Below are 115,343 nucleotides of genomic sequence, written 5' to 3' on the forward strand. Positions count from 1 at the left end.
GACGGCGAACACCATCAACAGGGCCAGCAGGCCGACGTTTTTTTCGATGACTTCATGTTTCATCAGGCAGGTCTCCTCAGGCCAGCTGGGCGTTGGCAGGGGCGGCCTCGGTGGCCGGTGCACGTACGGTGCGCCAAGTGTTCCAGGCCATCAGGAACATGCCACTGAGGAAGATCGCGCCACCGACGAAACGCACGATGAAGCCCGGGTGGCTGGCCACCAGGGTTTCCACGAACGAGTAGGTGAGCGTGCCGTCGCTGTTCACCGCGCGCCACATCAGGCCTTGGGCGATGCCGTTGACCCACATCGAGGCGATGTACAGCACGGTGCCGATGGTCGCCAGCCAGAAGTGCGCGTTGATCAGGCCGATGCTGTACATGCGTGCCTTGCCGAACACTTGCGGAATGGTGTGGTACAGCGCGCCGATGGAGATCATCGCTACCCAGCCGAGGGCACCGGCATGCACGTGGCCGATGGTCCAGTCGGTGTAGTGGGACAGGGCGTTGACCGTCTTGATGGCCATCATCGGGCCTTCGAAGGTGGACATGCCGTAGAACGCCAGTGACACCACGAGAAAGCGCAGGATCGGGTCGCTGCGCAGTTTGTGCCAGGCACCTGACAGGGTCATCATGCCGTTGATCATGCCGCCCCAGCTGGGGGCCAGCAGGATCAGCGACATCACCATGCCCAGCGACTGCGCCCAGTCGGGCAACGCGGTGTAGTGCAGGTGGTGGGGACCGGCCCAGATGTACAGGGTGATCAGCGCCCAGAAGTGGACGATCGACAGGCGATAGGAATACACCGGGCGTTCGGCCTGCTTGGGCACGTAGTAGTACATCATCCCCAGGAAGCCTGCAGTGAGGAAGAAGCCCACGGCGTTGTGGCCGTACCACCACTGCACCATGGCGTCGGTGGCCCCGGCGTAGACCGAGTACGACTTGGTCAGGCTGACCGGCAGTTCCAGGTTGTTGATGATGTGCAACATGGCTACGGTCAGGATGAAGGCACCGAAGAACCAGTTGCCGACATAGATATGCTTGGTGGTGCGCTTGATCAAAGTGCCGAAGAACACGATGGCGTAGCAGACCCAGACGATGGTGATCAGGATGTCGATCGGCCATTCCAGCTCGGCGTATTCCTTGGAACTGGTGTAACCCAGCGGCAAGGTAATGGCCGCCAGCAGGATGACCAGTTGCCAACCCCAGAAGGTGAACGCGGCCAGCCCTGGTGCGAAGAGGGTGGTCTGGCAGGTGCGTTGCACCGAATAATAGGAGGTGGCGAACAGAGCGCAGCCGCCGAACGCGAAGATAACTGCATTGGTATGCAGTGGGCGCAGGCGGCCGAAGCTGGTCCAGGGGAGGTCGAAGTTCAGGGAAGGCCAGGCGAGCTGGGCGGCGATGAAGACGCCGAGCCCCATCCCGACGATTCCCCACACCACCGTCATGATGGCGAATTGGCGGACCACCTTGTAGTTATAGGCGGTACTGCTGGTTGTGTTCATGTATGGGTTCCCATCCACGGTTATTGGCAGGCTTTACAGCGAGGCAAGCATGATTAATGGGCAACGTGCCGGTATTGACGGGGATCAATGGGCGAAGATCGGAAATGTTCCAGGCTTGCACTGCAATCCGGCGCAGAATCAGCAAGATGGCAGTGCTGCGGCGTGCCTGATCCTGGCCCATGGCGCTGGCGCGCCGATGGACAGCGGGTTCATGGATGAAATGGCGCAAAGGCTGGCGGCGCTTGGCGTAGGGGTGGTTCGCTTCGAGTTTCCCTACATGGCCGAGCGCAGGGCAGGGGGTGGCAAGCGGCCACCCAACCCACAGAAGGTGTTGCTCGAATGCTGGCGCGAGGTGTACCGGCAGGTGCGACCTTTGGTCACGGGCAAGCTGGCGATTGGCGGCAAGTCAATGGGCGGGCGCATGGCCAGCCTGCTGGCCGACGAGTTGGGTGCTGACGCGCTGGTGTGCCTGGGCTATCCGTTCTATGCCGTGGGCAAACCGGAAAAACCACGGGTCGAGCATTTGGCGGGCTTGCAGACGCCTGCTTTGATCGTGCAGGGCGAGCGGGATGCGCTGGGTAATCGTGAAGCCGTGCAGGGGTATGCGTTGTCACCGTCGATCGAGGTGAGCTGGCTGGTGGCAGGCGATCATGATCTGAAACCGCTGAAGGCTTCGGGGTTCAGCCATGAGCAGCATTTGCAGGCGGCGGCTGAGAAGGTAGCGGGGTTCCTCAGAGGCTGACTACCTGTAGGAGCGGCCTTGCCGGGGCGCCGGACCGGTCGGAAAGGGCTGCGAAGCAGACCCAGCAATTGTTGTTGCGCTGCTGAATCCTGGGGCCGCTTCGCAGCCCTTTCGCGACACAAGGCCGCTCCTACAAGCGACCGTGTGTGCAGCAACAGATCAGTCGCGATACTCGCACAGGTAGGCGGTATCCACCGCCACTTTCAGCTGGAACTTGCTGTCGGCGGCCACATTGAACTTGTCGCCGGCGTTGAAGGTTTCCCAGTTGTCGCTGCCCGGCAGCTTCACGGTCAGCGCACCGGAAACCACGTGCATGATTTCGCGCTTGGCGGTGCCGAACTCGTATTCGCCCGGTGCCATGACGCCGACGGTGGCCGGGCCTTCAGTGCCTTCGAAGGCGATCGACTTGACGGTACCATCGAAGTACTCGTTGACCTTGAACATGGGGCGACTCCTGAAAAAGAGGGGATGAAAAAGGGCTGGCCAGTATGCCCAAGCCCATCCGCCCCGTCATCTGCTTTCAGGCGGCCCAGAGCTCAAATGCCCGGCAGGCTCAAGGGCAATAGCCGCGCGGTATTGCGGGCATCCTCCAGCGCCCGGTGCTGTTGCCCGCAAAAATGCATACCGGCCAGTTGCAGGGCACCGTTCAGGCCCGTCGGACGCTGCAGATGACGAGCCTTGGCGAAGCGCTGCTTGAGGTTGATATGCGGCAGGTCGCGCAACAGGCTGTCGAGCTCATGTTGCTGCCATTCCTGCAGTAACTGCTGGCGGTCGTAATCACCCCAGCTGACCCAGGCCTGCAATTGCCCGCGATGGTGCCCCAACCAGCGTTCGAAACGCGCCCATACCTCGGGAAATGGCGCTGCGCTATCCACATTGGCCTGGCTGATGTGCGTCAGTTCGCGGCAGAACGGCGTCAGTTGCGGCCGCCGCCTGGGCCGCACGAAGCGCTGGAAGTGGTCCACTTCGCGGCCTTCACGGGTCACCAGGCTGGCGCCGATTTCAATGATTTCCATCTCCGTCACCGGCCAGCCACCGTCGTCGGTGGTGGCTTCCAGGTCGATCACCAACCAGTGGCCCATACCAGGCTCCCTCGCCATACATGCCAAAGCAGCGTAGCCAATGTCCGGCGTCACGGCATCCCCTGGCAAAATGCCCTCACTTTGGCATAACCAGCAGTTGTGCCTTGCCAGGAAAACGCCTAGCTTAGGCGCATCCAGGTATGAACCGTGATGAGTGTCCGTCTTGACTCCAGCGCCCGGCCGGAAGGCTTTGACCACCCTGTTGATGCTGGCCGCAGTATGGCTGGCGGCTCCGGTCTGGGCTGCCGATGCCATCGAGGTAAAGATCGGTGCTGCGCATTTCCCGCCTTATACGGTTCGCCCCGAGCAGGGGGCTGACACCGGGCTGCTGCCGCAACTGGTCGAAGCGTTGAACCGTCTGCAGCAAGATTATCGTTTCGTGCTGGTGCCCACATCGATTCAGCGGCGCTTTGGCGATTTCCAGCAAGGCCGCACCGATATGGCCATCTTCGAAAACCCGCAGTGGGGCTGGCAACGGATACCGCATCAGGCGGTGGACATGGGCCTGGAAGATGCCGAGGTGTTCGTGGCCAAACAGGCCGATGGCCGGGACCAGCACTATTTCGATGATCTCGCCGGCAAGCGCCTGGCGCTGTTCAACGGCTACCACTATGCATTCGCCCGTTTCAACCCGGACCCCAACTACCTGCGCAAGACCTACAACGCCACGCTGACCTATTCGCACGACAGCAACCTGCTGATGGTCCAGGCTGGCCGAGCCGACATCGCGCTGGTAACGCGCTCTTACCTCAGTGATTTCCTGGCGCGCAACCCGGCCAGTCACAGCCGGTTGATCGCCTCCACGCGCATCGACCAGGTCTACCATCACTATGCTTTGCTGCGCCCCGGCGCGCCTATCAGCGATGCGCAATTGGCCGCGCTGCTGCGCCACCTGCGTGATACCGGCGAACTGGCCCGCATCTTCCAGCCTTACCGGATCACCGTCGAAGCCCCCCATGACTAAATTCCCCGATTGCAGTGACGTTTTCAGAAGTGAGCCTTTCTTTCATTTTCTGTGAGCCCTGACCATGCCGTTCGATGCCGCTTCTCAGCCCTTGTCACAGCCTCGCTGGCGCAGCCTGAGCGCTGAAGAGGGCGATTGCTGGTTGAGCCTGACCCTGGAGGGTCACCCGCTGATCCAGGTGCGCCTGGCGCCAGCTGCTACCCTGGCGGTGCATATTGAACGCCTATGCCCCGAACGCCCACAGCAGGCCCTGTGGGCCGCCTGTTACTGGTTGTTGTCGCGGGATCCAGCCTGTCAGCGCCTTGCCTGGCACCTGCCCCAGCCTGTACCTGAGACCCTCGCCAGCGGCCTGTTGCTCAGCACGGAACAGCCAGGCGTGTACCTGTGCGAGCGCGCTATGTTCTGGCAGTTGCCACAGCCTTGGCTTGGCCAGTTGGTCAGCGGCGCATACCCACAACAGATGCAGATCAGCAATGGCAAGCGCCACCCGCGCCGCGCACCCAAGCCCCATGGCGAGGTGTATCGGCGCTTCGATGCGCGCCTGGGGAGTTGGGTGTCGCTGCGCACCCTGGAGATCGACCAGGACCTGGAGCGCTTCAATCGCTGGCAAAACAACCCGCGTGTGGAGCAGTTCTGGCAGGAGGGCGGGTCGCTGGAGCAGCACCGGGAATACCTGGCCAAGCTGGACGCCGACCCGCACACCGTGACCTTGATCGGCTGTTTCGACGATCAGCCATTTGCCTACTTCGAGGCTTATTGGGCCAAGGAAGACCGCATCGCGCCGTTCTATCAAGCTGACGACTACGACCGCGGCATCCACATGCTGGTGGGTGAGCAGGCGCATCGCGGTCCGCACAAGGTCGCCAGCTGGCTGTCGGCGCTGGTGCATTACCTGTTTCTGGATGACCCTCGCACCCAGCGGGTGGTGGCCGAGCCCCGTGCCGACAATGGCAAGATGATCGGCTACATGCACGACCAGTGCTTCCATTGCGACAAGGAGTTCGATTTTCCGCACAAGCGCGCAGCGTTGATGATTCTGGGGCGGGAGCGGTTTTTCGATCGTTGCAGGCTGGCTTAGGGGGGGCTTCGAGCTTCGAGCTTCAAGCTTCAAGCTGCAAGAGAGGGGCGCGTCGCCGCTGATCCATCTTGTAGCTTGTAGCTTGTAGCTTGAAGCTTGCAGCTGCTTCAGACCTGCCGGCTGGCGGTCTTGCGGCAATGTACCAGCGCATCACGGATCATGAAGTTGACCAGCGTGGGCGACACACCCAGCTCCTTGGCGATGTCTTTCTGCGGCACGCCGTGCAGGCGGTACATCTCGAAAGCGTAACGGGTGCGCTGGGGTAGCTCGTTGAGCGCCTCGGCAATGTGCTCGAGGGCCGCCAGGTTGATGTGCGTGGCTTCGGGCGAGGCATTCTGGATGACCACGTTCAAGCCTTCCTCTTCGCTGCCTGAATACTTCAGCTCCATCGCCTGTTTGCGGTAATGGTCGATGGCCAGGTTGCGCACGATCTGGAACAGGTAGCTGAGCTGGGCCTTGAACGACGAGGTGATCTGGGGGGCGGCGCCGAGCCGGAAGAAAGCGTCCTGCACCACGTCTTCGGCCCGTGAGCGGCAGCCGGTAATGCGGGCTGCGATCTTGACCAGGATACTGCGGTTGTCGACGAATGCCTGGAGTAATGGTGAATCGCACTTACTTGTGGATAGTTGTTCCGCCATGGAAATCACCTTGTCACAGAGGGGAATAGGAGCACCCCACATGGGGAAGCTTCCTACGACGTGCGACAAATTATTCAGAATGATAATGATTGTCAAATACGAAAGTTAATGAGTATCTATTAGTTTAAGTTCTAAGCAGGCGATCGTGATGCGCGTCACTTTCCGTGCGCCTGGTCGCTGCGACATCCCGGTAATTTCTTGCGCTGCCCATCCGTTCCCCTGTGTACATCCGGCCGCCGGACGCTGCCCGCCCAACCACGCGGGGCAGCCGGCCCGACTTACCCAGACACTGGCAGGAACACCCCATGATGGACGCCTTCGAACTCCCGCTCTCGCTGGTCCAGGCCCTGGCGCAACGTGCTGCGCACACCCCTGACCGCATCGCCTTGCGCTTTTTGGCCGATGCCCCCGGCGAGCAGGCGGTGCTCAGCTATCGGGACCTGGACATGCGTGCGCGCACCATCGCAGCAGCCTTGCAGGCCCGCGCCGCGTTCGGTGACCGCGCCGTGCTGCTGTTCCCCAGCGGGCCGGACTATGTGGCGGCGTTCTTCGGCTGCCTGTATGCCGGTGTCATCGCTGTGCCGGCCTACCCGCCGGAGTCTTCGCGCCAGCATCACCAGGAGCGCCTGCTGTCGATCATCGATGACGCCGAGCCCCGCCTGCTGCTGACCGTCGCAGCGCTGCACGACAGCCTGCAGGGCCTGCAAGCACTCGCCGCAGACAGCGCCCCTGAGCTGCTGACGGTGGATGGCCTGGACCCGGCCCTGGCCAATGACTGGCGCGAACCGGCGCTGGCCGGCGACGACATCGCCTTCCTCCAGTACACCTCCGGCTCCACCGCGCTGCCCAAGGGTGTGCAGGTCAGCCACGGCAACCTGGTGGCCAACGAGCAGTTGATCCGCCATGGGTTTGGCATCGACCTCAACCCCGACGATGTGATCGTCAGCTGGTTGCCGCTGTACCACGACATGGGCCTGATCGGCGGGCTGCTGCAGCCCATCTTCAGTGGCGTACCGTGTGTGTTGATGTCGCCAGGTTACTTCCTCGCGCGGCCGCAGCGCTGGCTGCAGGCGATCAGCGAATACGGCGGGACCATCAGCGGCGGGCCGGACTTTGCCTACCGCCTGTGCAGCGAGCGGGTCAGTGAGGCGGCCCTGGCCAGCCTCGACCTGAGCCGCTGGCGTGTGGCCTATTCCGGCTCCGAGCCGATCCGCCAGGACAGCCTGGACACCTTCGCCGAGAAGTTCGCCCCCTGCGGTTTCACGCCCAGCAGTTTCTTTGCCAGCTATGGCCTGGCCGAGGCCACCTTGTTCGTCAGCGGCAGCCGCCGTGGCCAAGGCATCGGCGCGCTGGAACTCGACGGCGACGCCTTCGCCGCCAACCGTGCAGAAGCCGGCAAGGGCAGCGTGCTGATGAGCTGCGGCTACCCGCAGCCAGGGCATGCGGTACGTATCGTCGAGCCGCAGTGCCTGGACGTGCTGAGTGACAATCGGGTTGGCGAAATCTGGGCCGCTGGCCCCAGCATCGCTTCGGGCTACTGGCGCAACCCTGAGGCCAGCGCTCGGACCTTTGTCGAAATGGACGGCCAGAGGTGGCTGCGTACCGGTGACCTGGGCTTCATGCGTGAAGGTGAAGTGTTCGTCACCGGGCGCCTGAAAGACATGCTGATCGTCCGTGGCCAGAACCTCTATCCGCAGGACCTGGAAAAAACCCTGGAACGTGAAGTCGATGTGCTGCGCAAGGGCCGTGTAGCGGTATTTGCCGTGGACGACCAGGGTGAAGAGGGGATCGGTGTAGCGGTGGAAATCAGCCGTAACGTGCAGAAAGCGTCCACCCCCGAGGCGCTGATCAAGACGCTGCGCCAGGTCGTCGCCGACGCCTGCCGCCAGGCGCCTGCTGTGGTCCTGCTGCTCAACCCGGGGGCATTGCCCAAGACCTCCAGCGGCAAGCTGCAGCGATCGGCCTGCCGCCTGCGCATGGACGATGGCAGCCTGGACTGCTATGCCCGCTTCCCGACGCCCGTCGAAACCGGTGAAACTGCCGCTGCCGGCGACGGCCTGCAGGCACGCATCGCGGCCCTCTGGTGCGAGGTGCTCAAAGCCGAATCAGTCGCCGCCGATGACCACTTCCTGCTGCTGGGCGGCAACTCCATTGCCGCCACCCAGGTGACTGCGCGCCTGGCCGATGAGCTGGGAATTGCGCTGGGCCTGCGCACGCTGTTCGAAGCACCGACCCTGGCGCAGTACAGCGCTGCCGTGGCGGCAATCCTTGCCCAGGGTGGTGGCGAAAAGGCGACCATTGCCCGCCTTGACCGTGGGCAGGCCCTGCCGCAGTCGTTGGCGCAAAACCGCCTTTGGCTGCTGTGGCAGCTGGCGCCGCAGTCGGCGGCCTACAACATACCTGCCGGCCTGCACCTGCGCGGCGAGCTGGACGAAGCTGCGCTGGATGCCGCATTCCAGGCGCTGGTGGCGCGCCACGAGTCGTTGCGCACCGTGTTTAGCGAAGAACACGGCCAAGCATTGCAGCGCATCGTGCCTCAGCAGGCGTTCACCCTGCGGCACCAGGACCTGCAAGGGCTGCCGGCCACCGACGTGGCCGAGCGCCGTGAAGCCGAAGCACAGCTCCCGTTCGACCTGGGCCAGGGCCCGTTGCTGCGCGTGACCCTGGTGCGGCTGGGTGACGAAGACCATCAGCTGTGGGTGACCTTGCACCACATCGTCGCCGATGGCTGGTCGCTGAACATCCTGCTCGACGAATTCGCCAAACTGTATGCCGCCCGCTGCCAGGGCCTTGAGGCTTCGCTGGCGCCTTTACCACTGGGTTACGCCGACTATGGCAACTGGCAGCGCCAATGGTTGGCCCAAGGCGAAAGCGCGCGCCAGCTTGAATACTGGAAAGCCCGGCTGGGTGATGCGCTGCCGGTGCTCGACCTGCACCCGGACCAGCCGCGTTCCAGCCAGCAGGCAAACCGCGCCGCACGCTTGAGTGTCAAAGTACCGGCCAAGCTGAGCGAAGCACTCAAGGGCCTGGCCGGCGAACATCAGGCCAGCTTGTTCATGGTGCTGCTGGCAGCCTGGCAGGGCCTGCTGCACCGCTACACCGGCCAGCACGACATCCGTGTCGGCGTGCCCAATGCCAACCGCCCGCGCCAGGAAACCCAGGGCATGGTCGGTTTCTTCATCAACACCCAGGTGCTGCGAGCGCAGCTCGACGGCCGCCTGCCGTTCACGCAACTGCTGGCTCAGGTACGCCAAGCGAGCCTCGATGCCCAGGCCCACCAGGACCTGCCGTTCGAGCAATTGCTCGAAGCGTTGCCCGACGCCCGTGAGCAGGGCCTGTTCCAGGTCATGTTCAACCACCAGCAGCGCGACCTCTCGGCCTTGCGCCGCCTGCCGGGCCTGCTGGCAGAAGAGTTGCCGTGGCATAGCCGCGAAGCCAAGTTCGACCTGCAGCTGCACAGCGAGGAAGACCACTTGGGCCGCCTGAGCCTGGCCTTCGACTACGCCGCCGAGCTGTTCACCCAAGATACCGTCACCCGCCTGGCCCAGCACCTGCTGGCGCTGCTCGAGCAAGTGTGCGCAGACCCGCAACTGGCCCTGGGCGACGTCGCTTTGCTGGATGAGCAAGGGCGCCAACAATTGCTGGCCTGGGGGCAGGCGCCGGCGCCGGCACCGCAGCGCCTGGTGGTCGAGCAACTCAATGAACAGGCGCGTCAGACCCCTGAGCGCAGTGCGTTGGTATGGGAAGGCGGCAGCCTGAATTACGCTGAGCTGCACCAACAAGCCAACCGCCTGGCTCATTACCTGCGCGACAAAGGCGTCGGCCCCGACTGCTGCGTGGCCATCGCTGTGGAGCGCTCGCCGCAACTGCTGGTCGGTCTGCTGGCGATCCTAAAGGCAGGCGGTGCCTATGTGCCGCTTGATGTCGACTACCCGGCCGAACGCCTGGCCTACATGCTGCGCGATTGCCAGGCCAGCCTGCTGCTGAGCAACAGCGGTAGGCTGGCCAACTTGCCGCAAGTCGACGGCGTCAGCGCTATTGCCCTTGACCAGTTGCACCTGGACAGCTGGCCAAGCCACGCGCCAGGCCTGCACCTGCACGGCGACAACCTGGCTTATGTGATCTACACCTCCGGTTCCACCGGCCAGCCCAAAGGCGTGGGCAACACCCATGCAGCCTTGGCCGAGCGCCTGCAGTGGATGCAGGCCACTTATGCGCTGGATGCCTGCGATGTGCTGATGCAGAAGGCGCCGATCAGCTTCGACGTGTCGGTCTGGGAGTGCTTCTGGCCGCTGATCACCGGCTGCAAGCTGGTGCTGGCCGGCCCCGGCGAGCACCGTGACCCGCAGCGCATCGCCGCGCTGGTGCAGCAACACGGGGTCACCACGCTGCACTTCGTGCCGCCTTTGCTGCAGGTGTTCGTGCAAGAGCCGCTGGCCGCTGGCTGCACCAGCTTGCGCCGGCTGTTCTGCGGTGGCGAGGCGTTGTCGGCGAGCTTGCGCGACCGCGTGCTGCAACGGCTGCCGCAGGTCCAACTGCACAACCGCTATGGGCCGACCGAAACCGCCATCAACGTCACCCATTGGCACTGCCGTGCTGAAGACGGCGAACGCTCGCCCATTGGCCGGCCGTTGGGCAACGTGGTGTGCCGTGTGCTCGATGGCGAACTGCAACTGGCCGCACCGGGCGTGCCAGGCGAGCTGTACCTGGGAGGTGCGGGTCTTGCCCGCGGCTACCTCGGCCGCCCTGGCCTGACCGCCGAACGCTTCGTGCCGCAGGCCGATGGCAATGGCGAGCGCCTGTACCGCAGTGGCGACCGTGCCCGCTGGCAGGTACAGGCCCAGGCACTGGAATACCTCGGCCGCCTGGATCAACAGGTGAAAGTGCGAGGTTTTCGCGTCGAGCCCGAAGAAGTCCAAGCCTGCCTGCTTGCTCAGCCGGGTGTCGAGCAAGCGCTGGTGCTGATCCATCAGGACGCCGTGGGCGCGCAGCTGGTCGGCTACTACAGCGGCCCGGGGCAAGCTGAGGCATTGCTCGCCAGCCTGGCCGAACGCCTGCCTGCCTACATGGTGCCAGCGCAACTGATCGCGCTTGAACACATGCCGCTGGGGCCCAGTGGCAAGGTCGATCGCAAGGCGCTGCCGGCACCGGTCTGGCAGCAGCGCGAACATGTCGCGCCGCAGACAGCGTTGCAGCAGCAGGTTGCGGCCATCTGGTGCGAGGTGCTGAACCTGCCGCGCATCGGCCTGCACGACGATTTCTTCGCCCTTGGCGGGCACTCGCTGCTGGCCACCCAGATCGTCTCGCGCACCCGCCAGGCCTGCGATGTCGAGCTGCCCTTGAAGGTGCTGTTCGAAGCCAGCGAGCTGGGCGCCTTCTGCGCTGAGATCGCCCGCATCCGCGAAGCCGGCGAACGCAACCTGCAGGGCGAGATCACCCGCGTCGACCGCCGTCAGGCTGTGCCGCTGTCGTATTCGCAACAACGCATGTGGTTCCTCTGGCAGATGGAGCCGGACAGCCCGGCCTACAACGTCGGCGGCATGGCGCGCCTGCGTGGCACGCTGCATGTGGATGCGTTCGAGCGCGCGCTGCAGGCGTTGATCGTGCGCCATGAAACCTTGCGCACCACGTTCCCCGCCATTGACGGTGTGCCGTACCAGTGCGTGGCCGCCGACGGCGCCGTACAGCTGGACTGGCAGGACTTCAGCACCTTGCCGGCAGCCATCCGCGAGCAGCGCCTGCAGCAACTGGCCGACGCCCAGGCGCACCAGCCGTTCGACTTGGAACGTGGCCCGCTGTTGCGCGCCTGCTTGGTCAAGGCCGCGGAGCGCGAGCACTATTTCGTGCTCACGCTGCACCATATCGTCACCGAAGGCTGGGCCATGGACATCTTCGCCCGCGAACTGGGCGAGCTGTACGAAGCGTTCGTCGATGAGCGCGAGTCGCCACTGACGCCGTTGCCGGTGCAGTATCTGGACTACAGCGTCTGGCAGCGGCAGTGGCTGGAAAGCGGCGAAGGGGCGCGCCAACTGGCCTACTGGAAAGCCCGCCTGGGCGATGAGCACCCGGTCCTGGCCCTGCCGGCTGACCGGCCACGCCCGGCCGTGCAGACCCACCGTGGCGAGCTGTACCGCTTTGAGCTGGACCCTGCGCTGGTTGCCCGCGTGCATGCCTTCAACAGCCAGCGCGGGCTGACCTTGTTCATGACCATGACCGCCACCCTGGCCGCCTTGCTGCACCGCTACAGCGGCCAGCGCGACCTGCGCATCGGTGCGCCGGTGGCCAACCGTATCCGCCCCGAAAGCGAAGGGCTGATCGGCGCCTTCCTCAACACCCAGGTGCTGCGCTGCGAGGTGGACGGGCAGATGACCGCCGCCGCCTTGCTCAACCAGGTGCGCCAGGCCGCCATCGAAGGCCAGTCCCACCAGGACCTGCCGTTCGAGCAGCTGGTAGAAGCTTTGCAGCCACCGCGCAGCAGCGCCTACAACCCGCTGTTCCAGGTAATGTGCAACGTGCAGCGCTGGGCCTTCCAGCAAAGCCGTGAGCTGGCAGGCATGCAGGTGGATTACCTAGTCAACGATGCCAGCGCCACCAAGTTTGATCTGTACCTGGAGGTGACCGACCTAGATGGCCGTCTCGGTTGCTGCCTGACCTACAGTCGCGACCTGTTCGATGAACCGCGGATCGCGCGCATGGCCGAGCATTGGCAACAGTTGCTGGTCGGCCTGCTGGACAACCCGCAACAGCGCCTGTGCGAGCTGCCGATGCTGGCCGGGGCCGAACAGCAGGTATTGCTCGACCAGTTGCAGGGTGAGCATGATCCCGCCCCTGACCAGACCCTTCACGGCCTGTTCGCCGCCCAGGCTGCACGCACGCCACAAGCCGGCGCGCTGACCTTCGGCGGCCGGCACCTGAGCTATGCCGAGCTCGACCAGCAGGCCAACCGCCTGGCCCGTGCCCTGCGCGAGCGGGGTGTCGGCCCGCAGGTGCGCGTGGGCCTGGCGCTGGAGCGTTCGCTGGAGATGGTCGTCGGCCTGCTGGCGATCCTCAAGGCCGGTGGCGCTTACGTGCCGCTCGACCCGGAATACCCGCTCGACCGCCTGCGCTACATGATCGAGGACAGCCGTATCGGCCTGCTGCTGAGCCAGCGTGCGCTGCTCGAAACCCTTGGCGAACTGCCCGACGGCGTAGCGCGCTGGAGCCTGGAGGACGACGCCGCAGGTTTGTCCGCCTACAGCGATGCGCCCTTGGACAACCTCAACCTGCCGCAGCACCAGGCCTATCTGATCTACACCTCGGGCTCCACCGGCAAACCCAAGGGTGTGGTAGTCAGCCACGGTGAAATCGCCATGCATTGCCAGGCGGTGATCAAGGCCTTCGGCATGCGCAGCGACGACTGCGAACTGCACTTCTATTCGATCAACTTCGACGCGGCCAGCGAGCGCCTGCTGGTGCCGCTGCTGTGCGGCGCCCGCGTGGTGCTGCGTGCACAAGGGCAATGGGGCGCAGAGGACATCTGCCAACTGGTGCGCGAGCAAAAGGTCAGCATTCTCGGTTTCACCCCAAGCTATGGCAGTCAGCTGGCCCAGTACCTTGCCGGGCAGGGCGAGCAAATGCCGGTACGCCTGGTGATCACCGGTGGCGAGGCACTGACCGGCGAGCACCTGACGCGTATCCGCCAGGCATTCGCCCCCCAGCAGTTCTTCAACGCCTACGGCCCGACCGAGACGGTGGTCATGCCCCTGGCTTGTCTTGCCCCTGACACCTTGCCCACCGATGCCGGCAGCGTGCCGATCGGCCGGGTGATCGGTGCCCGCAGTGCCTATATCCTCGATGATGACCTGGCGTTGCTGCCACAAGGCGGCATCGGCGAGTTGTACATCGGCGGGGTAGGGCTTGCCCAGGGCTATCACGACCGCCCTGGCTTGAGCGCCGAGCGTTTTGTCGCCGACCCGTTCAGCCATGACGGTGGGCGCCTGTACCGCACCGGTGACCTGGTGCGCCTGCGCGCCGACGGCCTGGTTGAGTATGTCGGGCGTGCCGACCAGCAGGTGAAGATCCGCGGCTTCCGTATCGAGCTTGGCGAAATCGAGAGCTGTCTGCAGGCGCATGCCGATATCGAAGAGGCTGTGGTGCTGGCTCACGACTTGCCCGGCGGCAAACAGTTGGTCGGTTACCTGGTGTGCAAGCCGGCCAGCGCTGACAGTGAGGTCCAGGCCCGGTTGCGCGAAGCGGTCAAGGCGCACACCCGCCAGCACCTGCCGGATTACATGGTGCCGGCGCACCTGGTGCTGCTGGGCAGCCTGCCGCTGATGGGCAACGGTAAGCTGGACCGCCGCGCCTTGCCGCTGCCAGACCTGGAACAGGCCCGCGAACAGTACCTGGCACCTGCGAACGCGCTTGAGGAGCAACTGGCGCAGATCTGGCGCGAGGTGCTCAACGTCTCCCGCGTGGGCGTACAGGACAACTTCTTTGAACTGGGCGGTGATTCGATCCTGTCCATCCAGGTGGTCAGCCGGGCCCGTCAGCTGGGCCTGCAGTTCACCCCGCGCGACCTGTTCCAGCGCCAGACCATCCAGACACTGGCCGCCGTGGCCAGCCGCAGCGAGGTGGCGAACAGCATCGAGCAGGGCCAGCGCCAGGGCCGCAGCGGCCTGACGCCGATCCAGCACTGGTTCTTCGACAGTGAGGTGGCCCAACCGCAACACTGGAACCAGGCCGTCTTGCTTCAGGCGCGCGTGCCGCTGGACAGCTCCCTGCTGGAGCGGGCCCTGGCCACCCTGGTGGCACACCACGACAGCCTGCGCCTGCGGTTTACCCAGGCAGATGGCCGCTGGCAGGGCGAATACGCCGCATCGCCTGGCGAGCAACTGCTATGGACTGCCACGGTGGCCGATTTCAATGCCTGTCAGGCCCTGTACACCGACGTACAACGCAGCCTGGACCTGGCTCAGGGGCCGTTGCTGCGGGCCTTGCTGGTCAGTGACGGGCAGGGCGCCCAGCGGCTGTTGCTGGCGATCCATCACCTGGTGGTCGATGGGGTGTCCTGGCGCGTGCTGCTCGAAGACCTGCAGGCGCTGTACCGTGGTCAGCCGCTGGCGGCCAAGACCCACGCCATGGCCGACTGGGCTGCGCGCCTGGCAAGCTACGCCGGCAGCGATTCGCTGCGCGATGAGCTCGGCTGGTGGCAAGACCGGCTGGGGGATGTGCGCCATGAACTGCCATGTGATCACCCGCAGGGCGGCAACCTGCAGCGGCATGCCGATACCCTGGCCATCGCCCTGGATGTGGAGCAGACCCGTCAGTTGTTGCAACAGGCCCCCGCGGCGTACCACACCCAGGTCAACGACCTGCTTCTGACTGCCCTGGCGCGCACGCTTTGCCGCTGGACCGGTGACGACGAGGTGCTGGTGCAGCTAGAAGGCCATGGCCGTGACGGGCTGTTCGAAGACATGGACCTGACCCGCAGCGTGGGCTGGTTCACCAGTGCCTACCCGCTACGCCTGAACCCTCAGGCGGGTGAGGACGACAGCGCCCGCGCCACCTCGATCAAACGCATCAAGGAACAGCTGCGCGAGGTGCCGCACAAAGGCCAGGGTTACGGCGTGCTGCGTTACCTGGCTGATGAGGCCGGGCGCGAGAGCATGGCCGCGCTGCCGCAAGCACGCATCACCTTCAACTACCTCGGCCAGTTCGACCAGCAGTTCGACAGTGCGGCGCTGTTCCAGCCGCTGGATGCCCCTGCGGGCCTGGCCCACGACCTCGACGCGCCACTGCCGAACTGGCTGAGCGTCGACGGCCAGGTCTATGGCGGTGCCTTGCAGTTGCGCTGGACCTATAGCCGCGAGCGTTTCGACGAGCAGACTATTGCGCGCCTGGCCGAAGCTTATCGCCACGAACTGCTGGCCCTGGTCGGCCACTGCCTGGCCCAGGGTACGGGCAGCTTCACGCCCTCGGACTTCCCACTGGCGCACCTGACCCAGGAACAGATCGACGCGCTGCCGGTTCCGGCTGCCGAAATCGAAGACGTCTACCCGCTGACCCCAATGCAGGAGGGGCTGCTGCTGCATACGCTGCTGGAGCCGGGTACCGGCATCTACTACATGCAGGACCGTTACCGCATCAACAGCGCCCTCGACCCGCAGCGCTTCGCCCAGGCCTGGCAGGCGGTGGTGGCGCGCCACGAGGCACTGCGGGCATCGTTCAGCTGGAATGCCGGCGAAGCGATGCTGCAGATCATCCACAAAGCGGGTAACACCCCTGTCGACTACCAGGACTGGCGCGGCCTCGACGACACGGCCCAGGAACAACGCCTGCAAGCACTGCACAAGCAAGAGCGCGAGGCCGGCTTCGACCTGCTGCGCCAGGCGCCGTTCCACCTGCGGCTGGTGCGGGTGGACGATGAGCGTTACTGGTTCATGATGAGCAACCACCACATCCTCATCGATGCCTGGTGCCGCTCGTTGTTGATGAACGACTTCTTCGAGCTCTACCAGGCCCTCGGCGAAGGCCGCCAGGCCCAGCTGCCGGTGCCGCCACGCTACCGCGACTACATCGGCTGGCTGCAACGCCAGGACCTGGACGAAGCACGACGCTGGTGGCAGGCCAACCTGGCCGGCTTCGAGCGCGCCACGGCGATCCCAAGCGACCGCCCGCTGCGTCATGACCATGCCGGTGACGGCATGCTGGTCGGTGACTGTTACACCCGCCTGGAGGTAAGTGATGGCGTGCGCCTGCGCGAACTGGCCCAGGCTCACCAACTGACCATCAACACCTTTGCTCAGGCGGCTTGGGCCCTTGTGCTTGCACGCTACAGCGGCGAGCGCGACGTGGCCTTTGGCGTGACCGTTGCCGGGCGGCCGGTGAGCATGCCGCAGATGCAGCGCACCGTCGGCCTGTTCATCAACAGCATCGCCCTGCGTGTGCAATTGCCCGAACCGGGCCAGCGCTGCAGCGTGCGCCAGTGGCTGCAAGGCCTGCTGGAGCGCAACATGGAGCTGCGCGAATACGAATACCTGCCGTTGGTGACGATCCAGGAGTGCAGCGAACTGCCCAAAGGCCAGCCGCTGTTCAACAGCTTGTTCGTGTTCGAGAACGCCCCGGTGGAGACCGCGGTGCTCGACCATGCCCAGCACCTCAACGCCAGCTCGGACTCGGGCCGTACTCACACCAACTTCCCGTTGACGGCGGTGTGCTACCCGGGCGACGACCTTGGTCTGCACCTGTCGTTCGACCAGCGCTACTTCGACCATTCAACCGTCGAGCGCCTGCTGGCCGAGTTCAAGCGCCTGTTACTGGCGTTGGTGCAAGGTTTCGACGGGCAGGTCAGCGAGCTGCCGTTGCTGGGTGAGGCAGAGGAACGCTTCCTGCTTCAGGCGTGCAACCACACCGAACGGGCCTATGCCTTGGAGCAGAGCTACGTCGCGCAGTTCGAGGCACAGGTTGCTGCACACCCCGGGCGCACGGTGGCCCGTTGCATGGAGGCGAGCTATGACTATGCCGGCTTGAACCTGGCAGCCAACCGCCTGGGCCATGCGCTGGTCGCTGCGGGTGCAGGCATCGATCAGCCGGTCGCGCTGCTGGCCGAGCGGGGCCTGCCACTGCTGGGCATGATCGTCGGCAGCTTCAAGGCAGGTGCCGGTTACCTGCCGTTGGACCCTGGCCTGCCGTCGGCGCGCTTGCAGCGTATCGTCGAGCTCAGCCGCACGCCGGTGCTGGTGTGCAGCGCAGCCTGTGCCGAGCAGGCGCGCCTGTTGCTGGACGAACTGGCCGGCGGGGCGCGGCCACGACTGCTGGTGTGGGAAGAGGTCCAGGCGAGTACTGTCGCCAGCCATAACCCAGGGATTCATAGCGGGCCGGACAACCTCGCCTACGTGATCTACACCTCAGGCTCCACTGGCCTGCCCAAAGGCGTGATGGTCGAGCAGCGCGGCATGCTCAACAACCAGCTGAGCAAGGTGCCGTACCTGGCGCTGAGCGAGCATGATGTGATCGCCCAGACCGCCTCGCAGAGCTTCGATATCTCGGTCTGGCAGTTCCTTGCCGCGCCATTGTTCGGCGCCAGGGTCGAGATCGTGCCAAACGCCATCGCCCACGATCCGCAGGGCCTGCTGACGCATGTTCAGGCTACCGGCATCACGGTGCTGGAGAGCGTGCCCTCGCTGATCCAGGGCATGCTTGCCAACGATCATCAGGCACTGGGTGGCCTGCGCTGGATGCTGCCGACCGGCGAAGCCATGCCGCCGGAGCTGGCCGCGCAATGGCTGCAGCGCTACCCGGGCATCGGCCTGGTCAACGCCTACGGCCCGGCGGAGTGCTCCGATGACGTGGCGTTCTTCCGCGTCGATCTGGCCTCGACCCGTGGCAGCTACCTGCCGATCGGCACGCCAACCGACAACAACCGCCTGTACCTGTACGGCGAGGACCAGGCCCTGGTGCCGCTGGGCGCGGTGGGCGAGCTTTGCGTAGCCGGTACCGGCGTGGGCCGGGGCTATGTCGGCGACCCGGAGCGTACCGCTCTGGCCTTCATCCCGCACCCGCACGGTGCGCCGGGCGAGCGCCTGTACCGCACTGGTGACCTGGCACGGCAGCGCCCGGATGGCGTGTTCGAATATGTCGGTCGCATCGACCACCAGGTGAAGATCCGCGGTTACCGGATCGAACTGGGTGAAATCGAAGCCCGCCTGCACGAGCAGGCCGAAATCCGCGACGCCGCCGTGGGTGTGCAGGACGGTATCAACGGCAAGCACCTGGTCGGATACCTGGTGGCTCATCAGGGCGTCACCGCAGATGCCGCGCTGCTTGAGCAGGTCAAGCAACGCCTGCGTGCTGATTTGCCGGAATACATGGTGCCGCTGCACTGGGGCTGGTTCGACAGCCTGCCGCACAACGCCAACGGCAAGCTCGACCGCAAGGCTTTGCCGGCCATCGACATCGGCGGCCAGCATGGCCAGGCCTACTTGGCGCCACGCGACGAGCTGGAAGAGGTGCTCACCGGTATCTGGGCCGACGTGCTGAAGGCCGAGCGGGTAGGGGTGCACGACAACTTCTTCGAGCTGGGCGGGCATTCGCTTCTGGCAACGCAGATTGCCTCGCGGGTGCAGAAACAGTTGCAGCTGAACGTCCCGCTGCGGGCGATGTTCGAGTGCAGTACGGTTGAGGAGCTGGCGGAGTATGTGCGTGGGCTGCAGGGCACTGCGCTGGATGAGGACAAAGTCGACCGGCTCAGTGACCTTATGGCCGAGCTCGAAGGGATGTAGGAAAGCGGGGCGCTGGGCGCCCATTTCGCCGGCAAGCCGGCCCACAGGTACAACACGGCTCATGGGCGCAGTGGAATATCTGTGGGAACCGGCTTGCCGGCAATGAGGCCGATGCAGCCGGCTGATAATTCAGCGCTTGCCGAGAATTTTCCCCAACAACTCCGGCCGCGGTGCCCCTTGCTGGCTCTGCAGGTTGCCCTGCTCATCCTGATAGAAGATCGCCGGGGTGGCCTGCAGGCCCATTTCTTCCATCAAGGCCAGGTTCGCCGCCAGTTTCTGCTGCACCGCCTCTGGCACCTTGTCCAGCGCTTTCAGCGTACTGGCCTTGCCTGCTTTCTCATGCTGTTCCAGCGCTTTGGCCGGGTCCTTGGCGGCCAGCAGTGCCGCCGATTTGCCTGGGCTGTCCTCGCGGATGATGCCGACCATGATATGGCGCAGCTGTACCTTGCCCGACTCCACCCATGGCCGTGCCTGCTGCCAGAACATGTTGCAGTACGGGCAGTTCGGGTCGCTGAACAGATATACCTTGCGCGGTGCATCGGCTTTGCCGTCAGCGATCCAGCTGGTTTTTTCCAGCTTTGCCCAAATGGCCTTGGACATGGGCCCGTACACCAGCTTTTCCAGGGGGGCGGCACTGAGGTCCTGGCCCTGTTCGTCAAACAGGCTGCCGACCAGTACATGCTTGCCATCGGGTGTGAGGTACAGGGCGATGCCGTTGTTCTGGTACTCGGCGGCGTAACCGCGCAGGCCATCGGGTGCATCGAAGCTGCCTTTGATCACGGCGCCCTTGGCTTGCAGTTGCTCGATTGCCTTGGGCAGGGTTTCGGCATGCGCCAGCGGGGTGGCCAGCAGGGCCAGGGACAGGGGCAGCAGTGCAGTCAGTCGCATGTCATTTTCCTTGTGCGGCAGGGGCGGGCGCAGCGGCCCGTTCGAAAGGTTCCAGGGCACGGTGCAGGCTGGCCCGGGACAGCTCGCCCAGGTGGCTGCCGATCAGCCGCCCGTTGGCGTCGTAGAACAGGGTGGTGGGCAGGGCCATCGAACCTACCCGCTGGGCCAGAATGCCGGTGCCGTCGAACAGCACATGGGTCAGGCTCAGGCCAGTGGTGGCGAGGAAGGTGCTGACGTTTTCCGGCGTCTCGCCCTGGTTGACGAACAGGAAAGTCACGTGAGGGTACTCACCCTGGGCGTGTTGCAGCACCGGCATTTCCCGGCGGCACGGCGGGCACCAGGTCGCCCATATGTTGATCACCAGCGGCTTGCCGCGATAGCTGTGCAGTGCAACCGATTGCCCGCTGGCATTGCGCAGGCTCAGCTCTGGCAGCTCGGTGCCCTTGCTGTACAGATGGCTGCCAAGGCTGGCCAGCCCCCAGAACAGCGCGCCACTGAACAGCGCCCAGCCCAGCGGGCGGCGCAGCCCGGGGTGGCGCCAGGCTTGCCAGAGGCTGGCGAGCACGACACCGATCAGCCCCGACCAGAGCAGAAAGCCACCATCGCGGATGTCGATCACCTGCACCAGGTCATCGCGGTACATCGGCCAGTAGGCCAGCACGAAGCCCAGGCGAGCGCACAGCAGGCCGATCAGGAACAGGTTGAAAAGCGCCGACTCCGGGCTTTCGCCGCCTCGCCGGGCGACCCACCAGCCGACCAGGCTGGCGATGCCCAGAGCGGCGAGCATCAACAGATGATTGAGGGCCATGGTCAGGGGCCCCAGGGTTACCGTCAGCATCAACCTTGGCTCCTGGTCTGGGCCCAATGTTGCAGGAATGCGGCCGCATCCACCTCGCCGGTGATGCGCCGTGCGCGGCGTTCTTCGCCTTCCGGGCCGAGCCAGATGATGCTGGGTGGGCCGGGTACCTGGTAGCGTTGCAGCAGCGCGCGGCTGGCGGGGGCATCGGCGGTCACGTCCAGGCGCAGCAGGTGCACGCCGGCCAGGCTGGCTTGCACATCGTCACGGGCAAACACCTTTTTTTCCATGACTTTGCACGATACGCACCAGTCGGCGTAGTAATCGACCATCACCCATTGGCCACGGGCTTTGGCCGCATCGAGCTCACGTTGCAGGTCCTCCGGGCGGCTGACGGTGACAAACGCATCTTCGGCGTGCTGAGTGGCCGAAGGTGCGGGGCCGCCGGCAAACGGGCGCAACGGCTGCCAGAGGTCATCGCCACCGGCGGCAGCGCCTATCAGCAGCAGGCCGCCCCACAATGCACCCAGCAGCGGTACGGCGCGCAAGGCAGGCAAGCGCTGCAGGGCCGGCCACGCGGCCCAGCCCAGTGCAATCAGCCATGCACCGCTCAAGGCCAGCAGCAGCGGAGCGGCCAGCAGGCTGCGTACGGTGTACAGGGCCATGGCCAGGAACACGAAGCCGAACACACCCTTTACCCGCTCCATCCAGGCGCCCGGGCGCGGCAGGTAGCGGTTGCCCAAGGTCACCAGCAACAGCAGTGGCACACCCATGCCCAGGCCAAGGCTGAACAGCACCAGCGCGCCTTGCAGCACATCGCCACTCTGCGCGATGTAAAGCAGGGCGCCGGCCAGCGGGGCGGTCATGCACGGCCCGAGCAGCAGGCCGGACAGTGCCCCCAATAGCGCCGCACCGTAGAGGTTGCCGCCCCGGGTGCTCTGCCCGGCACGGTCCAGGCGATCACGCAGGGCGGCTGGCAATTGCAATTCGAAAGCGCCAAACATCGGCAGGGCAAGTATCACGAACAGCGCCGCCAGGCTGCCGAGCAGCCAAGGCTGCTGCAGCCAGGCTTGCAGGCTGGCGCCAAGCAGCGCAGCGACCACGCCGAGCCCTGCATACACCAGCGCCATGCTCAGCACGTAGACCCCGGCCAGCACCCAGCCACGTCGTGCACTGGCGCCGTTGCCCATGACCAGGCCGGCGAGGATCGGCAGCATGGGCAGCGAGCAAGGGGTGAACGCCAGCAGCAGGCCGAGGCCGAAGAATGCCAGCAGGCTCCAGCCAAGGCTGGCGCTTTGCAGGCCGCTGGCCAGGGCTTGGTCGCTTGCCTGGTCAGTGGCAGGCGCGGCGCTGCCGCCCAGGTCGATGACAGTGGTTTGCGGCGGGTAGCACAGGCCGGCGTCGGCGCAGCCCTGCCAGCCCAGGCGCAACTGGCCGTGGGCGTTGGCGGGCAGCAGCAGTTCGAGTTGGTCGCGGTACACCGCGCTGTCGCCGAAGAATTCATCGTGATGGTTGAGGGCCGGCGGCAGTTGCGGGTGCTGCTCGACGGGCAGGCCGTCGAATTTCAGGCGCTTCTGGTAGAGGTAGTAACCCTGTTTGATCTGGAAATAAAGGCGCATCTGGCCGTCGGCCTGGCGGTCGTGGGTCAGGACGAACGCCTGGTTCACCGGCAGGAAGTCGGGTTTGACGTCGAACGGGTTGGCCTGCAGCGGGCCGGCCATAAGGAATGTGAGGAAGAGCAGGAGGACGCGCATGTCTTCGCCTTGGCAGATTTGAACGGGGCCATGCTGGCTTGAGTCGATTAACCCAAGGTTAACCTGTGGCCACGTTCGTGCGAGCTGAGCGTGGACATACCGCGACATACTGTCTGCTTGACTTTGCCAAAACCTACTTGAGTGCTGTAAAGTTGACGTGAAAGTCAGTTTTTGTGGGCGCCCTGTGTCGGCGCTCACCTCCTTCCGCGTTTCCAGCACAAGAATCAAAAGATGGGCAGGCAGCGGCCTGCCCAGAGGATCAAGCATGTCCAACCGTGATATTTCCCGGCGCTCCTTCCTGCAAGGTGGCCTGATCGCCGGTGTCGGCGTGAGCATGGCGCCGCTCGGCAGCCAGGCCTTCGCTGCACTGATGGAAGATCGTGTCACCACGTCGCCGCAAAAGTGGATGAACCACGACGGCAAGGCGCGTTTCCGTAACGACGCGTTGTCCAAGGTGTGCGGCAACAAAGTCTTTGCCCGCGACATCCGCGCCAAGGACATGCCCGGCTGGCCCGAGCAGCAAGGGCACGCCATGTTGCTCAAGACCACCAAAGCCGACCGTATCTACGCCGGTTACGACCTTGAGTGGCTCGGCGCCGGGTTGCAGCCAGACCGCATCGTCACGGCCGCTGACCTGGAAAAGGACGGCATCGCCTGGCCCGAAGCTCATTCGCCCGACCCGCTGTTGCCACCTGGCAAGGTGCCGATGTTCATTGGCCACCCGGTGGCGATCCTGATCTGGAACGACTTCGAGCGCTTCCGCCAGGCCAAGCGCAAGCTGCAGTTCAACGACAAGGCGATCCGCTACGGGGCCCAGGCCCCGCTGTATCAGCGCGACCCTTATGGCAGCTTCCGCTTCGTCCGCGTTGGTGGGGCCACGCCGTTCGACGACGATGAGTTCTCCAGCCTGAAGAACGCCATGCTGTTCCCCACCATTCTCAACCGTAAGCCGGTGTGGTCCAAGCAGCCCAACCAGCACGGCGACCTCACCGAGCAGGGCCTGTTCTACGCCAAACGCATCGGCGAGCAACTGGACAACCCACCCGAAGACTGGCTGGTGTTCGATGAGCGCTACAAGACGCCTTCCATCGAACCGGCGGCGCTTGAGCCCGACAACGGCAATGGCTGGTACGACGCCGGCACCGGCACGCTGCACTTCGTGGTCGCCACCCAGTGCCCGTTCGAAGTGGCGCAGGACTGCGTGCACATGATCAAGCCGTCGCGCTTCGCCCTCAAACACCTCAACATGCACCCGGGTTACACCGTGGGTTATGGCTCCAAAGACAACAACATCTTCGTGTTTTACGCTGCGGTTGCCGCGCTGTATGGCGCCGGTGTGCCGGTCCGCCTGGCCAACGACCGCTATGAGCAGTTCCAGAGCGGCATCAAGCGTCATGCCTTCGACATCCGCTATCAACTGGCCGTGGACAAGAAGGACAACAGCTTCAGGATCTTCCGCGCCGACATGAGCTGTGACGGCGGCGGCCGGATCAACTACAGCCCGTCGGTGGCCGCAGTCGGGGCCACGGCGGCGCAGTCGATCTACTACATGCCGCAGAACGACCTGTCCGTCACCGCCTACCACTCGCGGGGCGTCGAGGCAGGGTCCATGCGTGGCTACGGTACCCTGCAGACCATGGCGGCCACCGAAATGATGGTCGACGAGGTCGCCCAACGCCTGGGTGTCGATGCCATCGACCTGCGTCGGGCCAATGCGCTGAAGTCAGGCATGAAGAACACCCAGGGCGCAGTGCCCGCCGGCGCTTTGCGCCTGCACGAGATCCTCGACAAGGCTGCTGCCCACGACTGGTGGCGCAACCGTGACGCGCGCAAGCGACAGGTGGACGCCAAGGACCCGGACCACTGGTACGGCGTGGGCTTTGCCATTTGCCAGAAGGATTTCGGCACCGGTTCCGAAGCGCCGATGGCCAGCGTCGAGTTCACTGCCGATGGCCGCATCAGCCTGCGCCACATCGGCACCGAACTGGGCACCGGCATGTCCACTTCCCAGGCCCTGGTGGTCAGCGACTTCCTCGGCCGCTCGGCCGACGAGGTGAAGACCGCAGTGACCGAGTGGCCTGAACTGCAACTGGCCACCAGCGGCAACCCTTACCTGATCAGCCAGGCCGAGCAGGATGCGGCGCTGCGCAACCCGCGCTGGGTCGGCAAACTGGCATCGCCATCGTCGGCGACCAACTCGGCGTTCTATTTCAGCCACGCCACCCGGGAAGCGGCGCGCGTGCTGTTCAATCATGGCCTCTGGCCGGCGGCCATGGCCCTGTGGCGCCAAGGCCCGTTCGGCGGTCAGGCCAACCCCTTGGTGGTGCGCCGCGAGAACGCGGTATGGGTCAATGGTGAGCTGACCGGCAACGGGCTGGCGCCCATTCCCTTCGCCGAGCTTGCGAAGAAAGCCCACGAAATGGGCCTGGTCACCGGCGTCAGTGTTCACGGTTTCAACCGTTGGAGCTGGGCAGAAGCCGACTTCGTCATCGACGGCGTGCGCGAGCGCTTCCCGCTCGATGCCGTGGCCGTTAAATACGGTGAGGGTGCACCGAACGCCAAGAAAGCGCAGATGAGCAGCAACGGCTACCACTTGCTCGACCGGCAGAACGCCGCCTACCCGGCCACCCAGTTGAACAACGCCATGGTCACTTACTACAGCCCGGTGGCCACCATCGTCGAAGTGAAAGTGAACAAGGGCACCCATGAAGTCCAGGTGCTCAACCACCACAGCTGGGTCGAGTGCGGCCGGGTGCTGGTACCGGAGCTGGTCAAGGGCCAGCTCGAAGGCGGCATCGCCATGGGCATTGGCCATGCGCTGACCGAAGAGATGCCACTGCATGAGGGTGGCCCGGGGGAGGGCGACTGGAACTTCAACCGCTATCGCCTGCCGCATGCCAAGGACGTGGCCGTCTGGAAGCAGACGTCCGAGATCCTCCCACCGTTGTCGCCCACCGACCCGTCCAAGGGTATTGCCGAGGTGGTGATGATCCCGGTGGTCGGTGCCATCGGCAACGCCGTGGCCCATGCCATTGGCAAGCGTGTTCGCGATCTTCCGATTACTCCAGCCCGCATCAAGGAGGCCCTCAATGGCTAACCGTCCGCTTCAACTGACCCTCAATGGTCAACCTGTCGGTCCGGTCGAGGTCCCCGACGACCTGGCGATGATCGATTACCTGCACGAACACCAGAACCTCACCGGCTCGCGCCTGGGCTGCGGTCAGGGTATCTGCCATGCCTGCGTGGTGATCGTCGACAACCCCGATGGCACCAGTGAAGAAGTGCGCACCTGCATCACCGGTGCCCACTACTTCGCCGGCAAGAAGGTCCGTACCATCGAGAGCCATGCCAAGCAGGACGAGGCCGGCAACTTCACGCTGAACCCGATCCAGCAGAAGTTCGTCGACCTGTTCGCCTTCCAGTGCAGCTACTGTGCACCCGGCTTCGTCAACGCGGCGACCGTGCTGGTGGAAAATGCCCAGCGCCAGCCGGTGAAGAAGAGCGAACTTGAAGACCGCATCGAAGAGAGCCTGGGGCATCACATTTGCCGCTGCACCGGCTATGTACGCTATTACGATGCTACCCGCACGGTCCTCAACGACCTCGGCCTGGTCAAGGAGGGTTGAGCATGGCGTTCGTTCGTTCCGGTCTCACGCTGGCGCTGGGCCTTGCCGTCGCAATGGTTGCCCAGGCAGATGACCAGGCGCTGGTCAAACGTGGGGAATACCTGGCTCGCGCAGCCGACTGCATGGCCTGCCACACCGCCGAAGGCGGCGCGCCGTATGCCGGCGGCCTGCCGATCCACTCGCCGTTCGGGACCATCTATGGCACCAACATCACCCCGGACAAACAGTACGGCATCGGCAACTACACGGCCGACGAATTCTTTGCGGCCGTCACCGAGGGCAAGCGCAAGGACGGCGCCAACCTGTACCCGGCCATGCCCTACACCTCGTACCACCTGATCTCCCGGGAAGACTCGGACGCGATACTTGCGTACCTGATGACCGTGCCGCCGATCAACCGCCCGGCACCGCAGACCAAGCTCAGCTTCCCGTTCAACGTGCGCATGGGCCTGTCGGGCTGGAACATGCTGTACGGCAAGAGCGTGCAGTTGCAGCCCACCGACGGCAAGAGCCCGGCATGGCAGCGCGGGCAGTACATGGTCGAAGTCATGGGCCACTGCGGCGAGTGCCATACCCCGCGTAACCCGATTGGTGCGCTGCAGCAGGATCAGCGCCTGACCGGCGGGCTGCTCAATGGCTACCTGGCACCGAGCCTGCTGGCCAAGGACCTGGCCGAGCGTGGCTGGACCCACCCCGACCTCACCACCTTCCTCAAGCACGGCATCAGCGCCCAGGGCAGCATGTTCAACGAGATGTACCCGGTGGTGCACCATAGCACCCAGCACCTCAAGGACGCCGACCTGGCCGCCATGGCCACCTACCTGTTGGGTGAACAGCCACCGCCTGCCAAGGTCATACAGGAAGTCCCCCTGGACCAGCTCAGCGACAGCGCCAAGCGCGGCCGACAGCAGTATCTCAACGTCTGCGCCGGTTGCCACGGTGTCGACGGCGAAGGCAAGCCGCATATCGCGGTGGCCATGCAGGGCAACACGGTGCTGCGTCAGGGGGACTCGCGCAACCTGGTCAAGGCCATCCTCGACGGTATCCGTGAGCAGCAATTCACAGGCTTCGAACGCATGCAGCCAATGCCAGGCTTTGCCGACAAACTCAGTGATGAGCAGGTCACGGATATGGTCAACTACCTGCGTCAGGCCTGGGGCGGATTGCCGGGTGATTTGAGCGTACAGCAGCTAGCTGAGCTGAAGGCGGAGTAATACGTGCAACATCTTGATCTGCAGGTCGTACACCAGGCGATGCAGTGGTCGGGCAACGGCCAGCGGGTCTGGTTGTGCACGGTGCTTGCCACTTACGGGTCGGCGCCTCGCGCGCCGGGCTCGCTGCTGGCGGTGAACGAGGCAGGGCACTGGGTGGGCTCGCTGTCGGGCGGCTGCGTCGAGGAAGACTTCCTTGAGCGCGTGGCCCTTGGCGAGTTTCCCGAGCCGGTGGCGATCGTGCGTTATGGCGATGACAGCGACCGGCGTTCGAGCATTCGCCTGCCGTGTGGCGGGGTGCTGGAGGTGCTGGTGGAAAATCTGCCGGCCGATTGCGAAGTGCAGGCGCATCTGCGCGCCTTGGCTGGTGCGTTGCAGGGCCAGCGGCGGCTCTTGCGCGAGGTTAGCCTGCCTGACGGCACGCGCCGGCTCAGCGACGACTCGTGCCAAGGCCCAAGGGTCGAACGTGATAGCACCCGTGTGCGCCTGCGTGTGGGCGCCGCCCAGCGGCTGCTGTTGGCGGGGTATTCCAGCGTTGCGCATTATTGCGCCGAGTTCGGCAAAGGGCTGGGTTTTGAAGTCATCCTCTGCGACCCGCGTGACGAGGTGCTCGAAGGCGTGGTGCTGGACGGCATCGAAGTGCGCCGCGAGCTGCCGTCGGAATTCATCGCCAACGGTGGTTGCCATGCCGACACGGCAGTGGTTGCATTGACCCATGACCCCAAAATCGATGACTTGGCCATGCTTGAAGCAGTGCGTACCGAGGCGTTTTACATTGGCGTGATGGGCTCGAAGGCCACCTCCGACAAGCGTCGCGAACGCCTGCAGCGCATCGGTGGCCTGGACAGCGGCGAGCTGGCGCGCATCCACGCACCGATCGGCCTCAACCTGGGCAGCAAGACCCCGGCAGAGATCGCCCTGGCAGTGCTGGCCGATATTCTGCGCATGCGTAACGGCATCGAGCGGGGGGCGCTGTGAGGATCGTTGCACTGGTGCTGGCGGCGGGCAGCAGCGTGCGTTTCGGTGGCGACAAGCGCCGGGCCACGTTGGGCGACGGGCGCAGCTTGCTGGTGCATAGCGTCGAGCGGGCTTGCTCGGTGTTCAGCGATGTTCGCGTGGTACTGCGCGATGGCGAGCGGGGCGAGGACCTGGGCTTGCCGGGCGCATGCCGGATCATTGCCAGCCCGGATGCCGGGTTGGGGATGGGGCATAGCCTGGCGGCCGGGGCTGCGTCGTTGATCGATAGTGAGGCACAGGCGGTGGCGGTTCTGTTGGGCGATATGCCCTGGATCGCTCAGGCAACGTTGGGCCAGCTTGCCGCGGTTGCCGATTTATCCAAGATCGTTTTGCCAGAACATGACGGACAACAGGGGCACCCGGTGTTGTTCGGGCGCGATTTCTGGCCGGCGCTTTCACGCCTGACGGGTGATGAAGGGGCGCGTTCTGTGGTGAAGGCACACCCGGCGAGTTGCATCAGGCTTCAGGTGCAGGACGCCGGGGTGTTGCAGGATGTGGACCGGCCCGAATCTGTTAACCGCTGAGCGCGGTCGTTCTGCCTATTCATTTTCTTCTTCCTCTTCGTCGAGTTCATACGGCTGAAGGTCAGCCAGTTGCGCGAGCAGAATCAAATGCACTTCGGCATCGAGTCGTTGAAGGTTTCCCGGTTCGGCAGAACCTCCCAGCATCAGGGCAGGCACGAACCCATACATCTCGCCAGCCTCCAAATCGCCCAACGCTTTTCTGGCCTCGTCGAAAAGCCCCAGGCCGATGTTTTCGGTCATGGCCCGCATGAGCAAGCTCTGGATTTTGTTGTCCCGTTCTTCGCTGTTGGCGCTTGGCGCACTCAAGAAGTACCGGGAATGGTAGGCCGCAATGGTCAGGAGCGAGCCGGTGTTTTCACCCCACAGGTACAACTCGCCGAAAGCGCTGCGGGCAATGAGGTGGTAGGTGTCGTGGGTGGTGCCACCCAGCCAGGCATCGACTACGGATTCGTATTCACGCGGGTTTACCAGCCAGAAAAGGCCACTGCCGTAGCCGCACCAGCCGTGTTCTTTCCAGTAGTCGAGGAGTTGGTTGGGGAGTTTGTCTTTGTAATGATCGAGGGCCGAGGGCGGTACGGGCTGGTAGCCGATAGTGTCGCCGAAGGCGTCCAGGAAGCGACTATAAACTGTGTCCATTGTATTAGTCCTTTAGGTCGAGTTAGAGGTTTGAAAAACTGAAGGGTTCGAGCTGGCAGATCTCAGAGAGTATTAGCAAATGCTCGACAGCTTTAACTTTTTCGAGGTGGGCAATATCGCAAGGTCCGCCCATTGCTAAGGCGGGAACGAATCCATACATCTCATTGTGGTTTAATTTTCCTAGTTTTTTCTTCGCAGGCTTGAACATGCCGTCGAAATCGACAGATGCCTTTTCTTTGCTGAGGAAAAAGTTCTGGACCTCTCTGTCCATGTCATCTGCCCTTAACTCATATTCGCTAGCCCTGTAGCGCGAGATGTGAGGCAAGATTTTTACGGAGAAACCTGTGGTTTCTCCAAATAAATAAAGGTCGCCAAACGCGCCGCGAGCGATAAGATGATATTTATCTCTATTTTCTAATGGGGAGCCTTCAATGAATGAGGCGGTCACACCTTCATACTCCTGTGGATTGACAGTCCAAAATATTCCGTCACCATATCCACACCAGCCATGCTCCTTCCAATGTTTCAGTAATGTGTCGGGTAGTATTCCTCTATATCGCTCTATGCTTGAAGGGGGCACTGCCTGTCGGAATGCAGGTCCACCGACTTGTTCAATGAATAGCGAGTAAACTTCATCCACGGCGTAGTCCTCGGGGCTCAGCACTTATGCAGTCGTATGTTGAGCAAGCTTGTGCCTGCTCCTGATTTTGACGCTGTCTCAGCGGCAGATTTCATGCTCTCAATTTTGCTTCTCCATTGTGGGCCTATCGTTGAATTAACTTGCTTGTCCCCGAAGTCAGAAATGGCATCTCGCCCACCGGCTATTAAGTCAGGGTTATGCAGGGCAGCTAAGGATGACATGGTTTCCTTCGCTTGCTTGACTGAGAGCTTTCTTGCTTCCAAGGGACTCATGGTTTTCAAAAGGTCTCTCTGAATTCTCTCCTGCAACTCAGCGTAGAGTTCTTTCCTTGCAATTTTTGCGAGGTGGGGATTTCGCTTGGCTGGATTAGCGAGGTTTTCGAGAAACTCCTCAACCGTCAGCCGATTCAACCCGTCCTGCTGTCCCTTCAACTGACGCTCAAACTCGCCATGCTTGGATGTCGGCAATTTGTCCGCCTGAAACATGCCACCGTATGCAGCGGCATGCTACCGGGCTTGCCTGTGGAAGGCTCCTTGTCTTTCCCAGAACGAATCGGAGGCTCAAGGTCGTGATTACCCATCGCCCCCTTACGCCGCTCCGGCAACTGCAAATCCGGCCGCTTCTTCAGCCCCTCTTCATGCTTGAGCATCCATTGCCCAAGCCGCCCCCCCTTGCTGCTGGCCGCCATCTCCTGCGCCAGCACCCGGGCATCGCCCCGGCCACGTGTGAGGTTAGAAACGATCGCCCCCAATAACAGAACCACCACTTCCACATGGCCCAACGCAATGTGATGGGCCGCCCTGGAAATTGCATGCGGATCGTCCCGCCCGAAGGGGTTGAGGTCTTCGTCCCGTGTGCCCTCCCAGGCGATGCGGATGCCATTGATGTAGTACTCGCCGATCCGGGGCAAACCGTCTATGAAGAACTCGGCAATGGAGGCAAGTCCCAGTGCGCCCAGGATCCAGCCACTGACCTTGAGGCCCATCGCCGCGCCAGCGCCGGCCAGGGGAATGGCCCCTGCACCGGCGCCGAATGCCCCGATCCCGGCGCCAATCGCGCCGCCGGTTAACGTGCTGCCGACGACGATCATCGCCATCTGCCTGACGACGATCAGCAGTTCGTCAATGATGCTGGCGATGTCCAGGTCGGCGAAGCGCTGGCGCAGCATGCGCGCGGCCTGCCATTCGGCCTGGTTGAAGGCAGACTGCACCGCCCTGAGTCGGCGTAGGTTGAGTGACAGTGAAGCCACTGGCTGGTTGTGGTGGGTGCGGAAATGGGCGCCTCCCTGATAGCCCACTTTATCGATGATCCGCGACTCGATCTCGTGCCATGACGGCACCAGGTGGCTCAGAAACATGTGTGTCTCCCTGACAACGCTGTGCAGGGGGAAATCACATCATGGGTTGGAGGTGATCATTTCCGTAAACCTTGTAGGAAATGTCTATATCGTCTGCGAAAGGATATGATCATGGTGCAAAATGATCGATGCCCAAGTCTGAGGCCGGGGACTTGGATGCCATGCCCACCATGGCCGAAAAAAGGCCCATAATCCCCAGTTAATCCCTTCATAGTGCAATGCCAGCCATACCACTCCGGGAGCCCCCACCATGCACGTTCTGCTCTGCGAGGACGACGACCTGATCGCCAGCGGCATCTGCGCCGGCCTCACCGCCCAAGGCCTGACCGTCGACCGCGTAGCCAACGCCGGTGCCGCCCGGGCCATGCTCCAGGCGGCGCAGTTCGATGTGATGATCCTCGACCTTGGCCTGCCCGATGAAGACGGCCTCAAGCTGTTGCGCCGCTTGCGTCAGCAGGGTATCGATCTGCCGGTGCTGGTGCTCACCGCGCGCGATGCGGTCACCGACCGGGTCGACGGCCTGCAGGCCGGTGCCGACGACTACCTGCTCAAGCCCTTCGACCTGCGCGAGCTGGCCGCGCGTCTGCACACCTTGCTGCGCCGGGTTGCCGGGCGGGCGGTGAACGTGATCGAGCATGGCCCGCTGCGCTACGACCCCAGTAGCTGCGAAGCGACCCTGGCCGGTCAGCCGGTCGACCTGTCGCGGCGCGAGCAGGCCTTGCTCCAGGCGCTGCTGCAGAACCCGGGCCGGGTGCTGTCCAGTGAACAGCTCAAGGACTGCGTGTACGGCTTCAGCGACGAAGTCGAAAGCAACGCCCTCAACGTACATATCCATCACTTGCGCCGCAAGCTTGGCAACAGCATCGTCGAGACCGTGCGCGGCCTGGGCTACCGCCTTGGCCCGGCGCAGGCGCCAGAGGAAGCCGCATCATGAGCCTGCGGGTACGCCTGAGCCTGATTCTGGGCAGCGCGTTCATCATCATTTGGGTGCTCGCTGCTGCCTGGATGCTGCGCGACCTGCGCCAGCAGATGATGTTCTCCCTCGACCAGCGCCTGGTGGCTTCGGCGCGCATGGTTGCCGGGCTTATCGATCAGTTGCCCAAGCCGCTGACCGCAAAGGGCGAAGAGGCGCATTTTTCCGCCGACCAGTTCACCGTGCCAGACGGCATGGCCTGTCAGGTGAGCTCGCTACGCGGCGAGATTCTTGCCAGCAACCACAAGCATGACGGGGGCATGGACGATGAACAAAGCGGCTTCCGCGACCAGACCATCGACGGTGCACTGTGGCGAACCTTCACCTACAACCATGGCGATGTGCGCATCACCACTGCCGACCGTCACATGGAGCGCGAGGCACTTAACCAGTCGATCCTGCTGGCAGCTTCGGCACCGGTGCTGATGGCCTTGCTCGGCAGTCTGGGGCTGGTGTGGATCGGCCTGGGCAAAGGCCTGGAGCCGCTCAATCGCATGCGTGACGCCTTGCGCAGGCGGCGTGCCGACAGCGTTGAGCCGTTGCAGGTGGCGGGCTTGCCCAGTGAGTTGCAACCCTTGCTCGACACACAGAACCAGCTGTTTCTGCGCATCGCCCAGACCCTCGAGCGCGAACGGCGGCTGACCGACGACGCCGCGCATGAACTGCGCAGCCCGCTGACAGCGATCAAGACCCACCTGCAGGTGGCCCGCATGACCGACGGCGCAGTGCGCGAACAGGCGCTGGAGCATGCGGAACAGGGTACCGACCGCATGCACCGGACCCTGGAACAGCTGCTTCTGCTGGCGCGGGTCGAAGGCAGCCTGTCGTTCGAAGATGGCGTGCAGTGCAGCGCCGAACAGGTCGCCCGGCAGGCCGTGCAGGATGCCGGTGGGGGTGACAACCGGCGCATCGTTCTGCGCCTGCCCGAGCAGGCCACGCAGATCTACCTCGGCATGCCGGCACCGCTGGCGGTGGCGGCGCTGCGCAATCTGCTGGACAACGCCCTGCGTCATGGCGGTGACACTGAAGTGGAACTGGAGGTGCAGATGGCCGATGGGCAGATTGGTTTCATGGTGCGTGACCATGGGCCTGGTATTGCCGCTGATGACCTGCAGCACTTGACCGAGCGCTTCTGGCGCAACGGCCAGAGCGGTGGCTGCGGGCTGGGGTTGGCGATTGTCCAGGCGATCGTGCAGCGCTGTGCCGGCAGCTTGCGCTTCGACAGCCAGAGCGATGGCTTGCGGGTGGTGCTGCAAGTGCCGGCGCGCTCGGGGGCTTGATCTTCGCAGCCTGCACCGGCCCCATCGCCTGCTTGCCGGCGATAGGGCCGGTACAGACCACAAAAAATCCCATAACAAGCGCTAAATCCTCCCCCCAGCCAAGCGTTTTCCAAGCGACAACTACCCGCACATTCGCTTGCTTGCGAGGATTTACCCATGTCGACTGCTTCCAGCCTTGCCCAGGTCCCGCCGGCCAGTGCGCCGCAACCGCTGTACGAGTTCACCGAGTCGCCCCTGCTGCAACGCCAGCAGCAACAGGAATCCAACGCCCGCAGCTATCCGCGGCGCATCCCGCTGGCGCTCAAGCGCGCCCGTGGCATCCATGTCGAAGATGTCGAGGGCAGGCAGTTCATCGACTGCCTGGCGGGCGCCGGCACCTTGGCCCTGGGCCACAATCACCCGGTGGTGATCGAGGCCATTCAGCGTGTACTGGCCGATGAAATACCCCTGCACACACTCGACCTGACCACGCCGGTCAAGGACCGCTTCGTTCAGGACCTGTTCGGCATCCTGCCCGAAGCATTGCGCCGTGAGGCCAAGGTGCAGTTCTGTGGCCCGACCGGGACCGACGCCGTGGAGGCGGCGCTCAAGCTGGTGCGCAGCGCCACCGGGCGCAGCACCGTGCTGGCCTTCCAGGGCGCCTACCATGGCATGAGTCAGGGCGCCCTGAGCCTGATGGGCAGCCATGGCCCCAAGCAGCCGCTGGGCGCGTTGCTGGGCAACGGGGTGCAGTTCATGCCGTACCCCTACGATTACCGATGCCCGTTCGGTCTGGGTGGCGAAGCCGGGGTCAAGGCCAACCTGCATTACCTGGAAAACCTGCTGCTCGACCCTGAAAGCGGCGTGCCGCTGCCCGCTGCCGTGATCCTGGAGGTGGTTCAGGGCGAGGGCGGGGTGATTCCTGCCGATGTCGAATGGCTCAAGGGGGTGCGCCGCATCACCGAGCAAGCCGGTGTTGCACTGATCGTCGATGAGATTCAGAGCGGTTTTGCCCGTACCGGGCGGATGTTCGCCTTCGAACATGCTGGCATCGTGCCGGATGTGGTCACCCTGTCCAAAGCCATTGGTGGCAGCCTGCCGTTGGCGGTGGTGGTGTACCGCGACTGGCTCGACACCTGGAAGCCGGGCGCCCATGCCGGCACCTTCCGTGGCAACCAGATGGCCATGGCGGCGGGTTCGGCGGTGATCAACTACCTGGTCGAGCATCGGCTGGCCGAGCATGCCGAGGCCATGGGCCAGCGCCTGCGTGATCACCTGCAGCGGCTGCAACGCGACTATCCGCAGTTGGGCGATATCCGTGGGCGTGGCCTGATGCTCGGGGTCGAACTGGTCGATGTGCAAGGCCAGCGCGACGTGCTGGGCCACCCGCCGGCCAATCGCGAACTGGCACCCAAGGTGCAGCGCGAATGCCTCAAGCGCGGGCTCATTCTGGAGTTGGGTGGGCGCCACGGTGCGGTGGTGCGCTTCCTGCCGCCGCTGATCATCAGTGCGCAGCAGATCGATGACGTGGCGCAGCGCTTTGCCGAGGCACTGGCTGCGGCGGTCTGACCTCACGAGGGGGCGCGTTGCGCCCCATTTCTCGGCAAGCCCGCTCTCACGGGAGTTGGCGCGACATGCCTGCCGCTTACTGTGCCGCTTACCAGCCGCGCCCGGAGTTGACCCAGAAATTCACCGACAGCGATGTCGACACCGACTCCACTTGGTGGAACCAGCCTTCCGGCAGGAACAACAGGTCGCCGGCTTGCAGCAGCACCCGCAGGAAAGTCACCCCGCGCGCGTCAGGGAAGCGCTGGTAATCCGGTGCATCCGGGTTGAAGTCGCACCCGTCCAGGCCGCCCTTGGGTGAGGTCGACCAGGTGCCGAGTGCCGGGCGATGGTGCGGCGCTGCCAGGATGAACGACTTGTCCCCCCACACCTGGGCGAACAGGTTGTCGGCATCGTCGCGGTGCAAAGGGGTGAGGGTGCCTTTGGGGCCGATCCAGATGCGCGGTGCGATGTACAGCGAGCGCTCGAAGTAGGGCGGGTACTGGATCAGCTCAAGCAACTGCGCAGGCACGATGTTGTTGCCCATGTAAGCCGGTGGCTCGCCGTTGCTGGTGCGTGGCTGCGGGTTGTCCAGCGAGTTGATGAAATCTGCCATGGAGGTGGAGCGAAAGTCGCGCTCGGTGGAGAAGGTCTTCTTCACATAGTCGCCATGGCGGGTGATGCCCTGCAGTTCGGCGAAGTGCTCCAGCGAAGCCTGGCGGTCGAGGTTGAACAGCTTCCACTCACGCAGGGCGTCACTGATCACCACCGGTGTGCCGTACGGCAGGAAGTCGCGCTGGAAACGCTCGGCATCCAGCTGCGCGGCCGGGATTCTTTCTACCTCGGTCAGCTGTGGCAGGCTTGCCGACACACGTTCGCTGTAGCGCGGTGGCGTGACATGGCGCTGGTTCATGTCGGTCTTCTGCGCCGTCACCCCCTTGCGCGCCAGGTCGATGATTTGCGGAAGCAAAGTGGCCAGGCCCAGGTTGCCGCCGATTTTCAGCCGGCCGCCAGCAAACAGCTCTTCGACGTTGGCGCTGCCGGCCATGATGCCCAGCAGGTCTTGCTGGGTGACCTCGATGGTGACATCCGGCGTGGCATGCCGACCGGCCTCGGTGCGCGGCTGGGTACCAGCTTCGCACCAGTAGGCATGCTGCGGGCCGAAGATGAATTGGAAGGTGCCTTCGACGCCTACGGCACCGGCATTGGCGAACAACTTGCTCAGCAAAGGTTGCAGTTCCACGGCGCAGCCTCTTCGTGGGGGAGGGGTGTGAGAACGGAACGAAGGGCAGGCTGCGAAATTTAGCGCGCCGCCCGGCGCTGGCGGAGGGGGGTGGAGGTGTTAATTTTTTGCAGGTTGTATCCGTTTCGTAGGGATAGCCGGGCACTGCCCGTGGTACCCCACTCGTACGGAAAGCAAGCTGATGAATCCCGAAAAGTCCCTGCAACTGGCCCGCCGTTTCATTGAATTGCCGCTGGAAAAGCGCCGCCTGTTCCTTGAAACCCTGGCCAGAGAGGGCATCGACTTTTCCCAGTTCCCTATTCCGGCAGGGGTGGCGGCGCAAGACCGTCTTGCACCGTCGTTCGCCCAGCAACGCATGTGGGTGCTCTGGCAGCTGGATCCGCACGGCGGTGCCTATAACCTGCCAGGTGCGGTCCGCCTCAAGGGGGTACTTGACGAGTCCGCCTTGCAGCAGGCGTTCAGCCACCTGATCGAACGCCACCAGAGCCTGAGCTGTGTGTTCCAGCAGCAGGCCGATGAGCGCCTGTGCCAGGTGCACCGCCCGGCCGCGCCGCAGATCCAGCGCCTGGACCTTCGCGAGCTGGCCGAAGACGCCCGCCAGGCACGGGTGCAAGCCGAGGTCGAGGCCGAGTCGCTGTGCCCCTTCGACCTGGAGCATGGCCCGTTGCTGCGCATCCGCCTGCTGCGGCTGGCTGAGCAGGACCACGTGCTGCTGCTCACTTTGCACCACATCGTCGCTGACGGTTGGTCGATGAATGTGTTGATCGACGAATTCAGTCGCTGCTATGACGCCTGCGCCGCTGGCACACAGCCGCAACTGCCGGCGCTGCCGATCCAGTATGTCGATTACGCCCTGTGGCAGCGGCGCTGGCTTGAAGCCGGCGAACTCGAACGCCAGCTGGCCTACTGGCAAGCCACGTTGGGTGAAGAGCAGCCGGTGCTGGAGTTGCCGCTCGACCGCCCACGCCCGGCCGCGCCAAGTTTCAAAGGCAGCCGCCAGGAGCTGGTGGTGGACACGGCGCTTGCTCAGCAACTGCGCAGTTTTGCGGCGCAGCACAACCTGACGCTGTTCATGGTCCTGCTCGGTGCTTTCGGCGTGCTGCTGCAGCGTTACACCGGCCAGTGCGACCTGCGCATCGGTAGCCCGGTGGCCAACCGCAACCGCGCAGAAGTCGAGGGGCTGATCGGCCTGTTCGTCAACACCCAGGTATTGCGCCTGCAGCCGGATGGCCAAGCTGACGCACTGGCCTATTTGCAGGCCGTGCGGCAAACCGTGCTGGGCGCCCAGGCCCATCAGGACCTGCCCTTCGAGCGCCTGGTCGATGCGTTGAAGGTGGAGCGCAACCTGAGCCACGCGCCGTTGTTCCAGGTGATGTACAACCACCAGCCGCAGGTGGCCGACCTGGCTGCGGTCACGCTGGGCTCTGGCCTGGAGCTGTCCGCACTGGAGTGGCGCAGCCGCACCACCCAGTTTGATCTGAGCCTGGACACGTACGAGCAGGGAGGCGTGCTGCGCGCTGCGTTCACTTACGCGACCGACCTGTTCGACGCGGCGACCATCGAACGCATGGCGGGCCACTGGCTCACCGTGCTGCGTGAGTTGGTGGCTGACCCTGCACGCCCGCTGTGGCAACTGCCCATGCTCGACCCGGCCACCCGCCAACGGGTGCTGCAGGACTGGAACGCCACGGCTGCCAGCTACCCGCTGCAGTATGGCGTGCATGAGCTGATCGAGGCCCAGGCGCAACGCACCCCGCACGCGCCGGCACTGCTGTTCGCCGACAGCCTGCTCAGCTACGCCGAGCTCGATGCCCAGGCCAATCGCCTGGCCCATTACCTGCGTGGTCAAGGTGTGGGCAGCGACAGCCTGGTCGGGGTCGCGGCTCAGCGCAGCATCGAGATGGTCGTCGCCTTGCTGGCGATCCTCAAGGCCGGTGGCGCCTATGTTCCCTTGGACCCGGAGTACCCTGAGGAGCGCCTGGCCTACATGATCGAGGACAGCGGCATTGGCCTCCTGCTGACCCAGCAGGCGCTGCTCGACAGCCTGCCGCTGCCGCACGGTGTGCAGTGCGTGGCGCTCGACACCCTGGTGCTGGACACGATGCCGGACAGCACCCCGGGTCTCAAGGTCGAGCCGACGCAGCTGGCCTATGTCATTTATACCTCCGGCTCTACGGGGCGCCCGAAGGGCGCGGGTAACAGCCACCAGGCGCTGACCAACCGCCTGTGCTGGATGCAGCAAGCCTATGGCCTGGACGCCAGCGATACGGTGCTGCAGAAAACCCCGTTCAGCTTCGACGTGTCGGTGTGGGAGTTCTTCTGGCCGTTGATGACCGGCGCCCGCCTGGCCATCGCGGCGCCGGGCGAGCACCGCGATCCGCAACGCCTGATCCGCGCCATTGAGCACTACCGGGTGACCACGCTGCACTTCGTGCCTTCGATGCTGCAGGCCTTCATCCATGAGCCCGGTGTGCACGCCTGCAGCACCCTGTCGCGCGTCGTCTGCAGTGGCGAAGCGCTGCCGGTGGATGCCCAGCGCCAGGTGTTCGCGCGTTTGTCTGCAGCGGCGCTTTACAACCTTTATGGCCCCACCGAGGCTGCCATCGATGTCACCCACTGGACCTGCGTCGAAGAAGGCAGGGACAGCGTGCCTATCGGCCAGCCGATCGCCAATATCCGCACCTATGTGCTCGACGCCGGCCTTGAGCCCGTCGCTGTCGGTGTGGCCGGTGAGTTGTACCTGGGCGGGGTGGGCCTGGCGCGCGGCTACCACCGGCGCCCAGGGCTGACGGCCGAGCGCTTCGTCGCCGACCCGTTCGGCACCGGCGAGCGCCTGTACCGTACCGGTGACCGTGTGCGCCAGCGTGCCGACGGTGTGATCGAGTACCTGGGGCGCTTCGATCACCAGGTGAAAATCCGTGGTTTGCGCATCGAGTTGGGTGAGATCGAGGCGCGTCTGGCCGAGCATGCGCTGGTACGCGAGTGCGTGGTGCTGGCCCTCGATGGTCGCCGGTTGGTGGCTTACCTGGTGCTCAATGCAACGCCTGAGGGCTGGCAAGGTCAGCTCAAGGACTGGCTGTTGCAAAGCCTGCCCGAATTCATGGTGCCCAGCCAGCTGGTGCCACTGGACGGCCTGCCGCTGACACCCAACGGCAAGCTCGATCGCAAGGCCCTGCCACAGCCCGAGGCCGGGGCACAGGGTACCCATGTTGCGCCTCAGAGCGCGGCCGAACGCCAGCTGGCAAAGGTCTGGTGCGAAGTGCTGGGCGCCGCGCAGGTGGGCCTGGACGACAACTTCTTCGAGCTTGGTGGCGACTCGATCATTGCTATCCAGGTCGTCAGCCGCGCCCGTCAGGCCGGGCTGGCGCTCAGTCCGCGTGACCTGTTCCAGCACCAGACGCTGCGCGCCCTGGCCCAGGCTGCGGGCAGCGTGGACAGCTGCCAGGCCGACCAGCGCCCGGCTGAGGGCGAGGCACGCCTGACCCCGGTGCAGCTGCAGTTTTTCGACACGCCCATGCCGGTGCGCCAGCACTGGAACCAGGCCGTGCTGCTGGTGCCCCGTGAGCCGCTGCAAGCGGCGCAGCTGCAGCAGGCCCTGGCTCAGGTGGTGGCGCAGCACGACGCCTTGCGCCTGCGCTTCATCCAGGCTGATGGCCAATGGCAGCAGCAACACGCGCCGGCCTCCGCTGGCGTGCCGCAGCTCTGGCACCGCCAGGCAGACAGCGAGCAAGCGCTGGCTGCATTGTGCGATGAGGCCCAGCGCAGCCTGCGGCTCGATCAGGGGCCATTGCTGGCGGCGATGCTGGTGGCCATGGCCGACGGCAGTCAGCGCCTGCTGCTGGTGATCCACCATCTAGTGGTCGACGGCGTTTCCTGGCGCATCCTGCTCGAAGACCTGCAACGTGCCTGCCTGGGCCAGCCGCTGCCTGCCCGGACCAGCAGCTACCAGGCTTGGGCCGAGCGCCTGGCCGGGCATGCCGACGCCTGTGCGGGGCAGCTCGATTACTGGCTGGCACTTGGTGAGGCCGGGGCGCAGGCCCTGCCACGTGACCGTGCGGTAACTCAGACGCGCGTGGCGGATGAGCGCAAGGTACGGGTCAGTTTCCCGCCGGCCTTTACCCAGGCCCTGCTGCAACAGGCGCCGAGTGCCTACCGTACGCAGGTCAACGACCTGCTGCTGGCGGCCCTTGCCCGTGCCCTGTGCAACTGGAGCGGCAATCAGCAGGTGCTGGTGCAGCTCGAAGGGCATGGCCGTGAGGAGCTGTTCGAGGATATCGACCTGACCCGTACTGTGGGCTGGTTCACCAGCCTGTATCCGGTCGCCTTGCGCCCGCAAGCACAGCCCGGTGCCTGCATCGCGGCCATCAAGGAACAACTGCGCGCCGTACCACAGCGAGGCCTGGGCTATGGGGTGCTGCGTTATCTGGGCACACCGGCGCAACGCGAGCAACTGGCGCGCCAGGCGCAACCGCGGGTGACGTTCAACTACCTCGGCCAGTTCGACAGCCAGTTCGAGAAGGGTGCGCTGTGGCAGCCCGACCCTCAAGGGGCCGGCCAGGGGCAGGATGGCGACGCGCCGCTGGCCAACTGGCTGAGCGTGGAGGGGCAGGTCTACCAGGGCGAGCTGGGCATCAGTTTCGGCTACAGCCAGGCGATGTACGACGAGGCCACCATCGATGCCCTGGCCAGCGATTTCGCCAGCCAGCTACGCGCGTTGGTCGATCACTGCCTGCAACCGGGGGTTGCCTGTGCCACGCCGTCGGACTTCCCGCTGAGCAACCTGGACAGCACCGGGCTTGCCGCCCTGGCAGTGGACCTGGCCCAGGTCGAGGACATCCTGCCGCTGTCTCCCTTGCAACAGGGCCTGCTGTTCCACTGCCTGCATGCGGCCGCAGCCGGCGACTACATCAACCAGTTGCGCCTGGATATCGACCAGCTCGACCCGCAACGCTTCCAGGCCGCCTGGCAGGCGGCGCTGGACACCCATGCGGGGCTGCGTGCCAGCTTTCACTGGCCGGTCGACGTGCAACAACCCGTGCAGGTGATCCGCCGCCAGTTGCAGCTGCCGTTCAGCCAGCTCGACTGGCGCGACCAGACCGCGTCGGCCGACCACCTGCAAATCCTGGCCGAGCAGCAGCGCCTGGCCATGGCCGCGACTGATCAGGCGCCCTTGCTGGGCATCACCCTGGTGCGCCTGGGCGAACAGCGCTGGCACATGATCTACACCCATCACCACCTGCTGCTCGATGGCTGGAGCCATGCCCGGTTGCTGGCTGAAGTGATGCAACGCTACCGTGGCCAGCCACCCCGCCAGGCACCTGTGCATCCTCGTACCTACCTGGCCTGGCTGGCCACGCGTGACCGCCAGCAGGACCAGTCGTTCTGGCAGGCGCAGCTGCAGGGCATGCAGGCGCCAACACTGCTCGCCAGCCAGCGCCGCAGCGTTGAAGCGGCCAGCTACGGCCTGTGGCAGCAACGCCTTGGCAGCGCTGCATCGGCGCAGATCAAGGCGGCGGCGCGGGCGCGCAAGGTTACCGTCAATACACTGGTGCAGGCGGCCTGGCTCTTGCTGCTACAACGGCACTGCCGTCAAGACACCGTCTGCGTCGGTGTTTCGGTATCGGGGCGGCCTTCTCAGTTGCCGGGCATCGAGGCGCAACTGGGGCTGTTCATCAACACCGTGCCGTTGGTTGCCGCCCCGCGCCTTGAGCAGCGCCTGGACGACTGGCTGCAACAGCTGCAGGCCAGCAACCTGGCACTACGCGAGCACGAATACACGCCACTGGCCGACATCCAGCGCTGGGCGGGCAGGGCTGGCGAGGCACTGTTCGACACCTTGCTGGCGTTCGAGAACTACCCCGTGGCCGAGGTGCTGCAAGGTGGCGGTGACGGGCCGCGCTTCGGTGTACCGGACAGCCACGAGCAGCCCCACTACGCCTTGACCCTGTCAGTGGGCATGGGTGAGCAGTTGCAGGTCGACTATCGCTTGCGCCACGACGCTTTCAGCCTGGCCGACGTGCAGCGCCTGGCCGACCAGTTTGGCCACCTGTTGCAGGCGATCGCTGGCGCTGGTAACCCATGCCTGGCTGAGCTGAGCCTGCTGGATGCCGCCAGCCATCAGCGTTGCCAGGGTCAATGGCAGGCCGCTGAAGGTACTGTTCCGGCACTGGGCGTACACCAGCTGATTGAGGCCCAGGCGGCGCGCAACCCGCGGGCCGTGGCGGTGGTTGCCGACGACGGCACGTTGGAATACGGCCAGCTCAACGGCTTGGCCAACGCCTGGGCGCAACAGTTGATCGCGCGGGGTGTCGGCCCAGAGGACCTGGTAGGGCTGTGCAGTGAGCGAGGCCTGGCGATGGTTGTCGGCCTGTTGGCGATCCTCAAGGCCGGTGCCGGCTACGTGCCGCTGGACCCGCAATACCCGCGTCAGCGTCTGCAGGACATGCTCGACGACAGCGCCGTCAGGCTGGTGCTGGGCACCCGTACTGCCGCGCAGCCACTGGCGCTGGCAGGCACGGCCGACTGGTTGTGGCTGGACCAGCCCCTGGCGCCGCAGGACGATAACCCAGCGCCGCGAGCCTGCGCCGACAACCTGTTGGGGTTGATCTACACCTCCGGCTCCACCGGTCGCCCCAAGGGTGTGGCCCTGACCCATGGCGCCATCGCCGCGCACATCGCGACCATGGTCGGCCAGTACCAGGTGACGGCGCAGGACCGCTTCGTGCACTTCGCTTCGATCAACTTCGACTGGGGCACTGAGCAGTGGTTGTTGCCGTTGAGCCAGGGCGCCTGCTGCATCGTGCGTGGCGATGACATCTGGACCGCGGCCCAGGCATTCGAGGTGATCGAGCGCGAGCGCGCCAGCGTGGTCTACTTCCCCACCCAGTACGCCTGTCAGCTGGCCGAGTGGGCGCATCAGCAGGGCCGGGCACTGCCGGTGCGCTGCATTAACGTGGCCGGGGAGGCGCTGTCGCGTGAAGGCTTCGAGCGAATCCAGGCCCACTTGCAGCCGCAGCGTATCGTCAACGGCTACGGCCCTACCGAAACGGTGATTACCCCGCTGCTGTGGCAGGCCGACGGGTCTACCCGCATCGACACCGGCTATGCGCCGATCGGAACGCCGGTGCCGGGGCGTACCGCTTACCTGCTCGATACAGCCTTGCAACTGCTCGATACCGGCACTGACGGCGAGCTGTATATCGGTGGACCCTGCCTGGCGCGTGGTTACTTTGGCCAGGCGGCGCTGACCGCTGAACGTTTCGTGCCCGACCCCTACGACACGGTCGGCGGGGGCCGCCTGTACCGCAGTGGTGACCTGGTGCGGCAGCAGGCCAATGGCGAGCTGGTGTTTATCGGCCGCCTGGACCACCAGGTGAAAATCCGCGGTTTCCGCGTCGAGCCCGGTGAAGTCGAAGCCTGCCTGTTGGCCCAGCCTGAGGTGCGCGAGGCCGTGGTGATGCCGGGCGGTCAAGGTGCCGACCTGCACCTGGCCGCCTGGCTGGTGCCGGTCGACGGTTCGCAGGCCGATGCCGGGTTGCGTCAGCGCATCCTCGACGCGCTGCGCGCCGTGCTGCCGCCCTACATGGTGCCGTCACGCCTGCAACTGCTCGACAGTTTGCCGCTGAATCCCAACGGCAAGGTCGACCGCAAGGCATTGCCGTCGATCGAGGTCGACACCTCTGAAGAAGCGTTCAGTGCGCCCCTGGATGCGCTCGAACGCGAGGTCGCCCAGGCCTGGGCCAGTGTGCTGGGCAGGCACGAAGTGGGCCGTTTCGAGCACTTCTTCGAGGCTGGTGGCCACTCATTGCTGGCCACTCAGGTGGTGGCGCGGCTGCACCGCGACGGCCACACCGGGATTGGTGTACGCGACCTGTTCAGCGCCCCGCGCTTGTGTGATTTCGCTCAGCGCCTGCGCCAGGCGCAGCCGGTAAGCGATGCCGGCCCGCAACTGCGCGCACTGGGCGCCAAGGCCAGCGCACCGCTGTCGCTGGCCCAGCGCCGTTTGTGGATTGCCGAGCAGTTTGCCCAGGGTAGCGGGGCGTACGGCATGCCGCTGGGCCTGCGCCTGGACGGGCCGTTGCAGCCCGAATGCCTGAAGCAGGCATTACAGGTGCTGGTGCAGCGCCACGAAGTGCTACGCAGCGCGGTGGCCTGTGACGACGAAGGTGAGCCGCTGCTGGTGATCCAGGCGGCGGTCGACCTGGACCTGCCAGTGGACGACCTGAGCCTTTTGGCTGCCGCCGAGCAACAGCTGCGCGTGCTTGAAGCGCAACTGGCCAACGTGCGTCAGCCGGTGCCCATGGACCAGGCGCCGATGCTGCGTGCACGCCTGCTGCGCCTGTCCGGCGACGCCCATGTGCTGCTGCTCAACATGCACCACATCATTTCCGATGGTTGGTCGATGGCGCTGATGGTCAACGAACTGATCGCCAGCTACAGCGCCCTTGCCCGTGGCCAGGCGCCCGTGCTGGCGCCGCTGGTGCTGCAGTACTCAGACTATGCGCTATGGCAGGCCGAGCGCGAGCGTGCCGGGCTGCTGCAGGCCCCGGCGCAGTGGTGGCGCAAGGCGTTGCACGGTAGCAGCGGGCGCTTGCCGTTGCCCACTGACTTGCCGCGCCCGGCCAAGGCGTCCCAGGCGGGGGAGAACCTCTATCACGAGCTGCCGCCGACTACGGTCGTGGCGGTACGCGAACGGGCCGCGCAATTGGGCGTGACCCCCTACATGCTGCTGCTGGCGGCGTTCCAGCTGCTGATGCACCGCGCCAGCGGCCAGCACGATCTACTGCTCGGGGCTGATGTCGCCGGCCGCGAACATCCCGACCTTGAGGCGCTGATCGGCTTCTTCGTCAATGTCCTGCCACTGCGCTCGCAACTGGACGAACAACTGGACTTCGCCGCGTGGCTGGCGCGCACCCGCACCACCTTGCTCGATGCCAGCGAGCAGCAGGCACTGCCGTTCGACCTGATCGTCGAGGCTGCTGGCGCGCCGCGCCACCCAGGCATGAACCCGCTGGTGCAGGTGCTGTTCGTGATGAACGACATGCCGGTGGCGCATGGCGGCCTGGCCGACCTGAGTGTGCAGGTGCTGCCGCAGGCGGGCGGCTATTCGAAATTCGACATGGCGCTGTTCATCGACCCGGTCGCGGACGGCTGGCGCGTCACCTGGCAGTACGCCACGGAGCTGTTCAAGGCAGAACGGGTCCAGGCACTGCTGCGTGGCTGGCTGGACATCCTGGGCCAGGTGCTGGGCAACCCACACATCCAACTGAGAGAGATCACTATGGCGGTTCACAGTGAAATCGTGGCGGCGCCTGCCGCTGCCGGCGGGCAACCCAAAAAGGACAAGCTGGGCAGTTTCCTCAGGCGCGGCGCCGGCACGCCAACCCGGCCGGCCAGCGCAGTGCGCGAGGCTGCGATGGTACCGGGGCAGGCCTTTCCGTTGCTGATCGAACCGGTCGATCCCGGTGTGAGCCTGACCGACTGGGTGGTGAAGCACCGTGCCGAGATCGAACGCAAACTGGTGGCTCATGGCGGCATTCTGTTCCGCGGTTTCGGCTTGCAGACCCCGCAGGACTTCGAGGCCTTCGCCGAGGCTGTTCAGCCTGGGCTGTACGGCCAGTACGGTGACCTGCCTAAGAAGGAAGGCGGCAAGAACACCTACCGCTCCACGCCGTATCCGGAGCAGAAGATGATCCTCTTCCACAACGAAAGTGCCCACCAGGACCGCTGGCCGCGCAAACAGCTGTTCTTCTGTGAACTGCCTTCGCCGGTTGGCGGTGCCACCCCGGTGGTCGATTGCCGGCAGATGTATCAGCGCCTGCCCGCACCCCTGCGCCAGCGTTTCGAGGACAAGGGCCTGCTCTACGTACGTACTTTCACCGACAAGCTGGACGTGTCCTGGCAGCATTTTTTCAAGACCGACTCGCGTGCGGATGTCGAGCGCCGTTGCCAGGCGTCGGGTATCCAGTGGCGCTGGCTGGACAACGACGAACTGCAGATCCGCACGCCTTGCCCGGCGGTGATCGAGCACCCGGTCAGCGGTGAGAAGAGTTTCTTCAACCAGGTGCAGCTGCACCACGTGTTCTGCCTGGATGCCGACGTGCGCGAGGACTTGTTGGCGCTGTATGGCCTGGAGCGCATGCCGCGTCAGGTTTACTACGGCGATGGCAGCCCGATCGAAGACGCCGACATGGCGTTGATCGGTGAGCTGTACGAGGCGTGCGCGGTGCGTTTCGACTGGCAGGCCGGTGATGTGATCCTGCTCGACAACATGCTGGCCGCACACGCCCGCGACCCGTTCCAGGGGCCACGCAAGATCGTCGTCGCCATGGGCGACATGATGCAACGTGCCGACCTTGAAACCCTCACCTTGAACCGCACAGGAGTGCAAGCATGAACATCACCGTCGAATCGAGCGGCCTGCCGTTGTTGCCCATGCAGGTGCTCGAGCTGACTGCACTGCCTGGCCGCTGGCGGGACGCGGCGCGCTGCATCACATTGCAGCTCGACAGCGTGCCGGCGCCCGCCGCGCTGCGCGCCGCCCTGCAGCTGTGGCAGGGCCAGCACGACGCGCTGCGCCTGCGTATCGGCCAAGCCGCAGGTTATCGCGGCCTGCGTCAGTTTTTTCAGCGCGAGGCGGCAGGGGTGGACCTGACGTGGCTGGCGGCGGGCGATACCGCCGGCCGCCAGGCCTGGTTCGAGCGTGAGGTGGATGTGCAGGCCGAGGCGGGCGTCGCCGTGCTGGTGTGCGAGCAGGCCGAGGGGCGCTGCCAGTTGGTGCTTGGTGTGCTCGCTGCGCTGGTTGACGCTGCCAGCCTGCCGGCCCTGGCTGCAAGCCTTGCGGCGATCTGCCAGGGCGCACTGGAAACAGCCGAAGACGGCGATTTCGAACAGTACCTGCAGTGGCGCAGCGAGGTGGTGGTGGATGAAGACGCCAGCACTGCGCGCAGCTACTGGACCGCGCTGAACGGCAAGCCCGCAAGCGCCCAGCAACTGCCCTGGCGCCTCCCCCAAGGCAGCCCGCGCGGTGAGCGCGCGCAGGCCCGCGCGGCAATTGACCCGGCCGTTGTGCAGCACCTGGCCGGCCTTGGCCTGCCCTTGGACATGGTGTTGCAGGCAGCCTGGTGGCTGCTACTGGCGCGGCTCGATGGTCAGCCTGCGCAGGTGGTGAGCTGGTGCCACGACAGCCGTGGCGACTACGCCTATTTCGCCGACAGCGCAGGGGTGTATCACAAGCAGCTGCCGGTGCTTGTCGACTACCAGGCCGAGCAGCCACTGCGTACCTGGCTGCACGGCCTGGCCGCGCAGTTGGAGCAGCATGCCGTTTGGCAGGAATACTTCACCCCCGAGCAGACGCCCGCGCTGGAGCCTGCCGCCATCGGTTTTCGCCTGATCCCCGCCTGCCCGCCGCTGGCCGGAGGTTGGCAGGTAGTGGGCATGGACGCGCCGATGGTGGGCCCCGACCTGCTGCTGCAGGTCGACAGCGACTGCGTAGCGCCACAGGCGCTGTTGCAGTACTGGGCCTCGTGGCATAGCCCGGCACTGGCGCAACTACTGCTCGAGCAGTACGTAACGCTGCTGGCAAGCATTGCTCAGACACCAGACGCGGCCTTGGTCAGCCTGGGGCTTGTCGGTGAGCAACAGCGTCGCCTGGTGCTTGAGCGTAACGCCCAGGCTGCACTGCCAGCGGTCACCGAACTGCTGCCGGAACGGGTCGCCCGCTGGCTGCGCGAACAGCCCCAGGCGCTGGCGATCATTGATCAAGGGCAGGGGTGGAGCTGGCAGCAGCTCGACCAGCTGGCCACTGCGCTGGCCGCCCACCTGCAGGCCCAGGGCGTTGGCAGCGCCAGCGTTGTCGGCCTGGCCCTGCCGCGCTCGGTGCACTGGCTGGCGGCGGTGCTGGCCTGCTGGAAGTGCGGGGCTGCGTACCTGCCGCTGGACCCGCTCTGGCCCGCAGCGCGACGCGAGCAGGTCAGCCGCCTCGCCGGCGCGCAGTTGCAGATCGATGCCACGCTGTTCGAGCAGCTGACGGACACCTCTGCGCCGTTCGAGGCGCAAGCGCTCACGGCCAATACGGCGGCCTATGTGCTGTTTACCTCGGGTTCGACCGGTGAGCCCAAGGGGGTGGTCATCGAACACGGGCAACTGGCCGGGTACCTGCAGGCCGCTGAGCAGGCCTTGGAGCTCTCGGCCTGCAGGCACTTTGCGTTCAGCGCCACGGTGGCGGCGGACTTGGGTCATACCAGCCTGTTCGGCGCCTTGCAGGTTGGCGCCACCTTGCACGTTGCCAGCGACGCAGTGATGCAGGACCCGGCGGCCTTTGCCGCATTCGTGCGCGACGAAGGTATCGATTGCCTGAAGATCGTGCCGTCGCACCTGGCGGCGCTGCTCGACAGCGCGCAGCCCAGCCTGCCAGCAACCCTGGTACTGGGCGGCGAAGCGCCGAGTGCGCAGTTGCTGGCGCGCATCGCACGGCTGGCGCCTCAGGCTCGGGTGTTCAACCACTATGGCCCGACCGAGGCCACCGTCGGCGTGCTGGTCCAGCCACTGCGGGCCGAGGCGCCGATGGCGAGCCTGGGCCAGGTGCTGGCCGGCAACCGCGTTTACTTGCTGACGCCTGCAGGGCAACTGGCGGGCGTGGGTGAGCTGGGTGAACTGCATGTGGCCGGGCGCCAGCTGTGCCGGGGCTATCTGGAAGCCGAGCAGGGGGCGTCGCGCTTTATCGACAACCCATTGCAAGCCGGCGAGCGCCTGTACCGCAGCGGTGACTTGGCCCGTTACCAGGCCGATGGCAGCATCCTGCTGCAGGGGCGGCAGGATCACCAGGTGAAGATTCGCGGGTTCCGTGTCGAGTTGGCCGAAGTAGAAGCGCGCCTGCTGGAGATCGACGGGGTCGCGCAGGGGGCGGTGCTGGCGATCGAAACCCAGCCCGGGCAACTGGAACTGCTGGCTTGCTACGCCGTGCACGGCGAAGCCGAAGGGCTCGATGAAGCCTCGCTGCGTGCGCGGCTTGCCGAGTGCCTGCCAGCGGCCATGGTGCCGACGCAGCTGCGTTGCCTGCCGAGCCTGCCGCGCCTGGCCAACGGCAAACTCGACCGTCGCGCGCTGCTGCAGCTGCCGCAGCAGCAGGGTGGCCAGCAGGATGCACCACAGGATGCATTGCAGACGTTGCTGGCCCAGCGCATGGCGCAGTTGCTCGGGCGCGACAGCATCGGTATCCACACCGACTTCTTCGCTGCCGGCGGCCATTCGCTGCTGATCATCAAGCTGGTGGCAGGGATTCGTAAGTTGTTGAACTGTGAAGTGGCGCCGGCGCTGGTCTTCGAGCACCCCACAGTGGCGGGGCTGGCCGAGGCGTTGCAGGCCAACGAGGCAAACCGCGGGCATTTGCTCAAGATTGCCCAGGCGCGCCTGCAACTGGAGCGCATGAGCCCTGAGGAAAAGGAGCAGATGCTGGCCAAGGCGAAGAACCTTACGGCATAGCTCAGACAGCGTTTGATAGGGCTGCTACGCAGCCCATCGCCGGCAAGCCGGCTCCCACAGGTACAGGGTAGGCCTCAAGAACCGCGCTGTACCTGTAGGAGCCGGCTTGCCGGCGATGGGCCGCAAAGCGGCCCCAAATCTATTGACCGACTGGCATTAGCCTTCGGGTTTTTCATGAGTGCGAGCTTAGGCAGCCCCGAGCCATCGACAAATTGAACGCAAATGAAAAAAGTTATCAGTTTTTTTCACGTTCGTGCGTCTTACCTGTAAGCCGCTGAAAACGCGTCGCTCGAACGCGTAAGGGCCTTATAGAAACGGTACGTCGAGACCGTCACCTACACACTCATAGAACAGTCGGAGTCAGTTGCGCACATGAAGTCCAAACGTATGCGAAACAAGGGGGCAGCCTTGGCCGCCGGGCCATCGAAGTGGAGCCTGCGGGCTTCGGCGCTGGTGCTGAGCCTGGCCATGGCCCATGCCCATGCCCAGCCGGTTGCGGTGGACATCGCAGCCCAGCCATTGGACCAGGCACTGATCGCCCTTGGCCAGCAGACCGGCCTGCAGATGGTCTACTCGCCCGACCTGGTCAGCGGCAAGCGTGCACCCAAGGTCAGCGGCACCATGGAGCCGGACCAGGCCCTGTCGCAACTGCTGGAGGGCGCAGGCCTTACCTACCGCATCGAGAACAATTCGGTCCTGTTGATCAGCACCGACACCAGTGATATCGGCGCCGGTGCTCTGGTTATCGGCGAAACCACCATCATGGGCCAGGGTATGGGCCAGGCTACCGAGAACACCGGCTCCTACACGCCGGGCCTGACCAGTGTCGGCTCGAAAAGCCCGACCTCGTTGAAGGAAACCCCGCAATCGGTATCGGTGATCACCCGCCAGGTCATCGAAGACCGCCAGTTCACCGACATCAACGATGCGATGAAGGCCGTGCCGGGTGTGACCGTGCAGAGCAACACCTTCCGTATCCAGGACTTCTATTCGCGCGGCTTCCCGATCCAGAACATCCAGCTCGACGGTGCCGCCCCCATGGCGTTGGGCACCACCGCCGGCAGCTTTTACGCGTCGAACATTTACGACATCGCCGAGTTCGACCATGTCGAAGTGCTGCGTGGCGCCAGCGCACTGTTTGGCGGCACCGGTGACCCGGGCGGTATCATCAACCTGGTGCGCAAGCGCCCGCTGGACTTCTACCAGCTCAAGTTCACCGCCTCGGCGGGCAGCTGGGACAACTACCGCAGCGAGCTGGACGTGACCGGCCCGCTGGGCTTCGATGGCAAGCTGCGTGGCCGTATGGTGGTGGCCTACCAGGACCGCCAGTACTTCGTCGACAACCGTGCCACCGACAAGCCGTTCTTCTATGGCGTGCTTGAAGCCGATGTCACCGACGACACCATGCTCACCGCAGGCTTGCGTTTCAACAAAGTCCACGAGACCGGCACCGCCTCGGCCGTGCCACGCTACAGCAACGGTGCCGACCTTGGCCTGCCGCGCCATACCGGGCTGTCTACCACTTGGGCGTACGCGGACGGCTTTTCCCGCGAGTATTTCGCCAAGGTCGACCATCGCCTGAACGATGACTGGAAGCTCAACCTCAGCTACACCAACATCTACGACACCATCACCACCAACAACGCCACCACGCTGGGCTCTGTAAACCCGGTCACCGGCACCGGCGTGACCCGCTACGGCACCTACAACACCCAGTGGAGCGAGCAGAACCTCTGGGACGTCAACGTCTCCGGCGACTTCAGCATGTTCGGCCTCGACCACCGCCTGGTGGTGGGTGGCGACTATCAAGAGATCGACAGCCGCTGGCGCGGCACTGGCCGCTTCACCACTGCCGGCGGCCCGGTCAATGTATTCGACCCCGATTCCACCCCATGGGATGATCCAGGCGCCCGGCCGGTCATCAGCCGCGACTACAAACCCAACAGCCAGACCCAATACGGCTTGTACTCGAGCCTGCGCCTGCAACTGGCCGAGCCGTTGCACCTGATCGTCGGTGCCCGTGCACAGCGCTACAAGTTCGACCAGACCTACCAGACGGCAGACGCCACCGGGTCGACCTGGACCCAGCAGTCGCGGGTGGACATGCGCGAACCGACCAAGGTCACCCCGTTTGGCGGCATCGTCTATGACCTGACGGACGAATGGGCGGCCTATGCCAGCTACGCCGAGATCTTCAAGCCACAGCAGAACCTGCTGGCTGGGCCTGCGACCTCTGGCAGCACCCTCGACCCGATGACCGGCAAAACCTACGAGACCGGCATCAAGGGCGAGCTGTTTGGCGGCGCGGTCAACACCAGCATTGCGCTGTACTACACCAAGCGTGAAGACCAGGCTGTGCAGGACCCGAACTACCCGTTGAGCCAGGTGGCATTCGGCGGTAACTGCTGTTACGTCAATGGTGGGGAAACCATCAGCAAGGGCATCGACATGGAAATCTCCGGCGAAATCTTGCCGGAATGGATGATGATGGCCAGCTACACCCTCAACATCAACAAGAACCGCGACACGGGCTCTGCGCTGAGCACCGTCACGCCCAAGCACATGGCCAAGCTGTTCACCACCTACCGCTTGCCGGGTGTGCTGAACGACTTCCGCGTCGGGGGTGGCGTGGACATCCAGAGTGCGACCAAGGTCAGCGGCACTGCAGCGACTTACGACAGCCTGGGCAACGTAGTGCAGTCCAGTGTGCCTTTCGAATACCAGCAGAGCGGTTATGCGATCTGGAACGCGATGGTCGACTACCGTATCGACGAGCACTGGAACGTGACCCTCAACGGCAACAACCTGTTTGACAAGAAGTACTACCAGACCGTCGGTACCTCGACCTACGGCAACTACTATGGCGATCCCCGCAACTTCATGCTGACGGTACGGGCGACGTACTGATTTCAGTTAGCGTAATCAGGGCTGCTGCGCAGCCCATCGCCGGCAAGCCGGCTCCCACAGGGAACTCGCAGTTCTTCAGGTCTGCGCTGTACCTGTGGGAGCTGGCTTGCCGGCGATGGGCCGCAAAGCGGCCCCAGATTCGCTTCAGGCCAGCACCTGCTCCAACCAGCATCCTGCCGCGGCATACACCTCGCCAGTCGCTCCGGTGATTCCCGACATGCGCAGAAAATCGTGGGTCAGTCCCGCTTCTATGCGCAGGGTGGTCGGTGTGCCGCTCGCCTCAAGCTTGCGCGCATAGTCCAGGCCTTCATCGAACAACGGGTCGTACTGGGCCAGGTTCACATACGCCGGCGCCATGGCCGGCAGCGCCGGGTGCAGCAGAGGCGAGGCGCGCCAGTCATTGTGCGCCTGGGCGGCGCCCAGGTAGTGGTCATAGAACCAGTCCAGTGTGCCGCTCTCCAGCAGATAACCCTCGGCATACCGCTGGTGCGAGGCGCGCCGGGTATTGCTCTCGGTCACCGGGTAGAACAGCAACTGTGCCTTCACTGCCATGGCCTGCGGGTGTTGCGCGGCTTCGATCGCCAGAACCGTGGCCAGGGTTGCACCCGCGCTGTCGCCGGCCAGCACCAGCGCGCTCGGCAGGCCCAGTTCGGTGGCGCTGTGCTGCAGCCAGCTGGCGGCGTCCTGGCAATCGTGCAGGGCCGTCGGGAACGGCTGCTCCGGCGCCAGCCGGTAGTGCGCAGCGAACACCGCATAGTCACCCAGGCAGGCCAGGCGCCGGCACACGCAGTCATGCGAGTCCAGGCTGCCGACCACATAGCCACCGCCATGCAGGTAGAGCAGGGTAGCCTTGGGCGTGACGCCCGGGCGTACGTAGAGGCGGGCGGGCAACTGCGCACCATCGCGGCAACTGAACTGCAGGGCGCGCACCTCGACGTGGGCGGGAGGGTCGGGGTCGAGCAGGCGCGAGGCGTTTTCGAATTCCGCCCGCGCCTGGGCGATGCCCAATTGATGCATGGGCTGGCTCTTGCCCGTCAGACGGCCGAGTTCGGCCAGTTCCAGGAACGCTTCCAGATCGCAATCCAGGGACATTCGGGTTTCCTTCACATTGTTGGATAAGGGCCCGGCCGCGCAGGGCGGCCGGGCACAGGCTCACAGGGTTGGTGCGGCCACCGGCTGCAGGCGGTGAAGCACGGTTTCGAGCAGTGCACCATGGCTGACGATGGCGTAGTGATCTGCGGCCAGGCGCTGGCTGGAGTGGATCGCGTGGTGCGCTTCGAAGGCCTGGCAGACGCCCGGTTCGCTGCTCTGTGCCCACCAGCAGTCCAGGCTGGCGCGTACCGCAGGCAGGGCGTGCACTTGCAGCGACAGGGCCTTGAGGGTCATGGCGACGGTAAACGTACGCGCCAGCTCCTCGCTGCTTTGCAGGTCGTCCATGGCCTCTGTGCCCAGGCTCCGCTCGATCAGTGCCTGCAGCTGCGTGGCATCGGCATTGGCCGCTACCGGGAACAGCGGCAGGCTGTCGGCCGGGCGGCCACTGACCACGGCGAGGAAAGCGCGCAGGTCGCCGCCGCAGTCTTCGTCCAGGGCCGCACCTGGCTCACCCGGTACATACGGGTCAACCAGACCAAGCAGGTCGATCTGCTGGCCCTGGCTCTCCAGCTCGCGGGCCACCAGTAGCGCCAGGGTGCCACCCAGCGACCAGCCCAGCAGGCGGTAGGGGCCTTGGGGCTGCTTCTGGCGGATGTACTGGGCGTAGTCGATGGCCATGGCTTCGAGCGACTCGTCTTGCCACTGGCGGTCGAGCAGCATGCGGTTCTGCAGGCCATAGACACTGCAAACGCCGTCCAGCTGCTGAGCCAGTGCGCGGTAGTCGAACACCGTGCCGAAGCCCGCATGCATGCAGAACAGCGGTGCCTGGCGTTCGACCTTGCGGTTGAGCAGCAGCAGTGGGTCGAGTGCCGTTTGCTCGCGCGCCTCGGCCGGGCACAGTTCGGCGATGGTCGGGCGGGCGATCAGGTCGCGCAGCTTCAGGTTCAGGCCCAGTTGCGGTTGGTTGCGCAAGCGCGAGAGCACCTTGAGCACACTCAGTGAATCGCCCCCCAGTTCGAAGAAATGATCACTCACCCCAACCTGCTCCAGGCCCAACACATCGGCCCATATCGCCGCCAGCGCACGCTGGCGGTCATCCGCCGGTGCCTGGTACTGGCGTTCGCACATGAGAGGCTCGGGCAGTGCGCGGCGATCGACCTTGCCATTGGGGGTCAGCGGCAAGGCATCGAGCACCATCAGTTGCGCCGGTACCATGTAGTCCGGCAGTACCTGGCGCAGGTACTCGAGCAGCGGGGTGACAGCCCGCTCGCCGTCGCCACGTACCACGTAACCGACCAGCTGCTTACCGTTCGCACCCTCGCGCGCCACCACCACGGCATCGAGCACGTTGGCGATATCGCGCAGGCGCGCCTCGATCTCACCCAGTTCGATGCGAAAACCGCGGACCTTCACCTGATTGTCCAAACGCCCGAGGTAGTCGAACACCCCGTCCGGGCGCTGGCGTACCAGGTCGCCGGTGCGGTACAGGCGCCCGCCAGTGGCGCTGAACGGGTCGGCGACGAAGCGCTCGGCACTCAGCCCCGGGCGGCGGTGATAGCCACGGGCAAGGCCCTCGCCACCGATGTACAGCTCGCCGGCCAGGCCTGCCGGCAGCGGGTTGAGGCAATCATCCAGTACATACAGCGTGCGCTTGCCCACGGCCACGCCAATGGGGGCATACACCGCTTCGCAGCGCGCCGTCACCGGCACCTTCCACAGCAGCGGGGTGACCACGGTTTCGGTAGGGCCGTAGCCGTTGGTGAGGTACTGCGGTTTGAGTACCTGCTTGACCTGCTCGAAGTTGGCATCGGCCACTGCATCGCCGCCGAAGCAATAGATGCGCACGGGGGGCGGGGCTGGTTGGGCCTGGCCATATTCGGCCAGTTGCTGCAGGTAGGCCGGCGGGAAGCAGGCGATGCTGATGGCCTCGGCATGCAGCACGTCCCAGGTCTGCTGCGGGGTCCACAGGGTGTTGCCACGCACCACCAGCAAGCCCCCGCTGATCAGGGTCGACAGCCAGCGCTCCTGGGCACCGTCGAAGGCGAACGACATGAACAGCAGTTCGCGGGTCGACGGGCCCATTTCATAGCGTTCGATGATCGCCTGGCAGTGCATGCGCAGCGGGCCTCGGGCCACGGCCACGCCCTTGGGGTTACCGGTGGAGCCGGAGGTGTAGATCATGTAGCTGAGCTGATCGTCCAGCGTCTGCTGTTGCGGCGCGTGACGCTGCGCGGACAGCTCGCACCGGTCCAGGTCCAGGCGGCGCTCCGGGGCGATGCCCAGGCGCTCGCCGATAACGCTGTCGGTCAGCAACAGGGCCACGTCGGCGTCGCCGATGATCCACTGCAGGCGTTCGGCGGGGTAATCGATGTCCAGCGGCACATAGGCCGCGCCAGCCTTCATCACCGCGTAGAAGGCAACGATGGTGCGCACCGAGCGGTCCAGGGCGATGCCCACCCGGTCCTCGCGCCCGATACCGCGTTCGAGCAGGGTCCAGGCCAGGCGGTTGGCCTGCTCTTCCAATTGGCCGTAGGTCAGTTGCACCCCGTCGCAGCGCACTGCCACCTGGTCTGCACGCTCCTGGGCATGACGGCCGATCAGGCTGGCCAGGTCATGCTGTGCTGTATCGCAGGGCTGTGCGTGTGGCTGCACGACGGTGTCGAGCAGGCCGAGCGTGCCGACTGCCGCTTCGGGGTGGCTCAGCAGGCGTTCGAGCAAGGCTTCGAAGTGGCTGCGGATGGCCTCCACCTGCTGCGCCTGGAAATGATCCAGGCGGTAGAGGAACTCGATACGCAGACGGGTATTGAGGTGCACCGCCAAGTCCATCGGGTAGTTGGTGACGTCGCGCAGTTGCGCTTCGCCGAAACGCAGGCCGGCGGCACCGGCCGATTGCAGGCGTTCATCGATGGGGTAGTTCTCGAACACGATGATGCTGTCGAACAGCGCCTGGCCGTTGCTCTGGGCCCAGCGCTGGATGTCCACCAGCGGCGTGTGCTCATGGTCGCGTACTTCCAGGTTGCAGGTCTGCAACTGTTGCAACCAGTCCTGCACCGGTTGTGCCGGGTGCGGGGCCTGGATGATCGGCAAGGTGTTGATGAACAGCCCCAGCAGGCTGTCGGCACCCGGGAGGCTGGCCGGGCGACCGGACACGGTGGCGCCGAAGCACACGGTCTGTTGGCCGGTGTAACGTTGCAACAGCAGCACCCAGGCAGCCTGCACCAGGGTGTTGGGGGTAACGCGCAGGCGCTGGGCCTGCTCGCGCAGCCAGTTGGTGCGCTGCTCGTCCCAGTGCAGGTAGAGCGCGCCGTGGCCTTCCTGGGCGCTGCGGCTGCCGGCCGCACCGGCCAGCTGGGTGGGGGCCTGCAGCTCGGCCAGGCGTGGCCGCCAGAAGGCTTCGCTGGCCTGTTGCGCCGGCGCCTGCAGCCAGCGGATGTAGTCGCTGTAGCGGCCTTGCTGAGCCGGCAACGGCTGGCCGGCGTAGCACTGGAACAGTTCACCGAGCAGGCGTGACTGGCTCCAGCCATCCATGAGGATGTGGTGGCTGGTCAGGATCAGTTGGTGGCGCTCGTCATCCAGGCGCACCAGCAACAGGCGCAGCAGGGGCGGGGCGAGCAGGTCGAACGGGCGGCGGCGCTCGGCTTCGGCGGCGGCGGTCAGGCGCGCCGGCTCGACGGCCTGGCCACGCCAGTCCAGCTCCCGGGCGTCGAGCTGGCCCTGGCGCAGCACCACCTGCAGTGGCTCGCTCAGCTGCGGCGCCTGCCAGAAGGCACTGCGCAGCATCTCGTGGCGCTCCACCAACCGGCCCCAGGCGGCGATGAAACGCGGCGCCTCCAGGCCTTGGACCTCGACGCTGGTCTGGTTGATGTAGAAGTCCCCGGCACCGGCATCCTGGGTGTGGAACAGCATGCCCTGCTGCACGGTGGACAGCGGGTAGATGTCCTCGACCTGGTCGCAGGCGAAGGGCAACAGGGCCAGTTGGTCCTGGCTCAGGCGGGCCAGCGGCACGTCCGAAGGGGTCAGGCTCCGGCGTACGCCCTGGCCGCACAGGGCCACGACCTCGCGCAACTCGGCGGCGTAGTCATCGGCCAGGCGCTGCAGTTGAGCCGGCTCGAACATCCGCTGGCTGAAGCTCCAGTTCAACCGCAGCTCGCCGTCGAACACCTGGCCATTGAGTGCCAGCCAGTTCTGCAGCGGTGCATCGGCGCTGTGTTCGCGGCCTTTGTCTGCCGGGATCGGCCGCATCAGCGTGGCGGCATCGTCGTTGCCACTGTCGAACTGGCCCAGGTAGTTGAAGGTGATACGCGCAGCGGGCAGCGCGGCCAGGGCCTCACGTATTGCCGGGCTGGCGAAGCTGCGCAGGGCACCGAAGAAAGCACCTTTGCCCGGCAGGGCGCGCAATTGTTCCTTGGTCAGCATGATCGCTTCGGCCAGCGAGCTGCCGGCGCTGATGCGGGCCGGGTAGAGGCTGGTCAGCCAGCCGACGCTGCGGGTCAGGTCGGCCTCGAAGTCGGCGAAGGCTTCGCGGCCATGGCCTTCGAGTTCCACCAGATGGTCACCGGCGCCGGTCCAGCGTTGCAGCACGCGGGCGAGGGCGGCCAGCAGCAGGTCGTTGATCTGCGTGCGGTAGGCGGCCGGGCAATCCTTGAGCAGGCGCGTGGTGGTCGCGGCATCCAGATGGGTGGTGACGCTGCGGCTGTCGCACAGGCGCAGCGTAGCGTCGGCATCGATCACCGGCAGCGTGCTGTCGATATCGGCGCACTGGCGTTGCCAGAAGGCGGCTTCCTGCTCCCCGGCCGGGCTCTGTGCGTGGGCTTGCAGGCGCAGGGCCCAGTCCTGCACCGACAGGGTACGCGGTGGCAGCGCGCAGGCCTGGCCGGCAGCCGCCTGGGAATAGGCACTTTGGAGGTCTTCAAGCAGGATGCGCCAGGACACACCGTCAACGGCCAGGTGGTGGATCACCAGCAGCAGGCGCTGCTCACCGTCGACCACCCCCTGCACTGCGCGCAGCAACGGGCCTTGGGCCAGGTCGAGGCTGCCCTGAGCGCGGTCGCACAGGCCCTGCCAGCTGTCGCCCTGGCTTGGCTCGAACAGCCAGAGCACGTCGTCGTCTGGCACGTGCGGGGCGAAGCGTGCCTGCCACTCGCCTTGCACCTGGCTAAAGCGCAGGCGCAAGGCATCGTGGGTGGCCAGCAGCGCAGCGAGTGCCTGGCGCACATGGGCCGGGGCCAGCGCCTGGTTGGCCTTGAGCATCACCGACTGGTTCCAGCGCTGCGCCTGTGGCACGGCCCGGGCGAAGAACTGCTGTTGCATCGGCAGTAGCAGGCTGCGACCGCTGGCCGGCAGGTATGCGGCCTCGGCCGGTTCGGCCTGGGTCAGGGTGACTTGGGCCAGAGTGCGCACGGTCTGGTGGCTGAACAGGTCTTTGGGGGTGAAGTGCAGGCCGTCGCGTCGAGCCTGGCTCACCAGTTGGATGGACACGATCGAGTCGCCGCCCAGCTCGAAGAAGTTGTCATCAATGCCCACGTGCTCACGCTTGAGCACCCGCTGCCAGACCTGCACCAGGCGTGCCTGCAGTTCATCTTCGGCGGCGCTGTAGCTGGCCTGGGCCTGCGCCAGCCCCGGGGCGGGCAGGGCCTTGCGGTCGAGTTTGCCATTGGGGCTCAGCGGCATGCGCTGCAGGAACAACCACTGGTTGGGCACCATGTAGTCGGGCAGGTGGGCCAGCAGTGCCTGGCTCAGTTGCTCGCGCTCCGGCAGCGGTGTGCCGGCCTTGGCCACCAGGTAGGCGACCAGCTGGTTGTCCACGGCCAGCACGGCGGCCTCGTGGATGGTGGGTTGTTCCATCAGGCGCGCTTCGATCTCGCCGAGTTCGATGCGCAGGCCGCGAATTTTCACCTGGTGGTCGATGCGCCCGCAGTACTCGATCACGCCGTCAGCGCGGTAGCGCGCCAGGTCGCCGGTGCGGTACATGCGCGCGCCAGGCTGGAACGGGCAGGCAACGAAACGCTCGGCGGTCAGTGCCGGGCGCTGGTGATAACCGCGGGCAAGGCCCACGCCGCCCAGGTACAGCTCACCGATGACGCCCGCAGGTTGCGGCTGCAGGCCGGCATCGAGGATCCAGCAGGCCAGGTTGGCGATCGGTTTACCAATCGGCACGCCGGTCTTGCCCTCGTCACGGCAGGTCCAGTGGGTGACGTCGATGGCCGCTTCGGTGGGGCCGTACAGGTTGTACAGGCGGGCCTGCGGCAGTTGCGCGAACACTTGCTGCTGCGCCTCCACCGGCAGCGCTTCGCCACTGCAGACGATGCGCTGCAGGCTGCTGCAGCGGGCAACCTGGTCGTCGAGCAGGAAGGCCTGCAGCATCGAGGGCACAAAGTGCAGGGTGGTGACCTGATGCTGGACAATCAGTTGTACCAGGCGCGCGGGGTCGCGATGGTCACCCGGCGCGGCGATGGCCAGGCGGGCGCCGGTGATCAACGGCCAGAAGAACTCCCACACCGACACGTCGAAGCTGAAGGGGGTCTTCTGCAGCACTGTGTCGCTGGCATCCAGGCCGTAGGCCGCCTGCATCCACTGCAGGCGGTTGGCCAGGGCCTGGTGGCTGTTACCCGCGCCTTTCGGCCGGCCGGTGGAACCAGAGGTGTAGATGACGTAGGCCAGTTGCTCGGGCGCGCACGGCAGTTGCGGATCGTGCTCGGGCTGCGCGGCCAGCGCCTGGTCGAGCAGGAGCACGGGCAGCCGGGGCGGCAGCGGTAGGCGATCGCGCAGGTGCGACTGGGTCAGCAGCAGGCTGATGCCACTGTCTTCGACCATGTACCTCAGGCGCTCGGCGGGGTATTCAGGGTCCAGCGGCACGTAGGCGCCGCCGGCCTTGAGGATGGCCAGCAGGCCAACCACCAGTTCCAGGCTGCGCTCGGCGGCGATGCCGACCGGCGTGTCCTGGCGCACACCTTGGGCGATCAGGGCGTGGGCCAGCCGGTTGGCCTGACGGTTGAGCTGGGCGTAGCTCAGCGGGGTGTCGCCGAACAGCAGTGCGGTGGCATCGGGTGTGCGGCGTGCCTGGGCTTCGACCAAGGCATGGATCGACGGCGTGGCAGGGTAGGCGTGGGTGGTGGCGTTCCACTGGGTGAGCAAGCGCTGGCGTTCTTCATCGGCCAGCAGTGTCACCTCGCCAAGCGCCTGCTGCGGGGCATGCACCACTTGCGCCAGCAGGCGCAGCCAGTGGTCACCCAGGCGTTGGATGGACGTATGGTCGAACAGGGCTGTGGCGTAGGTCAGGCTCGCACTCAGGCCCTGGGCGTCCTCAAAGGTATTGAGGGTCAGGTCCAGCTGCGCGGTCTCGCCTGCCAGTGGCAGCGGCTCGATGGCCAGGCCGTGGCCGAGGGCCGTTTCGTTCGGCTGGGGCGCGCCGACCTGATGGTTGAACATGACCTGGAACAACGGGTTGTGGCTGAGGTTGCGCTCCGGCTGCAAGGCCTCGACCAGTTGCTCGAAAGGCAGGTCCTGGTGGGCCTGGGCCTGCAAGGTGGTGGTTTTGACCTGGTCGAGCAGTTGCTCGAAGGACAGGGTTGGCTGGCACTGGCCATCGATGACCAAGGTGTTGACGAAGAAGCCGATCAGGTCTTCGGCCTCGACTCGGTTACGGTTGGCGCTGGGCACGCCGACGCGGATGTCCTGCTGGCGGGTATAGCGGTGCAGCAGGGCCATGAACGAGGCCAGCAGCACCATGAACGGTGTGACCTGGCGTGCCTGGGCCAGTTGGCGCACGGCCAGGGCCAGGGCCGGCGGAATGGCCAGTGGCAGGCGTGCACCGTCGAACCGCTGCACGCTCGGGCGTGGCCGATCCAACGGCAGCTCCAGCACGGGCACTTCGCTGCCCAGGCGCTGGCGCCAGTAGTCGAGCTGGCGTTCTTGCTCGCCGGCTTCCATCCAGTGGCGTTGCCAGATGGCGTAGTCGGCGTACTGCAGCTGCGGTTCTGGCAACTGGCTGGTCAGGCCCTGGCTGAAGCGGGCGTAGCAGTGGGTCAGCTCCTTGACCATCACCTGCATCGAGCGGCCGTCGCTGATGATGTGGTGCTGCACCAGCAGCAGCACATGGTCATCGCTGCCCAGTTGCAGCAACTCGGCACGCAGTAATGGGCCGCAAGCCAGGTCGAAAGGTTCACGTACCCGCGCCTGGATATGGGCCTGTACGGCCTGTTCATCGAGCGTGGTGAGCTTCAGTGCCAGCGCGACGGTGCTGTCGACCTGCTGCGCGACGCCGTGCTCGTCTTCGACGAAACGCGTGCGCAGGCTGTCATGGCGGCGCACCAGCGCCTCAAGGCTGGCCTGCAGCGCAGCCACGTCCAGTGCGCCGCGCAGGCGCAGGGCGCAGGGGATGTGATAGGCGCTGGCCTGGCGATCGAACTGCCAGAGGAACCATTGGCGTTGCTGGGCGAACGACAACGGCAGGCGGTCGAACGCTTCACGTACCTGAGGGATCGGCAGGCTGGCCACCGACAGGCCTTCCTCGCGCATCTTCAACAGGTACTGCCGGCGCTTTTCCAGCGGCAGCAGGACAAAGCGCTTGGCAATTCTCGAAGCGGCAGTGCTGTCCATCAGTGTTCCTCCATTTCGTCGAGCCAGGCTTCGAGGGTGTCGAGCTTGTTTTCATCGACCGCAGTTGTAGTGGTGTCCAGGTGAAGCGCCAGGGCTTGAAGGGTCGGATGCTGGAACAGGGCCTGAGGGGTCAGCTCGCGGCCCAGCTCCAGCTGGATGCGCGAAACGACGTTGATCACCAGCAGCGAATGGCCGCCCAGCTCGAAGAAGTCGTCGTCCAGGCCCACGGCCTGCACGCCGAGCACCTGTTGCCAGATGCCGGCCAACTGCTCCTGCAACGGTGTGTGGGGGGGGCGGAAGGTGTGTTGGGCGTTGCTGTCGGCCGGTGCCGGCAGGGCACTGCGGTCGAGTTTGCCGTTGACGGTCAGGGGCAGCTGTTCGAGCCACATGCAATGGGCCGGCACCATGTAGTCGGGGAGCTGCGCCTTGAGCGCGGCGCGCAGGGCGCCGGTGTCGCCGCCCTGGCCTTCATGTGCCACCAGGTAGGCGAGCAGGCGGGTGCCGGCGGGCCCCTGGTCGGCAATCACCACTGCCTGCGCCACCGCCGGCTGCGCCAGCAGGCTGGCCTCGACTTCGCCCAGTTCAATACGGAAGCCGCGGACCTTCACCTGTTGGTCGATGCGCCCGATGTATTCGAGGGTGCCGTCGCCACGGCGGCGCGCCAGGTCGCCGGTGCGGTAAAGGCGGCTGCCGGGCTGGGTGGAGAACGGGTTGGCGATGAAACGCGTGGCGCTCAGCCCGGCGCGGTTGAGGTAGCCTCGGGCAAGGCCCGCCTGGCCGATGTACAGCTCGCCGACGCAGCCCGCCGGAACCGGCTCGAGTTCGCCGTCTAGCAGGTAGCCGCTGAGGTCGTCGATCAGTTCGCCGATCGGGCTCACCGTGCGGTTCAGGTCAGCCAGGCCAATCGGTCGATAGGTGACGTGCACGGTGGTTTCGGTGATGCCGTACATGTTCACCAGTTGTGGCCGCTGTGCGCCGAAGCGCTCGAACCAGGGGCGCAGTGCAGCCACGTCGAGCGCTTCGCCGCCGAAGATCACAAGGCGCAGGGCAAGGTCTGCCGAGGTGGCGCTGCACGCGGCCTGGGTCAGGGGTTTGAATGCCGAAGGTGTCTGGTTGAGTACGCTCACACGCTCGTCCACCAGCAGCTGCAGGAAGCCCTGCGGGTCGCGGCTCAAGGCCTGCGGCACGATCACCAGGCGGCCTCCATGCAGGAGCGCACCGAAGATCTCCCACACCGAAAAGTCGAAGGCAAAGGAGTGGAACAGGGTCCAGACGTCATTGTGGTCGAAGCGGAACCAGCGATCGCAGGCGCTGAACAGCCTCAGGACATTGCGCTGGCTGAGCAGCGTGCCTTTGGGCAGGCCGGTGGAGCCGGAGGTGTAGATGATGTAGGCGAGGTTGTCGACGCTGCTGCGCGGCGCGGGATTGTGCACCGGCTGGTCGTCGTAGCCGGCCTCCAGGTTCAGGCGCAGCAGCCCGTCGTACTCTGGCAGTTCGGCGAGCAGGCCTGGCTGGTCGAGCAGCACCTTGATGCCGCTGTCGCGGACCACGAAGGCCAGGCGCTCTGCCGGGTGCGCGGGGTCGAGCGGCACGTAGGCGCCGCCGGCCTTGAGGATGGCCAGCAAGCCGACGATCATCGCGAAGCCGCGCTCGGCCGCCAGGCCCACCGGTACCTCGGCGCCCACGCCCGCCGCGATCAGGCGGTGTGCCAGGCGGTTGGCGCGCTGGTTGAGCTCGGCGTAGCTCAAGGCCTGACCCTGATAGCGCAGGGCAACGGCCTGCGGCTGCCGTTGTGCCTGGGCTTCGATGCGTGCGGCCAGCGCTTGCGTTTGTGGGTGGGCGACCGGCGCGCCGTTCCAGGCGTCCTGGACCTGCAAGCGTTCAGCCGGGTCCATCAGGGCCAGTCGTGCGAGCGGCAGCCTTGGCTGGGCCAGGGCCTGTTCGAGCAGGTTCAGCCAGTGCCTGGCCAGACGTTGCAGGGTGCTGGCGTCGAACAGCGTGCGGTCGTAGGTAAAACTGGCGCTGAGGCCCTGTTCACCCTGGGCCGTGCTTAGCGCCAGGTCGAACTGGGCCTCCTGCGGCTGGCTGTCCAGTGCCTCCAGGCGCAGCGCACCCAGTGGCGCGGCATCGGCCGCCTGGTGGTGGTTGTACAGCACCTGGAACAAGCCCTGTTGCGGGCCGCGCTGGGGCAGCAGGGCTTCGAGCAGTTGCTCGTAGGGCAGGTCCTGGTGGTCTTGGGCTTCGACCATGGCCTGGCGGGTCTGCGCCAGCAGCCCGGCAAACGACAGGTCGGCGGTGCACTCGGCGCGCAGCACCAGCGTGTTGACGAAGAAGCCGATCAATTGCTCGGTTTCCAGGCGGTTACGGTTGGCCACCGGTACACCGATGCGGATGTCCGGCTGGCCGGTGTAGCGGTGCAGCAGGGCCTGCCAGGCAGCCAGCAGCACCATCGGAACTGTCGCCTGGTGCGCGCTGGCAAAGCGTTGCACGGTTTCGCCCAGTGCCGTGGGCAATACCAGATGCAAGCGTGCTGCCGGGCGCTTGGCGTTGTCGCGACGGGGGTGATCGCAGGGCAGCTCGAGCACCGGTTGCTCGCCGGCCAGGCGTGTGCGCCAGTAGGCCAACTGGCGCTCGCGCTCGCCGTCATCCAGCCAGCGACGCTGCCAGGCAGCGAAGTCGGCGTATTGCAGTGCCAGTGCGGGCAAGGCTTGGCCTTGATAGAGCGCGCACAGCTCGCGGACCATCACCTGCATCGACCAGGCGTCGGAGACGATGTGGTGCTGCACCAGCACCAGCACGTGGTCGTCGGCCGCCAGGCGCGCCAGGCCTACGCGCAGCAGCGGGCCGCTGGCCAGGTCGAAGGGCTGGCCGAGCTGGCCTGCGATGAAGGCTTGGCACTGGCTTTCTTCAAGTGGCTGGCCCTGCAGGTTCAGCGACCAGGGGGCGAGGATGTGCTGGCGCGGCCTTTCGCCTTCGAGGGTGAAGCAGGTGCGCAGCGCTTCATGGCGGGCGATCAGCTGGTCGAAGGCTCGGCTCAGGGCGGTGACATCCAGCGGGCCGCGCAGGCGCAACACGCTGGGAATGTGATAGGCACTGCTCTCTGGGGCCAGCTTCCACAGCAGCCACTGGCGCTCCTGGGCGTAAGACAGCGGCAGTTGGTCGCGCGCGGTCTGCACCGGCAGGGCCAGCGGCGTAGCCTTTTGCAGCTGCGCCAGGGCCTGGCAGAAGTCGCCCAGGCGCGGCTGGTCGAACAGCAGGCGCAGGGGGAAGTTAAGCGCCAGCTCATGGCGCAGGCGCGAGACTGCTCGCGCCACCAGCAGCGAATGCCCGCCCAAGGCGAAGAAATCATCACCCAGCCCGACACGTTCGGCCTTCAATAGCTCGGCCCAGGTGGCCGCAACCTGGCGTTGCAGGTCAGTGGTCGGCGCCAGGTATCGAGCCTGCACCGGGCTTTCGTCGACCACCGGCAGGGCCTTGCGGTCGAGCTTGCCGTTAGGTGTCAGCGGCATGGCCTGCAACAGGTGCAGGCGTGCTGGCAGCATGTAGCCCGGCAGTTGCTCACGTAGCGGCGCCAGGCAGTGTGCGGTGAATGCCTGGATGTCGGCGGGCCTGCTGGCGGGTACTACATAGGCGACCAGTTGCGCGCCATCGACGCCGTCGCGGGCGACCACTGCGGCTTCGCGCACCGCGTCCAGGGTGAGCAGGGCCGATTCGATCTCACCCAGCTCGATGCGAAAGCCACGGATCTTCACCTGATGATCGACCCGGCCAAGGAAGTCCAGGCTACCGCTGGCGTGGCGGCGCGCCAGGTCGCCGGTGCGGTACAGGCGCTCGCCGGGCTTGCCATAGGGGTGCGGCACGAAGCGTTCGGCGGTCAGGCCGGGGCGCTGGTGGTAACCCTGGGCCAGGCCGTCGCCGCCGATGTACAGGTCGGCCGGTACACCCGGCGGGCTGGGCAGCAGGTTGCCGTCGAGCAGTAACAGGCCGGTGCGCTCGATCGGCTGGCCCAGTTCGGGGCGGGCGCTGGCGCGGGCCAGTGCGTGGCGTGCCGACCAGATGGTGGTCTCGGTCGGGCCGTACAGGTTCCACAACGCGGCGCAACGGGCCAGCAGCCTTACCGCCAGGTCATCGCCGAGCGCCTCCCCGCCGCATAGCGCGGTCAGTGCAGGCAGGCGTTGGTCGGGGTCATTGTCGAGCAGCATGCGCCATGTCGACGGGGTGGCCTGCAGCACGTCGATGTGCTCGCTGATCAGCAGGTCGAGGATTGCCGCCGGGTCCTGCACGGTGTGCTTGTCGGCCAGCACCATGCACGCCCCGGTGCACAGCGGCAGGTACAGCTCCAGGCCGAAGATGTCGAAGGAGCAGGTGGTGATGCTCAGCAGGCGCTGGCCCGGGTGCAGGCCGGGGGCCTTGGCCATGGCCGCGACGAAGTTGGACAGTGCCCCATGGGGCACCATCACGCCCTTGGGGTTGCCAGTGGAGCCGGAGGTATAGAGCACGTAGGCCAGTTGCTGCGGTGGGCAGTCCAGGGCCAGGGCCGGTTCGGGCTGGTGCGAGGCCTGCAGGTCGAAATCATCGAGCAGCAGTACCTGCTGGCCTGGCGTTGGCAGGGCAGCCAGCACCGAAGCCTGGCTCAGCAGCAGGGGGGCGCCGCAATCTTCAAGCATGTAGGCCAGGCGTTCGGCGGGGAACTGGGGGTCCAGCGGCACATACGCCGCGCCGGCCTTGAGGGTGGCCAGCAAGGCGACGATCAGCGGCGCGCCGCGCTCCAGGGCCACCGCCACTCGCTCGCCCGGGCGGATGCCGGCGGCTTGCAGCCGGCGGGCGAGGTGCTCGGCGGCGTTGTCGAGGGCGCGGTAGCTCAGGCGCGTGTCACCGGCTACCAGCGCAACGGCCTCGCCGTGGCTGCGCGCCAGGCGTGCGAACTGCTGGTGCACGGCCAGGCCGTCGAGGGCATCGCCAGCGGGGCCCTGTGCGGCCGCCAGCCACTGTTCACGCTGCAAGGCAGGTTGCGCATGAAGCTCACCGATTGCGCACTCGGGGTGGTCGAGCATGGCCTGGAGGATAGCCAGCCAGTCCTCGCCCAGCCGCTCAGCGGTGGCTGCCTCGAACAGCGCGGTATCGTAGTCGAGGCTGATGCCGAGCTGCTCGCGACCCGCCTGAACGTTGAGGCTGAGGTCGAACTTGGCGGCAGTCGGCGCACTGGGCAAGGGCTCGATGTGCAAACCTGCGAAACCGGCCGGGGGCTGCTCGGCATTGTCGCTGGTCCAGTTGAACAGGCAGTGGAACAGTACGCCGTTGGTGCCTTGGCGTTGTTCAGCAAGCGCTTGCTCAAGCGGATAGTCGGCATGTTCCAGGCACGCCAGGGCGTGCTTGCGCACCTGCTCAAGCAGGCCGGCCACGGACTGGCGCGGGTCCAGGCGTGCCCGGTGGATCTGGCTGTTGACGAAAAAGCCGATCAGGTCCTGTACCTGTTCCTGGGTGCGCCCGGCATTGGGCACACCAACGATGAAATCCTCCTGCCGGGCATGGCGGCCAAGTACCAGTTGCCAAGCGGCCAGCAGCACCATGAACGGCGTCAGGCCATTGGCCCGGCAGGCTGCCTGCAGCTGGCTGAACAGCGCGGCGGGCAACGCCAGGGTGCAGGTCCCGGCAGCGGTGGCTGGGCGGCTGTCGCGCGGGTGATCGGTGGGCAGTTCCAGCCGTTGCAGGCCACCTTGCAGGTACTGGCGCCAGTAGCTGGCGGCGCGTTCGTGGGCCGGGCTGGCCTGGTAGACGCCGCGCTGCCAGTGGGCGAAGTCCAGGTACTGCACCGCTGGGCGAGGCAGCTGACAGTCACTGCCGGCGCAGGCGTTGGCGTAGGCCTGCGAGAGGTCGCGCAGCAGCACCGGATTGGACCAGGCATCACTGACGATGTGGTGGCTAGTCAGGGCCAGCACATGGCGTTGAGCGCCCAGCTGGTACAGGCAGGCGCGCAGCAGTGGGGCCTGGGTGAGGTCGAACGGGGTGGCGGCTTCGGTGTGCAGCGCCTCGCGCAGCACGTGCTGTGGTTGGCTGCGCAGGTCGACGCAGCGCAGGTTCAGCCGCGCTGCGCGATCGACCTGCTGGCGTGGCTGGCCCTGCACCTCGTTGATGCGGGTACGCAGGATGTCGTGACGGTCGATGACCCGGTCCAGTGCCTGTTGCAGGTCTTGCGCCTGCAGCGGGCCCTGGAGCAAAAAGGCGCGCGGCTGGTTGTAGGTGGCGGCATTGGGGTCGAGCTGATCGAGCAGCCACAGCTGTTCCTGGGCGAACGACAGCGGCGCGTGGTCGGCGCCGTGGGCAACGATGCCGGCAGGGGCAGCGGCGGTTTCGTCGAGCTCGCAGAGCAGGGCCAGCAGCGCGTCATCGGTGGATTGGTTCTGGGGTGTCATCTCGGTCTCGCCATCACTGGAGAATTAAGCGTACTGAGAGAGACGAAGGGGCAGGTGGGTGATTTAGGCAGGTGGCGAAACAGCTGCACCCGGCGCGCGTGGGGCGCGCCGGGTGGGGCTCAGGCGAGGGCGGGTGCGTGTTCGACGACGACTTTGCCGGCCTGCAGCCGCACCAGTTGGTCGGCAATGTCGAAGTAGCGGTCATCGTGGGAAATGACAATGATGGTCTTGCCCAGGCGCTTGAGGTCGGGCAGCAGCTCAGTGTAGAAAATCCGCCGGAAGGTCGGGTCCTGGTCGGCGGCCCATTCATCGAACACCAGCACCGGGCGCTCTTCCAGCCAAGCGTTGATCAGCGCCAGGCGCTTGCGCTGGCCGGTGGACAGGTCGGTGGTGCTGAACGCACCGTCCTTGACGCTGACCTTGTGGGCGATTTCCAGGCGCTCCAGGTAGCGGTTGGCGTCTTCGGGGATGTGCGTGTCCCCCTGCACCACATCATCGAACAGGTAGTAGTCGGCGAACACTGTGGTGAACAATTGCCGGTAGTCGTCGCGAACCTGTGCGTCGACGGCCTGGCCGTTGAGTAGGATCTGCCCCTGTTGCGGCGGGTACAGGCCCAGCAGCAGCTTGATCAGGGTGGTCTTGCCACAGCCGTTTTCACCGACCACGAAGACGATGTCGCCCTGGGCGATGCGCAGGTTCACCGGCCCTACCTGGAACGGTTGGGCGCCGGGGCTGGCCCGATAGGCGTAGCTCACCTCGCGCAATTCCAGGCTGTCGACCACGACAGGCTGGTTGCCGTGGTCCTCCAGCAGCAGGTGCGGTTCAGGCGAAGAAAACTGCTCGGAAAGCTCGGCGATACGGCGAAAGGCGATTTGCGCGCGGCTGACCACCGGCAAGGTGCCGATCAGGTGTTCCAGCGGGCCTTTCATGTACAGCAGCACCAGCACGAAGCCGCTGATGGCCTTGGGGTCGGCGCTTGGCCAGAGGAACTGCAGGGTCAGGCCCAGGCCGATGACCACGAAGAACAGCATGGAGCCGAAGCTCTTGGCAATGACGAACGTGTTGATCGAGCGGACCTGGGTGGCGCAGATCGCGTCGGCGGTGTCCTGGATGCCCTGGCGGAACATACGCTGGCGCCGCGGGCGGTGGATGCGCAGCTCCTTGGCCCCCTCGGCGATGGCGTGGTAGTGCTTCTGCAGCCGGTCTTCTGCGTCGCGCGCCGCCATGAAGCCTTTGATGCCACGGCCTCGGGCGATGTACTGGACGACACTGCCGATACCGATTGCCAGCAGCATCATCAGGAACATCGGCAATGACAGGGTGGCCAGGTAACCCAGGCAGCCAAGGGTTACGGTCAGCGAGATCGCCAGGGGCGCAAAGGCAAAGGCGAAGTCGCTGATGGTATCGACGTCATGGGTCAGCACCGGGATCAGGCGGTGGCTGCGGAAACGTTCGATCTGCTCGATCGGGGCCGACAATACCTTTTCGCCCAGGGCTTTGCGCAGTTTGGCGATGATGTGCTGGCCAACGTAGTTGGTGCCGATGTCGGAGCAGATCGAGCTGGCCAGGGCCAGCGCGCACAGCCCGGCGAAGCCGAGGATCACGCTGTTGCTAAGGCCACCGTCGGCGTGCAGGCCACTGTTGATGGTGGCCAGCAGTGCGGTAACGCTCAGGCCGCCGACCATGCCCATGACGACCGACAGGGTGACGATCGGCCAGAACGGTTTGAGCAGGGTGAACAGCTCGCTCAGTGCCCCGCGGGTTTTGGAGGTCATGTTGAATTCCTGGATCAGAGGCAAAAGTACATCGTTATGACGAGTGGCCCGCGGGGCAATTTAACCGCGTACCGTCACAGGTCGCGGACCACCCGCACACCCAGCCAGTCACCCAGGCGGCCCGGGAAATTGGTGTTGCGGTTGCCGGAGCGGGAGAAGATCGGCGCCTCGCCCCAGTCGTTGCCGCGGATACTTACCACCTTGCAACTGTCCTTGGCCCGGCTGGCCTGGCCCCAGGCACTGCCGTCGGCAGGGGCGCCTTCATAGCTGTTGTGGTAGCAGTCGGCGACCCATTCGTAGACATTGCCGTGCATGTCGTACACGCCAAAGGCGTTGGCCGGGTAACTGCCCACGGGCGAGCTATAGCTGTAGCCATCCTTGGGGCCATAGACGTTGGCGTGCTGGCTGATTTCCAGGGTGCTGTCCGGGTCGATCGGGAAGGGGAACATACCGGTGCTGCCGCCGCGTGCGGCATATTCGCGTTGGGCCTCGCTGACCATGCGGTAATGCTTGCCGGTCTTTTTCGACAGCCAGGCCACGTAGTCCTGCACATCGTGGTAGCTCATGCACACTGCCGGTTGCTGCGGGCCCTGTTTGTAACTGGGCTTGCTGGCGGTGCAGCGGCGGCCAGGGCGATCGTCGCCGTCGGCGATGCGCGTGCCCGTGGCCTCGAGGTAGCCGTCCCATTGCTCGGCGGTCACCTGGAAGCGGCTGATGGCGAAGGGCTTGGCGAAGGTCACCGCATGCTGCGGACCTTCGTCATCCTGGCGTCCCATTTCGTCGGCCGGGGTGCCCATGTTGAAGGTGCCGGCGGGCAGCACCACCATCTCCGGGCAGAGCTTGTCGCAGTCACGGAACACCGTGCCTGGGGTATTGGCGGCTTGTGCTGCCAGGGCCGGCAGGCTGCAGGCGGCCAGCAGGCCGGCCAGGGTCAGGCGATGCAGGGAAGCGGTCATGGGGATGCCTTGTCAGAGTTGTTGGGTAATCAGGGCCATGGCCCGGTCGATCTGCTGCTCGTCATTGAGCAGGCTGGGGGCCAGGCGGATCACCGGGCCGACATCGCGATACACCGCATCGCACATCACCTTGTTGGCGGTGAGGTGGGCGGCGACGGCGTCGGCGTCGCGGTCCTTGATGCGGAAAAACGTGAAGCCGGCCGAGTAGCGTTCGCTGCGCGGTGTCACCAGCTGGACCTGACGGTGCTCGGCGAGGCGCGCCTTGAGCAGGCTGTTGAGCTGGTGGATGCGCTGTTGCACGTCGGCCTTGCCCAGCGCCAGGTGCAGTTTGAAGGCCTCGTTGGTGGCCCAGCGGTGTTCGAAGGCGTGGTAGCCGCCAGGGGTCATGATGGTGGCGAAGTCTTCATCGCGGGAGAACGTGGCGATGGTCGGGGTGAGGTGCTCCATGCCGGTGGAGGCCGCGCAGATGATGCCTGTGCCGCGCGGGCCGAACATCCACTTGTGAGTGCCAGCGATGAAGTAGTCGCAGTTGAAGTCGGCAAAACGCACGTTCTCCACGCCGAAGCCGTGCACGCCGTCGACCACATAGAGGATGCGCTCGGTTTCACTGCGGTTGCGGTTGTGCTGGCGCACCAGCGCGCCGATCTCGCCTATCGGCAGCTTGACGCCACTGCCGGAATGCACCCAGGTCATGCCCAGCACGCGGGTGTGTGGCTGGATGGCTTTGTCCAGGGTGCTCAGTACCTGGTCGGTGGAGACTGTCCATGGGTCGTCGAACAGGCGGATCTTGCGGGTCAGGGTGCCCTGGCGCTGGGCGCGGAAGGCCAGCGCCTTGTGGGTGGAGTAATGTTCGTGCTCGGTGACCAGGATCTCCTGGTGGGCGCCGACCTTCAGGCCGCCATAGATCATCGCCAGGCCTTCGGTGGTGCTGCCGGTCAGGGCCACCTGGCGCGGTTTGACTTCAAGGTAGCGTCCGGCCCACTCGCGCACTTCATCCTCACGCTGCCATTCGTACTGGCTTTCCCAGTCCATCAGGGCAGCGGGGTTGCGGTCCAGCGCGGCACGGTGGCGGTCGATCGCTGCCTGTACCGGGCGCGGGTGGGCGGTCACCAGGAAGTTGGCGAAGTGCGCGACCTGTGGGTCGAGCGGGAACAGCGTGCGCAGGTTGCGCCATTTGTCGGGGCCGCTCAGTGGTGTGCTGGCTGCAGCCAGGGCCTGGGGCAACAGTGGCAGGCTCGCGGCCATCAGGCCGGCCTGTTTCAGGAAACTACGGCGGTTGCTCATGGTAGGCAGGGCTCGGCTCAACGGTTGGCGACAGGCTGGGCAGCGTTCTGGACTTGCTCCCAGGCGCGCAGGAAATTGCCTGCCCAGAGCTTTGCAATGTCCGTTTCGCTGTAACCGCGGGTCAGCAGTTCGGCGGTGACGTTGCTAATTTCGCTGACGTCCTTCCAGCCCTCCAGGCCGCCACCATCGTTGAAGTCCGAGGCGATGCCGACGTGGTCGATACCCACCTTTTTCACGGTGTAGTCGATGGCGTCGACATACTGTTTCAAGGTTGCTTTGGGTTCGTCTTCAAGGATGGCGTACAGCGAGCTTGCATACTCGCCGAAGCGTGCCTCGGGCCAGATGGCGATCACCGCGTCGCCCGGCATCAGGGCATTGGTCAGGCCTTGCAATGGTTGCAAGTCGAAGCGCGCACGCAGGGCATCGAGCTTGTCCACCACCGGCTGGGTCAACGGCTTTAGGTACTGACCGAAGCCGACCACCTGAATCACGCCGCCGCTCTGCTTGATCAGTTGCATCTCCTTGTCGGAGAGGTTGCGCGGGATATCCACCATCGCCCGCGGTGCCGAGTGCGAAGCGACGATTGGCGCACGTGACAGGCGAGCGACATCTTCGAGTGCCAAGGTGGACATCTGTGACACGTCGATGATCACCCCCAGGTCGTTCAGGCGTTTCACTGCCTGCTCGCCCAACGGTGACAGGCCGCCGAGGGCGTCGGCGGTGTCGTTGAAGAACGGCAGCGGCCGCGAAGAATCGGCCCAATCGTTGTTGCCGACGTAGCTGAAGCCGAACATGCGCATGCCACGTGCTGCCCACAGGTCTAGCTGCGACAGGTCGTGGCCCAGTGGGTAGGCATTGAGCATGCTGATGAAGATGGCGAACTTGCCTTCGCCGTTGAGGCGCCGGAAGTCGTCAGGGGTGTAAGCGATACCGACCTGGTTGGGGAAGTCTCGGACCATGCCGGTGATGATCTTGTAGCGCCCTTCCTGTTCTTGCCGGGCGGCATCGACGAAGCCGGGGGTTGGGCGGTGCGGGGCGTTCGGGCCGTTCCAGATTTCCGGCCAGCCGAACACAGTCAGGGCGGCACCAGAGAGGCGGCCGCGGTTGGCCTTGACCAGGTCGAACTGGCCCGGGCCATCCTTGTCCACTTCGTGCCCCTCGCTGCCCATGCTCAATGGCACGGTGATATGGCTGTCGAACGAGAGCATGTGCTCGTGCAGCTCCTCAGCCTGCTGCACGATCTTCAGCGGGTAGCCTGCGTGCAGGTGCCGCCAGTAGAAGTAGCCAGCGGCACTTGCCAGGGCAACGGTCAGGGCCAGGGGCAGGCCGATGTACAGGGCTTTGCGGGAACGGGTCTTGGTCATTGCCATCTCGTTGCGCGGTGATCGGGGCGGCTGCCGGCTCAGGGTTTGCTGCGCGGGCAGGGCTTGGGTATCAGGTGGACGAACAACGGCGGGGCAAATTTATCGTTGGCTGCGCCACAGGCCGTCCGCCCGCGGCGGTAAATTTTGCCTACTGCACAACGTTCTAGCCTTGGACGGGCCGTGCTCCATGGCCGCAATGAATGCTCAGGTAGTGCAATGACGATTTCTCGACGCGGGTTCATCGCCGGTGTGGCATTGACAGGCGTGGTGGTGCCCGGTGCGCTGTATGTGCGGCACGTGCAGCGCCAGCAGTTCGACGAGCAGTTTCCTGAAACTCCGGGCGAAGCCGTTGTCGAACTTGCCGATGCGCCCCTGCAGCAGTTGGGCGACACCTTGCGCGGGTGCTGGCGCTGGACAGCGCAGGGCAGGGACGCAGGGCTGCACGGTTTGCCTGATGGGGAGCTGGAGCTGTTGCTAGACGTTGCCCACAGTGGGCGTGGCTTGCGTGGTTACTTGGACACGCCCGAGCGCCTGCGTGGTCCGCAAGAGCCGCGCTATCGCGTGATGGGCGACCTGCTGGGGGGCAAACCAGGGACACTGCGCTGGCGGCTGTTTTCGACGCAGCCGGGCCAGGAGCAGGCGAACTATGAGTGCCAGGTGGTCCTAGACGAGGCTTGGGGCGGGTTCGGCAACGCCGGTCAGGCGACACTCAATGGCCGCATCCTGCCGCTGGACCGCGCACTGACGCTGCCCGAGCAGGACAACCGGTTTCTTGCGCTCAAGCGGCCTTTCCCCGAGGCCCGCGAACGGGCGCCCTTGGCACCGGCCTTGCTGGCGAGGCTGATCGCGCCGGAGCATCGGTTGTTCCACCAGCTCTGGCATGCCTCGCGCGACAAGTGGCACAAGCTGGACGAGGACAAACAGGCGGCGCTGCGCGGCCTGGGCTGGCAGCCAGGGCCGCGGGGCCATGAGCGCGATGCGCGGGGCCGGCACAAGGACCGCAACGGCTCGGGCGTGGATTTTTTCTTCATGCACCGGCACATGCTGGGTGCGGCTCGGGCCCATCAGGATTTACCCTCCTGGAAGCGTTTTCCTCTGCCGCAACCTGAGCTTGAGCGCGACCGCATCGGCTTCGCCCGCTATTTCGACAACCATGATGGCAATGCCTTGCCGCCTACCTGGCTGGCTTCGGGCGATGCCGCGTACACCCAATGGGTGCGCGATATAAAGACGCCCGATACGTTCCACGCCAACTTCCAGGTCTGGGAGTCGAAGTACACCGACCCGCACTACCTGAGCACGCTTACGCTGGGGCAGTTCGGTTCGGAAATGGAGCTGGGTTTGCACGACTGGCTGCACATGCGCTGGGCTTCAGTGCCTCGCGACCCTTCCAGTGGCCTGCCAGTGCCGTTCGCTCGCAAACCGGAGGATTTTGCCGCGCGTTGGTTCCAGGCCGAGAACGACTTCCTCGGCGACCCGTTTTCATCCCATGTAAACCCGGTGTTCTGGCACTTCCACGGCTGGATCGACGACCGTATCGAGGATTGGTTCCGTGCCCATGAGCGGGTCCACCCGGGCCAGGTCAGGCGCCTGGAAGTCAATGGTGTGCCGTGGTTTGCGCCTGGGCGCTGGGTCGAAGTGGCCGACCCGTGGCTGGGGCCAGACACCCACGGTTGCTCGACGGTACCGGGGCTGCGGCCTGGGCGCAGTGTGGAGATGGACCCGGAGACCATGAAGCTGGCGTTGCGCATCATCTTTGGCGACGATGACCTGTTCGCCAAGCTGCGGCCGAAAGTCCCGCAACGCCCTTGGTACGCGCGCAATCTGAAGCTGGCTCAGCGCTGAACACACTGGCCGCAAGCCGTGCGCGGCCTTTTCAGTGCGGTACCTGCCAGCCGCCCCCAAGCGCCTTGTACAGCGCCACGCTGCCCTGCAGGCGGGCCAGGCGCAACTGCACTTGCTGGTCCTGGGCCAGGTAAAGCGTGCGCTGGGTTTCCAGCACGGTCAGCAGGGTCTCGGCGCCAGCCCCATAGCGCTGTTGTGCCAGGTCGAAGGCCTGGCGTGCCTGCAACACTTCCTCGTCCTGCCACAGCCGTTGACGCTCCACACCCTCAATGGCGTTAAGGGCTTTTTCAACATCGGCAAAGCCGGCGAGGATGCTGCTGCGATAGTTTTCCAGCAGTTCGTCCTGCTCGGCTTCGGCCAGCTCGCGTGAGGCGCGCAGCCGGCCGTTGTTGAAGATGGGCGCGACCAGGCCGGCGGTGAGTGTGTAGTAGGAGCTGTCGAGCACCTCGGCAAAGGTGTTCGCGCCCGTGCCAAGGTTGGCGCCAAGCGTCAGCTTCGGCAGCATGGCCGCCCTGGCCACCTGCACATTGGCGTTGGCGGCGGCCAGACGCGCTTCGGCAGCGGCGATGTCGGGACGGCGAGTCAGCAGCTCGCTGGGAACGCCGCTGCCGATTGCCGGCCACTGCAGGGTGGTGATCGGCTGGTGGCTGGCCGGCAAGGTCTGCACCGGGTCACCAAGCAAGGTGGCGAGGGTGATGCGGCTGTCTTGCCGCTTTTGCTCGAGCAGCGGCACCTGGCGCTCCTGAGCCGCCACCAGGCTGCGCTGCTGTGCCAGTTCAAGGCGGGTGGCGGACCCTGCACGCTGGCGGGTTTCGACCAGGTTGAGCACCTCACGTGCATTGCGCAGGTTAAGGCGTGCGATGCGCAGCTGTTCTTCCAGGGCGATGCCTTGCAGGTAGCTGTCGGCAACCGCACTTACCAGGGTCAGCTCCACTGTCTGGCGGTCGAACCGGCTGGCGTCGAGGCCGTGCAGCGCGCTCGCCCGAGCCGCGCGCAGGCCGCCCCAGAAGTCGAGTTCGTAGCTGGCGGTGAGTTGCAGGCCGAAGGCTGTGTAGGTGGGCTCGCTGCTACTGACGTCCAGCTGGTCGGACCCTTCGCCGTGCAGCAGGCGTTGGCGGCTGCCATCGAGGCCCCCTTGCACCTCTGGCAGCAACGGCGCGCCAGCGATCACAGCGCGGGCCTGGGCCTGGCGTACGCGGGCCGCGGCAGCGGCGAGGTCATGGGCGTTGTGCTGCGCGCGCTTGATCAGTTGGTCCAGCTCGCTGCTGGCGAACGCCTGCCACCAGTGCACCGATGGCAGCTCGATGGCGGGCGCAGCAGCCTCGCCTTGCCAGCGCTGCGGTGCGCTGATACCGCTTGAGGGCGCAGGGGGTGTGCTGCAGGCGGTGAGGCCCAGGCACAGGGTCAAGAGGCTGATGCGGCTTGGCAATATCATGGATTATTCGCTGGTAAGGGCTTTGACCGGGTCGAGTCGGGCGGCCTTGCGTGCTGGCATGAAACCGAACACCACGCCGGTGACGACGGCGCAACTGAAGGCGCCAAGGATGGCGGGCAGCGTGAAGGCCACGGCGACTTCGGCGAGTATCAGCGCGCTTCCGATCAGCAGCGCAAGCACGATGCCGGTCAACCCGCCGACCATCGACAGCATGACCGCCTCGCTGAGGAACTGGCGCAGGATGTCACGCTGGCGTGCGCCGGTGGCCATGCGGATACCGATTTCACGGGTACGCTCGCGCACGGTCATTAGCATGATGTTCATCACGCCGATACCGCCGACCAGCAATGAGATCGCAGCGATCGCCCCGAGCATCAGCGACAAGCTGTTCTGTGTGCGTGCCTGGGCCTGGATCAGTGCCGCATCGTTGGTCAGCTCGAAATCGTCCTTGCCTTGATGGCGCTTGCGCATCAGGCGGTGGATCGCTGTTTCTGTCTCGGCGACCCGGGCCGAGTCGGCTGCGGCGATGATCACGTATTCCGGGTCGTGGCTGCCGAACAGGCGCATGGAAGCGGCGGAATAAGGCACCACGATGCGCTCATCGCTCTTCTGGTCACCCGAACTTGCGCCCTTGCCGGCGAGCAGACCGACGACCTGGAACGGCACGTTGCCGATCAGCAGGTACTGGCCCAGCGCGTCGGTGCCGGGTGCCAGCAGTTTGTCGCGGACTTTCTGGCCGATGACCGCCACGGCAGCGCCACTGCGTTCGTCGGCTTCGCTGAAAAAGCTGCCCTGCACGACCGGCCAGTTGAGGATGGCAGGGAATTCGACGTTGTTGCCGCCAACGTAGAACCTCTGGTTGTTGTTGCCGTGGCGCACCATCAGGTCGCCGCCGATGACCGGCATGACGCGCCGAACCTGGGGCAGTTCGGCGATGGCGGCGACGTCATCGAGGGTGACGATGCCGCCTGGCTCGCGCAGCGTCGGCGGGCGACCGTTGAGGTAGAGGATGTTGGAGCCGAACGCAGCCATTTGTGCCATGACCTGGCGTTTGCTGCCTTCGCCCACGGCCAGCATGACCACGACCGAAGCCACGCCAATGACGATGCCAAGCAATGTCAGGGCAGTGCGGAACCGGTTGATCCACATGACCCGCCACGCTGCCTGTAAGGCCTCGAGCAGCTCGCCTTTCCATGCGCCACGCAGGGTCGCGCCGCGGTCCAGGCGCTGGCGCAGGTCATCGGCCTGCAGGCCTTGTTGTGCAGCAGCGGGAGGCTGGTCGCAGGCCGAGTCGCTGATCATCAGGCCGTCGCGGATTTCCACCACCCGGCGTGCCCGCGCCGCCACCTCGCGGTCGTGGGTGATCAGGATGATCACATGGCCCTGGCTGGCCAGCTCGTCCAGCAAGGCCATGACCTCGGTACCGCTGTGGCTGTCCAGGGCGCCGGTCGGCTCGTCGGCAAGGATGATATGGCCGCCATTCATCAGCGCGCGGGCAATCGACACGCGTTGCTGCTGGCCGCCGGACAATTGATGCGGGCGGTTGCCGGTGCGGCTGGCCAGGCCCAGGCGTTCAAGCAGGGCGGCTGCGCGGGCGTGGCGCTCGGCGGGCGGGGTGCCGGCGTAAATGGCCGGCATCTCGACGTTTTCCTGGGCTGAGCCTGAAGGGATCAGGTGGTAGCCCTGGAACACGAAACCAAACGCTTCGCGGCGCAGCCAGGCCAGTTCGTCACGGCCCAACTGGGCCACGTCCTTGCCGGCGAACAGGTAGTGGCCCGAGGTGGGGCGGTCGAGGCAGCCGAGGATGTTCATCAGCGTCGATTTGCCCGAACCGGACGCACCGACGATGGCGATGAACTCGCCGGGGTGGATGCTCAGGCTGATGCCGCGCAGTACGTCGACCTTGGGGGAGTCGATACCACCGTAGGATTTGCGGATGTCGCGCAGTTCGATCAGGGGAACGGCCATTCAACCTCCGCTGGCCAGGGGCGCACCCATGACCAGGCGCTCGCCTTCGCTTAGGCCATCGAGCACTTGCGCCCGCAACCGGTCGCTGAGGCCGATGCGCACTGTGCGTTGTTCGACCTTGCCATCCTGGCCCAGTACCTGGGCCAGGCGCAGGTCATCGGCCTCGGTGTCGTCCAGTGCTGCCAGCGGCGCTGTGAGTACCTGGCTGGCCTGGCCGGCGACGAAGAACACCTGGGTGGTCATGTCGGCCATCAACGCTCCATCGGGGTTGTCGACGTCGAGCAGCACGGTGTACTGCACCACCTGGCTGCCTGTCGTACCGGCGATCGCGCTGGCAGGGCCGCCGCCGCCCTGGCTGGTGTGCGCCAGCGGCTTGGGCGGAATCGGCAGGATCTGCCGCACGGTGCTGTTCCAGCGGCGTTTGCCGCCGGCCAGGGTGGTGAAATAGGCGGTCATTCCAGGTTTGACTTTGCCGATGTCGGCTTCGGACACCTGGGCCCACACGGTCATCGGCGAGAGCTTGGCGATTCGCAGAATCAGAGGCGTCTGCTGCTGGGCGTTGAGGGTCTGGCCTTCACGGGCATCCACCGCTACCACGGTACCGTCCATCGGCGCGTAGATGCGTGTATAGCCAAGCTCCGCCTCGTCGCTGCGCAGGTTGGCCTGGGCCTGACGGATCTGCGCCTGGATCATGTCGATGCGGGCCTGGGTGACCTTGAGCTGGGCGTCGGCCGCCTGCAGGTCTTCCTCGCGTGTGGCGCCTGCACCAGCCAGTTCGCGCTGGCGCCGATACTGCTGCGTGGCCAGCAGGTACTGTGCGCGCTGCTCGGCCAGTTGCGCCTTGAGGTTGTCGATCGAGAACCGTCCGGCGTCCAGCCTGGCCTGTTGGGTAGAGGGGTCGATCTCTACCAGCAACTGCCCCGTGTGCACCTGATCGCCAGCCTCCACGTGCAGCTTGCGGATCTGCCCGGAGGCCTGGGCGCCTACATCCACATACCGTCGTGGCTGCAGGGTACCCAGGGCGGTGACGCTGCTTTCGATGTCCGCGCGGGCGACTGCGACGGTACTCACGGGCAAGGCGCCCAAAGGGAGCACCTTCCAGGCCAGAAGGCTGCCAAGGGCCAGCAAGCCGAGGCTGCCAGCCAGCAGCTGGCGGCGGGTGTTGGGTATGCGTGTCATGCGGACTTCCAGCCAAAGGGTGGCCACACGCAGCCAGGTCAAGGTGCGCACGGAGGTGCCAGTTAAACGAAGGCGCGCGGGGCGGATTTAGATGGGCTGGCGCTGGGGGAGGAGAGTTGCTGAGAATCATTATAATTTGTAAGATCCCACGCTGATATCACATGACCCTGTCCGAGCCTGTCAGGACGTACCCCAGGTGCCGTCGTGGAACATTACTATCGCGAATTGGTGAGCTTCCTTTCCGCGCGCCTGGGCAGCCGCCAGGCCGCTGAAGATGTGGCTCACGATGCCTATCTGCGGGTGCTCGAACGCACCGGTACGCAGCAGATCGAGCACCCGCGCGCGTTCCTTTACCGCACGGCGCTGAACCTTGTGATCGACCGTCATCGGCGGCACCTGCTGCGCCAGTCCGAGCCGCTGGAGGTGCTGGACCTGGACGAGCGCTGGCACAGCCCGGCCCCCACCCAGAACATGCAACTGGATCAGCGCCTGGCGCTGATGCAGAAGGCACTCGATGAATTGAGCCAGCCCTGTCGTGACAGCTTCCTGTTGCGCAAGCTCGAAGGCCTGTCGCATCAGCAGATCGCCGAGCACCTGGGCATCTCGCGCAGCTTGGTGGAAAAGCACATCGTCAACGCCATGAAGCACTGCCGCGTGCGCATGCGCCAGTGGGAATCCTGAAAAACCGGTGGTGTGTCGGTGAAAATTCTGTGTGCTGGCAACTTGATTTCTAACTGTTTCAAGACAACTATCTAGATTGACCCCGCCAGGCGCCGACCTGGTGGTTGCCTGTCACTGGCGCAGTTTGGTCAGGGAGCGTGTCCCTATTCACCTGACTGCCCAGGTCCGACAATGACCAACAAGACCCTGCGCATCCTGATCGCCGATGAGCACCCGTCCCAGCGCTTGCAGCTGGAGAGGCTGCTCAATGGCCTGGGCTATTACCGGATTGCCCCGGTGGACTCCTTCGACGAGCTGCAGCGCCTGGTGCACTGCGCGCTGCAGCCGTTCAACCTGCTGGTGGGCAATATCGAACTGGCCAGCCATGCAGGTGTCGACCTGGCGCGCTTTTGCCGGGTGAGCACGCAGATTCAGCATGCGTTGCTGTATCACTCGCGGCATCTGAGGGTCCCGAGTGTGCCGCAGACCGAGCGCCAGGCGGTCAATGTGAGCCTGCCGCAGGTGCCGGACAACGAGGCCCTTGAGTCCTTCATGGCGCTCATCGATGCGCCAGTTGTGGTCGGCAAGCTGGCCTTGCCGTCCGAGCTTTCCAGCAGTGGGCCGCCGGCCTACCCGCGCAGGAACTTCGCTCACACTGTCTTCAGCCGCTAGCTGCAGCGGGCAAGGCAGCGGGTATTTGTTATCCTCTTGCCCTTTGCCGATCTGCGGACCTGTGCCATGACTGCCATCGATACCGCTCGCCTGCCACGGTTCAGCCGTGGCGACCACCGGACCCTGGGCCTGGCGGCGCTGGGCGGCGCGCTGGAAATCTACGATTTCATCATCTTCGTGTTCTTCGCCCTGACGCTCAGTCAGCTGTTCTTCCCGCCCGAAATGCCGGAGTGGCTGCGCCTGCTGCAAAGCTTCGGGATTTTCGTCACCGGCTACCTGGCGCGGCCGTTGGGCGGCATCGTCATGGCGCACTTCGCCGATCACCTGGGCCGCAAACGGGTATTCAGCCTGAGCATCCTGATGATGGCTCTGCCGTGCCTGCTGATCGGGGTGATGCCGACCTACGCCGACATTGGTTACGCGGCCCCGCTGATCTTGCTGGCATTGCGCATTCTGCAGGGCGCTGCGGTCGGTGGCGAGGTGCCGAGCGCCTGGACATTCGTTGCCGAACACGCACCGCAAGGGCGGCGGGGTTACGCCCTGGGCTTCCTGCAGGCCGGTTTGACCTTTGGCTACTTGTTGGGGGCACTGACCGCGACACTGTTGGCTCAGGTGTTCACCGCCCAGGAAATTCTCGATTACGCCTGGCGTTACCCGTTCTTGCTCGGCGGGGTATTTGGTGTTGTCGGCGTGTGGTTACGCCGTTGGCTGAGTGAAACACCGGTGTTTTTGGCCTTGCGCGAGCGCAAGGAGCAGCCGGTGAAGTTCCCGCTGCGACGGGTGCTGGGCGAACATCGTGGGGCGTTGATCCCGGCTGCGCTGCTGACCTGCGTGCTGACCTCGGCGGTGGTGGTGCTGGTGGTGATCACGCCGACGGTGATGCAGCAGCGCTTCGGCATGACGGCCGCGTACACCTTCGCCCTGAGCAGCGTAGGCATCGTCTTTCTCAATATTGGTTGTGTGCTCGCCGGGCTGCTGGTCGATCGCCTGGGCGCCTGGCGGGCGCTGATGATCTACAGCGTGCTGCTGCCGCTGGGTATCGGTGCCTTGTATGCGAGCCTGGTGGGGCAGTGGGGCATGACGTGGCTGGCTTACGCGTTGGCCGGGCTGTGCTGTGGTGTGGTGGGGGTGGTGCCGTCGGTCATGGTCGGGCTGTTCCCGGCGCAGATCCGGGTGTCGGGTATTTCCTTTACCTACAACGTGGCTTATGCCTTGTGGGCTAGTACCACGCCGCTGGCGTTGATAGCGTTGATGCCGTGGAGCCCGTGGGTCTGTGTGGGCTTTTGTCTGATCATGGGCGCGGTGGGGCTGCTCACGGCCCTGTACTTTGGGCGTCGGGAGCCTTTGGCGGTCGCGGCGGAGCCAATGCCGATCATGTGCGGTGACAAATGAACGGGTAACGCCTGGCGGGCAGTGAGGCAGACTTCCGGGTGGGGGCTATTGGAATAACCTATTAGCCAAACTTAACCTGGAAGGTTAATTTCTCATGGAAAAGAGAACGCCTCATTGTTCGCTGGAGCGGATCAGGGCCTTGGTCAGCGCTGGGCGCATCAGCCCGACAACCGCCTCTTTGCGGGGCGCCCAGGCACTGGGGATGGATTACCCGGACATGCTCGAGATAATCAACGGTCTGGAGCGCAGAGACTTTCAAAAAAGCATGACATGTCACGGTGATTACCGCGTATGGCAGGACGTTTATCGCCCCCTTACGGGCAAGGGATACGTGTACCTGAAACTGTCTGTGGTGGATGACGTGCTCATCGTGTCTTTCAAGGAGTTGTAATCATGAAGTGTCCAGTTTGTGGGGGGGCGGAGCTTGCACCTGATACCCGGGACATGCCCTATCGATACAAAGGTGAAGCGACCGTTATCCCAAATGTCAGTGGCGGATACTGTACAGCCTGTGGGGAGGCGGTTCTCAGCCATGATGAAGCGATGCGCATCAGTACTTTGATGTCCGCATTCAATCGCCAAGTCAATGCCGCGGCAGTGGACCCCGACTTCATTGTCGCTGTGCGCAAGAAATTCGACCTCGACCAGCGTGAAGCCGGCGAAATCTTTGGCGGTGGGGTCAATGCGTTCTCTCGCTACGAAAATGGGAAAACCAGGCCGCCGGTTGCTCTGGTCAAACTGTTCAAGCTGCTCGACCGTCATCCGGAGCTGTTCGAGGAAGTCCGTACGGCCTGAGCGGCCCTGAACGAGAAAGCCCCCGGGCCGTGAGGCCAGGGGGCTTTTTCTTGCTGCAAGGGCCGGGCTACATGTTCGGGTAGTTCGGCCCGCCAGCGCCTTCAGGGGTAACCCAGGTGATGTTCTGGGCCGGGTCCTTGATGTCGCAGGTCTTGCAGTGCACGCAGTTCTGCGCGTTGATCTGGAAAAGCTTGCTGCCGTCTTCCTGGCTGACCACTTCGTACACGCCTGCCGGGCAGTAACGCTGAGCTGGCTCGTCGTACAGCGGCAGGTTGCTGGCGATCGGGATGCTCGGGTCGGTCAGCTTCAGGTGGCAGGGTTGTTCCTCTTCGTGGTTGGTGCTGGAGAGGAACACCGAGCTGAGCTTGTCGAAGCTGAGCTTGCCGTCTGGTTTTGGGTAGTCGATCTTTTTCGAGTCGGCCGCAAGCTTGAGGCAGGCGTAGTCCGGCTTGGTGTCGTGCAGGGTGAAAGGCAGCTTGCCACCGAACCAGTTCTGGTCGATGTAGTTGAACGCACCACCGAGGATCGGGCCGAACTTGTGCAGCGCCGGGCCGAAGTTGCGGCTGGCGAACAGCTCTTCATGCAGCCAGCTGGCTTTGAAGGCGTCGACATAGGTAGTGAGCGCATCGCCGCCTTCGCTACCAGCGATCAGCGCATCGGCCACCGCTTCGGCTGCGAGCATGCCGGACTTCATGGCGGTGTGGCTGCCTTTGATCTTGGCGAAGTTCAGTGTGCCCAGGTCGCAACCGATCAGGGCGCCACCGTTGAACACCATCTTGGGCAGCGAGTTCAGGCCGCCCTTGCAGATGGCGCGGGCGCCGTAACTGATGCGTTTGCCTCCTTCGAGGTACTGCTTCATCACTGGGTGATGCTTGAGGCGCTGGAATTCGTCGAAAGGCGACAGGTAAGCATTGCTGTAGGACAGGTCGACGATCAGGCCGACCACCACCTGGTTGTTTTCCAGGTGATAAAGGAACGAGCCGCCGGTGTTTTCAGCGCTCATCACGTCCAGCGGCCAGCCGGCGGTGTGTACCACCAGGCCTTGTTCGTGCTTGGCCGGGTCGATTTCCCAGATTTCTTTCAGGCCGATGCCGTAGTGCTGGACGTCGGACTCGCTGTCGAGGTTGAAGCGCTTGATCAGTTGCTTGCCGATATGGCCGCGGCAACCTTCGGCGAACAGGGTGTACTTGGCGCGCAGTTCCATGCCCGGGGTGTACAGGCCGTCCTTCGGGTTACCCTCGCGGTCGACACCGAGGTCACCGGTGACGATGCCTCGGACCACGCCGTTTTCATCGAACAGCGCTTCCTGGGCGGCGAAGCCCGGGTAGATTTCCACGCCCAGGTTCTCGGCCTGCTGGGCCAGCCAGCGGCACAGGTTGCCCAGCGAAATGATGTAGTTGCCTTGGTTGTGCATGGTCTTGGGCACGAACAGGTCAGGGACCTTGGTCGAGTTGCCGGCGTCCTTGAGCACGTAGATGTCGTCGCGCTTGACCTCGGTGTTGAGCGGCGCGCCGAGTGCTTTCCAGTCGGGGAACAGCTCGTTCAGGGCGCGGGGCTCAAACACTGCGCCGGAGAGGATGTGGGCGCCGACTTCAGAGCCTTTCTCGACCACGCAGACGCTGATCTCGCTACCGGCTTCGGCGGCCTTCTGCTTCAGGCGGCAGGCGGCTGACAGGCCTGCCGGGCCAGCGCCGACGATGACCACGTCGAATTCCATGTATTCGCGTTCCACTGGTTCTCTCCTACTCATCAAGGCTCGTGCTGTTGCTTTGTCTTATGGGTGTGGCGTGATCATGCGCGCCGCGCTTCACGGGAGCGGAGCTGTAGCGGCACAGAGGATGGACTACACCGTTTTGTCTTGGCCGCGCATTATATCTACACCACTTGGCGGGTCCAATACAAACGTTTGTTTGAATTTGCCGCAGGCCAGTAAAATCAAAGGAGCGCGGCTGGAGGGTGACCGATTTGCCGTATTGACCGGATTGGGTGTTGCGGTCAAGATACGAGCGGTTTTACGTTCGCCGTAGGCTTATCGCCGGGCGCAGGTACACCTCTAAAGACCAGGTGTGGGGTAAGGCTTTCGGGCCAGAACACGGTTTGTAGTGGAGTTTACACGCCACCACAGGAAATGACCCGCGAGTATTTGCCGCAAGAGTCTCAACAGGACTGATCGGTCACCGTGAAGATTGCACCTCGCGCATCGTTTTCAGAGGTGCCCTTGTACCCACGCGCATCGCAGGGCTTAGCCCCAGGCGACTATCTATTCACCGGAGAGTAACGAGGAATCCATGAAGGTTCTTGTAGCTGTCAAACGAGTGGTCGACTACAACGTCAAGGTTCGCGTCAAAGCGGACAACTCCGGCGTCGACCTTGCAAACGTCAAGATGTCCATGAACCCCTTCTGCGAAATCGCCGTGGAAGAAGCCGTGCGCCTGAAAGAGAAGGGCGTGGCAAGCGAGATCGTCGTGGTCTCCGTCGGCCCGACCACTGCCCAGGAGCAGCTGCGTACTGCCCTGGCCCTGGGTGCCGATCGTGCCATCCTGGTCGAAGCTGCTGACGAACTGAACTCCCTGGCCGTGGCCAAGGCGCTCAAAGCAGTAGTCGATAAAGAACAGCCGCAGCTGGTGATCCTTGGCAAGCAGGCCATCGACAGCGACAACAACCAGACTGGCCAGATGCTCGCGGCGCTGACTGGCTACGCCCAAGGCACCTTCGCCTCCAAGGTTGAAGTGGCTGGCGACAAGCTGAACGTCACCCGTGAAATCGACGGCGGCCTGCAGACCGTAGCGCTGAACCTGCCAGCGATCGTCACCACCGACCTGCGCCTGAACGAGCCGCGCTATGCGTCGCTGCCGAACATCATGAAGGCCAAGAAGAAGCCGCTGGAGACCTTGACTCCAGACGCGCTGGGCGTATCGCTCGCCTCCACCAACAAGACCTTGAAAGTCGAAGCGCCAGCTGCTCGCAGCGCGGGTATCAAGGTCAAGTCGGTGGCCGAACTGGTCGAGAAGCTGAAGAACGAAGCGAAGGTAATCTAAATGACTATCCTGGTTGTCGCTGAATACGAGAACGGTGCCGTAGCCCCGTCCACCCTGAACACTGTCGCCGCAGCCGCCAAGATCGGTGGTGATGTGCACGTGCTGGTCGCTGGCCAGAACGTCGGTGGCGTTGCCGAATCCGCTGCCAAGATCGCTGGCGTTGGCAAGGTACTGGTTGCCGACAACGCAGCCTACGCCCACGTCTTGCCAGAAAACGTCGCGCCGCTGATCGTCGAGCTGGCCAAGGGTTACAGCCACGTGCTGGCCCCGGCCACCACCAACGGCAAGAACATCCTGCCGCGCGTTGCCGCGCTGCTGGACGTCGACCAGATCTCCGAGATCATTTCGGTTGAATCCGCCGACACCTTCAAGCGCCCGATCTATGCCGGTAACGCCATTGCCACCGTGCAATCGAGCGCTGCTGTGAAGGTGATCACCGTGCGTACCACCGGCTTCGATGCTGTGGCTGCCGAAGGTGGCTCCGCTGCTGTTGAAGCTGTGGGCGCCGCGCACGATGCCGGTATCTCCGCCTTTGTTGGCGAAGAACTGGCCAAATCCGACCGTCCAGAGCTGACCGCTGCCAAGATCGTCGTTTCCGGCGGCCGCGGCATGGGCAACGGTGACAACTTCAAGCACCTGTACAGCCTGGCCGACAAGCTCGGCGCTGCCGTGGGTGCCTCGCGCGCTGCGGTCGACGCAGGCTTCGTGCCCAACGACATGCAGGTTGGTCAGACCGGCAAGATCGTTGCCCCGCAGCTGTACATTGCCGTCGGTATCTCTGGCGCGATTCAGCACCTGGCCGGCATGAAGGACTCCAAGGTGATCGTTGCGATCAACAAGGACGAAGAAGCGCCGATCTTCCAGGTGGCCGACTACGGCCTGGTCGCTGACCTGTTCGAAGCGGTTCCAGAGCTGGAAAAGCTGGTCTGATCCGCCTGCTTCACTTATAAAGAAGCCCGGCCCTTGTAACGAGGGCCGGGTTTTTTTATGCGGGCAAGGAGTGAAGGATGGCGTTTCGTGAAGCAGGCAAGGTGCTGGTGTGCACGATGGCGATGCTTTCACCTCTGGCGATGGCGGCTGGCAAGTGTGAGCTTCTGGTGGCGACTGGCAGCCCGGATGCTCCACCTTACTCCTGGCAGGACCCGAAAGACCCGAAGCACCTTATCGGCGCCAACGTCGATCTGTTGCGCCAGGTGGCCAGGGAGTTGGGTCTGAAAGTGGAAGTCCTCAATGCCGGCAGGCGCGATCAGGCGCTGGGAGAGGTGCGCAGTGGACGCATGGATCTGTTGCTCGACACCCCCCTGCAGGTGGAGCAGTTGACCGCCCTGGACTACATCCACCCGCCCTTGCAGCTCAATGAATACCTGGTCTGGACGCGGCATGATGCTGACGTGGAATTCAACGGCCCCGCGGATCTGGCCAGATACCAGGGTAGCCTGTCGGAGCGCGCCCGCCTGACCCCGGCTTTCAGTGCATTCGCCAAGGCGCAGTTGAAGCTGGTACCGGCGCAGAACCTGACCCAGGCATTCCAGAAGCTGGTGCTGGGCCAGGTCGACTACGTGCTGGCTGGGCGTTACTCGGGCATGGCCATAACCCAAAGCCTGGGTATGAACAATGACCTGATCGCCCGCGGCCTGCCGGTCGACCGGCCAGGGCTGTACTTGGCTGTGTCGCACAACTCGGCTTGCAATGACACCTGGTTGCGTGGGCAACTGGCAAAAAAGCTGACAGAATTGCCGATCTCTGGTGCGTCTGAAGCCGTGCTGCAACGTAATGTCGAGCGCTGGAAAGCGCAGATGGACGTGCAGGCGGACGCCCCCAAACAGTAGGAAGAGTGCGTGAGAACCCAATCACTGATCCTTGCCGTGGCCATGCTCGGCCTGGCCGGCTGCGCCAACGACCCGGCGCCCAATGAACAGATGCGTATTTCCGAGCAGGCGCTGGAACAGGCCAAGGCGGTCGGTGCCACCGACCAGGTCGAGGCGCTCAAGCTTGCCGAAGACAAGCTCGCCCGAGCCAAGAGCGACATGCTGACCGAGGACTACCGCAACGCCCGCATGCGTGCCGAGCAGGCCGAGCTCGATGCCCGCCTGGCCGAGGCGCGCGTACTGAACCAGAAGAGTGAGGAGCAGCTTGACGTATTGCAGTCGCGGGTCAAGCGCTTGCGCAAGCAACTGGAGATGCAGCCATGAAGTGCTTCAAACCAATGGCGGCGTTGACATTGCTGGCGCTGGCTGGCGGGCTGCAGGGATGCGCCAGTCAGCGCAGTGCAGCGGCGCTGGACGATGCTTCCGTGGCCTTCCAGAAGGTCAAGGATGATTCCGCTGTACTGCGTAGCGCACCGCGTGATGTGATCCGCGCCGGTGAGTCGCTGGCCCGCGCCGAGCGCTTGTCCAGCTACATCGGCACCGGCAGCGACGTGCGCCACTATGCGTATCTGAGCCAACGTTACAGCGAAATCGCCGGTGAGCACGCGAAGTTGGCGCTGAGCCAGGAGCGTCTGGCCAAGCTCGACCTTGAGCGCCAGCGCCTGCAACTGGCCCTGCGCGAGGCCAAGCTGGCCAGCGTGCAGCAGCAGGGTGAATGGGTTGAAGCGCAGATTGCGGCGCTGGCCTCGCAGCAGGCCGATCGCGGGCTGGTAATGACCCTGGGCGATGTTCTGTTCGACACAGGTCGTGCGGACCTCAAGAATTCTGCTAGTCGCACGGTGCTCAAGCTGGTCCAGTTCCTTCAGCTCAACCCGCGTCGGGTGGTGCGGATCGAGGGCTATGCCGACAACACTGGCGCGCCGGAAGATAACCTCAAGCTGTCCCGCGACCGGGCGCAGGCAGTGGCCGACATGCTGGTCGACCTGGGTGTCGACGAAAAGCGTCTGCAGGTTGAAGGGTATGGCGATCAGTACCCGATCGAGGCCAATGCCTCGGAGCGGGGCAGGGCGCAGAACCGCCGGGTGGAGATCGTCTTCTCTGATGACAAGGGCAGGCTTGCTCCGGCACGCTGACCGCTGGCGCCTCTTCGCGGCTTGCGAAGGGGCGCGCTGGTTAACCCTTTCGATAGCGGCCACGCCAATGTAATGTCGACTATTGTGCAATCTGTCCCAGTACACTTTGCAACTGTTACGGTATCCTCTACCGTAAGTGAGTCGTACAAGAACAATGAGCCGTCCGCGCGTCGAGATATCGCCATGACCAACCTGCTGCTGTATCAGCGTATCGCCCAGCAACTGGCCGATGACATCCGCCGTGGTGTCTATCAGCCAGGCGAGCGCGTGCCGTCCGTGCGCAAGATGAGCGCCCAGCTCAACGTCAGCCATGCCACGGTACTGCAGGCCTATGCCAATCTCGAAGACCAGGGGCTGATCCGCGCCCGGCCGCAGTCTGGCTACTACGTGCACCAGACCCCGGCTTTGACTGCGCAGACACCGGATATTGCCAGGGTCGAGCGCCCCGGCCTGGTCACCCGCGCGAGCATCATCCAGCAGGTACTGACCGAGGCCCGTCGTGATGGCGTGTTTGCGTTCGGTGCCGCCGTTCCCCATGTCGACTACTTGCCGGTGCGTGCCTTGCATCAGCAGATTGCCAAGGTCACCCGTTTTCACAGCCCACGTGCGTTCAGCTATATGTTCAGCCCGGGCTTCGAGCCGTTGCGTCGGCAGATCGCTATCCGCATGCGTGATGCGGGCGTGCTGGTCGATCCCAGTGAAGTGATCGTTACCCATGGCTGTGTCGATGCCCTGCAAATGTCACTGCGCGTGCTGACCCGCCCGGGGGATCTGATTGCTGCGGAGTCGCCCACCTATTACGGCCTGCTGCAGTTGGCTGATTTGCTCGGGCTGAAGGTGATCGAGATCCCCAGCGACCCGTCCACCGGCATCAGTCTGGAAGCGCTGCAACTTGCGGCCAATCAATGGTCGATCAAGGCGCTGGTGCTGACCACGCGTCTGAGCAACCCACTGGGCGGCACTATTCCCGAAGAGCGGCAGAAGCAGTTGTTGCGCCTGGCTTCGGACTTCGACATCCAGATCGTCGAAGACGACATCTATGGCGAGTTGATGTTCGAGCAGGGCAAGACCAAAGCGCTCAAGGCATTCGACCGGCTGGACCGTGTGATCTACTGCTCGAGCTTTTCCAAGACGTTGTCACCCGGCGTACGCGTTGGCTGGATGGTGGCGGGGCGATACCAGGACGAAATCCAGCGGCTGCAGACCTTCACCACCCACTCGGCCTGCAGTGTCACGCAGATGGGGGTGGCGGCTTACCTGGAGAACGGCGGCTATGATCGCCACCTGCGGTATATCCGTCAGGAGTACCGCAAGAACCTCAGTGCCTACCAGTTGGCTGTGCAACAGCACTTTCCCGAGGGTACGCAGATGACCCGGCCCACGGGCGGCTTCATTCTGTGGGTCAGCCTGCCGGGGCGGGTCAATACTCAAGAGCTTCACGTGCGTGCGCTTGAGCAGGGGATCAGTATCGCCCCTGGGCTTATCTTCAGTAATACCGAGCAGTTCAACCACTGCATCCGTCTCAACTGTGGGATTCCATGGAACAAGGAAGCCGAACGGGCGGTTATGACGCTGGGTATGCTGGCCCAGCAATTGTGCAGGGAGTCTGCAACTGCGCTTTTGTAACGCTTGCCAGGCGCAGGCGGAACAGAGAGCATACGCACTCTTGAAGCTTGCCTATCGATGTCCATGAAACTGTTGCGTCGTATTGCCCTGGTTTTTTGCCTCACGCCAGTGTGTTTGACCTCTGGTGTGGCCCACGCTGCGCAGCCTGCCAAAGCGGACAACGCCAAGGCGTCGCCTGCGCACAAGCCCGCAAGCAAGGCGGCAACCCAGCAATTGCCCGCGGCGCACCTGGATCTGAGCCTGCCTGCCGAGATGGTCAACCAGCTTGAGCCCAGCGTCGGCAGTTCAGTCACGCGCCGCAAGCCCTTGCTGCCGGCCATGTTTACGGACAAACCGCATGCCGGTGACAGCCCGTTCCAGCTCAATGGCCGCTTGATCAGTAACGAGATGCAGCTGCAGTTGCGCAATGACAGCCGGCGTGATGTGGAAGGGGCGGCGATCGAGTTTGAGTTCCGCCAATAGCCTGGGCGAACTGACTGCCGGGTCACTGCAGATTTCATCGGGCCAGCAATTTCAAACGTATGTTTGAGCGGTTAGTATCCGGGGACGTTCGTCCCGTTTTGTTTCAGGGGGTCCTGATTTCATGAAATGCCGTGAGGGTTGCGGTGCCTGCTGCATCGCCCCGTCCATCACTTCCGCAATGCCACGCATGCCGGACGGCAAGCCGGCTGGCATGCGCTGCCTGCACCTGACCGCCGACAACCTCTGCGACCTGTTCGGCAAGCCCGAGCGGCCGGCGGTCTGTGGTGGGTTCAAGGCGGATATCGAGGTGTGCGGCAATGATCGCGACGAGGCAATCAGGATTCTCGGTTGGTGGGAGCAGATGACGGCGGCGTGACAAGGCTGGATCTTCGACAACAAGGATAAAGATGATGAGATCGTTCAAGCGTATTGCACTGCTGTGTGGCGTGGGCTTGCTGATGGCGCCTGTGGCCTGGGCCGAGAACTGGCAGGTGGCCAAGGACGAGGAGGGGATCAAGGTCTCTCTCAGTGAAGTGCCGGGTTCCAAGTACAAGGCCTACCGTGGTGTGACCTTGATCAAGGCGCCTTTGGCCAAGGTGCAGGCATTGCAGGAAGACGTGGCAGGCGCGTGCACCTGGATACATGAGTGCAAGTCTCAGAAGCTGCTCAAGCATGAAGGTGATCAGAGCTGGACCTACACCCAGTTCAACACGCCTTGGCCGGTAACGCCGCGCGATTCGGTGTTGCACGTCACGACCGTCGAAAGCGCCGATGGCAGCCTGACGCGTAACCTCAAAGAGGAGCCGACCTATATACCCGAAGAGAAGGGCTTTGTACGGGTGGCGAAAGTCGAAGGCTTCTGGAAGTTGGTGCCCAAGGGGGGCAGTACAGAAGTGACCTATCAGGTACACACTGAGCCGGGTGGTAGTGTGCCAGCCATGGTGGCCAACAAGTTTGTAGTAGATGCGCCGTTCAATACCCTGAAAAGCTTGCGCGAGCGGGCAGAGAAGAACTGAAGCCAGCAAGGGACAAGGCAATAAAAAAGGCTGCCCGAGGGCAGCCTTTTGCGTTCGGCTTCAAAAGCTTACTTGCGGTCCTTCAGCTCAACGATGTCACGCTGCAGCTCGCCGGTATACAGCTGGCGCGGGCGGCCAATCTTGTACGGGCTGGAGAGCATTTCTTTCCAGTGCGAGATCCAGCCCACGGTACGTGCCAGGGCGAAGATCACGGTGAACATGCTGGTTGGGATGCCGATCGCCTTCAGGATAATGCCTGAGTAGAAGTCGACGTTCGGGTACAGCGAGCGCTCGATGAAGTACGGATCGGTGAGCGCGATCTCTTCCAGGCGCATCGCCAGTTCCAGCTGCGGGTCGTTCTTGATGCCGAGTTCGCCCAGGACTTCGTCGCAGGTTTTCTTCATCACGGTGGCGCGCGGATCGCGGTTCTTGTACACGCGGTGACCGAAGCCCATCAGCTTGAACGGGTCGTTCTTGTCCTTGGCCTTGGCGATGTACTTGTCGATGTTGGAAACATCGCCAATTTCATCGAGCATGGTCAGCACGGCTTCGTTCGCACCGCCGTGGGCAGGGCCCCACAGTGCGGCGATACCGGCGGCGATACAGGCGAACGGGTTGGCACCCGAAGAGCCGGCCAGGCGGACGGTGGAGGTGGAGGCGTTCTGCTCGTGATCGGCATGGAGGATGAAGATCTTGTCCATTGCCTTGGCCAGTACCGGGCTGATCGGTTTGATCTCGCACGGGGTGTTGAACATCATGTGCAGGAAGTTTTCCGCGTACGACAGGTCGTTGCGCGGGTACATCATCGGCTGGCCCATGGAGTACTTGTAAACCATCGCGGCCAGGGTCGGCATCTTGGCGACCAGGCGCACCGCGGAAATTTCGCGGTGTTGCGGGTTATTGATGTCCAGGGAGTCGTGGTAGAACGCCGACAGGGCGCCGACCACGCCGCACATTACGGCCATGGGGTGGGCGTCGCGGCGGAAACCGTTGAAGAAGGACTTCAGCTGCTCATGAACCATGGTGTGGTTCTTGACGGTGCTGACGAACTGGGCCTTCTGCTCGGCATTGGGCAGTTCGCCGTTGAGCAGCAGGTAGCAGGTTTCCAGGTAGTCCGATTGCTCGGCGAGTTGTTCGATGGGGTAGCCGCGGTGCAGCAGCACGCCCTTGTCGCCGTCGATATAGGTGATCTTCGACTCGCACGAAGCGGTCGCCATGAAACCAGGGTCGAAGGTGAAGTGACCAGTGGCCCCCAACCCGCGGACGTCGATTACATCAGGACCAACGGTGCCGGTTAAAATGGGCAGCTCGACGGGGGCAGCGCCCTCGATGACCAACTGCGCTTTTTTGTCAGCCATGTGGCCTCCTATTAATGCTTGAAATCATCAGACAGACCCCCCACGCAGGGCCCGCACCACTATAGAGAAGTAAATTCGAATGTCAATTTGCCTAAAGGCTGGTTGAAACCCGCTCTGGGGCCTGATTTTTCGCGAAATTCTCGCCCATTTACGCCTTTTGCTCGCTAAAGGCAATGCGCTATTTGGGCTACCCCGTCACGTTGTCATAAGCAGCCTAACTGTCTATACTCGGCACCCGACCGCCAGGGGCTTGCAAGCCCGAACTGCTGGGGGTCGCCGTTCCCTGGGTGGTGGGTACCTGACCAGTACACTTACCAACAACTTTGCCCTGATTCGCTAGGGGCTCTTCAGTGTGAAAAAAGCCGTGAAAAGCCAACGACCTGTAAACCTAGACCTAAGGACCATCAAGCTCCCTGTCACAGCGTACACGTCCATCCTGCACCGTATCTCCGGCGTCATCCTGTTCCTCGGCCTTGCCATCATGCTTTATGCACTGGGCAAGTCGCTGGGTTCCGAGGAAGGCTTCGGTGAGGTGAAGGCGTGTCTGACCAGCCCGCTGGCCAAGTTCGTGACCTGGGGCCTGCTATCCGCCCTGCTTTATCACCTCGTGGCAGGTGTGCGTCACCTGATCATGGACATGGGTATCGGTGAGACGCTGGAAGGCGGCAAGCTGGGCTCGAAAATCGTGATCGTCATCTCCGTGGTGCTGATCGTTCTGGTGGGAGTTTGGGTATGGTAACCAATGTCACGAACCTGTCGCGTTCGGGCCTCTATGACTGGATGGCGCAGCGCGTCTCGGCGGTCGTTCTCGCGGCTTACTTTCTCTTCCTGATCGGCTACGTGGTCGCCCACCCAGGCATCGACTACACCCAGTGGCATGGTCTGTTCTCCAATAACGCGATGCGGATCTTCAGTCTGCTGGCCCTCGTTGCCCTGGGCGCTCACGCCTGGGTCGGCATGTGGACCATTGCAACCGACTACCTGACGCCAATGTCGTTCGGCAAGTCGGCAACTGCGATTCGTTTCCTGTTCCAGGCGGTATGCGGCGTTGCGATGTTCGCTTACTTCGTCTGGGGTGTGCAGATTCTCTGGGGTATCTGATCCATGGCTAGCATTCCAACCATTTCCTTCGACGCCATCATCATCGGTGGCGGCGGCGCCGGCATGCGCGCAGCGCTGCAGCTGGCCCAGGGCGGTCACAAGACTGCCGTGGTCACCAAGGTCTTCCCGACCCGTTCGCACACTGTTTCCGCCCAGGGCGGCATCACCTGCGCCATCGCTTCGGCCGACCCGAACGACGACTGGCGCTGGCACATGTACGATACCGTCAAAGGTTCCGACTACATCGGTGACCAGGACGCTATCGAATACATGTGCCAGGAAGGCCCTGCTGCGGTCTTCGAGCTGGACCACATGGGCCTGCCGTTCTCGCGTACCGAAACCGGTCGTATCTATCAGCGTCCGTTCGGCGGCCAGTCCAAGGACTTCGGCAAGGGCGGCCAGGCTGCGCGTACCTGTGCTGCTTCCGACCGTACCGGCCACGCACTGCTGCACACCCTCTATCAGGGCAACCTGAAAGCGGGCACCACCTTCCTGAACGAGTACTACGCTGTTGATCTGGTGAAAAACCAGGACGGCGCGTTCGTGGGTGTGATCGCGATCTGCATCGAAACCGGCGAAACCCTGTACATCAAGTCCAAGGCCACCGTATTGGCCACTGGCGGTGCGGGCCGTATCTACGCCTCGACCACCAACGCCCTGATCAACACCGGTGACGGCGTCGGCATGGCCCTGCGTGCCGGTGTGCCGGTGCAGGACATCGAGATGTGGCAGTTCCACCCGACCGGCATCGCCGGCGCTGGTGTACTGGTTACCGAGGGTTGCCGCGGTGAGGGTGGCTACCTGATCAACGCCCACGGCGAGCGTTTCATGGAGCGTTATGCTCCGAACGCCAAAGACCTGGCCGGCCGCGACGTGGTCGCCCGTTCCATGGTCAAAGAGATCATCGCTGGCAACGGCGTGGGCCCGAACAAGGACCACGTACTGCTGAAGCTGGACCACCTGGGCGAGGAAGTGCTGCACAGCCGCCTGCCAGGCATCTGCGAACTGTCCAAGACCTTCGCTCACGTCGACCCGGTTGTAGCGCCGGTGCCGGTCGTGCCGACCTGCCACTACATGATGGGTGGTGTTGCCACCAACATCCATGGCCAGGCCATCACCATGGACGCCGAAGGCAAGGACCACATCATTCCGGGCTTGTTCGCCGTGGGTGAAGTGGCGTGCGTATCGGTTCACGGTGCCAACCGCCTGGGCGGTAACTCGCTGCTCGACCTGGTCGTATTCGGCCGCGCCGCCGGCCTGCACCTGGAGAAGGCGCTGAGCGAAGGCGTCGAGTACCGCGATGCCAGCGATACCGATGTCGACGTCGCCCTGAACCGCCTGAACAAGCTCAACGAGCGTACCACTGGCGAAGACGTTGCAAGCCTCAAGCGTGAGCTGCAAAGCTGCATGCAGAACTACTTCGGTGTATTCCGTACTGGCGAATACATGCAGAAGGGTATCGAGCAGCTGGCTGGTCTGCGTGACCGCATCGCCAACGTGAAGATCAACGACAAGTCCCAGGCCTTCAACACCGCGCGTATCGAAGCGCTGGAGCTGCAGAACCTGTTGGAAGTCGCCGAAGCTACCGCCATCGCGGCCGAAGCCCGTAAAGAGTCCCGCGGCGCTCACGCCCGTGAAGACTTCGAAGACCGTGACGACGAAAACTGGCTGTGCCACACCCTGTACTACCCGGGTGAGAAGCGCGTGGCCAAGCGTGGCGTCAACTTTGCGCCGAAGACTGTTCCAGCCTTCGAACCAAAAGTCCGGACTTATTGAGGGTGACTGCTATGTTGAAAGTCGAAGTTTATCGCTACAACCCGGATACCGACTCGGCGCCCAAGATGGAGTCGTTCGACGTCGATACCGGCGGCAAAGACCTGATGGTGCTGGACGTGCTGGCGCTGATCAAGGAGAAGGACGAGGGCTTCTCGTACCGTCGCTCCTGCCGTGAAGGCGTTTGCGGTTCCGATGGCATGAACATGAACGGCAAGAACGGCCTGGCCTGCATCACGCCGCTTTCCGGTGTGGTCAAGGGTAACAAGCTGGTTCTGCGCCCGCTGCCTGGCCTGCCGGTCATTCGTGACCTGGTCGTCGATATGAGCATCTTCTACAAGCAGTACGAGAAGGTGAAGCCATTCCTGCAGAACGACACGCCGGCCCCGGCCATCGAGCGTCTGCAGTCGCCGGAAGATCGCGACAAGCTGGACGGTCTGTACGAGTGCATCCTGTGCGCTTGCTGCTCGACTTCCTGCCCATCGTTCTGGTGGAACCCGGACAAGTTCCTGGGCCCCGCCGCCTTGCTGCAGGCCTATCGCTTCCTGGCCGACAGCCGTGACACCAAGACCCAGGAGCGCCTGGCGTCCCTGGATGACCCGTTCAGCGTCTTCCGCTGCCGCGGGATCATGAACTGCGTCAACGTTTGCCCTAAGGGTCTGAACCCGACCAAGGCAATCGGCCACGTACGTAACATGCTGCTGCAAAGCGGCACCTGATTCAAAGCGTTGTAACTGCAGTAAGCCGAGGTGCGGGTGGTGAACCCGCACTGAGGTAAAACCTGAGCAAGGGCCCAAAAAGCCCGCGCTCGATACCTATGAAGATATGAGACCAGCAGGGGCTTTCCGGGCTGGTACCCGGAAAATCAGCAGGATCCAAGTGGCGTGGTTCAGTCGCTGTGTTCGGACTTTTCCAGGTTTGCTGTGGCTCTCGCCGATCAGTCCCCTAACCGAGGGTGACCAAGCATGCAAGAAAGCGTGATGCAGCGCATGTGGGAAAGCGCCCACCTTTCAGGTGGTAACGCTGCATATGTGGAAGAGCTCTACGAACTCTACCTGCACGACCCTAACGCTGTGCCAGAAGAGTGGCGCACTTACTTCCAGAAGTTGCCCGCCGACGGCAGCACCGCTACCGATGTATCGCACTCGACAATCCGCGACCATTTCGTACTGCTGGCAAAGAACCAGCGCCGCGCCCAACCGGTATCTGCCGGGAGCGTGAGCAGTGAACACGAGAAGAAGCAGGTTGAAGTTCTGCGACTGATCCAGGCCTATCGTATGCGCGGCCATCAGGCTGCCAAGCTCGACCCCTTGGGGTTGTGGCAGCGCCCTGCGCCCGTAGACCTGTCGATCAATCACTACGGCTTGACCAATGCCGATCTTGATACGACCTTCCGTGCCGGCGACCTGTACATCGGCAAAGAGGAAGCGAGCCTACGCGAGATCGTCGAGGCGCTCCAGAAGACATATTGTCGCACCATTGGCGCCGAGTTCACCCACATCGTCGATTCCGAGCAGCGCAGCTGGTTCCAGCAGCGCCTGGAAAGCGTGCGCGGCCGTCCGGACTTCTCCGCCGACGTGCAGGCCCACCTGCTTGAGCGCGTGACGGCCGGTGAAGGTCTCGAGAAGTACCTGGGCACCAAGTACCCGGGGACCAAACGTTTCGGCCTTGAGGGTGGCGAAAGCCTGATCCCGATGCTGGACGAAATGATCCAGCGGTCCGGCTCCTACGGCACCAAGGAAGTCGTGATCGGCATGGCCCACCGCGGCCGTCTGAACGTGCTGGTCAACACCTTCGGCAAGAACCCGCGCGAGCTGTTCGACGAGTTCGAAGGCAAGAAGATGAACGAGCTGGGCTCCGGTGACGTGAAGTATCACCAGGGCTTCTCCTCGAACGTGATGACCACCGGTGGCGAAGTTCACCTGGCCATGGCGTTCAACCCGTCACACCTGGAAATCGTCTCCCCGGTGGTCGAAGGTTCGGTGCGCGCCCGTCAGGACCGCCGCAACGATACCGCCGGCGACAAGGTGCTGCCGATCTCGATCCACGGTGACGCTGCCTTCGCAGGCCAGGGCGTGGTCATGGAAACCTTCCAGATGTCGCAGACCCGCGGTTTCAAGACCGGCGGTACCGTGCACATCGTGATCAACAACCAGGTTGGTTTCACCATCAGCAACCCGCTGGACTCGCGTTCCACCGAGTACGCCACCGACGTTGCCAAGATGATCCAGGCTCCGATCCTGCACGTGAACGGCGATGACCCGGAAGCGGTGCTGTTCGTGACCCAGCTGGCCATCGATTACCGCATGCAGTTCAAGCGTGACGTGGTCATCGACCTGGTCTGCTACCGTCGTCGCGGCCACAACGAGGCCGACGAGCCCAACGGTACCCAGCCGCTGATGTATCAGCAGATCAGCAAGCAGCGCACCACCCGTGAGCTGTACGCCGAGGCGCTGATCCAGGCCGGTCGCATCGATGCCGAGCGCGCCCAGGCCAAGATCGACGAGTACCGCAATGCTCTGGACAACGGCCTGCACGTGGTCAAGAGCCTGGTCAAGGAGCCGAACCGCGAGCTGTTCGTCGACTGGCGTCCGTACCTGGGCCACGCCTGGACTGCGCGTCACGACACCCGTTTCGACCTCAAGACCCTGCAGGACCTGTCGGCCAAGCTCCTCGAGCTGCCGGAAGGCTTCGTCGTCCAGCGTCAGGTGTCGAAGATCTACGAAGACCGTCAGAAGATGCAGGCCGGTGGCTTGCCGATCAACTGGGGTTACGCAGAGACCATGGCGTACGCCACCCTGCAGTTCGAAGGTCACCCGATCCGCATGACTGGCCAGGACATCGGCCGTGGCACCTTCTCGCACCGCCACGCGGTGTTGCACAACCAGAAGGATGCCAGCACTTACGTGCCGCTGCAGAACCTGTTCCCGGGCCAGCCGCGCTTCGACCTGTACGACTCCTTCCTGTCGGAAGAAGCGGTACTGGCCTTCGAATACGGCTACTCGACCACCACGCCGAATGCGCTGGTGATCTGGGAAGCACAGTTCGGCGACTTCGCCAACGGTGCGCAGGTGGTGATCGACCAGTTCATCACCAGCGGTGAGCACAAGTGGGGCCGCCTGTGCGGTCTGACCATGCTGCTGCCGCACGGTTACGAAGGGCAGGGCCCGGAGCATTCCTCCGCGCGTCTGGAGCGTTACCTGCAGCTGTGCGCCGAGCACAACATCCAGGTCTGCGTACCGACCACCCCAGCTCAGATCTACCACCTGCTGCGTCGTCAGGTCATCCGTCCGCTGCGCAAGCCGCTGATCGTGCTGACGCCCAAGTCGCTGCTGCGCCACAAGCTGGCCGTCTCGACCCTGGAGGACCTTGCAGAAGGTTCGTTCCAGACCGTGATCCCGGAAATCGACACCCTGGATCCTGCGAAGGTCGAACGCCTGGTGCTGTGTGGTGGCAAGGTCTATTACGACCTGCTGGAAAAACGCCGTGCCGAAGGCCGCGAAGACATCGCTATCGTGCGTATCGAGCAGTTGTACCCGTTCCCGGAAGACGACCTGGTCGACATCCTGGCGCCGTACACCAACCTCAAGCATGCCGTCTGGTGTCAGGAAGAGCCGATGAACCAGGGCGCCTGGTACAGCAGCCAGCACCACATGCGCCGTATCCTGGGCCGCCACAACAAGGCGCTGGTCCTGGAATACGCCGGCCGCGACGCTTCCGCCGCGCCAGCCTGTGGTTACGCTTCGAAGCACGCCGAACAGCAGGAAAAACTGCTGCAAGACGCCTTCACTGTTTAACGCCTTCGCGCACCTGAAACCGAATTTAAGGAAACACTGATAATGGCTATCGAGATCAAAGCCCCAACCTTCCCGGAATCGGTTGCCGATGGCACCGTTGCCACCTGGCACAAGAAGCCGGGCGAAGCCGTCAAGCGTGACGAGCTGATCGTCGACATCGAGACCGACAAGGTCGTCCTGGAAGTACTGGCTACCGCCGATGGCGTTATGGGCGACATCGTCAAGGGCGAGGGCGATACCGTCCTGTCCGACGAAGTGTTGGGTTCGATCGTGGAAGGTGGTGCTGCTGCCGCCGCGCCTGCTGCCGCTCCGGCCGCGGCTGCTCCGGCCGCCGTTGCCGCCGACGCCGGCGAAGACGACCCGGTTGCCGCTCCAGCCGCGCGCAAGCTGGCTGAAGAGAACGGCATCGACCTGGCTACCGTTGCCGGTACCGGCAAAGGTGGCCGCGTCACCAAGGAAGACGTGGTTGCTGCAGTTGCCAACAAGAAGTCCGCACCTGCCGCTGCTCCGGCTGCCAAGCCTGCCGCTGCCGCACCGGTTGTGACCGCCGCTGGCGATCGCACCGAGAAGCGTGTGCCGATGACCCGCCTGCGTGCCAAGATCGCCGAGCGTCTGGTTGAAGCCCAGTCCAACATGGCGATGCTGACCACCTTCAACGAAGTCGACATGACCGAAGTCATGGCCCTGCGTTCGAAGTACAAGGACCTGTTCGAGAAGACCCATAACGGCGTGCGCCTGGGCTTCATGTCGTTCTTCGTCAAGGCCGCTACCGAAGCGCTGAAGCGTTTCCCTGCTGTCAACGCTTCGATCGACGGCAACGACATCGTCTACCACGGTTTTGCCGACGTCGGCGTTGCCGTCTCCAGCGACCGTGGCCTGGTGGTGCCTGTACTGCGCAACGCCGAATCGATGAGCCTGGCTGAAATCGAGAACGGCATCGCCACCTTCGGCAAGAAGGCCCGTGACGGCAAGCTGTCGATCGAAGAAATGACCGGCGGCACTTTCACCATCACCAACGGTGGTACCTTCGGCTCGATGATGTCGACCCCGATCGTCAACCCGCCGCAGGCCGCCATCCTCGGCATGCACAACATCATCCAGCGTCCGATGGCCATCAACGGCCAAGTGGTAATCCGCCCGATGATGTACCTGGCGCTGTCGTACGATCACCGCCTGATCGACGGCAAGGAAGCGGTAACCTTCCTGGTCACCATCAAGAACCTGCTGGAAGATCCGTCCCGCCTGCTGCTGGACATCTAATCGCGCAGCTGTAAGCTGCAAGCCGCAAGCTTCAAGCCGAAGCCTGCTGGACTTGCGGCTTGCAGCTTGCCGCTTGAAGCTAAAAAGGAATCTTTTATGACCCAGAAATTCGACGTAGTGGTGATTGGTGCAGGTCCTGGCGGTTATGTGGCTGCCATCAAGGCTGCCCAACTTGGTCTGAAGACTGCCTGTATCGAGAAGTACACCGACGCCGAGGGCAAGCTGGCCCTGGGTGGCACCTGCCTGAACGTAGGTTGCATTCCGTCCAAGGCGCTGCTGGACAGCTCCTGGAAGTACAAGGAAGCCAAAGAGAGCTTCAACGTCCACGGCATCTCCACTGGCGAAGTGAAGATGGACGTGGCCGCGATGGTTGGTCGCAAGGCTGGCATCGTCAAGAACCTGACCGGTGGCGTTGCCACCCTGTTCAAGGCCAATGGCGTCACTTCGATCCAGGGCCACGGCAAACTGCTGGCTGGCAAGAAAGTCGAAGTCACCAAGGCTGATGGCACCACTGAAATCATCGAAGCCGAGAACGTGATCCTGGCCTCCGGCTCGCGTCCGATCGACATTCCGCCGGCTCCGGTCGACCAGAACGTCATCGTCGACTCCACCGGCGCCCTGGAATTCCAGTCGGTTCCCAAGCGCCTGGGCGTGATCGGTGCCGGCGTGATCGGCCTGGAGCTGGGCTCGGTGTGGGCTCGCCTGGGTGCTGAAGTCACCGTCCTGGAAGCCCTGGACACCTTCCTGATGGCTGCTGACACCGCAGTCTCGAAAGAAGCCCAGAAGACCCTGACCAAGCAAGGCCTGGACATCAAGCTGGGCGCTCGCGTCACCGGCTCGAAAGTCAACGGCAACGAAGTCGAAGTGACCTACACCAACGCCGAAGGCGAGCAGAAGATCACCTTCGACAAGCTGATCGTCGCGGTCGGCCGTCGCCCGGTGACCACCGACCTGTTGGCCTCCGACAGCGGCGTGAACATCGACGAGCGTGGCTACATCTTCGTTGACGACCACTGCGCTACCAGCGTACCGGGCGTCTATGCCATCGGCGACGTTGTCCGCGGCATGATGCTGGCGCACAAGGCCTCGGAAGAGGGCATCATGGTCGTCGAGCGCATCAAGGGCCACAAGGCCCAGATGAACTACGACCTGATCCCTTCGGTTATCTACACCCACCCGGAAATCGCGTGGGTCGGCAAGACCGAACAAGCCTTGAAGGCCGAGGGTGTTGAGGTTAACGTAGGCACCTTCCCGTTCGCGGCCAGCGGCCGTGCGATGGCGGCCAACGACACCGGTGGTTTCGTCAAGGTCATCGCCGATGCCAAGACCGACCGCGTACTGGGTGTACACGTGATTGGCCCGTCGGCTGCCGAACTGGTTCAGCAGGGCGCGATCGCAATGGAATTCGGCACCAGTGCCGAGGATCTGGGCATGATGGTCTTCAGCCATCCAACCCTGTCCGAAGCGTTGCATGAAGCAGCGCTGGCAGTGAATGGCGGCGCCATTCACGTGGCCAACCGTAAGAAGCGTTAATTATAAGAAACCACGGCGGGCTGCCCGTCGTGAGTCTTGCGTGCATGACTCACCGCGGAACGTCCGCCGGACCGGATCACACGGGAAAACCCGGGATCAACGGTCACAGGTGGTGCGGCGCCAGTAATGGCGCAGCGCCGAAGCGCAGTACCTAACGAAGACGGTAAAAAGCATGAATCTTCACGAGTATCAGGGTAAGCAGCTGTTCGCTGAGTACGGCCTGCCAGTTTCCAAGGGTTTCGCTGTCGATACCCCTGAGCAAGCTGCAGAAGCCTGCGACAAGATCGGCGGTTCCGAGTGGGTTGTCAAAGCCCAGGTCCACGCTGGTGGTCGCGGTAAAGCGGGCGGCGTCAAGCTGGTTCGCAGCAAGGAAGACGCCAAGGCGTTCGCTGCACAGTGGTTGGGCAAGAATCTGGTTACCTACCAGACTGATGCCAACGGTCAACCCGTCTCCAAGATTCTGGTCGAATCCTGCACTGACATCGCCAAAGAGCTGTACCTGGGCGCTGTAGTGGATCGTTCGAGCCGCCGTATCGTGTTCATGGCGTCCACCGAAGGTGGCGTGGACATCGAGAAAGTCGCTCACGAAACGCCTGAGAAGATCCTCAAGGCTACCATCGACCCGCTGGTCGGCGCTCAGCCGTTCCAGGGTCGTGAACTGGCATTCCAGCTGGGCCTGGAAGGCAAGCAGGTTCAACAGTTCGCCAAGATCTTCGTTGGCCTGGCCAAGCTGTTCAAGGATCACGATCTGGCCCTGCTGGAAGTGAACCCGCTGGTGATCAAGGCCGACGGCGACCTGCACTGCCTCGATGCCAAGATCAACATCGACGCCAACGCCATGTACCGTCAGCCCAAGCTGAAGACCTTCCACGACCCGTCGCAGGACGACGCTCGTGAAGCCCACGCTGCCAAGTTCGAACTGAACTACGTTGCCCTGGAAGGCAACATCGGCTGCATGGTCAACGGTGCCGGCCTGGCCATGGGTACCATGGACATCGTCAACCTGCACGGCGGCAAGCCAGCCAACTTCCTCGACGTAGGCGGCGGTGCTACCAAAGAGCGCGTTACCGAAGCGTTCAAGATCATTCTGTCCGACAGCAATGTCGCGGCCGTACTGGTCAACATCTTCGGCGGCATCGTTCGCTGCGACATGATTGCCGAAGGCATCATCGGTGCAGTGAAAGAAGTCGGCGTCAAGGTTCCGGTCGTCGTTCGCCTTGAAGGCAACAACGCCGAACTGGGCGCAAAAGTACTGGCAGAAAGCGGTTTGAACATCATTGCGGCAACCAGCCTGACCGACGCTGCTCAACAAGTTGTCAAAGCTGCGGAGGGCAAGTAATGAGCGTCCTGATCAATAAAGACACCAAAGTCATCTGCCAGGGCTTCACCGGCTCGCAGGGTACTTTCCACTCCGAACAGGCCATTGCCTACGGCACCAAGATGGTCGGCGGCGTTACCCCGGGCAAGGGTGGCACCACCCACCTGGGCCTGCCGGTGTTCAACACCGTCAAGGAAGCCGTGGAAGCTACCGGCGCTGACGCTTCGGTGATCTACGTTCCGGCTCCGTTCTGCAAAGACTCGATCCTGGAAGCAGCCTTCGGTGGCATCAAGCTGATCGTCTGCATCACCGAAGGCATTCCTACCCTGGACATGCTGGATGCCAAGGTCAAGTGCGACGAGCTGGGCGTTACCCTGATCGGCCCTAACTGCCCAGGTGTCATCACTCCGGGCGAGTGCAAGATCGGCATCATGCCAGGCCACATCCACCTGCCAGGCAAGGTCGGTATCGTTTCGCGTTCCGGCACCCTGACCTACGAAGCGGTCAAGCAGACCACCGACGCCGGCTTCGGCCAGTCGACCTGCGTGGGCATCGGCGGCGACCCGATCCCAGGCTCGAACTTCATCGACATCCTGAAGCTGTTCCAGGAAGACCCGAAGACCGAAGCGATCGTCATGATCGGTGAGATCGGCGGTTCGGCTGAAGAAGAGGCTGCGGCCTACATCAAGGCCCATGTCACCAAGCCTGTCGTTTCCTACATCGCTGGTGTTACTGCACCTGCGGGCAAGCGCATGGGCCACGCTGGCGCCATCATTTCCGGCGGCAAGGGCACTGCGGACGAGAAGTTCGCCGCCCTGCAGGACGCTGGTGTGAAGACCGTGCGTTCCCTGGCTGACATCGGCAAGGCCCTGGCCGAGCTGACTGGCTGGGAAGCCAAGAAGTAAGTAACACGAAGTAATATGTAGTACCCCCACGCGCACAAAGGCCACCTTCGGGTGGCCTTTGTCGTTGTGCGGCTGTGAATACTGCGCCCACACCTTCGGAAAGTTCGATCACCCTGATCAGGATTTTCAACCAGACATTTGCTCGAATCAGCAATAAATTGTCGTCGAACACGGTCAACCAGACGACAAACATGTACGCACATCGGACAAGCAGCACTGTGCCAGTGCGTTTGCCGGGTAAAACGGTTAATCTACGCGTTCACTCTGTGCCCGTACCCCAAAAGGGAACGACACGCTAAACGGGTCTGGCCTATCAAGCCGGGCAGCATTTCCCTCACTCAAGGGGAAATCCCTTCTCGAATCCCGATTTCAGCAGTGTGGTACTACCCTAAATGAAAGTTTTAAAAGGCCAGGATATCCTGGCGCTTGGCTTTATGACGTTTGCGCTTTTTGTGGGCGCTGGCAATATCATCTTCCCGCCCATCGTCGGTCTGCAGTCCGGGCCGCATGTCTGGATGGCCGCTCTGGGCTTCCTGGTTACGGCTGTGGGCCTGCCGGTTATCACCGTGGTCGCACTGGCCAAGGTTGGTGGTGGCATGGATGCGCTCAGCAGCCCGATCGGCAAGTTCTTCGGTGGCCTGTTGGCGGCTGTGTGCTACCTGTCGGTCGGCCCGCTGTTCGCTACCCCGCGCACCGCAACCGTGTCGTTCGAAGTGGGTGTGGCACCGCTCACCGGCGAAAGCCCGTTGGCGTTGTTCCTCTACAGCCTGGTGTACTTCATCGTGGTACTGGCCGTGTCCATGTACCCGGGCAAGTTGCTCGATACCGTGGGCCGTTTCCTCGCGCCGCTGAAGATTATCGCCCTGGCGGTACTTGGCATCGCTGCGTTCGCGCTGCCTGCCGGCACCATTGGTGAAGCACAGCCTGCCTATGCAGCTGCGGCCTTCTCCAAGGGCTTCTCCGATGGCTACCTGACCATGGATACCCTGGGTGCGCTGGTCTTCGGTATCGTCATCGTCAATGCCATCCGTTCGCGGGGTGTCGAGTCGCCGAAGCTGATCACCCGCTATGCCATCATTGCCGGCCTGATTGCCGGTGTGGGCCTGGCGCTGGTGTACATCAGCCTGTTCCGGCTGGGGGCCAGCAGCCATGAGATCGCGGCTGGCGCCACCAACGGTGCAGCGGTATTGCACGCCTACGTACAGCACACCTTCGGTTCGCTTGGCAGCGGTTTCCTAGCGGTACTGATCGCGCTGGCCTGCCTGGTGACTGCCGTAGGCCTGACTTGCGCATGCGCCGAGTACTTCAGCCAGATCCTGCCGCTGTCGTACCGTGCACTGGTGGTGATCCTGGCAGGCTTCTCGCTGCTGATTTCCAACCTGGGCCTGACCAAGCTGATCATGTTCTCGATCCCGGTGCTGACTGCCATCTACCCACCGTGCATCGTGGTGGTAGGCCTGAGCTTCGTCAATGACCTGTGGAATTCGCCAACACGTATCATGGCGCCGGTCATGCTAGTGTCGCTGTTGTTCGGCATGGTTGATGCGATCAAGGGCAGCAGCATTGCCCACGTTTTGCCGGACTTCATGGCACACCTGCCGCTGAGCGATCAGGGCCTGGCCTGGCTGGTGCCGTCGGTGGTGACACTGATGGCGGCTGTGGCGTGCGACCGTATGCTTGGCAAGCCGCGTGAAGCGCTGGCCTGATAGGTTGACGCCTGCCGTTGGCACCGGCCACAAGCCGTAGGGTGTCCGCGAAGGCCGATACACCAAACCCCGCATCCACAAGGATGCGGGGTTTTTTATTGCGCCGATGTGCCTTTGCGTGCTCGCAGGCGTCGAAATGCGGTCCCTATCCTTGTCTGCCCTGGCCTTCGGGAAAACTGCATGAATTTCATCCAAAGCAACCTTCACAACGTGTTGGCCCTCTGCTGGTTCGCCCTTTGCTGGGGCGGCTATACCCGCTATGCCATCTGGAAGGGCCGCGACACTGCCTGCCTGGCCAGTGTGCTGCATCTGTATCGGGAAGACTGGATGCGCCGCATGCTGCTGCGCGACAACCGCATCGCCGATGCCAGTGTAATTGGCAATCTGGAGCGCAACGCGTCGTTCTTTGCCTCCAGTACCCTTATCATTCTGGCCGGCATCCTGACTGTTCTGGGGGCTTCGGACCGCGCCCTGTCGCTGCTGGCCGACCTGCCTCTGGTGCAGCAGGCCTCGCAAGGCATGTCGGAAATCAAGCTGCTTTGCCTGGCGATGGTGTTCGTCTATGCGTTCTTTACGTTCAGCTGGTGCATGCGCCAGTACAACTTCGCAGCAGTGCTGGTGGGGTCTGCGCCCATGATAGGCGAGCGCCTGGTCAGTGAGCTTGAGCGCAAGGCTTTCGCTTCGCGGGCGGCGAGGGTGTTGTCGCTGGCGGCCAATCAGTTCAACTTTGGCTTGCGTTCTTATTATTTCGGGATGGCCATGCTCACCTGGTTCATCAGCCCCTGGCTGTTCATGGTGGTGAGTGTTGGAGTGGTATTGATCCTGTATCGCCGGGAGTTCCACTCCGATGTGCTGGAAGTGATGGTGTTCACGCCAACCGAAAGTGCGCCTACCGAGACCAGCAAGGAAGGCATCAGTACAAACACGTGAAACGTTTAACCCATGGATGACAGGCATAAAAAAACCCGACAATGTCGGGTTTTTTGTGCGTCGCTATTACTGCTTGGCAGGCTCGGCCGGTGCAGTAGCCGGAGTTGCCGGAGCGGCTTCTTCAGCAGCCTTCTGCTCGGCTTCAGCCTGATCTTTGGCAGCTTCGGCGTTTTCCTCAGCGGCGTCGTTCATTTTATCCTGAGCTTCGCCCATTTTTTCCTGGGCTTGCTCGGCATGTTCCTGTGCGTCTTGGGCTTTGTCTTCGCTCGCTTTATCGCAAGCAGCCAGGCCCATGGCAGCAGCCAGCATCAGAGCAAAAGCAAATGGTTTACGCATTGGGTGTTTCTCCTTGGTGGAATAAGTGATTTGTTCCTTCGAGTTCGGTCATGCAGCAATAGTTCCGTATCAGTTACAGATATATAACACCGCATTCCGGATAGACTTTTATCACACTTATGCAGGTGTCGCAGGCGCCAGTGGCCGTGAAGAGGAGTGTACCGATGACCGACTCAAGCTTGATGGCCATGGCCGAGCGTTTCTTATCGGCATTGAAACATTGTCAAGTGTTGCAGATGCGCGTCGAGCATGCGGACGCCGATGGCATGACGCTGCTCTTGCCCTGGTCGCCAGCCATCGTCGGCAACCCGCAGACTGGCGCAGTGCATGGCGGTGCCCTGACCACGCTGATGGACACCACCTGCGGGATGGCCACGCTTTGCGTGCTGCCAAGCTTTGAGGTATGTCCAACGCTGGACCTTCGTATCGACTACATGCATCCGGCAGAGGCGGGAAAGCCCATCTATGGTCATGCCCAGTGCTATCGGGTCACCCGCGACGTGATCTTCACCCGTGGCATGGCCTATCAGGACGACCCCGCCCAGCCGATCTGCCAGGTTGTCGGTACCTTCATGCGCCTGGGGCAGGAGGTAAAGGGCGGCATCCGGTTCGGCAAGGGACTGAAGGAGGGAAGGGCATGATTCCACAAGACGTACGTCTACAGCTCAATGCGGCGCATGCCGTGGGCGATTACCAGCCATTGCTGGCGCTGATACCCTACGCAGGCCTGATCGGCATCACCTGCGAGCGCCAGGGCGATGACCTGCTGTTCCGCTTGCCGGCCAACCCGGACAACATCGGCAACCCGTTGCTGCCGGCCATCCATGGCGGCGTTATCGCCGGCTTCATGGAGCTTTCTGCCGCCTTGTATCTGCTGATCTACAGCGAGAGCGCCAGCATCCCCAAGATCATCGATTTCTCCATCGACTACCTGCGCGCCGGGCTTTTTCGCGACACCTATGCGCAATGCCAGCTTTGGCGCCAAGGCCGGCGGGTAACCAATGTGGCGATCACAGCTTGGCAGGGCGATCGGCAATCTCCGATCGCCACTGCCCGTGCGCATTTCAAGATTGAGCCGGAAAAGCCCTTGAAATCGTCGGGGCTGCCCCCATCTGCATGACATCCGCCGTTAATGCATGCCGATTCGGCTGCCGGCGCCCACTGCCATCAGATCGGAGTTTTGAAGACCATGAGTGTGGAAACACAAAAGGAAACCCTGGGCTTCCAGACCGAGGTAAAGCAGCTGCTGCACCTCATGATTCACTCGCTGTACTCGAACAAGGAAATCTTCCTGCGTGAGCTGATTTCCAACGCTTCCGACGCCGCCGACAAGCTGCGTTTCGAAGCCCTGGCCAAGCCAGAGCTGTTCGAAAACGACGCCGACCTGAAAATCCGCCTGAGCTTCGACAAGGACGCCGGTACCGTGACCCTCGAGGACAACGGCATCGGCATGAGCCGCGAAGACGTGATCACTCACCTGGGCACCATCGCCAAGTCCGGCACGGCCGACTTCATGAAGAACCTCACCGGTGACCAGAAGAAGGACTCGCACCTGATCGGCCAGTTCGGTGTGGGCTTCTACTCTGCCTTCATCGTGGCCGACAAAGTCGACGTGTTCAGCCGTCGCGCCGGCCAGCCGGCTGCCGAGGGTGTGCACTGGTCTTCCAAGGGCGAGGGCGACTTCGAAGTTTCCACCGTCGAAAAACCACAGCGCGGCACCCGTATCGTCCTGCACCTGAAGAAGGACGAGCAGGAGTTCGCCGATGGCTGGCGCCTGCGTAATGTGGTCAAGAAGTACTCCGATCACATTGCCCTGCCGATCCAGCTGCCCAAGGAGCAGGCGGCCGCCGAAGGTGAAGAGCAGCCGGCCGAAGAATGGGAAACCGTCAACCGCGCCAGTGCCCTGTGGACCCGCCCGCGCACCGAAATCAAGGACGAGGAATACCAGGAGTTCTACAAGCACATCGGTCACGACTTCGAAAACCCGCTGGCCTGGAGCCACAACAAGGTCGAAGGCAAGCTCGAATACAACTCGCTGCTGTACGTGCCGGCCCGCGCGCCGTTCGATCTGTACCAGCGTGAAGCGCCGCGCGGCCTGAAGCTGTATGTGCAGCGCGTGTTCATCATGGACCAGGCCGAGTCGTTCCTGCCGTTGTACCTGCGCTTCATCAAGGGTGTGGTCGACTCCAATGACCTGTCCCTGAACGTCTCCCGCGAGATCCTGCAAAAGGATCCGATCATCGACTCGATGAAAACGGCGCTGACCAAGCGTGTGCTGGACATGCTGGAGAAGCTGGCGAAGAACGAACCCGAGCAGTACAAGGGCTTCTGGAAGAACTTTGGTCAGGTGTTGAAGGAAGGCCCGGCCGAAGATTTCGCCAACAAGGAGAAGATCGCCGGTTTGCTGCGCTTTGCCTCCACCCATGACGAGAGCGGCGAGCAGAGCGTCTCCCTTGCCGATTACCTGGCGCGCGCCAAGGAAGGTCAGGACAAGATCTATTACCTCACCGGCGAGTCGTACGCGCACGTCAAGAACAGCCCGCACCTGGAAGTCTTCCGCAAGAAGGGCATCGAAGTACTGCTGCTGACCGATCGCATCGACGAGTGGCTGATGAGCTACCTCAACGAGTTCGACGGCAAGGCTTTCGTCGATGTTGCGCGTGGTGACCTGGACCTGGGCAAGCTGGACTCCGAAGAGGACAAGAAGGCCCAGGAAGAAGTCGCCAAGGAAAAAGAAGGCCTGGTTGAGCGCTTGAAATCTGCGCTGGGTGAGAGTGTCGCCGAAGTGCGTGTGTCGCACCGCCTGACCGATTCGCCGGCTATCCTGGCCATCGGTGAGCAGGACCTGGGCCTGCAGATGCGCCAGATCCTCGAAGCCAGCGGGCAGAAGGTGCCGGACTCCAAGCCGATCTTCGAATTCAACCCGACCCATCCGCTGATCGAAAAGCTGGACAACGAGCAGAGCGAAGACCGCTTTGCCGAACTGTCGCACATCCTCTTCGATCAGGCGGCCCTGGCGGCCGGTGACAGCTTGAAGGATCCGGCGGCGTACGTTCGTCGTCTGAACAAGCTGTTGGTCGAGCTGTCTGCTTGAGTTGATGCATCGATAAGCCCGCTTCGGCGGGCTTTTTTAATGGTGAATGCCCAAGGAGTGCTTGATGAGCAAGGTAATCGTCGAATCGCTGGTTTATCACCTGTCCGGCAAGGCCTATGAAAGCCGTCTGGTGTATGAGCCAGGTGCGCTGGGGCGACCGGGCCTGGTGATGGCGCCGAACTGGATGGGCATTGGCGAAGGTGCCGAGCGCATCGCCAAGGAAGTGGCCGAAAAAGGCTATGTGGTGCTGATTGCCGACCTGTACGGGCAATCGGTGCGTCCGTCCAATGCTGACGAAGCCGGGGCGGCGATGATGCCGTTGAAGAATGACCGTGGCGAATTGCGCAAGCGCATGAAGGAGGCGTTGGCGCAGCTGCTGGCGCAATCCAAGGCACTTCTGGCTCCCGGCAAGGTGGCCACGTTTGGCTTCTGCTTCGGCGGCTGCTGCGCCCTGGAGCTGGCCCGTACCGGTGCAGACCTGAAGGCTGCGGTGTCGTTCCATGGCACGCTGGATACCCCGAACCCTGAAGATGCCAAGCACATCAAGGGCTCGGTGCTGGTGCTGCACGGCGCATCCGACCCGCTGGTGCCGAGGGAGCAACTGCCGGCGTTCGAGGAAGAGATGAATGCGGCCAAGGTGGATTGGCAGCTGCTGAGCTATGGCGGCGCGGTGCATTCGTTCACCGACCCGAATGCCAATGTGCCGGGCAAGATGCAGTATGACCGCAGGACCTCGGAGCGGGCGTTCCGCTCGATGCACAATTTGCTCACCGAAGTGTTCCAGCGCTGACGGTGCAGTGGGGCTGCTACGCAGCCCATCGCTGGCAAGCCAGCTCCCACTTGAGGTGTTGCCCCCGAGAGCGGCGCGGTCCCGGTGGGAGCCGGCTTGCCGGCGAAGGGCCGCAAAGCGGCCCCACTTTAACGCGGTAGCTCGATCCGCGAAGTCTCCCCCGGCACCACCGGCCAATCGCCGGCAGCCCATTTCGCCCGGGCGTGTTCGATCAGTTGCGGGTCACTGGCCACAAAATTCCAGTTCATCCGCCGCGGCCCATCCAGCCGCTCGCCGCCGATCAATACCAATTCGCATTCACCCTCGGCATACAAGGCAATCTCTTCGCCCTCAGGCAGCACCACCAAGCTGCACGCCTCGACTTCCTCATCATTCAGCATCAGCTCGCCGTCGAGCAGATAGAGCGCCCGTTGCGCATGCTCATCAGGTACCACCAGCGTGGTCGCCGATTGCATCTGCACATGCGCGTAAAGGGTAGAGGAGAGGACTGGTACCGGCGATTCCAGGCAGAAACCGCTACCGGCAATCATGCAGATGCGTACCCCCAGGTTATCGCTCACTGGTAGGCTGGCCGCGGCGTGATGGCTATAGCTCGGTGCGCCTTGCTCGAGCGCGCGGGGCGACGCCAGCCACACCTGCAGCCCATGCAGGCGCGAACCGTGCGCCAACGCATCGGCCGGGGTGCGTTCGACATGCGCCACGCCGCTGCCGGCCGTCATCCAGCTCACATCGCCAGGCAACACGCGCTGATTCGAGCCCAGGCTGTCCTTGTGCAGGATTGCGCCTTCGAACAGGTAGGTCAGGGTCGACAGGCCGATATGCGGGTGCTGGCGAATATCCATGCCATGGCCCGGCGCATAGTCGGTTTCGAGCATGTGGTCGAAGAACACGAACGGGCCGACGCTGCGGCACTGCGCCGACGGCAGTGGGCGCAGGATCGGTTGGCCCTCGACCGACTCGGCACGCGGGCGGATCACCAATGGGCTGCTCATGCTGTGCTCCAGGCGGGGGAAAATAGCATCAGCATAGCGGTTTGCAGTGCACGGCTGAACCGCTGGCTTGGCCGCCAGGTCTACTCTGTTCATACACAGAGAAGGATGCTGCCCATGATCGCCAGAGCGCTGGCCTGCCTGCTGTTGTGCACAACGTTGTGCCAGGCGGCACAGGCGCGTGATTATCGCTACAGTGACGCCCACCTGCACTATGTGGACTTCTTTCAAGAGACCGAGGGTATGACTGCCCTAGTCAAGGCCATGGATGAAGCGGGTGTCGATCACTCGATGATTTCTGGCATTCCGGTGGCCAAGAAATGGCACGAGGATGAGCCCAAGCGGCCGCGCTATTACGCCGGCGACGATGCCGACGCCTACTGGTACAGCGCCACTGATACATACGTGGCGGCGGCGCTGCAGAAGCTGCCGGCAGAGCAGCGCAAGCGTTTTCATCCTTTCCTGACCGGTTTCAATCCGGTAGACAAGAATGCAGTCAGCCATATCGAACGCATGCTCGATCTCTATCCTGGTCTCTGGCAGGGCATAGGTGAGGTCTTTACCCGGCACGATGACCTTACTGCGCTCACCAGCGGTGATACGCCGCGCGCCAACAACGAGGCCATGACCCGTATCTATCACCTGGCAGCCGAACGCGACATGCCGGTGCTGCTGCATTCGAACATTACCTCCAAGCGTGAGCGCAACCCGCTTTACCTGGCCGAGATCGAGGAACCGCTGCGCAATCATCCGCATACCC

Annotated in this window: 73 protein-coding genes (2 of these 73 only partly in view); 46 read left to right on the forward strand and 27 right to left on the reverse strand. The window is 64.0% G+C overall.

From position 1 onward, the window contains the following. Positions 1 to 63, reverse strand: the start of a protein-coding gene (gene ccoO, locus ACW4TB_RS09685) for a cytochrome-c oxidase, cbb3-type subunit II (protein ID WP_012315403.1). The gene continues 546 nt to the left of window position 1, outside the view; the window shows 63 of its 609 coding nt (coding positions 1–63); its start codon is at positions 61 to 63; the stop codon falls past the left edge of the window. Positions 64 to 76: 13 nt separating this feature from the next. Beyond that, on the reverse strand, positions 77 to 1,501 hold the full coding sequence (gene ccoN, locus ACW4TB_RS09690; protein WP_012315402.1) for a cytochrome-c oxidase, cbb3-type subunit I: 1,425 nt from the start codon (positions 1,499 to 1,501) through the stop codon (positions 77 to 79). A 49-nt stretch (positions 1,502 to 1,550) separates the two neighbouring features. Between ccoN and ACW4TB_RS09695 the strand changes: the two genes are divergently transcribed. After that, positions 1,551 to 2,243 carry an alpha/beta family hydrolase gene (locus ACW4TB_RS09695; protein WP_012315401.1) on the forward strand — a complete coding sequence of 231 codons (693 nt, stop codon included), beginning with the start codon at positions 1,551 to 1,553 and terminating at the stop codon, positions 2,241 to 2,243. Between the two features lie 159 nt (positions 2,244 to 2,402). Here the strand turns inward: ACW4TB_RS09695 and ppnP are convergent, their stop codons facing one another. Beyond that, on the reverse strand, positions 2,403 to 2,687 hold the full coding sequence (gene ppnP, locus ACW4TB_RS09700) for a pyrimidine/purine nucleoside phosphorylase (RefSeq protein ID WP_012315400.1): 285 nt from the start codon (positions 2,685 to 2,687) through the stop codon (positions 2,403 to 2,405). 92 nt (positions 2,688 to 2,779) lie between these two features. Beyond that, a complete protein-coding gene (locus ACW4TB_RS09705) occupies positions 2,780 to 3,325 on the reverse strand; it encodes an exonuclease domain-containing protein (protein WP_119687513.1) in 546 nt (181 codons plus the stop codon). A 190-nt stretch (positions 3,326 to 3,515) separates the two neighbouring features. On the opposite strand from ACW4TB_RS09705, the gene ACW4TB_RS09710 reads away from it, so the two are divergent. Continuing rightward, positions 3,516 to 4,289: a substrate-binding periplasmic protein gene (locus tag ACW4TB_RS09710; protein WP_455842956.1), complete on the forward strand. Its 774-nt coding sequence runs from the start codon at positions 3,516 to 3,518 to the stop codon at positions 4,287 to 4,289. A 64-nt stretch (positions 4,290 to 4,353) separates the two neighbouring features. Then, on the forward strand, positions 4,354 to 5,367 hold the full coding sequence (locus ACW4TB_RS09715) for a GNAT family N-acetyltransferase (protein ID WP_279929986.1): 1,014 nt from the start codon (positions 4,354 to 4,356) through the stop codon (positions 5,365 to 5,367). A 107-nt stretch (positions 5,368 to 5,474) separates the two neighbouring features. Here ACW4TB_RS09715 and ACW4TB_RS09720 read toward each other — a convergent pair whose 3' ends face one another. Continuing rightward, on the reverse strand, positions 5,475 to 6,005 hold the full coding sequence (locus tag ACW4TB_RS09720; RefSeq protein WP_012315396.1) for an RNA polymerase factor sigma-70: 531 nt from the start codon (positions 6,003 to 6,005) through the stop codon (positions 5,475 to 5,477). A 305-nt stretch (positions 6,006 to 6,310) separates the two neighbouring features. On the opposite strand from ACW4TB_RS09720, the gene ACW4TB_RS09725 reads away from it, so the two are divergent. Beyond that, on the forward strand, positions 6,311 to 19,264 hold the full coding sequence (locus tag ACW4TB_RS09725; RefSeq protein WP_279929988.1) for a non-ribosomal peptide synthetase: 12,954 nt from the start codon (positions 6,311 to 6,313) through the stop codon (positions 19,262 to 19,264). A 129-nt stretch (positions 19,265 to 19,393) separates the two neighbouring features. On the opposite strand, the gene dsbG is transcribed toward ACW4TB_RS09725, so the two are convergent. The 3 genes from dsbG to dsbD are packed head-to-tail and all read right to left on the reverse strand — an operon-like array spanning position 19,394 to position 22,702. Beyond that, positions 19,394 to 20,152, reverse strand: coding sequence for a thiol:disulfide interchange protein DsbG (gene dsbG, locus ACW4TB_RS09730; protein WP_161872175.1), 759 nt, complete (start codon positions 20,150 to 20,152; stop codon positions 19,394 to 19,396). Position 20,153: 1 nt separating this feature from the next. Beyond that, positions 20,154 to 20,990: a TlpA family protein disulfide reductase gene (locus ACW4TB_RS09735; RefSeq protein ID WP_012315394.1), complete on the reverse strand. Its 837-nt coding sequence runs from the start codon at positions 20,988 to 20,990 to the stop codon at positions 20,154 to 20,156. Further along, a complete protein-coding gene (dsbD, locus tag ACW4TB_RS09740; protein ID WP_279929993.1) occupies positions 20,990 to 22,702 on the reverse strand; it encodes a protein-disulfide reductase DsbD in 1,713 nt (570 codons plus the stop codon). The genes ACW4TB_RS09735 and dsbD overlap by 1 nt, the downstream gene beginning before the upstream one ends. 265 nt (positions 22,703 to 22,967) lie before the next feature. Here dsbD and ACW4TB_RS09745 point away from each other — a divergent pair, with 265 nt between their 5' ends. From ACW4TB_RS09745 to ACW4TB_RS09765, 5 genes are read left to right on the forward strand one after another with little or no spacing between them, the layout of a single operon-like run. Next, entirely contained in the window at positions 22,968 to 25,799 is a 2,832-nt protein-coding gene (locus tag ACW4TB_RS09745) for a xanthine dehydrogenase family protein molybdopterin-binding subunit (protein ID WP_012315392.1), read from the forward strand. After that, complete coding sequence (locus tag ACW4TB_RS09750; protein WP_012315391.1) at positions 25,792 to 26,328, forward strand: (2Fe-2S)-binding protein; 537 nt, start codon at positions 25,792 to 25,794, stop codon at positions 26,326 to 26,328. Before ACW4TB_RS09745 ends, ACW4TB_RS09750 begins: the two co-directional genes overlap by 8 nt. 2 nt (positions 26,329 to 26,330) lie before the next feature. Further along, positions 26,331 to 27,542 carry a cytochrome c gene (locus ACW4TB_RS09755; protein WP_438826641.1) on the forward strand — a complete coding sequence of 404 codons (1,212 nt, stop codon included), beginning with the start codon at positions 26,331 to 26,333 and terminating at the stop codon, positions 27,540 to 27,542. Positions 27,543 to 27,545: 3 nt separating this feature from the next. After that, on the forward strand, positions 27,546 to 28,517 hold the full coding sequence (locus ACW4TB_RS09760) for an XdhC family protein (RefSeq protein WP_279929997.1): 972 nt from the start codon (positions 27,546 to 27,548) through the stop codon (positions 28,515 to 28,517). Beyond that, complete coding sequence (locus ACW4TB_RS09765) at positions 28,514 to 29,080, forward strand: nucleotidyltransferase family protein (RefSeq protein ID WP_279929999.1); 567 nt, start codon at positions 28,514 to 28,516, stop codon at positions 29,078 to 29,080. Before ACW4TB_RS09760 ends, ACW4TB_RS09765 begins: the two co-directional genes overlap by 4 nt. Before the next feature lie 15 nt (positions 29,081 to 29,095). Here ACW4TB_RS09765 and ACW4TB_RS09770 read toward each other — a convergent pair whose 3' ends face one another. The 4 genes from ACW4TB_RS09770 to ACW4TB_RS09785 are packed head-to-tail and all read right to left on the reverse strand — an operon-like array spanning position 29,096 to position 31,713. Then, the gene (locus tag ACW4TB_RS09770) at positions 29,096 to 29,716 is read right to left on the reverse strand and encodes a GAD-like domain-containing protein (RefSeq protein ID WP_012315387.1); all 621 of its coding nucleotides are present in this window, start codon (positions 29,714 to 29,716) and stop codon (positions 29,096 to 29,098) included. Positions 29,717 to 29,738: 22 nt separating this feature from the next. Further along, positions 29,739 to 30,356 (reverse strand): GAD-like domain-containing protein, encoded by a 618-nt coding sequence (locus ACW4TB_RS09775; protein ID WP_254466182.1) that lies wholly within the window; start codon positions 30,354 to 30,356, stop codon positions 29,739 to 29,741. 17 nt (positions 30,357 to 30,373) lie between these two features. Then, the gene (locus tag ACW4TB_RS09780; RefSeq protein ID WP_455842957.1) at positions 30,374 to 30,823 is read right to left on the reverse strand and encodes a polymorphic toxin type 15 domain-containing protein; all 450 of its coding nucleotides are present in this window, start codon (positions 30,821 to 30,823) and stop codon (positions 30,374 to 30,376) included. Next, on the reverse strand, positions 30,784 to 31,713 hold the full coding sequence (locus ACW4TB_RS09785; protein ID WP_455842958.1) for a DUF6861 domain-containing protein: 930 nt from the start codon (positions 31,711 to 31,713) through the stop codon (positions 30,784 to 30,786). Before ACW4TB_RS09785 ends, ACW4TB_RS09780 begins: the two co-directional genes overlap by 40 nt. Positions 31,714 to 31,963: 250 nt before the next feature. On the opposite strand from ACW4TB_RS09785, the gene ACW4TB_RS09790 reads away from it, so the two are divergent. The 3 genes from ACW4TB_RS09790 to ACW4TB_RS09800 all read left to right on the forward strand — a co-directional run bounded on the left by ACW4TB_RS09790 (position 31,964) and on the right by ACW4TB_RS09800 (position 35,514). Further along, on the forward strand, positions 31,964 to 32,647 hold the full coding sequence (locus ACW4TB_RS09790) for a response regulator (protein ID WP_012315384.1): 684 nt from the start codon (positions 31,964 to 31,966) through the stop codon (positions 32,645 to 32,647). Further along, positions 32,644 to 33,966 carry an ATP-binding protein gene (locus ACW4TB_RS09795; protein ID WP_012315383.1) on the forward strand — a complete coding sequence of 441 codons (1,323 nt, stop codon included), beginning with the start codon at positions 32,644 to 32,646 and terminating at the stop codon, positions 33,964 to 33,966. Before ACW4TB_RS09790 ends, ACW4TB_RS09795 begins: the two co-directional genes overlap by 4 nt. A gap of 156 nt (positions 33,967 to 34,122) precedes the next feature. Beyond that, entirely contained in the window at positions 34,123 to 35,514 is a 1,392-nt protein-coding gene (locus tag ACW4TB_RS09800) for an aspartate aminotransferase family protein (protein ID WP_254466180.1), read from the forward strand. A gap of 88 nt (positions 35,515 to 35,602) precedes the next feature. Here the strand turns inward: ACW4TB_RS09800 and ACW4TB_RS09805 are convergent, their stop codons facing one another. Further along, the gene (locus ACW4TB_RS09805) at positions 35,603 to 36,733 is read right to left on the reverse strand and encodes a cupin-like domain-containing protein (protein ID WP_279930007.1); all 1,131 of its coding nucleotides are present in this window, start codon (positions 36,731 to 36,733) and stop codon (positions 35,603 to 35,605) included. 181 nt (positions 36,734 to 36,914) lie between these two features. On the opposite strand from ACW4TB_RS09805, the gene ACW4TB_RS09810 reads away from it, so the two are divergent. From ACW4TB_RS09810 to ACW4TB_RS09820, 3 genes are all read left to right on the forward strand, one after another. Beyond that, entirely contained in the window at positions 36,915 to 47,129 is a 10,215-nt protein-coding gene (locus ACW4TB_RS09810) for a non-ribosomal peptide synthetase (protein ID WP_279930010.1), read from the forward strand. Then, complete coding sequence (locus tag ACW4TB_RS09815) at positions 47,126 to 50,215, forward strand: non-ribosomal peptide synthetase (RefSeq protein ID WP_279930012.1); 3,090 nt, start codon at positions 47,126 to 47,128, stop codon at positions 50,213 to 50,215. Before ACW4TB_RS09810 ends, ACW4TB_RS09815 begins: the two co-directional genes overlap by 4 nt. 372 nt (positions 50,216 to 50,587) lie before the next feature. After that, on the forward strand, positions 50,588 to 53,122 hold the full coding sequence (locus ACW4TB_RS09820; protein WP_279930013.1) for a TonB-dependent siderophore receptor: 2,535 nt from the start codon (positions 50,588 to 50,590) through the stop codon (positions 53,120 to 53,122). A 144-nt stretch (positions 53,123 to 53,266) separates the two neighbouring features. On the opposite strand, the gene ACW4TB_RS09825 is transcribed toward ACW4TB_RS09820, so the two are convergent. The 7 genes from ACW4TB_RS09825 to pvdM all read right to left on the reverse strand — a co-directional run bounded on the left by ACW4TB_RS09825 (position 53,267) and on the right by pvdM (position 74,604). After that, the gene (locus tag ACW4TB_RS09825) at positions 53,267 to 54,214 is read right to left on the reverse strand and encodes an alpha/beta hydrolase (protein ID WP_012315377.1); all 948 of its coding nucleotides are present in this window, start codon (positions 54,212 to 54,214) and stop codon (positions 53,267 to 53,269) included. 60 nt (positions 54,215 to 54,274) lie between these two features. Beyond that, positions 54,275 to 62,812, reverse strand: coding sequence for an amino acid adenylation domain-containing protein (locus tag ACW4TB_RS09830; protein WP_455828321.1), 8,538 nt, complete (start codon positions 62,810 to 62,812; stop codon positions 54,275 to 54,277). Beyond that, positions 62,812 to 69,225, reverse strand: a complete 6,414-nt coding sequence (locus ACW4TB_RS09835) for a non-ribosomal peptide synthetase (protein ID WP_279932622.1) — start codon at positions 69,223 to 69,225, stop codon at positions 62,812 to 62,814. Before ACW4TB_RS09835 ends, ACW4TB_RS09830 begins: the two co-directional genes overlap by 1 nt. 119 nt (positions 69,226 to 69,344) lie before the next feature. Continuing rightward, positions 69,345 to 71,000: a cyclic peptide export ABC transporter gene (locus ACW4TB_RS09840; RefSeq protein ID WP_455828320.1), complete on the reverse strand. Its 1,656-nt coding sequence runs from the start codon at positions 70,998 to 71,000 to the stop codon at positions 69,345 to 69,347. A gap of 74 nt (positions 71,001 to 71,074) precedes the next feature. Then, positions 71,075 to 71,956, reverse strand: a complete 882-nt coding sequence (pvdO, locus tag ACW4TB_RS09845) for a dihydropyoverdine dehydrogenase (RefSeq protein WP_012315373.1) — start codon at positions 71,954 to 71,956, stop codon at positions 71,075 to 71,077. 12 nt (positions 71,957 to 71,968) lie between these two features. Next, on the reverse strand, positions 71,969 to 73,240 hold the full coding sequence (gene pvdN, locus ACW4TB_RS09850) for a pyoverdine-tailoring periplasmic protein PvdN (protein ID WP_254466171.1): 1,272 nt from the start codon (positions 73,238 to 73,240) through the stop codon (positions 71,969 to 71,971). A 17-nt stretch (positions 73,241 to 73,257) separates the two neighbouring features. Next, the gene (gene pvdM, locus ACW4TB_RS09855) at positions 73,258 to 74,604 is read right to left on the reverse strand and encodes a pyoverdine-tailoring dipeptidase-like protein PvdM (protein ID WP_254466170.1); all 1,347 of its coding nucleotides are present in this window, start codon (positions 74,602 to 74,604) and stop codon (positions 73,258 to 73,260) included. Positions 74,605 to 74,820: 216 nt separating this feature from the next. On the opposite strand from pvdM, the gene pvdP reads away from it, so the two are divergent. Then, positions 74,821 to 76,449 carry a pyoverdine maturation tyrosinase PvdP gene (pvdP, locus tag ACW4TB_RS09860; protein WP_254466169.1) on the forward strand — a complete coding sequence of 543 codons (1,629 nt, stop codon included), beginning with the start codon at positions 74,821 to 74,823 and terminating at the stop codon, positions 76,447 to 76,449. Between the two features lie 31 nt (positions 76,450 to 76,480). Here pvdP and ACW4TB_RS09865 read toward each other — a convergent pair whose 3' ends face one another. From ACW4TB_RS09865 to ACW4TB_RS09875, 3 genes are read right to left on the reverse strand one after another with little or no spacing between them, the layout of a single operon-like run. Continuing rightward, entirely contained in the window at positions 76,481 to 77,884 is a 1,404-nt protein-coding gene (locus tag ACW4TB_RS09865; protein WP_254466168.1) for an efflux transporter outer membrane subunit, read from the reverse strand. 3 nt (positions 77,885 to 77,887) lie between these two features. Further along, positions 77,888 to 79,852, reverse strand: coding sequence for a MacB family efflux pump subunit (locus ACW4TB_RS09870; RefSeq protein ID WP_254466167.1), 1,965 nt, complete (start codon positions 79,850 to 79,852; stop codon positions 77,888 to 77,890). Further along, on the reverse strand, positions 79,853 to 81,082 hold the full coding sequence (locus ACW4TB_RS09875) for an efflux RND transporter periplasmic adaptor subunit (RefSeq protein WP_455842959.1): 1,230 nt from the start codon (positions 81,080 to 81,082) through the stop codon (positions 79,853 to 79,855). A 153-nt stretch (positions 81,083 to 81,235) separates the two neighbouring features. Between ACW4TB_RS09875 and ACW4TB_RS09880 the strand changes: the two genes are divergently transcribed. The 5 genes from ACW4TB_RS09880 to ACW4TB_RS09900 all read left to right on the forward strand — a co-directional run bounded on the left by ACW4TB_RS09880 (position 81,236) and on the right by ACW4TB_RS09900 (position 84,550). Then, positions 81,236 to 81,712, forward strand: a complete 477-nt coding sequence (locus ACW4TB_RS09880; protein WP_012315366.1) for a sigma-70 family RNA polymerase sigma factor — start codon at positions 81,236 to 81,238, stop codon at positions 81,710 to 81,712. Between the two features lie 171 nt (positions 81,713 to 81,883). After that, entirely contained in the window at positions 81,884 to 82,363 is a 480-nt protein-coding gene (locus tag ACW4TB_RS09885; protein WP_012315365.1) for a response regulator, read from the forward strand. A 66-nt stretch (positions 82,364 to 82,429) separates the two neighbouring features. Then, positions 82,430 to 83,755 (forward strand): MFS transporter, encoded by a 1,326-nt coding sequence (locus ACW4TB_RS09890; RefSeq protein WP_279932632.1) that lies wholly within the window; start codon positions 82,430 to 82,432, stop codon positions 83,753 to 83,755. A 94-nt stretch (positions 83,756 to 83,849) separates the two neighbouring features. After that, entirely contained in the window at positions 83,850 to 84,146 is a 297-nt protein-coding gene (locus ACW4TB_RS09895; protein WP_254466165.1) for a type II toxin-antitoxin system MqsR family toxin, read from the forward strand. After that, positions 84,146 to 84,550: a type II toxin-antitoxin system MqsA family antitoxin gene (locus ACW4TB_RS09900; protein ID WP_455842965.1), complete on the forward strand. Its 405-nt coding sequence runs from the start codon at positions 84,146 to 84,148 to the stop codon at positions 84,548 to 84,550. Before ACW4TB_RS09895 ends, ACW4TB_RS09900 begins: the two co-directional genes overlap by 1 nt. A gap of 67 nt (positions 84,551 to 84,617) precedes the next feature. Here the strand turns inward: ACW4TB_RS09900 and ACW4TB_RS09905 are convergent, their stop codons facing one another. Continuing rightward, a complete protein-coding gene (locus ACW4TB_RS09905) occupies positions 84,618 to 86,300 on the reverse strand; it encodes an electron transfer flavoprotein-ubiquinone oxidoreductase (protein WP_279932635.1) in 1,683 nt (560 codons plus the stop codon). 538 nt (positions 86,301 to 86,838) lie between these two features. Between ACW4TB_RS09905 and ACW4TB_RS09910 the strand changes: the two genes are divergently transcribed. The 9 genes from ACW4TB_RS09910 (at position 86,839) to ACW4TB_RS09950 (ending at position 93,693) form a co-directional block, all read left to right on the forward strand. Next, the gene (locus ACW4TB_RS09910) at positions 86,839 to 87,588 is read left to right on the forward strand and encodes an electron transfer flavoprotein subunit beta/FixA family protein (RefSeq protein WP_012315360.1); all 750 of its coding nucleotides are present in this window, start codon (positions 86,839 to 86,841) and stop codon (positions 87,586 to 87,588) included. Then, entirely contained in the window at positions 87,589 to 88,518 is a 930-nt protein-coding gene (locus ACW4TB_RS09915) for an electron transfer flavoprotein subunit alpha/FixB family protein (RefSeq protein ID WP_012315359.1), read from the forward strand. A gap of 77 nt (positions 88,519 to 88,595) precedes the next feature. Then, entirely contained in the window at positions 88,596 to 89,417 is an 822-nt protein-coding gene (locus ACW4TB_RS09920; RefSeq protein ID WP_279932638.1) for a substrate-binding periplasmic protein, read from the forward strand. 9 nt (positions 89,418 to 89,426) lie between these two features. Continuing rightward, positions 89,427 to 89,780: a DUF4398 domain-containing protein gene (locus ACW4TB_RS09925; protein ID WP_012315357.1), complete on the forward strand. Its 354-nt coding sequence runs from the start codon at positions 89,427 to 89,429 to the stop codon at positions 89,778 to 89,780. After that, positions 89,777 to 90,589 (forward strand): OmpA family protein, encoded by an 813-nt coding sequence (locus tag ACW4TB_RS09930; RefSeq protein ID WP_279932641.1) that lies wholly within the window; start codon positions 89,777 to 89,779, stop codon positions 90,587 to 90,589. The genes ACW4TB_RS09925 and ACW4TB_RS09930 overlap by 4 nt, the downstream gene beginning before the upstream one ends. A 183-nt stretch (positions 90,590 to 90,772) precedes the next feature. Next, entirely contained in the window at positions 90,773 to 92,215 is a 1,443-nt protein-coding gene (locus ACW4TB_RS09935) for an aminotransferase-like domain-containing protein (protein WP_012315355.1), read from the forward strand. 63 nt (positions 92,216 to 92,278) lie between these two features. Further along, positions 92,279 to 92,677 (forward strand): hypothetical protein, encoded by a 399-nt coding sequence (locus ACW4TB_RS09940; protein WP_039601786.1) that lies wholly within the window; start codon positions 92,279 to 92,281, stop codon positions 92,675 to 92,677. A gap of 121 nt (positions 92,678 to 92,798) precedes the next feature. After that, a complete protein-coding gene (locus tag ACW4TB_RS09945) occupies positions 92,799 to 93,053 on the forward strand; it encodes a YkgJ family cysteine cluster protein (protein ID WP_012315353.1) in 255 nt (84 codons plus the stop codon). A 34-nt stretch (positions 93,054 to 93,087) separates the two neighbouring features. Next, positions 93,088 to 93,693 (forward strand): START domain-containing protein, encoded by a 606-nt coding sequence (locus tag ACW4TB_RS09950; RefSeq protein ID WP_279932646.1) that lies wholly within the window; start codon positions 93,088 to 93,090, stop codon positions 93,691 to 93,693. 68 nt (positions 93,694 to 93,761) lie between these two features. Here the strand turns inward: ACW4TB_RS09950 and gltA are convergent, their stop codons facing one another. Continuing rightward, the gene (gltA, locus tag ACW4TB_RS09955; protein WP_012315351.1) at positions 93,762 to 95,051 is read right to left on the reverse strand and encodes a citrate synthase; all 1,290 of its coding nucleotides are present in this window, start codon (positions 95,049 to 95,051) and stop codon (positions 93,762 to 93,764) included. Positions 95,052 to 95,403: 352 nt separating this feature from the next. Between gltA and sdhC the strand changes: the two genes are divergently transcribed. The 11 genes from sdhC (at position 95,404) to ACW4TB_RS10010 (ending at position 109,374) form a co-directional block, all read left to right on the forward strand. After that, the gene (sdhC, locus tag ACW4TB_RS09960; protein ID WP_012315350.1) at positions 95,404 to 95,790 is read left to right on the forward strand and encodes a succinate dehydrogenase, cytochrome b556 subunit; all 387 of its coding nucleotides are present in this window, start codon (positions 95,404 to 95,406) and stop codon (positions 95,788 to 95,790) included. After that, positions 95,784 to 96,152 carry a succinate dehydrogenase, hydrophobic membrane anchor protein gene (gene sdhD, locus ACW4TB_RS09965; protein ID WP_003254214.1) on the forward strand — a complete coding sequence of 123 codons (369 nt, stop codon included), beginning with the start codon at positions 95,784 to 95,786 and terminating at the stop codon, positions 96,150 to 96,152. The genes sdhC and sdhD overlap by 7 nt, the downstream gene beginning before the upstream one ends. Positions 96,153 to 96,155: 3 nt before the next feature. After that, positions 96,156 to 97,928, forward strand: a complete 1,773-nt coding sequence (gene sdhA / locus ACW4TB_RS09970) for a succinate dehydrogenase flavoprotein subunit (protein ID WP_012315349.1) — start codon at positions 96,156 to 96,158, stop codon at positions 97,926 to 97,928. Positions 97,929 to 97,939: 11 nt separating this feature from the next. Then, the gene (locus ACW4TB_RS09975) at positions 97,940 to 98,644 is read left to right on the forward strand and encodes a succinate dehydrogenase iron-sulfur subunit (RefSeq protein WP_012315348.1); all 705 of its coding nucleotides are present in this window, start codon (positions 97,940 to 97,942) and stop codon (positions 98,642 to 98,644) included. Positions 98,645 to 98,890: 246 nt separating this feature from the next. Next, on the forward strand, positions 98,891 to 101,722 hold the full coding sequence (locus ACW4TB_RS09980) for a 2-oxoglutarate dehydrogenase E1 component (protein ID WP_012315347.1): 2,832 nt from the start codon (positions 98,891 to 98,893) through the stop codon (positions 101,720 to 101,722). A gap of 39 nt (positions 101,723 to 101,761) precedes the next feature. Beyond that, entirely contained in the window at positions 101,762 to 102,982 is a 1,221-nt protein-coding gene (gene odhB / locus ACW4TB_RS09985; RefSeq protein WP_455842966.1) for a 2-oxoglutarate dehydrogenase complex dihydrolipoyllysine-residue succinyltransferase, read from the forward strand. 96 nt (positions 102,983 to 103,078) lie between these two features. Continuing rightward, entirely contained in the window at positions 103,079 to 104,515 is a 1,437-nt protein-coding gene (gene lpdA / locus ACW4TB_RS09990; protein WP_039602469.1) for a dihydrolipoyl dehydrogenase, read from the forward strand. 172 nt (positions 104,516 to 104,687) lie between these two features. Continuing rightward, entirely contained in the window at positions 104,688 to 105,854 is a 1,167-nt protein-coding gene (sucC, locus tag ACW4TB_RS09995; protein WP_011534748.1) for an ADP-forming succinate--CoA ligase subunit beta, read from the forward strand. Continuing rightward, on the forward strand, positions 105,854 to 106,738 hold the full coding sequence (sucD, locus tag ACW4TB_RS10000; protein ID WP_003254203.1) for a succinate--CoA ligase subunit alpha: 885 nt from the start codon (positions 105,854 to 105,856) through the stop codon (positions 106,736 to 106,738). Before sucC ends, sucD begins: the two co-directional genes overlap by 1 nt. Before the next feature lie 392 nt (positions 106,739 to 107,130). Beyond that, the gene (gene brnQ / locus ACW4TB_RS10005; RefSeq protein WP_012315344.1) at positions 107,131 to 108,444 is read left to right on the forward strand and encodes a branched-chain amino acid transport system II carrier protein; all 1,314 of its coding nucleotides are present in this window, start codon (positions 107,131 to 107,133) and stop codon (positions 108,442 to 108,444) included. Positions 108,445 to 108,624: 180 nt separating this feature from the next. Next, on the forward strand, positions 108,625 to 109,374 hold the full coding sequence (locus ACW4TB_RS10010) for a DUF599 domain-containing protein (protein ID WP_012315343.1): 750 nt from the start codon (positions 108,625 to 108,627) through the stop codon (positions 109,372 to 109,374). A 66-nt stretch (positions 109,375 to 109,440) separates the two neighbouring features. Here ACW4TB_RS10010 and ACW4TB_RS10015 read toward each other — a convergent pair whose 3' ends face one another. Continuing rightward, entirely contained in the window at positions 109,441 to 109,710 is a 270-nt protein-coding gene (locus ACW4TB_RS10015; RefSeq protein WP_012315342.1) for a hypothetical protein, read from the reverse strand. Positions 109,711 to 109,874: 164 nt separating this feature from the next. On the opposite strand from ACW4TB_RS10015, the gene ACW4TB_RS10020 reads away from it, so the two are divergent. From ACW4TB_RS10020 to ACW4TB_RS10035, 4 genes are all read left to right on the forward strand, one after another. Beyond that, on the forward strand, positions 109,875 to 110,351 hold the full coding sequence (locus tag ACW4TB_RS10020) for a PaaI family thioesterase (RefSeq protein ID WP_254466162.1): 477 nt from the start codon (positions 109,875 to 109,877) through the stop codon (positions 110,349 to 110,351). Continuing rightward, entirely contained in the window at positions 110,348 to 110,830 is a 483-nt protein-coding gene (locus ACW4TB_RS10025) for a PaaI family thioesterase (RefSeq protein WP_012315340.1), read from the forward strand. The genes ACW4TB_RS10020 and ACW4TB_RS10025 overlap by 4 nt, the downstream gene beginning before the upstream one ends. Positions 110,831 to 110,899: 69 nt before the next feature. Beyond that, positions 110,900 to 112,804, forward strand: a complete 1,905-nt coding sequence (gene htpG / locus ACW4TB_RS10030; RefSeq protein WP_279932658.1) for a molecular chaperone HtpG — start codon at positions 110,900 to 110,902, stop codon at positions 112,802 to 112,804. A gap of 64 nt (positions 112,805 to 112,868) precedes the next feature. After that, positions 112,869 to 113,594 carry a dienelactone hydrolase family protein gene (locus tag ACW4TB_RS10035; protein WP_279932660.1) on the forward strand — a complete coding sequence of 242 codons (726 nt, stop codon included), beginning with the start codon at positions 112,869 to 112,871 and terminating at the stop codon, positions 113,592 to 113,594. A 128-nt stretch (positions 113,595 to 113,722) separates the two neighbouring features. Here ACW4TB_RS10035 and ACW4TB_RS10040 read toward each other — a convergent pair whose 3' ends face one another. Continuing rightward, positions 113,723 to 114,586 carry a pirin family protein gene (locus ACW4TB_RS10040; RefSeq protein WP_279932662.1) on the reverse strand — a complete coding sequence of 288 codons (864 nt, stop codon included), beginning with the start codon at positions 114,584 to 114,586 and terminating at the stop codon, positions 113,723 to 113,725. Positions 114,587 to 114,700: 114 nt separating this feature from the next. On the opposite strand from ACW4TB_RS10040, the gene ACW4TB_RS10045 reads away from it, so the two are divergent. Further along, positions 114,701 to 115,343, forward strand: the 5' portion of a protein-coding gene (locus ACW4TB_RS10045) for an amidohydrolase family protein (RefSeq protein ID WP_254466159.1). It continues 362 nt past the right edge of the window; only the first 643 of its 1,005 coding nucleotides appear in the window; its start codon is at positions 114,701 to 114,703; the stop codon falls past the right edge of the window.

The organism is Lelliottia jeotgali, assembly GCF_977070485.1.

Excerpts from the sequence above, each read along its gene's own strand:
- ccoN (WP_012315402.1), bottom strand. The coding sequence starts at position 1,501 with ATGAACACAACCAGCAGTACCGCCTATAACTACAAGGTGGTCCGCCAA.
- ACW4TB_RS09695 (WP_012315401.1), top strand. The coding sequence starts at position 1,551 with ATGATTAATGGGCAACGTGCCGGTATTGACGGGGATCAATGGGCGAAG.
- ppnP (WP_012315400.1), bottom strand. The coding sequence starts at position 2,687 with ATGTTCAAGGTCAACGAGTACTTCGATGGTACCGTCAAGTCGATCGCC.
- ACW4TB_RS09705 (WP_119687513.1), bottom strand. The coding sequence starts at position 3,325 with ATGGGCCACTGGTTGGTGATCGACCTGGAAGCCACCACCGACGACGGT.
- ACW4TB_RS09715 (WP_279929986.1), top strand. The coding sequence starts at position 4,354 with ATGCCGTTCGATGCCGCTTCTCAGCCCTTGTCACAGCCTCGCTGGCGC.
- ACW4TB_RS09720 (WP_012315396.1), bottom strand. The coding sequence starts at position 6,005 with ATGGCGGAACAACTATCCACAAGTAAGTGCGATTCACCATTACTCCAG.
- ACW4TB_RS09725 (WP_279929988.1), top strand. The coding sequence starts at position 6,311 with ATGATGGACGCCTTCGAACTCCCGCTCTCGCTGGTCCAGGCCCTGGCG.
- dsbG (WP_161872175.1), bottom strand. The coding sequence starts at position 20,152 with ATGCGACTGACTGCACTGCTGCCCCTGTCCCTGGCCCTGCTGGCCACC.
- ACW4TB_RS09735 (WP_012315394.1), bottom strand. The coding sequence starts at position 20,990 with ATGCTGACGGTAACCCTGGGGCCCCTGACCATGGCCCTCAATCATCTG.
- dsbD (WP_279929993.1), bottom strand. The coding sequence starts at position 22,702 with ATGCGCGTCCTCCTGCTCTTCCTCACATTCCTTATGGCCGGCCCGCTG.
- ACW4TB_RS09745 (WP_012315392.1), top strand. The coding sequence starts at position 22,968 with ATGTCCAACCGTGATATTTCCCGGCGCTCCTTCCTGCAAGGTGGCCTG.
- ACW4TB_RS09750 (WP_012315391.1), top strand. The coding sequence starts at position 25,792 with ATGGCTAACCGTCCGCTTCAACTGACCCTCAATGGTCAACCTGTCGGT.
- ACW4TB_RS09755 (WP_438826641.1), top strand. The coding sequence starts at position 26,331 with ATGGCGTTCGTTCGTTCCGGTCTCACGCTGGCGCTGGGCCTTGCCGTC.
- ACW4TB_RS09770 (WP_012315387.1), bottom strand. The coding sequence starts at position 29,716 with ATGGACACAGTTTATAGTCGCTTCCTGGACGCCTTCGGCGACACTATC.
- ACW4TB_RS09785 (WP_455842958.1), bottom strand. The coding sequence starts at position 31,713 with ATGTTTCTGAGCCACCTGGTGCCGTCATGGCACGAGATCGAGTCGCGG.
- ACW4TB_RS09790 (WP_012315384.1), top strand. The coding sequence starts at position 31,964 with ATGCACGTTCTGCTCTGCGAGGACGACGACCTGATCGCCAGCGGCATC.
- ACW4TB_RS09795 (WP_012315383.1), top strand. The coding sequence starts at position 32,644 with ATGAGCCTGCGGGTACGCCTGAGCCTGATTCTGGGCAGCGCGTTCATC.
- ACW4TB_RS09800 (WP_254466180.1), top strand. The coding sequence starts at position 34,123 with ATGTCGACTGCTTCCAGCCTTGCCCAGGTCCCGCCGGCCAGTGCGCCG.
- ACW4TB_RS09810 (WP_279930010.1), top strand. The coding sequence starts at position 36,915 with ATGAATCCCGAAAAGTCCCTGCAACTGGCCCGCCGTTTCATTGAATTG.
- ACW4TB_RS09815 (WP_279930012.1), top strand. The coding sequence starts at position 47,126 with ATGAACATCACCGTCGAATCGAGCGGCCTGCCGTTGTTGCCCATGCAG.
- ACW4TB_RS09820 (WP_279930013.1), top strand. The coding sequence starts at position 50,588 with ATGAAGTCCAAACGTATGCGAAACAAGGGGGCAGCCTTGGCCGCCGGG.
- ACW4TB_RS09825 (WP_012315377.1), bottom strand. The coding sequence starts at position 54,214 with ATGTCCCTGGATTGCGATCTGGAAGCGTTCCTGGAACTGGCCGAACTC.
- ACW4TB_RS09830 (WP_455828321.1), bottom strand. The coding sequence starts at position 62,812 with ATGGACAGCACTGCCGCTTCGAGAATTGCCAAGCGCTTTGTCCTGCTG.
- ACW4TB_RS09835 (WP_279932622.1), bottom strand. The coding sequence starts at position 69,225 with ATGACACCCCAGAACCAATCCACCGATGACGCGCTGCTGGCCCTGCTC.
- ACW4TB_RS09840 (WP_455828320.1), bottom strand. The coding sequence starts at position 71,000 with ATGACCTCCAAAACCCGCGGGGCACTGAGCGAGCTGTTCACCCTGCTC.
- pvdO (WP_012315373.1), bottom strand. The coding sequence starts at position 71,956 with ATGACCGCTTCCCTGCATCGCCTGACCCTGGCCGGCCTGCTGGCCGCC.
- pvdN (WP_254466171.1), bottom strand. The coding sequence starts at position 73,240 with ATGAGCAACCGCCGTAGTTTCCTGAAACAGGCCGGCCTGATGGCCGCG.
- pvdM (WP_254466170.1), bottom strand. The coding sequence starts at position 74,604 with ATGACCAAGACCCGTTCCCGCAAAGCCCTGTACATCGGCCTGCCCCTG.
- pvdP (WP_254466169.1), top strand. The coding sequence starts at position 74,821 with ATGACGATTTCTCGACGCGGGTTCATCGCCGGTGTGGCATTGACAGGC.
- ACW4TB_RS09865 (WP_254466168.1), bottom strand. The coding sequence starts at position 77,884 with ATGATATTGCCAAGCCGCATCAGCCTCTTGACCCTGTGCCTGGGCCTC.
- ACW4TB_RS09870 (WP_254466167.1), bottom strand. The coding sequence starts at position 79,852 with ATGGCCGTTCCCCTGATCGAACTGCGCGACATCCGCAAATCCTACGGT.
- ACW4TB_RS09885 (WP_012315365.1), top strand. The coding sequence starts at position 81,884 with ATGACCAACAAGACCCTGCGCATCCTGATCGCCGATGAGCACCCGTCC.
- ACW4TB_RS09890 (WP_279932632.1), top strand. The coding sequence starts at position 82,430 with ATGACTGCCATCGATACCGCTCGCCTGCCACGGTTCAGCCGTGGCGAC.
- ACW4TB_RS09895 (WP_254466165.1), top strand. The coding sequence starts at position 83,850 with ATGGAAAAGAGAACGCCTCATTGTTCGCTGGAGCGGATCAGGGCCTTG.
- ACW4TB_RS09905 (WP_279932635.1), bottom strand. The coding sequence starts at position 86,300 with ATGAGTAGGAGAGAACCAGTGGAACGCGAATACATGGAATTCGACGTG.
- ACW4TB_RS09910 (WP_012315360.1), top strand. The coding sequence starts at position 86,839 with ATGAAGGTTCTTGTAGCTGTCAAACGAGTGGTCGACTACAACGTCAAG.
- ACW4TB_RS09915 (WP_012315359.1), top strand. The coding sequence starts at position 87,589 with ATGACTATCCTGGTTGTCGCTGAATACGAGAACGGTGCCGTAGCCCCG.
- ACW4TB_RS09920 (WP_279932638.1), top strand. The coding sequence starts at position 88,596 with ATGGCGTTTCGTGAAGCAGGCAAGGTGCTGGTGTGCACGATGGCGATG.
- ACW4TB_RS09930 (WP_279932641.1), top strand. The coding sequence starts at position 89,777 with ATGAAGTGCTTCAAACCAATGGCGGCGTTGACATTGCTGGCGCTGGCT.
- ACW4TB_RS09935 (WP_012315355.1), top strand. The coding sequence starts at position 90,773 with ATGACCAACCTGCTGCTGTATCAGCGTATCGCCCAGCAACTGGCCGAT.
- ACW4TB_RS09940 (WP_039601786.1), top strand. The coding sequence starts at position 92,279 with ATGAAACTGTTGCGTCGTATTGCCCTGGTTTTTTGCCTCACGCCAGTG.
- ACW4TB_RS09945 (WP_012315353.1), top strand. The coding sequence starts at position 92,799 with ATGAAATGCCGTGAGGGTTGCGGTGCCTGCTGCATCGCCCCGTCCATC.
- ACW4TB_RS09950 (WP_279932646.1), top strand. The coding sequence starts at position 93,088 with ATGAGATCGTTCAAGCGTATTGCACTGCTGTGTGGCGTGGGCTTGCTG.
- gltA (WP_012315351.1), bottom strand. The coding sequence starts at position 95,051 with ATGGCTGACAAAAAAGCGCAGTTGGTCATCGAGGGCGCTGCCCCCGTC.
- sdhD (WP_003254214.1), top strand. The coding sequence starts at position 95,784 with ATGGTAACCAATGTCACGAACCTGTCGCGTTCGGGCCTCTATGACTGG.
- sdhA (WP_012315349.1), top strand. The coding sequence starts at position 96,156 with ATGGCTAGCATTCCAACCATTTCCTTCGACGCCATCATCATCGGTGGC.
- ACW4TB_RS09975 (WP_012315348.1), top strand. The coding sequence starts at position 97,940 with ATGTTGAAAGTCGAAGTTTATCGCTACAACCCGGATACCGACTCGGCG.
- ACW4TB_RS09980 (WP_012315347.1), top strand. The coding sequence starts at position 98,891 with ATGCAAGAAAGCGTGATGCAGCGCATGTGGGAAAGCGCCCACCTTTCA.
- lpdA (WP_039602469.1), top strand. The coding sequence starts at position 103,079 with ATGACCCAGAAATTCGACGTAGTGGTGATTGGTGCAGGTCCTGGCGGT.
- sucC (WP_011534748.1), top strand. The coding sequence starts at position 104,688 with ATGAATCTTCACGAGTATCAGGGTAAGCAGCTGTTCGCTGAGTACGGC.
- sucD (WP_003254203.1), top strand. The coding sequence starts at position 105,854 with ATGAGCGTCCTGATCAATAAAGACACCAAAGTCATCTGCCAGGGCTTC.
- brnQ (WP_012315344.1), top strand. The coding sequence starts at position 107,131 with ATGAAAGTTTTAAAAGGCCAGGATATCCTGGCGCTTGGCTTTATGACG.
- ACW4TB_RS10010 (WP_012315343.1), top strand. The coding sequence starts at position 108,625 with ATGAATTTCATCCAAAGCAACCTTCACAACGTGTTGGCCCTCTGCTGG.
- ACW4TB_RS10015 (WP_012315342.1), bottom strand. The coding sequence starts at position 109,710 with ATGCGTAAACCATTTGCTTTTGCTCTGATGCTGGCTGCTGCCATGGGC.
- ACW4TB_RS10020 (WP_254466162.1), top strand. The coding sequence starts at position 109,875 with ATGACCGACTCAAGCTTGATGGCCATGGCCGAGCGTTTCTTATCGGCA.
- ACW4TB_RS10025 (WP_012315340.1), top strand. The coding sequence starts at position 110,348 with ATGATTCCACAAGACGTACGTCTACAGCTCAATGCGGCGCATGCCGTG.
- htpG (WP_279932658.1), top strand. The coding sequence starts at position 110,900 with ATGAGTGTGGAAACACAAAAGGAAACCCTGGGCTTCCAGACCGAGGTA.
- ACW4TB_RS10035 (WP_279932660.1), top strand. The coding sequence starts at position 112,869 with ATGAGCAAGGTAATCGTCGAATCGCTGGTTTATCACCTGTCCGGCAAG.
- ACW4TB_RS10040 (WP_279932662.1), bottom strand. The coding sequence starts at position 114,586 with ATGAGCAGCCCATTGGTGATCCGCCCGCGTGCCGAGTCGGTCGAGGGC.